This window comes from Enterobacter sp. DC4 (assembly GCF_000568095.1).
GTDB lineage: Bacteria > Pseudomonadota > Gammaproteobacteria > Enterobacterales > Enterobacteriaceae > Enterobacter > Enterobacter pseudoroggenkampii.
In genome coordinates, this window is sequence record NZ_AZUB01000010.1 from 1 (window position 1) to 115343 (window position 115343).

At 56.7% G+C, this 115343-nt stretch carries 103 protein-coding genes and 1 rRNA gene (1 of these 104 running past the window's edge); 68 read left to right on the forward strand and 36 right to left on the reverse strand.

The window, feature by feature from the left end; genetic code table 11:
- Positions 1-6 precede the first annotated feature (6 nt).
- The 5 genes from rrf to aceK all read left to right on the forward strand — a co-directional run bounded on the left by rrf (position 7) and on the right by aceK (position 6234).
- Positions 7-122: ribosomal RNA gene (gene rrf / locus P349_RS03435) — 5S ribosomal RNA — on the forward strand.
- A gap of 174 nt (positions 123-296) precedes the next feature.
- Complete coding sequence (gene metA / locus P349_RS03430) at positions 297-1226, forward strand: homoserine O-acetyltransferase MetA (RefSeq protein WP_032650526.1); 930 nt, start codon at positions 297-299, stop codon at positions 1224-1226.
- A gap of 270 nt (positions 1227-1496) precedes the next feature.
- The gene (gene aceB, locus P349_RS03425) at positions 1497-3098 is read left to right on the forward strand and encodes a malate synthase A (protein ID WP_032650527.1); all 1602 of its coding nucleotides are present in this window, start codon (positions 1497-1499) and stop codon (positions 3096-3098) included.
- Between the two features lie 31 nt (positions 3099-3129).
- Positions 3130-4434 (forward strand): isocitrate lyase, encoded by a 1305-nt coding sequence (gene aceA / locus P349_RS03420; protein ID WP_024906665.1) that lies wholly within the window; start codon positions 3130-3132, stop codon positions 4432-4434.
- A 48-nt stretch (positions 4435-4482) separates the two neighbouring features.
- Positions 4483-6234, forward strand: a complete 1752-nt coding sequence (aceK, locus tag P349_RS03415) for a bifunctional isocitrate dehydrogenase kinase/phosphatase (RefSeq protein WP_032650529.1) — start codon at positions 4483-4485, stop codon at positions 6232-6234.
- A gap of 22 nt (positions 6235-6256) precedes the next feature.
- Here the strand turns inward: aceK and iclR are convergent, their stop codons facing one another.
- Positions 6257-7084, reverse strand: coding sequence for a glyoxylate bypass operon transcriptional repressor IclR (iclR, locus tag P349_RS03410; RefSeq protein WP_075201537.1), 828 nt, complete (start codon positions 7082-7084; stop codon positions 6257-6259).
- A gap of 193 nt (positions 7085-7277) precedes the next feature.
- Between iclR and metH the strand changes: the two genes are divergently transcribed.
- Together metH and P349_RS03400 are read left to right on the forward strand one after the other, a co-directional pair.
- Positions 7278-10961, forward strand: a complete 3684-nt coding sequence (gene metH / locus P349_RS03405; RefSeq protein WP_032650533.1) for a methionine synthase — start codon at positions 7278-7280, stop codon at positions 10959-10961.
- Positions 10962-11077: 116 nt separating this feature from the next.
- Positions 11078-12709, forward strand: coding sequence for a Na/Pi cotransporter family protein (locus tag P349_RS03400; RefSeq protein ID WP_032650537.1), 1632 nt, complete (start codon positions 11078-11080; stop codon positions 12707-12709).
- On the opposite strand, the gene P349_RS03395 is transcribed toward P349_RS03400, so the two are convergent.
- Together P349_RS03395 and P349_RS03390 are read right to left on the reverse strand one after the other, a co-directional pair.
- Entirely contained in the window at positions 12706-12993 is a 288-nt protein-coding gene (locus tag P349_RS03395) for an addiction module antidote protein (protein ID WP_021242718.1), read from the reverse strand. The genes P349_RS03400 and P349_RS03395 overlap by 4 nt on opposite strands.
- Before the next feature lie 6 nt (positions 12994-12999).
- Entirely contained in the window at positions 13000-13302 is a 303-nt protein-coding gene (locus tag P349_RS03390; protein WP_032650538.1) for a type II toxin-antitoxin system RelE/ParE family toxin, read from the reverse strand.
- A gap of 197 nt (positions 13303-13499) precedes the next feature.
- Here P349_RS03390 and rluF point away from each other — a divergent pair, with 197 nt between their 5' ends.
- Entirely contained in the window at positions 13500-14372 is an 873-nt protein-coding gene (gene rluF / locus P349_RS03385; protein WP_032650541.1) for a 23S rRNA pseudouridine(2604) synthase RluF, read from the forward strand.
- On the opposite strand, the gene P349_RS03380 is transcribed toward rluF, so the two are convergent.
- From P349_RS03380 to lysC, 3 genes are all read right to left on the reverse strand, one after another.
- The gene (locus tag P349_RS03380) at positions 14373-14645 is read right to left on the reverse strand and encodes a DUF3811 domain-containing protein (RefSeq protein ID WP_023309994.1); all 273 of its coding nucleotides are present in this window, start codon (positions 14643-14645) and stop codon (positions 14373-14375) included.
- Positions 14646-14695: 50 nt separating this feature from the next.
- Positions 14696-15640: a ketopantoate/pantoate/pantothenate transporter PanS gene (gene panS / locus P349_RS03375; RefSeq protein ID WP_032650544.1), complete on the reverse strand. Its 945-nt coding sequence runs from the start codon at positions 15638-15640 to the stop codon at positions 14696-14698.
- Between the two features lie 93 nt (positions 15641-15733).
- Positions 15734-17083, reverse strand: a complete 1350-nt coding sequence (lysC, locus tag P349_RS03370) for a lysine-sensitive aspartokinase 3 (protein ID WP_023334126.1) — start codon at positions 17081-17083, stop codon at positions 15734-15736.
- 374 nt (positions 17084-17457) lie between these two features.
- Here lysC and pgi point away from each other — a divergent pair, with 374 nt between their 5' ends.
- From pgi to psiE, 6 genes are all read left to right on the forward strand, one after another.
- Positions 17458-19107: a glucose-6-phosphate isomerase gene (gene pgi / locus P349_RS03365; RefSeq protein WP_032650546.1), complete on the forward strand. Its 1650-nt coding sequence runs from the start codon at positions 17458-17460 to the stop codon at positions 19105-19107.
- Positions 19108-19474: 367 nt separating this feature from the next.
- On the forward strand, positions 19475-19717 hold the full coding sequence (gene yjbE, locus P349_RS03360) for an exopolysaccharide production protein YjbE (protein WP_008503423.1): 243 nt from the start codon (positions 19475-19477) through the stop codon (positions 19715-19717).
- 63 nt (positions 19718-19780) lie between these two features.
- A complete protein-coding gene (locus tag P349_RS03355) occupies positions 19781-20419 on the forward strand; it encodes a YjbF family lipoprotein (protein WP_024906676.1) in 639 nt (212 codons plus the stop codon).
- The gene (locus P349_RS03350; protein WP_032650549.1) at positions 20416-21153 is read left to right on the forward strand and encodes a capsule biosynthesis GfcC family protein; all 738 of its coding nucleotides are present in this window, start codon (positions 20416-20418) and stop codon (positions 21151-21153) included. The genes P349_RS03355 and P349_RS03350 overlap by 4 nt, the downstream gene beginning before the upstream one ends.
- The gene (locus P349_RS03345; protein ID WP_032650551.1) at positions 21153-23249 is read left to right on the forward strand and encodes a YjbH domain-containing protein; all 2097 of its coding nucleotides are present in this window, start codon (positions 21153-21155) and stop codon (positions 23247-23249) included. Before P349_RS03350 ends, P349_RS03345 begins: the two co-directional genes overlap by 1 nt.
- A gap of 193 nt (positions 23250-23442) precedes the next feature.
- Complete coding sequence (gene psiE, locus P349_RS03340) at positions 23443-23853, forward strand: phosphate-starvation-inducible protein PsiE (RefSeq protein ID WP_000202963.1); 411 nt, start codon at positions 23443-23445, stop codon at positions 23851-23853.
- A 97-nt stretch (positions 23854-23950) separates the two neighbouring features.
- Here the strand turns inward: psiE and malG are convergent, their stop codons facing one another.
- The 3 genes from malG to malE all read right to left on the reverse strand — a co-directional run bounded on the left by malG (position 23951) and on the right by malE (position 27711).
- Positions 23951-24841, reverse strand: a complete 891-nt coding sequence (gene malG, locus P349_RS03335) for a maltose ABC transporter permease MalG (RefSeq protein WP_008500077.1) — start codon at positions 24839-24841, stop codon at positions 23951-23953.
- Positions 24842-24855: 14 nt separating this feature from the next.
- On the reverse strand, positions 24856-26400 hold the full coding sequence (gene malF, locus P349_RS03330; protein ID WP_032650553.1) for a maltose ABC transporter permease MalF: 1545 nt from the start codon (positions 26398-26400) through the stop codon (positions 24856-24858).
- 120 nt (positions 26401-26520) lie between these two features.
- The gene (malE, locus tag P349_RS03325) at positions 26521-27711 is read right to left on the reverse strand and encodes a maltose/maltodextrin ABC transporter substrate-binding protein MalE (protein WP_032645104.1); all 1191 of its coding nucleotides are present in this window, start codon (positions 27709-27711) and stop codon (positions 26521-26523) included.
- Positions 27712-28081: 370 nt separating this feature from the next.
- Here malE and malK point away from each other — a divergent pair, with 370 nt between their 5' ends.
- The 5 genes from malK (at position 28082) to ubiA (ending at position 33226) form a co-directional block, all read left to right on the forward strand.
- Entirely contained in the window at positions 28082-29191 is a 1110-nt protein-coding gene (malK, locus tag P349_RS03320; protein ID WP_032650555.1) for a maltose/maltodextrin ABC transporter ATP-binding protein MalK, read from the forward strand.
- A gap of 71 nt (positions 29192-29262) precedes the next feature.
- On the forward strand, positions 29263-30600 hold the full coding sequence (locus tag P349_RS03315) for a maltoporin (RefSeq protein ID WP_073961651.1): 1338 nt from the start codon (positions 29263-29265) through the stop codon (positions 30598-30600).
- A gap of 112 nt (positions 30601-30712) precedes the next feature.
- Positions 30713-31666: a maltose operon protein MalM gene (gene malM / locus P349_RS03310; RefSeq protein ID WP_032650557.1), complete on the forward strand. Its 954-nt coding sequence runs from the start codon at positions 30713-30715 to the stop codon at positions 31664-31666.
- A gap of 180 nt (positions 31667-31846) precedes the next feature.
- A complete protein-coding gene (gene ubiC, locus P349_RS03305; RefSeq protein ID WP_024906684.1) occupies positions 31847-32344 on the forward strand; it encodes a chorismate lyase in 498 nt (165 codons plus the stop codon).
- 12 nt (positions 32345-32356) lie between these two features.
- On the forward strand, positions 32357-33226 hold the full coding sequence (gene ubiA, locus P349_RS03300) for a 4-hydroxybenzoate octaprenyltransferase (protein WP_032650559.1): 870 nt from the start codon (positions 32357-32359) through the stop codon (positions 33224-33226).
- Between the two features lie 89 nt (positions 33227-33315).
- Here the strand turns inward: ubiA and zntA are convergent, their stop codons facing one another.
- Together zntA and P349_RS03290 are read right to left on the reverse strand one after the other, a co-directional pair.
- Positions 33316-35487, reverse strand: coding sequence for a Zn(II)/Cd(II)/Pb(II) translocating P-type ATPase ZntA (zntA, locus tag P349_RS03295; RefSeq protein ID WP_032650561.1), 2172 nt, complete (start codon positions 35485-35487; stop codon positions 33316-33318).
- A 76-nt stretch (positions 35488-35563) separates the two neighbouring features.
- Complete coding sequence (locus P349_RS03290; RefSeq protein WP_032650563.1) at positions 35564-36190, reverse strand: lysoplasmalogenase; 627 nt, start codon at positions 36188-36190, stop codon at positions 35564-35566.
- A gap of 129 nt (positions 36191-36319) precedes the next feature.
- Between P349_RS03290 and P349_RS03285 the strand changes: the two genes are divergently transcribed.
- A complete protein-coding gene (locus P349_RS03285) occupies positions 36320-36679 on the forward strand; it encodes a DUF2500 domain-containing protein (protein ID WP_032650566.1) in 360 nt (119 codons plus the stop codon).
- Positions 36680-36761: 82 nt separating this feature from the next.
- Here the strand turns inward: P349_RS03285 and P349_RS03280 are convergent, their stop codons facing one another.
- Both P349_RS03280 and rsmD read right to left on the reverse strand, forming a co-directional pair.
- A complete protein-coding gene (locus P349_RS03280; RefSeq protein WP_010436509.1) occupies positions 36762-37043 on the reverse strand; it encodes a DUF1145 family protein in 282 nt (93 codons plus the stop codon).
- Positions 37027-37629: a 16S rRNA (guanine(966)-N(2))-methyltransferase gene (gene rsmD, locus P349_RS03275; RefSeq protein ID WP_024906689.1), complete on the reverse strand. Its 603-nt coding sequence runs from the start codon at positions 37627-37629 to the stop codon at positions 37027-37029. The genes P349_RS03280 and rsmD overlap by 17 nt, the downstream gene beginning before the upstream one ends.
- A gap of 127 nt (positions 37630-37756) precedes the next feature.
- Between rsmD and ftsY the strand changes: the two genes are divergently transcribed.
- The 6 genes from ftsY to livJ all read left to right on the forward strand — a co-directional run bounded on the left by ftsY (position 37757) and on the right by livJ (position 44742).
- Positions 37757-39217, forward strand: coding sequence for a signal recognition particle-docking protein FtsY (ftsY, locus tag P349_RS03270; RefSeq protein WP_032650568.1), 1461 nt, complete (start codon positions 37757-37759; stop codon positions 39215-39217).
- A gap of 2 nt (positions 39218-39219) precedes the next feature.
- A complete protein-coding gene (gene ftsE / locus P349_RS03265; RefSeq protein ID WP_023310016.1) occupies positions 39220-39891 on the forward strand; it encodes a cell division ATP-binding protein FtsE in 672 nt (223 codons plus the stop codon).
- Entirely contained in the window at positions 39878-40933 is a 1056-nt protein-coding gene (gene ftsX, locus P349_RS03260) for a permease-like cell division protein FtsX (protein ID WP_024906691.1), read from the forward strand. Before ftsE ends, ftsX begins: the two co-directional genes overlap by 14 nt.
- A 251-nt stretch (positions 40934-41184) precedes the next feature.
- Entirely contained in the window at positions 41185-42042 is an 858-nt protein-coding gene (gene rpoH / locus P349_RS03255; RefSeq protein ID WP_024906692.1) for an RNA polymerase sigma factor RpoH, read from the forward strand.
- A 136-nt stretch (positions 42043-42178) separates the two neighbouring features.
- Positions 42179-43444 carry a 4-aminobutyrate--2-oxoglutarate transaminase gene (locus P349_RS03250; protein WP_032650570.1) on the forward strand — a complete coding sequence of 422 codons (1266 nt, stop codon included), beginning with the start codon at positions 42179-42181 and terminating at the stop codon, positions 43442-43444.
- A 197-nt stretch (positions 43445-43641) separates the two neighbouring features.
- The gene (gene livJ / locus P349_RS03245; protein WP_024906694.1) at positions 43642-44742 is read left to right on the forward strand and encodes a branched chain amino acid ABC transporter substrate-binding protein LivJ; all 1101 of its coding nucleotides are present in this window, start codon (positions 43642-43644) and stop codon (positions 44740-44742) included.
- 177 nt (positions 44743-44919) lie between these two features.
- Here the strand turns inward: livJ and panM are convergent, their stop codons facing one another.
- Positions 44920-45303 (reverse strand): aspartate 1-decarboxylase autocleavage activator PanM, encoded by a 384-nt coding sequence (panM, locus tag P349_RS03240; protein WP_023334145.1) that lies wholly within the window; start codon positions 45301-45303, stop codon positions 44920-44922.
- 424 nt (positions 45304-45727) lie between these two features.
- Here panM and livK point away from each other — a divergent pair, with 424 nt between their 5' ends.
- The 10 genes from livK (at position 45728) to ugpQ (ending at position 55783) form a co-directional block, all read left to right on the forward strand.
- A complete protein-coding gene (gene livK, locus P349_RS03235) occupies positions 45728-46837 on the forward strand; it encodes a high-affinity branched-chain amino acid ABC transporter substrate-binding protein LivK (protein WP_023334146.1) in 1110 nt (369 codons plus the stop codon).
- 46 nt (positions 46838-46883) lie between these two features.
- Entirely contained in the window at positions 46884-47810 is a 927-nt protein-coding gene (gene livH / locus P349_RS03230; protein WP_008500099.1) for a high-affinity branched-chain amino acid ABC transporter permease LivH, read from the forward strand.
- A complete protein-coding gene (locus P349_RS03225; protein ID WP_032650573.1) occupies positions 47807-49084 on the forward strand; it encodes a high-affinity branched-chain amino acid ABC transporter permease LivM in 1278 nt (425 codons plus the stop codon). Before livH ends, P349_RS03225 begins: the two co-directional genes overlap by 4 nt.
- Positions 49081-49848 carry a high-affinity branched-chain amino acid ABC transporter ATP-binding protein LivG gene (gene livG / locus P349_RS03220; RefSeq protein WP_024906698.1) on the forward strand — a complete coding sequence of 256 codons (768 nt, stop codon included), beginning with the start codon at positions 49081-49083 and terminating at the stop codon, positions 49846-49848. The genes P349_RS03225 and livG overlap by 4 nt, the downstream gene beginning before the upstream one ends.
- A 1-nt stretch (position 49849) precedes the next feature.
- Positions 49850-50563, forward strand: a complete 714-nt coding sequence (gene livF, locus P349_RS03215; protein WP_032650575.1) for a high-affinity branched-chain amino acid ABC transporter ATP-binding protein LivF — start codon at positions 49850-49852, stop codon at positions 50561-50563.
- Between the two features lie 252 nt (positions 50564-50815).
- The gene (ugpB, locus tag P349_RS03210) at positions 50816-52132 is read left to right on the forward strand and encodes a sn-glycerol-3-phosphate ABC transporter substrate-binding protein UgpB (RefSeq protein ID WP_023310025.1); all 1317 of its coding nucleotides are present in this window, start codon (positions 50816-50818) and stop codon (positions 52130-52132) included.
- Between the two features lie 106 nt (positions 52133-52238).
- Positions 52239-53126 (forward strand): sn-glycerol-3-phosphate ABC transporter permease UgpA, encoded by an 888-nt coding sequence (gene ugpA / locus P349_RS03205; RefSeq protein WP_032650577.1) that lies wholly within the window; start codon positions 52239-52241, stop codon positions 53124-53126.
- The gene (gene ugpE, locus P349_RS03200; protein ID WP_013099125.1) at positions 53123-53968 is read left to right on the forward strand and encodes a sn-glycerol-3-phosphate ABC transporter permease UgpE; all 846 of its coding nucleotides are present in this window, start codon (positions 53123-53125) and stop codon (positions 53966-53968) included. Before ugpA ends, ugpE begins: the two co-directional genes overlap by 4 nt.
- A 1-nt stretch (position 53969) precedes the next feature.
- Positions 53970-55040, forward strand: a complete 1071-nt coding sequence (locus P349_RS03195) for a sn-glycerol-3-phosphate import ATP-binding protein UgpC (protein ID WP_032650579.1) — start codon at positions 53970-53972, stop codon at positions 55038-55040.
- Positions 55037-55783 (forward strand): glycerophosphodiester phosphodiesterase, encoded by a 747-nt coding sequence (ugpQ, locus tag P349_RS03190; protein WP_032650580.1) that lies wholly within the window; start codon positions 55037-55039, stop codon positions 55781-55783. The genes P349_RS03195 and ugpQ overlap by 4 nt, the downstream gene beginning before the upstream one ends.
- Here the strand turns inward: ugpQ and P349_RS03185 are convergent.
- Complete coding sequence (locus P349_RS03185) at positions 55767-56144, reverse strand: DUF2756 family protein (protein ID WP_032650582.1); 378 nt, start codon at positions 56142-56144, stop codon at positions 55767-55769. The genes ugpQ and P349_RS03185 overlap by 17 nt on opposite strands.
- 126 nt (positions 56145-56270) lie before the next feature.
- On the opposite strand from P349_RS03185, the gene ggt reads away from it, so the two are divergent.
- On the forward strand, positions 56271-58013 hold the full coding sequence (gene ggt / locus P349_RS03180) for a gamma-glutamyltransferase (RefSeq protein WP_032650584.1): 1743 nt from the start codon (positions 56271-56273) through the stop codon (positions 58011-58013).
- An 86-nt stretch (positions 58014-58099) separates the two neighbouring features.
- On the opposite strand, the gene yhhY is transcribed toward ggt, so the two are convergent.
- Positions 58100-58588 carry an N-acetyltransferase gene (yhhY, locus tag P349_RS03175; protein ID WP_032650586.1) on the reverse strand — a complete coding sequence of 163 codons (489 nt, stop codon included), beginning with the start codon at positions 58586-58588 and terminating at the stop codon, positions 58100-58102.
- A 256-nt stretch (positions 58589-58844) separates the two neighbouring features.
- Between yhhY and P349_RS03170 the strand changes: the two genes are divergently transcribed.
- The 5 genes from P349_RS03170 (at position 58845) to gntU (ending at position 63796) form a co-directional block, all read left to right on the forward strand.
- Positions 58845-59882, forward strand: a complete 1038-nt coding sequence (locus P349_RS03170) for an oxidoreductase (RefSeq protein ID WP_032650588.1) — start codon at positions 58845-58847, stop codon at positions 59880-59882.
- Between the two features lie 123 nt (positions 59883-60005).
- Entirely contained in the window at positions 60006-60701 is a 696-nt protein-coding gene (locus P349_RS03165) for a pirin family protein (RefSeq protein WP_000639796.1), read from the forward strand.
- A 101-nt stretch (positions 60702-60802) separates the two neighbouring features.
- Positions 60803-61798 carry a gluconate operon transcriptional repressor GntR gene (gene gntR, locus P349_RS03160; RefSeq protein WP_021242747.1) on the forward strand — a complete coding sequence of 332 codons (996 nt, stop codon included), beginning with the start codon at positions 60803-60805 and terminating at the stop codon, positions 61796-61798.
- Positions 61799-61924: 126 nt separating this feature from the next.
- Positions 61925-62452 carry a gluconokinase gene (gene gntK / locus P349_RS03155; protein ID WP_008503362.1) on the forward strand — a complete coding sequence of 176 codons (528 nt, stop codon included), beginning with the start codon at positions 61925-61927 and terminating at the stop codon, positions 62450-62452.
- A 3-nt stretch (positions 62453-62455) separates the two neighbouring features.
- Complete coding sequence (gene gntU, locus P349_RS03150; RefSeq protein WP_010436459.1) at positions 62456-63796, forward strand: gluconate transporter; 1341 nt, start codon at positions 62456-62458, stop codon at positions 63794-63796.
- Between the two features lie 104 nt (positions 63797-63900).
- Here the strand turns inward: gntU and plsB are convergent, their stop codons facing one another.
- The gene (gene plsB, locus P349_RS03145; protein ID WP_032650590.1) at positions 63901-66321 is read right to left on the reverse strand and encodes a glycerol-3-phosphate 1-O-acyltransferase PlsB; all 2421 of its coding nucleotides are present in this window, start codon (positions 66319-66321) and stop codon (positions 63901-63903) included.
- 154 nt (positions 66322-66475) lie between these two features.
- Between plsB and P349_RS03140 the strand changes: the two genes are divergently transcribed.
- The 4 genes from P349_RS03140 to P349_RS03125 all read left to right on the forward strand — a co-directional run bounded on the left by P349_RS03140 (position 66476) and on the right by P349_RS03125 (position 69292).
- The gene (locus tag P349_RS03140) at positions 66476-66844 is read left to right on the forward strand and encodes a diacylglycerol kinase (protein WP_032650593.1); all 369 of its coding nucleotides are present in this window, start codon (positions 66476-66478) and stop codon (positions 66842-66844) included.
- A 108-nt stretch (positions 66845-66952) separates the two neighbouring features.
- Complete coding sequence (lexA, locus tag P349_RS03135) at positions 66953-67561, forward strand: transcriptional repressor LexA (RefSeq protein ID WP_024906710.1); 609 nt, start codon at positions 66953-66955, stop codon at positions 67559-67561.
- Between the two features lie 63 nt (positions 67562-67624).
- Positions 67625-68962 carry an MATE family efflux transporter DinF gene (dinF, locus tag P349_RS03130; RefSeq protein ID WP_032650594.1) on the forward strand — a complete coding sequence of 446 codons (1338 nt, stop codon included), beginning with the start codon at positions 67625-67627 and terminating at the stop codon, positions 68960-68962.
- 120 nt (positions 68963-69082) lie between these two features.
- Complete coding sequence (locus tag P349_RS03125; protein ID WP_024906712.1) at positions 69083-69292, forward strand: CsbD family protein; 210 nt, start codon at positions 69083-69085, stop codon at positions 69290-69292.
- Positions 69293-69339: 47 nt separating this feature from the next.
- Here P349_RS03125 and zur read toward each other — a convergent pair whose 3' ends face one another.
- Positions 69340-69852, reverse strand: a complete 513-nt coding sequence (gene zur, locus P349_RS03120; RefSeq protein WP_008503369.1) for a zinc uptake transcriptional repressor Zur — start codon at positions 69850-69852, stop codon at positions 69340-69342.
- Between the two features lie 115 nt (positions 69853-69967).
- On the opposite strand from zur, the gene P349_RS03115 reads away from it, so the two are divergent.
- From P349_RS03115 to pspG, 4 genes are all read left to right on the forward strand, one after another.
- Positions 69968-70456 carry a cupin domain-containing protein gene (locus P349_RS03115; protein WP_024906713.1) on the forward strand — a complete coding sequence of 163 codons (489 nt, stop codon included), beginning with the start codon at positions 69968-69970 and terminating at the stop codon, positions 70454-70456.
- A 172-nt stretch (positions 70457-70628) separates the two neighbouring features.
- A complete protein-coding gene (locus P349_RS03110; protein ID WP_032650599.1) occupies positions 70629-71876 on the forward strand; it encodes a conjugal transfer protein TraF in 1248 nt (415 codons plus the stop codon).
- 82 nt (positions 71877-71958) lie between these two features.
- Positions 71959-72954 carry a tRNA dihydrouridine(20/20a) synthase DusA gene (gene dusA / locus P349_RS03105; protein ID WP_024906715.1) on the forward strand — a complete coding sequence of 332 codons (996 nt, stop codon included), beginning with the start codon at positions 71959-71961 and terminating at the stop codon, positions 72952-72954.
- A gap of 136 nt (positions 72955-73090) precedes the next feature.
- On the forward strand, positions 73091-73333 hold the full coding sequence (gene pspG, locus P349_RS03100; RefSeq protein WP_032650602.1) for an envelope stress response protein PspG: 243 nt from the start codon (positions 73091-73093) through the stop codon (positions 73331-73333).
- A 184-nt stretch (positions 73334-73517) separates the two neighbouring features.
- On the opposite strand, the gene P349_RS03095 is transcribed toward pspG, so the two are convergent.
- Positions 73518-74501 (reverse strand): quinone oxidoreductase, encoded by a 984-nt coding sequence (locus tag P349_RS03095; protein WP_032650605.1) that lies wholly within the window; start codon positions 74499-74501, stop codon positions 73518-73520.
- 66 nt (positions 74502-74567) lie between these two features.
- Here P349_RS03095 and dnaB point away from each other — a divergent pair, with 66 nt between their 5' ends.
- The 6 genes from dnaB to P349_RS03065 all read left to right on the forward strand — a co-directional run bounded on the left by dnaB (position 74568) and on the right by P349_RS03065 (position 80207).
- Positions 74568-75980, forward strand: coding sequence for a replicative DNA helicase (gene dnaB, locus P349_RS03090; RefSeq protein WP_023310046.1), 1413 nt, complete (start codon positions 74568-74570; stop codon positions 75978-75980).
- A gap of 16 nt (positions 75981-75996) precedes the next feature.
- Positions 75997-77076, forward strand: a complete 1080-nt coding sequence (alr, locus tag P349_RS03085) for an alanine racemase (RefSeq protein ID WP_032650606.1) — start codon at positions 75997-75999, stop codon at positions 77074-77076.
- Positions 77077-77196: 120 nt separating this feature from the next.
- Positions 77197-78390, forward strand: a complete 1194-nt coding sequence (gene tyrB / locus P349_RS03080) for an aromatic amino acid transaminase (RefSeq protein ID WP_032650608.1) — start codon at positions 77197-77199, stop codon at positions 78388-78390.
- A gap of 217 nt (positions 78391-78607) precedes the next feature.
- Positions 78608-79321: an acid phosphatase AphA gene (aphA, locus tag P349_RS03075; RefSeq protein ID WP_032650609.1), complete on the forward strand. Its 714-nt coding sequence runs from the start codon at positions 78608-78610 to the stop codon at positions 79319-79321.
- Between the two features lie 113 nt (positions 79322-79434).
- A complete protein-coding gene (locus tag P349_RS03070; protein WP_024906721.1) occupies positions 79435-79851 on the forward strand; it encodes a secondary thiamine-phosphate synthase enzyme YjbQ in 417 nt (138 codons plus the stop codon).
- A gap of 2 nt (positions 79852-79853) precedes the next feature.
- A complete protein-coding gene (locus P349_RS03065; RefSeq protein WP_023310053.1) occupies positions 79854-80207 on the forward strand; it encodes an MmcQ/YjbR family DNA-binding protein in 354 nt (117 codons plus the stop codon).
- Positions 80208-80210: 3 nt separating this feature from the next.
- Here the strand turns inward: P349_RS03065 and uvrA are convergent, their stop codons facing one another.
- Positions 80211-83033 (reverse strand): excinuclease ABC subunit UvrA, encoded by a 2823-nt coding sequence (gene uvrA / locus P349_RS03060; RefSeq protein ID WP_024906722.1) that lies wholly within the window; start codon positions 83031-83033, stop codon positions 80211-80213.
- Between the two features lie 250 nt (positions 83034-83283).
- On the opposite strand from uvrA, the gene ssb1 reads away from it, so the two are divergent.
- Positions 83284-83814: a single-stranded DNA-binding protein SSB1 gene (gene ssb1 / locus P349_RS03055; protein WP_023310055.1), complete on the forward strand. Its 531-nt coding sequence runs from the start codon at positions 83284-83286 to the stop codon at positions 83812-83814.
- Between the two features lie 60 nt (positions 83815-83874).
- On the opposite strand, the gene P349_RS03050 is transcribed toward ssb1, so the two are convergent.
- Positions 83875-84156 (reverse strand): YjcB family protein, encoded by a 282-nt coding sequence (locus P349_RS03050; protein WP_008503385.1) that lies wholly within the window; start codon positions 84154-84156, stop codon positions 83875-83877.
- Positions 84157-84647: 491 nt separating this feature from the next.
- On the opposite strand from P349_RS03050, the gene P349_RS03045 reads away from it, so the two are divergent.
- Both P349_RS03045 and P349_RS03040 read left to right on the forward strand, forming a co-directional pair.
- Entirely contained in the window at positions 84648-86051 is a 1404-nt protein-coding gene (locus tag P349_RS03045) for a sensor domain-containing diguanylate cyclase (RefSeq protein ID WP_032650610.1), read from the forward strand.
- A 338-nt stretch (positions 86052-86389) separates the two neighbouring features.
- Positions 86390-87955: an EAL domain-containing protein gene (locus P349_RS03040; RefSeq protein WP_032650611.1), complete on the forward strand. Its 1566-nt coding sequence runs from the start codon at positions 86390-86392 to the stop codon at positions 87953-87955.
- Between the two features lie 6 nt (positions 87956-87961).
- Here the strand turns inward: P349_RS03040 and soxS are convergent, their stop codons facing one another.
- On the reverse strand, positions 87962-88288 hold the full coding sequence (gene soxS, locus P349_RS03035; protein WP_008503387.1) for a superoxide response transcriptional regulator SoxS: 327 nt from the start codon (positions 88286-88288) through the stop codon (positions 87962-87964).
- A 98-nt stretch (positions 88289-88386) separates the two neighbouring features.
- Between soxS and soxR the strand changes: the two genes are divergently transcribed.
- The 4 genes from soxR to P349_RS03015 all read left to right on the forward strand — a co-directional run bounded on the left by soxR (position 88387) and on the right by P349_RS03015 (position 93325).
- Positions 88387-88845 (forward strand): redox-sensitive transcriptional activator SoxR, encoded by a 459-nt coding sequence (soxR, locus tag P349_RS03030; protein WP_008503388.1) that lies wholly within the window; start codon positions 88387-88389, stop codon positions 88843-88845.
- Between the two features lie 367 nt (positions 88846-89212).
- A complete protein-coding gene (locus tag P349_RS03025; protein ID WP_024906726.1) occupies positions 89213-89884 on the forward strand; it encodes a glutathione S-transferase family protein in 672 nt (223 codons plus the stop codon).
- Positions 89885-90178: 294 nt separating this feature from the next.
- On the forward strand, positions 90179-91528 hold the full coding sequence (ghxP, locus tag P349_RS03020) for a guanine/hypoxanthine transporter GhxP (protein ID WP_032650612.1): 1350 nt from the start codon (positions 90179-90181) through the stop codon (positions 91526-91528).
- A 150-nt stretch (positions 91529-91678) separates the two neighbouring features.
- The gene (locus P349_RS03015; RefSeq protein ID WP_024906728.1) at positions 91679-93325 is read left to right on the forward strand and encodes a Na+/H+ antiporter; all 1647 of its coding nucleotides are present in this window, start codon (positions 91679-91681) and stop codon (positions 93323-93325) included.
- A gap of 81 nt (positions 93326-93406) precedes the next feature.
- Here the strand turns inward: P349_RS03015 and P349_RS03010 are convergent, their stop codons facing one another.
- Complete coding sequence (locus tag P349_RS03010; protein ID WP_024906729.1) at positions 93407-94294, reverse strand: LysR family transcriptional regulator; 888 nt, start codon at positions 94292-94294, stop codon at positions 93407-93409.
- 102 nt (positions 94295-94396) lie between these two features.
- Here P349_RS03010 and P349_RS03005 point away from each other — a divergent pair, with 102 nt between their 5' ends.
- The gene (locus P349_RS03005; protein ID WP_021242769.1) at positions 94397-94807 is read left to right on the forward strand and encodes a CidA/LrgA family protein; all 411 of its coding nucleotides are present in this window, start codon (positions 94397-94399) and stop codon (positions 94805-94807) included.
- Positions 94800-95489, forward strand: a complete 690-nt coding sequence (locus P349_RS03000; RefSeq protein WP_024906731.1) for an LrgB family protein — start codon at positions 94800-94802, stop codon at positions 95487-95489. Before P349_RS03005 ends, P349_RS03000 begins: the two co-directional genes overlap by 8 nt.
- 32 nt (positions 95490-95521) lie before the next feature.
- On the opposite strand, the gene actP is transcribed toward P349_RS03000, so the two are convergent.
- From actP to acs, 3 genes are all read right to left on the reverse strand, one after another.
- Positions 95522-97171 carry a cation/acetate symporter ActP gene (actP, locus tag P349_RS02995; protein WP_024906732.1) on the reverse strand — a complete coding sequence of 550 codons (1650 nt, stop codon included), beginning with the start codon at positions 97169-97171 and terminating at the stop codon, positions 95522-95524.
- Complete coding sequence (locus P349_RS02990; protein WP_024906733.1) at positions 97168-97482, reverse strand: DUF485 domain-containing protein; 315 nt, start codon at positions 97480-97482, stop codon at positions 97168-97170. The genes actP and P349_RS02990 overlap by 4 nt, the downstream gene beginning before the upstream one ends.
- A 128-nt stretch (positions 97483-97610) precedes the next feature.
- Positions 97611-99569, reverse strand: coding sequence for an acetate--CoA ligase (gene acs, locus P349_RS02985; protein WP_032650613.1), 1959 nt, complete (start codon positions 99567-99569; stop codon positions 97611-97613).
- A 422-nt stretch (positions 99570-99991) separates the two neighbouring features.
- On the opposite strand from acs, the gene gltP reads away from it, so the two are divergent.
- Positions 99992-101305: a glutamate/aspartate:proton symporter GltP gene (gltP, locus tag P349_RS02980; RefSeq protein ID WP_024906735.1), complete on the forward strand. Its 1314-nt coding sequence runs from the start codon at positions 99992-99994 to the stop codon at positions 101303-101305.
- Between the two features lie 80 nt (positions 101306-101385).
- Here the strand turns inward: gltP and P349_RS02975 are convergent, their stop codons facing one another.
- From P349_RS02975 to fdhF, 3 genes are all read right to left on the reverse strand, one after another.
- On the reverse strand, positions 101386-102060 hold the full coding sequence (locus tag P349_RS02975; RefSeq protein WP_032650614.1) for a tetratricopeptide repeat protein: 675 nt from the start codon (positions 102058-102060) through the stop codon (positions 101386-101388).
- 121 nt (positions 102061-102181) lie between these two features.
- Entirely contained in the window at positions 102182-102334 is a 153-nt protein-coding gene (locus tag P349_RS02970) for a Hok/Gef family protein (RefSeq protein ID WP_032650616.1), read from the reverse strand.
- 321 nt (positions 102335-102655) lie between these two features.
- A complete protein-coding gene (gene fdhF / locus P349_RS02965) occupies positions 102656-104803 on the reverse strand; it encodes a formate dehydrogenase subunit alpha (protein ID WP_081758227.1) in 2148 nt (715 codons plus the stop codon).
- A gap of 256 nt (positions 104804-105059) precedes the next feature.
- Between fdhF and P349_RS02955 the strand changes: the two genes are divergently transcribed.
- Positions 105060-105791 (forward strand): response regulator, encoded by a 732-nt coding sequence (locus P349_RS02955; RefSeq protein WP_024906738.1) that lies wholly within the window; start codon positions 105060-105062, stop codon positions 105789-105791.
- A 3-nt stretch (positions 105792-105794) separates the two neighbouring features.
- Here P349_RS02955 and lpxO read toward each other — a convergent pair whose 3' ends face one another.
- The 7 genes from lpxO to P349_RS02920 form a co-directional block, all read right to left on the reverse strand.
- Positions 105795-106703, reverse strand: a complete 909-nt coding sequence (lpxO, locus tag P349_RS02950) for a lipid A hydroxylase LpxO (protein WP_032650618.1) — start codon at positions 106701-106703, stop codon at positions 105795-105797.
- A gap of 143 nt (positions 106704-106846) precedes the next feature.
- Entirely contained in the window at positions 106847-107851 is a 1005-nt protein-coding gene (locus P349_RS02945; protein WP_032650620.1) for a carbohydrate kinase family protein, read from the reverse strand.
- Positions 107851-108711 carry a ketose 1,6-bisphosphate aldolase gene (locus P349_RS02940; RefSeq protein WP_032650623.1) on the reverse strand — a complete coding sequence of 287 codons (861 nt, stop codon included), beginning with the start codon at positions 108709-108711 and terminating at the stop codon, positions 107851-107853. Before P349_RS02940 ends, P349_RS02945 begins: the two co-directional genes overlap by 1 nt.
- Positions 108712-108721: 10 nt before the next feature.
- Positions 108722-109408: a D-lyxose/D-mannose isomerase gene (locus tag P349_RS02935; protein WP_032650626.1), complete on the reverse strand. Its 687-nt coding sequence runs from the start codon at positions 109406-109408 to the stop codon at positions 108722-108724.
- A gap of 50 nt (positions 109409-109458) precedes the next feature.
- Positions 109459-110400, reverse strand: a complete 942-nt coding sequence (locus tag P349_RS02930) for an ABC transporter substrate-binding protein (protein ID WP_021242935.1) — start codon at positions 110398-110400, stop codon at positions 109459-109461.
- Positions 110401-110432: 32 nt separating this feature from the next.
- Positions 110433-111428: an ABC transporter permease subunit gene (locus tag P349_RS02925; RefSeq protein WP_032650629.1), complete on the reverse strand. Its 996-nt coding sequence runs from the start codon at positions 111426-111428 to the stop codon at positions 110433-110435.
- 2 nt (positions 111429-111430) lie between these two features.
- Positions 111431-112945 carry a sugar ABC transporter ATP-binding protein gene (locus P349_RS02920; protein WP_032650631.1) on the reverse strand — a complete coding sequence of 505 codons (1515 nt, stop codon included), beginning with the start codon at positions 112943-112945 and terminating at the stop codon, positions 111431-111433.
- A gap of 125 nt (positions 112946-113070) precedes the next feature.
- Between P349_RS02920 and P349_RS02915 the strand changes: the two genes are divergently transcribed.
- A protein-coding gene (locus P349_RS02915) for an ATP-binding protein (protein WP_032650633.1) crosses the window boundary here: on the forward strand, positions 113071-115343 show its 5' portion. It continues 4 nt past the right edge of the window; only the first 2273 of its 2277 coding nucleotides appear in the window; it begins with the start codon at positions 113071-113073; its stop codon lies off the right edge, out of view.

The following is a 115343-nucleotide window of genomic DNA, read 5'->3' on the forward strand; positions in this document are numbered from 1 at the left end:
AATTTGCCTGGCGGCTTTAGCGCGGTGGTCCCACCTGACCCCATGCCGAACTCAGAAGTGAAACGCCGTAGCGCCGATGGTAGTGTGGGGTCTCCCCATGTGAGAGTAGGGAACTGCCAGGCATCAATTAAGAAGAACCCCGTACCGTAAGGTGCGGGGTTTTTTGCTTTTGTCTTTCCCCTTCCTTGAAACTTTCTCACCTTCTGCTTGCAGACTCGACATTCAAACCATTTCTGGGTATCGTTAGCTATCTGGATGTCTAAACGTTTATACGTATGCTGTGAGGATATAAAGCTATGCCGATTCGGGTGCAGGACGAGCTACCAGCCGTCAATTTCTTGCGTGAAGAAAACGTCTTCGTCATGACGGCTTCGCGTGCGACAGGTCAGGAAATTCGCCCGCTGAAGGTGCTTATTCTCAATCTGATGCCAAAAAAGATCGAAACAGAAAACCAGTTCCTGCGTCTTCTGTCGAACTCCCCGCTGCAGGTCGATATTCAGCTGCTGCGAATCGACGCCCGTGAGTCACGTAACACGCCTTCTGAGCATCTGAACAACTTCTACTGCAACTTCGATGACATCCAGGGTGAAAACTTCGACGGACTGATTGTGACCGGCGCCCCGCTGGGTCTGGTTGAATTTAACGATGTCGCTTACTGGCCGCAGATCAAACAGGTTCTGGAGTGGGCAAAAGATCACGTCACGTCCACATTGTTTGTCTGTTGGGCGGTACAAGCCGCACTGAATATTCTCTATGGCATCCCCAAGCAAACCCGCACTGAAAAGCTCTCCGGCGTATACGAACATCATATTCTTCATCCATATGCGTTGCTGACGCGCGGGTTTGATGATTCTTTCCTGGCCCCGCATTCTCGCTACGCTGACTTCCCGGCCCAGCTGATTCGTGATTACACCGATCTGGAGATCCTGGCCGAAACGGAAGATGGAGATGCTTATCTGTTTGCCAGCAAGGATAAACGCATTGCATTCGTAACCGGGCATCCTGAGTACGATCCGCATACCCTTGCGTCAGAGTATTTCCGTGATGTCGAAGCGGGTCTCAATCCGGATGTCCCGTACAACTATTTCCCGAAAGACGATCCGCAAAACAAACCGAGAGCAACCTGGCGCAGCCACGGAAATTTGCTTTTCACTAACTGGCTCAACTATTACGTCTATCAGATAACGCCATACGATCTGCGTCACATGAATCCAACGCTGGAGTAATCGTCTGTACTAAACGATCCTAAAGCGTTTCAGCTATTCAAATCAGGCACCTTCGGGTGCCTTTTTTATTTCCGAAATACCCCTCATCACTCAACAAAACTTTAATCTCAATAAAATCAATTAATTAATTGCAATCAATAATTAAAATGGAAATTGTTTTTGATTTTGTAAAAAATAGAGATAGTCTTAATTCTGCTGAGCGAAAACTACCCAACGATCTTTCGTTCGCATCGGGAGCGTGATTTTGGATCTTTGATGAGGAGCAGAGTAATGACTCAACAGGCAACGACGGTCGATGAACTGGCCTTTACCCAGCCGTATGGCGAGCAAGAACAGCAAGTTTTGACGGCGGAAGCGGTAGAATTTCTGACTGAACTGGTGACTCGCTTTACGCCGCAGCGTAATAAGCTGCTGGCGGCACGTATTCATCAGCAGCAGGAAATTGACGATGGCAAGTTGCCTGGATTCATTTCGGAAACCGCTTCCATTCGTCGCGGTGAGTGGAAAATCCGCGGCATCCCTGAAGATTTACAGGATCGTCGCGTTGAGATCACCGGTCCGGTAGAGCGCAAAATGGTGATCAACGCCATGAACGCCAACGTTAAAGTCTTTATGGCCGATTTTGAGGACTCACTGGCGCCAGACTGGAACAAAGTTATCGATGGGCAGATCAACCTGCGCGACGCCGTGAACGGCACCATTAGCTATACCAATGAAGCCGGCAAAATTTACCAGCTCAAACCGAACCCGGCGGTGCTGATCTGCCGCGTACGCGGGCTGCATCTGCCTGAAAAACATGTCACCTGGCGTGGGGAAGCCATTCCGGGCAGCCTGTTTGATTTCGCACTCTATTTCTTCCACAACTACAAGAACCTGCTGGCAAAAGGCAGCGGCCCCTATTTCTATCTGCCAAAAACGCAGGCCTGGCAGGAAGCGGCCTGGTGGAGCGAGGTCTTCAGCTATGCGGAAGATCGTTTCAACCTGCCGCGGGGCACCATCAAGGCCACGCTGCTGATTGAAACGCTGCCCGCCGTGTTCCAGATGAATGAAATTCTGCACGCCCTGAGAGACCACATTGTCGGCCTGAACTGCGGACGCTGGGACTATATTTTCAGCTACATCAAAACCCTGAAAAACTATCCCGATCGCGTGCTGCCGGATCGCCAGGTTGTGACCATGGATAAACCGTTCCTGAGCGCCTACTCGCGTCTGCTGATCAAAACCTGCCACAAGCGCGGTGCCTTTGCGATGGGCGGCATGGCGGCATTTATCCCGAGCAAAGACGCAGAACGCAACAATCAGGTGCTCAACAAGGTGAAGACCGACAAAGAGCTTGAAGCCCGTAACGGTCACGACGGCACGTGGATTGCCCATCCCGGCCTGGCCGATACGGCGATGGAGGTTTTCAACCGCGTACTCGGTGACAATAAAAACCAGCTGTTTGTCACGCGCGAAGAGGATGCCCCAACGGCTGAAGAACAGCTGCTTGCCCCGTGTGCGGGCGAGCGGACGGAAGAGGGCATGCGTGCCAATATTCGCGTCGCCGTGCAATACATCGAAGCGTGGATCTCCGGCAACGGCTGCGTGCCGATCTACGGCCTGATGGAAGATGCCGCGACGGCGGAGATCTCACGTACCTCCATCTGGCAGTGGATCCACCATCAAAAAACGCTCAGCAACGGCAAGCCGGTGACCAAATCTCTGTTCCGCCAGATGCTGGCCGAAGAGATGCGGGTGATCCAGGACGAGCTGGGCGAACACCGCTTCAGCAGCGGGCGTTTTGACGACGCTGCGCGCCTGATGGAGCAAATCACCACATCAGATGACTTAATCGACTTCCTGACCCTGCCGGGCTACCGCTTCCTGGCGTAACTCACCACATAACAATATGGAGCATCTGCACATGAAAACCCGTACCCAACAAATCGAAGAGTTAAAGAAAGAGTGGACACAACCTCGCTGGGAAGGCATCCGCCGTCCTTACAGCGCGGAGGAAGTGGTGAAATTACGCGGCTCGGTCAATCCGGAATGCACGCTGGCGCAAAATGGCGCGGCGAAAATGTGGAAGCTGCTGCACGGTGGCTCTAAAAAAGGCTACATCAACAGCCTCGGTGCGCTGACCGGCGGTCAGGCTCTGCAGCAGGCGAAGGCCGGTATTGAGGCGATTTACCTCTCCGGCTGGCAGGTGGCGGCGGACGCCAACCTGGCCTCCAGCATGTACCCGGATCAGTCGCTCTATCCGGCTAACTCCGTGCCGTCGGTGGTGGATCGGATCAACAATACCTTCCGCCGTGCGGATCAGATCCAGTGGGCTGCCGGTATCGAACCTGGCGATCCGCGCTTTATTGACTACTTCCTGCCGATCGTCGCGGATGCGGAAGCGGGCTTCGGCGGCGTGCTGAATGCCTTCGAGCTGATGAAATCGATGATTGAGGCCGGTGCAGCGGCCGTTCACTTCGAAGACCAGCTGGCGTCAGTGAAGAAGTGCGGACATATGGGCGGTAAGGTGCTGGTTCCCACACAGGAAGCGGTGCAGAAGCTGGTTGCCGCGCGTCTGGCTGCTGACGTGCTCGGCGTGCCGACGCTGGTGATTGCCCGTACCGATGCCGACGCGGCTGACCTGATCACCTCTGACTGCGACCCGTACGACAGCGAATTCATCACCGGCGAGCGTACCAGCGAAGGCTTCTACCGCACCCACGCGGGCATCGAGCAGGCGATCAGCCGCGGCCTGGCGTACGCGCCGTACGCGGACCTGGTCTGGTGTGAAACCTCCACGCCGGATCTGGCGCTGGCAAAACGCTTTGCCGACGCCATCCATGCGAAATACCCGGGCAAACTGCTGGCCTACAACTGCTCGCCGTCCTTCAACTGGCAGAAAAAGCTGGATGACAAAACGATCGCCAGCTTCCAGCAGCAGCTGTCCGACATGGGCTACAAATACCAGTTCATTACTCTGGCAGGCATCCACAGCATGTGGTTTAACATGTTCGACCTGGCGCACGCCTACGCGCAGGGTGAGGGCATGAAGCACTACGTTGAGAAGGTGCAGCAGCCGGAGTTTGCCGCGGGTAAAGACGGCTACACCTTCGTGTCTCACCAGCAGGAGGTGGGAACTGGCTACTTTGATAATGTGACCACGATTATTCAGGGCGGCACCTCCTCCGTCACCGCCTTAACGGGTTCAACGGAAGAAGCACAGTTCTAATCTTTTCCCCCTCTCCCCTCTGGGGAGAGGGTTGGGTAAGGGGAATATATGTCGCGTGGCCTGGAATTACTGATTGCCCAAACTATTTTGCAGGGCTTTGATGCCCAGTATGGTCGTTTTCTTGAAGTGACATCCGGCGCGCAGCAGCGCTTTGAACACGCAGACTGGCATGCGGTTCAGCAGGCCATGAAGCAGCGTATCCATCTCTATGATCACCACGTGGGTCTGGTGGTGGAGCAGCTGCGCTGTATTACCGACGGTAAAAGTCCAGACGCGGATTTTTTACTGCGCGTCAAAGAGCATTACACCCATTTGTTACCCGACTACCCTCGCTTCGAGATTGCGGAGAGCTTTTTCAACTCCGTCTATTGCCGGTTATTTGACCACCGCTCATTATCTCCTGAGCGGTTATTTATCTTCAGCTCCCAGCCCGAGCGGCGCTTTCGAACCATCCCACGTCCGCTGGCGAAAGATTTCTTTCCCGATCGCGGATGGGAAAAGCTCCTGCACCGCGTGCTAACGGATTTGCCGCTGCGCCTGCCCTGGGAGAATAAAACCCGGGATATCGGCTATATTCACACCCATCTCAACGAAACCTTCGGCGCGGAGGTGCTCAGCTACAGCCATTTACAGGTGGCCAACGAGCTTTTCTACCGCAATAAAGCCGCCTGGCTGGTGGGCAAACTGGTTACGCCGACCGCCATTGTGCCGTTTCTGCTGCCCATTCACCGTACCGACGACGGGGAACTGTTTGTCGATACCTGCCTGACCACCAGCGCCGAGGCCAGCATCGTGTTTGGTTTCGCCCGCTCTTATTTCATGGTGTACGCCCCGCTGCCTGCCGCGCTGGTGGAGTGGCTGCGCGAGATCCTGCCGGGTAAAACCACCGCCGAGCTGTATATGGCGATTGGCTGCCAGAAGCACGCCAAGACGGAAAGCTATCGGGAGTACCTGCGTTATGTCACTACCGCTGATGAGCAGTTTATCGAAGCGCCAGGCATTCGCGGTATGGTGATGCTGGTCTTTACGCTGCCGGGCTTCGACCGGGTCTTTAAGGTGATTAAGGACAGATTCGCCCCGCAGAAAGAGATGACCGCCGCGCACGTTCGCGCTTGCTATCAGCTGGTCAAAGAGCACGATCGCGTCGGGCGCATGGCGGATACCCAGGAGTTCGAAAACTTTGTGCTGGATAAACAGCAGATCGACCCGGCGCTCATGGCGCTATTGATGCAGGAAGCGCCTGCGAAAATCACCGATCTGGGTGACAAAATCGTGATTAGTCATCTCTACATTGAGCGCCGCATGGTGCCGCTGAATATCTGGCTGGAGCAGTCTGACGGTCAGGCTTTAAGAGATGCGATTGAAGAGTACGGCAACGCGATTCGCCAGCTTGCCGCCGCCAATATCTTCCCGGGCGATATGCTGTTTAAAAACTTCGGCGTCACCCGTCACGGGCGGGTGGTGTTCTACGATTACGACGAAATTTGCTACATGACCGAAGTGAATTTCCGCGATATCCCACCGCCCCGCTACCCGGAAGATGAGCTTTCCAGCGAGCCGTGGTACAGCGTCTCGCCGGGCGATGTGTTTCCCGAAGAGTTTCGCCACTGGCTGTGTGCCGACCCGCGTATCGGGCCGCTATTCGAAGAGATGCATGCCGATCTGTTTCGCGCCAGCTACTGGCGCGGACTGCAAACGCGGATCAAAAATGGGCACGTGGAAGATGTGTATGCATACCGCCGCAAGCAGCGGTTTTGCATCCGCTTTTCTCCCTCTCCCTGTGGGAGAGGGCCGGGGTGAGGGCATCAGGCCGCACTCAATTTTAACGAATCCCACCGTACGCCAGCGTCACCTCTTTCGCCGCCTTAATCACCAGCGCACCGAGCTCGGTCACGCGGTCATCGGTCATCCGCGAAATCGGTCCGGAGATGGAGATGGCGGCAAACGGCTCGCGGTGTTCGTCGAAAATGCAGGCCGCGAGGCAGCGCAGGCCCAGGGCATGTTCTTCATCATCAAACGAATAGCCGCGCTTGCGGGTCAGGGCCAGATCTTCTTTCAGATGCACGGGCGACACCAGGGTGGCGTGGGTGTAGGCGTGCAGCCCTTTACGGTGCAGCAGCCCCGTCACCTGCTCCTCGCTCAGCTGCGAGAGAAATGCTTTCCCCGCCCCGGACGCATGCATCGGCAGCTTGCCGCCAATCGGTGCGGACATGCGCATCAGCTGCGTGCACTGCACCTGGTCGATGATAATCGCCTGATGGTCGCTCTGGTCCAGTACCGCCAGGTTTACCGTCTCGCCGGACTCCTCCATCAGCTTGCGCAGAATCGGATGCACAATCGCAAGCAGGTTGCGGCTCTGCAGGAAGCTGCTGCCGACGATAAACGCGTGCGCGCCCACCGCCCAGTGCCCCAGCTCGCCCACCTGACGCACAAAGCCCAGTTGCTGCATGGTGGTCAGCAGGCGGTGCGTTGTGGAGTTAGGAAGGCCAGCCTGCTGGGCCAGCTCCGTCAGGGCCACGCTGCTGTGCGACTCGGCTATCCACTCCAGCAGCTTCAGACCGCGCGTGAGCGATTGAACCTGTCCGCCCTGTTGTGCGGCGGTGGTGGCAGCAGGCTTTCTGCCGCGTTTGGCGGGAACGGTCGCGACCATGGCGATCTCCTTTTTCTGTATCGTGGAAATCATTTTCGTTTTATTTGGTGAATTTGCAACCGTTATCCTGACTGATCGGAGGAGTGATGGTGAACATGTCTCATGTTACCCCTGAGTGGCTTTTCCACCCTGCGAGATTGTGCCAGTATGGAACGCAGCCTTTTGGCCTTGTTGAGCGTTGTCGGGAGCAAGTGTGAGCAGCAAAGTAGAGCAACTGCGTGCGCAGTTAAATGAACGAATTCTGGTGCTGGACGGCGGCATGGGCACCATGATCCAGGGCTATCGTCTGAGTGAAGACGATTTCCGCGGCGAGCGCTTTGCCGACTGGCCATGTGACCTGAAAGGAAACAACGACCTGCTGGTGCTCAGCAAGCCGTCCGTGATTAAGGATATCCACAACGCCTACTTCGAAGCGGGTGCGGATATCGTTGAAACCAACACCTTCAACTCGACAACCATCGCCATGGCGGATTACCAGATGGAATCCCTGTCGGCGGAAATCAACCTGGAAGCCGCTAAGCTGGCGCGCGCCTGCGCCGACGAGTGGACGGCCCGCACGCCGGACAAGCCTCGCTACGTTGCCGGGGTGCTAGGCCCGACGAACCGCACCGCGTCGATTTCACCGGACGTCAACGACCCGGCGTTTCGTAATATCACCTTCGATCAGCTGGTTGCGGCCTACCGGGAATCGACCAGAGCGCTGGTGGAAGGCGGCTCCGACCTGATCCTGATTGAAACCGTATTCGACACCCTCAACGCCAAAGCCGCAATTTACGCGGTGAAAGAGGAGTTTGAGGCGCTGGACGTTGACCTGCCGATCATGATTTCCGGCACCATCACCGACGCCTCCGGCCGCACCCTGTCCGGTCAGACAACCGAAGCGTTTTATAACTCCCTGCGCCACGCCGAAGCGCTCTCCTTTGGCCTTAACTGCGCGCTGGGGCCGGATGAACTGCGCCAGTACGTTCAGGAGCTTTCCCGTATCGCGGAATGCTACGTCACTGCCCACCCGAACGCCGGTCTGCCGAACGCGTTCGGTGAATACGATCTCGATGCCGACACCATGGCGGCGCAAATCCGCGAGTGGGCCGAGTCTGGCTTCCTGAACATTGTCGGCGGCTGTTGCGGCACCACGCCGGAGCACATCGCGGCCATGAGCAACGCCGTCGCCGGACTGCCGCCGCGCAGGCTGCCCGAGCTGCCGGTTGCCTGTCGCCTTTCCGGCCTTGAGCCGTTGACCATCGGCGACGACAGCCTGTTTGTGAACGTGGGTGAGCGAACTAACGTCACCGGTTCTGCAAAGTTCAAGCGCCTGATTAAAGAAGAGAAGTACAGCGAAGCGCTGGACGTTGCCCGCCAGCAGGTGGAAAGCGGCGCGCAGATTATCGATATCAACATGGATGAGGGGATGCTCGACGCCGAAGCGGCGATGGTGCGTTTCCTCAACCTGATCGCCGGTGAGCCGGACATCGCCCGCGTGCCGATCATGATTGACTCCTCCAAATGGGAAGTCATCGAAAAAGGGCTGAAGTGCATTCAGGGTAAAGGCATCGTCAACTCTATCTCGATGAAAGAGGGCGTTGATATCTTTATCCACCACGCGAAAATGGTCCGCCGCTACGGTGCCGCCGTGGTGGTCATGGCCTTTGACGAAGTGGGCCAGGCGGATACCCGCGAGCGCAAAATAGAGATTTGCCGCCGCGCGTACAAGATTTTGACCGAAGAGGTGGGTTTCCCGCCGGAAGACATCATCTTTGACCCGAACATCTTCGCCGTGGCGACCGGCATCGAAGAGCATAATAACTATGCCCAGGACTTTATCGGCGCGTGCGAGGACATCAAGCGCGAGCTGCCGCATGCGCTGATCTCCGGCGGCGTATCGAACGTGTCGTTCTCGTTCCGCGGTAACGACCCGGTGCGTGAAGCGATCCACGCCGTGTTCCTCTACTACGCCATCCGCAACGGCATGGACATGGGGATCGTTAACGCCGGACAGCTGGCGATTTACGACGACCTTCCTGCCGAGCTGCGCGATGCCGTCGAGGACGTGATCCTTAACCGCCGCGACGACGCCACCGAGCGCATGCTGGACCTGGCGGAGAAATACCGCGGCAGCAAATCGGATGAGGCGGCAAACGTTCAGCAGGCCGAGTGGCGTTCCTGGGACGTGAAAAAGCGTCTGGAATACTCGCTGGTAAAAGGCATTACCGAATTTATCGAGCTCGACACCGAAGAGGCGCGCCAGCAGGCTGCCCGCCCGATTGAGGTGATTGAAGGCCCGCTGATGGACGGCATGAACGTGGTCGGCGATCTGTTTGGCGAAGGCAAGATGTTCCTGCCGCAGGTGGTGAAATCCGCCCGCGTGATGAAGCAGGCCGTGGCGTATCTTGAGCCCTACATCGAAGCCAGCAAAGAGAAAGGTTCCAGCAACGGCAAGATGGTCATTGCCACCGTGAAGGGCGACGTGCACGACATCGGCAAGAATATTGTCGGCGTGGTGCTGCAGTGTAATAACTACGAAATTATCGACCTCGGCGTGATGGTCCCGGCGGATAAAATCCTCAAGACCGCGCGCGAAGTGAACGCCGACCTGATTGGCCTCTCCGGCCTGATTACGCCATCGCTCGACGAAATGGTCAACGTGGCAAAAGAGATGGAGCGACAGGGCTTCACCATTCCGCTGCTGATTGGCGGCGCGACCACCTCGAAAGCGCACACGGCGGTGAAAATCGAGCAGAACTACAGCGGGCCGACGGTGTACGTGCAGAACGCCTCGCGCACCGTGGGCGTGGTCTCCGCGCTGCTCTCTGACACCCAGCGCGACGAGTTTGTTGAGCGCACCCGCAAAGAGTACGAAACCGTCCGCATCCAGCACGGCCGTAAGAAGCCGCGCACCCCGCCTGTTTCACTCCAGGCGGCGCGCGACAACGATCTGGCCTTTGACTGGTCGAGCTATACGCCGCCGGTCGCGCATCGTCTGGGCGTTCAGGAGGTCAGCGCCAGCATCGAGACGCTGCGCAACTACATCGACTGGACGCCGTTCTTTATGACCTGGTCGCTGGCGGGTAAATATCCGCGCATCCTGGAGGATGAGGTGGTAGGCGAGGAGGCGAAGCGCCTGTTTAAAGATGCCAACGACATGCTCGACACGCTGAGCGCAGAGAAAACCCTCAACCCGCGGGGCGTGGTGGGGCTGTTCCCGGCGAACCGCGTGGGTGACGACATTGAAATTTATCGCGATGAAACCCGCACCCACGTATTGGCAGTCAGCCGCCATCTGCGCCAGCAAACCGAGAAAGTGGGCTTTGCCAACTACTGCCTGGCCGATTTCGTCGCGCCGAAGTTAAGTGGTAAAGCCGACTATATCGGCGCCTTTGCGGTAACCGGCGGTCTGGAAGAAGATGCGCTGGCGGACGCGTTCGAAGCGCAGCACGATGATTACAATAAAATCATGGTGAAAGCGATTGCCGACCGCCTGGCGGAAGCCTTCGCCGAGTATCTCCACGAGCGTGTGCGTAAGGTGCACTGGGGCTACGCGGCGAACGAAAACCTCAGCAATGAGGATCTGATCCGTGAAAATTACCAGGGCATTCGCCCGGCACCGGGATACCCGGCCTGCCCGGAACACACCGAGAAAGGCACAATCTGGAAACTGCTGGACGTCGAAGCGCATACAGGTATGAAGCTCACCGAGTCGTTCGCCATGTGGCCAGGCGCGTCAGTCTCAGGCTGGTACTTCAGCCATCCGGACAGCAAGTACTTCGCCGTGGCGCAGCTGCAGCGGGATCAGATCGAAGATTACGCCTTGCGCAAAGGGATGAGCGTATCAGAAGTGGAGCGGTGGCTGGCCCCTAATCTCGGTTACGACGCCGACTAAAATCACTTTTCCTTACAACAAACAGGGCACCTCAAGGGTGCCTTGTCTCTTTCTTACGCTTAAACCCTTATACTGAACCTATGGAAAACGAATAACGATAAGGAGGAAAACCTTCCGTGCTGACCCTGTTACATCTGCTCTCTGCAGTCGCACTGCTCGTATGGGGCACCCATATCGTCCGTACCGGCGTGATGCGCGTTTTTGGCGCCCGTTTACGTACCGTCCTCAGCAGCAGCGTTGAGAAGAAGCCGCTCGCCTTCTGCGCGGGCATTGGCGTAACGGCACTGGTTCAGAGCAGTAACGCCACGACCCTGCTTGTCACCTCCTTTGTGGCGCAGGATCTGGTGGCGCTGGCCCCGGCGCTGGTCATTGTGCTGGGTGCGGATGTAGGTACCGCGCTGATGGCGCGTATCCTGACGTTCGATCTCTCCTGGCTGTCACCGCTGCTGATTTTTATCGGCGTGATCTTCTTCCTCGGCCGCAAACAGACGCGCGCCGGCCAGCTTGGACGCGTGGGGATTGGCCTGGGGCTGATCCTGCTGGCGCTGGAGCTGATTGTGCAGGCGGTCACCCCTATTACCGAGGCCAACGGCGTTCAGGTCATCTTCGCTTCCCTGACCGGGGACATCATGCTCGACGCGCTTATTGGCGCGGTGTTTGCCATCGTCAGCTACTCCAGCCTGGCCGCCGTGCTGCTGACGGCCACGCTCACCGCCGCCGGGGCGATCTCCTTCCCGGTCGCGCTGTGCCTGGTGATCGGTGCCAACCTCGGCTCGGGCCTGCTGGCGATGCTCAATAACAGCGCGGCCAACGCCGCAGCCCGACGTGTGGCGCTCGGCAGCCTGCTGTTTAAGCTGGTGGGCAGCCTGATTATCCTGCCCTTTATCCACCCGCTGGCGAACCTGATGGACAACCTCCCGCTGTCGAAGGCGGAGCTGGTGATCTATTTCCACGTGTTCTACAACCTGGTGCGCTGCCTGGCGATGGTGCCTTTTGCCGGGTCGATGGCCCGCTTCTGCGAACGCCTCATTAAGGACGAACCGGAGCTGGATGCGCGCCTGAAACCGAAGCACCTGGATACGTCCGCGCTGGATACCCCGGCGCTGGCGCTGGCGAATGCCGCGCGCGAGACGCTGCGCATGGGCGACGCGATGGAAACCATGCTCGAAGGCCTGCAAAAGGTGATGCACGGCGAGCCGCGTGAAGAGAAAGAGCTGCGCAGGTTAGCTGACGATATCAACGTGCTCTATACCGCCATCAAGCTTTACCTGGCGCGCATGCCGCAGGACGAGCTGGCGGAAGAGGAGTCCCGCCGCTGGGCGGAAATTATCGAGATGTCGCTTAACCTTGAGCAGGCTTCGGATATCGTTGAACGCATGGGCAGCGAGATCGCCGACAAATCCCTTGCCGCGCGTCGTGCGTTTTCAGGTGAAGGCCTGAAGGAGCTGGAAGCGCTGCACGAACAGCTGGTCAGCAACCTCAAGCTGGCGATGTCGGTATTCTTCTCCAGCGATGTGCCGAGCGCGCGCCGCCTGCGCCGCAACAAGCATCGTTTCCGTATTCTGAACCGCCGCTACTCGCACGCCCACGTTGAGCGTCTGCACCAGCAGAACGTGCAGAGTATCGAAACCAGCTCACTCCACCTGGGACTGCTGGGCGATATGAAGCGCCTCAACTCGTTGTTCTGCGCGGTGGCGTACAGCGTGATGGAACAGCCGGATGAAGACGACGAGCGGGATGAGTATTAATCCCCGGCGTGTTTGAGCGTTAGCCCAAAACCCAATGCTTTCATGACCGCGAGCGTGGTTTTGAGCGTTGGGTTTCCTTTATCACTGAATGACCGATAAAGCTGCTCACGTGATAAGCCGGTTTGCTGTGAAATGTTCGACATTCCTTTGGCTCGCGCGACAACCCCAAGGGCTTTAGCGATATACGTCGAGTCGCCTGTTTCTAGTGCATCAGCGATAAACACGGCGATTTCCTCGTCATCCACCAACGCGTTAGCGGGATCGTAAGGTGTTAATTTATGCATGCTCATTCACTCCGGCCATTGGGATACATTGCTCAGCATTTTTGCCATCAGTATGTCTCTGTCCTGGCTGCTTTTGTCACCACCACATAACAGCACGATGATGCAATTGCCCTGGTCTTTAAAATAGATTCTGTAGCCCGGACCAAAGTGGATCCTTAGCTCACTTATACCTTCTCCCACGGGTTTAATGTCGCCCGCTAAGCCATTTGCCAACCGAAAGAGGCGGGAAGCGATAATGGTCTTCGCTCGTCGATCTTTTAAATTTTGCTCCCAGCGTCGGAAGGATTCTGTCTGAACAATCTCCTTCATATTACTCCCTGTGATTTATAAACTACAAACACTTCTACATGGAGAGTAAAACTAAAAGGCTTGAACACATGGGTAAATGACAGGACGCAAAATCCTGAAAGCGTCTTGCAAACTTAAAAACCCGTCTCAGTTACCGTCGGCTAATCTTTTTTTCCAGCCCATACCTAAGGTATATTTCGCCCTTCACAGGAGAAACTATGCTGCCAACTCAATCAACCCGATTAAACAAATACATTAGCGAGAGCGGGATCTGCTCACGTCGCGAGGCTGATCGTTACATTGAACAAGGTAACGTGTTTCTTAACGGCAAACGCGCCACCATCGGCGATCAGGTGGTGCCTGGCGATGTGGTTAAAGTGAATGGTCAGCTCATCGAACCGCGTGATGCTGAAGACCTGGTGTTTATCGCGTTGAACAAACCGGTTGGGATTGTCAGCACCACGGAAGACGGTGAGCGGGACAACATCGTTGATTTCGTGAACCACAGCAGCCGTATCTTCCCGATTGGCCGTCTGGATAAAGACTCTCAGGGGCTGATTTTCCTCACCAACCACGGCGATCTGGTCAACAAGATCCTGCGTGCCGGTAACGATCACGAGAAAGAGTACATAGTGACGGTGAATAAGCCGGTCACGGACGACTTTATTCGCGGTATGGGCGCCGGTGTGCCGATCCTCGGTACCGTTACGAAAAAGTGTAAGGTGAAGAAAGAAGCACCGTTCGCGTTCCGTATTATCCTGGTGCAGGGCTTAAACCGCCAGATCCGCCGCATGTGCGAACATTTCGGTTATGAAGTGACGAAGCTTGAGCGCACGCGCATCATGAACGTCAGCCTGTCCGGCATTCCGCTGGGCGAATGGCGCGACTTAACGGACGACGAACTGATCGAGCTGTTCAAGCTTATCGAGAACTCCTCGTCCGAAGCGAAGCCGAAGGCCAAAGCAAAACCGAAAACCCAGACGATTAAGCGCCCGGTGGTGAAGGCGCCGCAGGCGGAAGAGAAAGGACGCGGCAAACCGGGTAACGGGAAGCGATTTACCCAGCCTGGCCGTAAAAAGAAAGGGCGCTGATTAGCGCCTTCCACGGGTAGACGTTGTGGCCGACCAGGAAAAGGTCGCCTCTGCATCGGGTTTATAAGCCTGCTCTTTTTTCAGCTTGCGGGCTTTTTTCGCCGCGGCGTCACGCTGCGCCATCAGCTTATCGATGTACTCTTTTTTCACCTGATTGGTTTCGGCGTTCGTCAGCGTGCGGCCATGTGCGATACGGGCGCGGTCGAGAAGCGTTTTCAGTTCGCGCTGCTCGGCTTCGGTCATGTCTTTCTGGGTCAAACGTGGTGTAGCCATTGCTGAAGCCTCCTGAGAGAGAGGCTTCAGTGTAAAGCAAGCTGAGTCAATTAACCCTGCTTCACCGCATCTTTTTTCGTTTGTTCATCAATCGGTTTGCCGGACCAGTAGCCCGCCAGCAGCGAGCCGGAGAGGTTGTGCCATACGGAGAACAGCGCACCCGGCAAGGCCGCCAGCGGTGAGAAGTAGATTTTACCAAGCGCCGCCGCCAGGCCGGAGTTCTGCATCCCTACCTCGATTGCCAGCGTGCGGCAGGTCGATTCGTCGAAGCCAAACAGTTTCCCTCCCCAGTAGCCGCCCAGCAGACCAATGGTGTTATGCAGCACCACCGCGACGATCACTACAAAGCCTACGGAAGCAATGTGTGAGGCGGAGCCCGCCACCACGGCGCTGATGATGGCCAGAATACAGATCATTGAAAATGCGGGCAGGTATGGCTCAACGGCCTTCACCACGCGCGGGAAAAGATGGTGAATAACCAGCCCCAGCGCTATCGGGATCACCACGATTTGCAGAATGCTCAGCAGCATGCCCATCACGTCCACCTGAATATGCGCATCCACGTACAGGCGGGTTAACAGCGGCGTGGCAATCACGCCCACCAGCGTAGAGACGGACGAGATAGTGACGGAGAGCGCCACGTCGCCTTTCGCCAGATAGATCATGACGTTGGACGCCGTGCCGCTGGCCACGCTGCCCACCAGCACCATCCCGGCGGAGAGGTCGGGCGGCATCTTAAAGGCCATCGCCAGCAGCCACGCCGCGAGCGGCATCACCAGGTAGTGCAGAAATATTCCTGCCGCGACGGGCGCAGGGCGAGACAGCACGCGTTTAAAGTCGTCGACTTTCAGATGCACGCCCATACCGAACATGATCAGCATCAGCAGCGTGGTGACCCACGGACCAATACCGGTGAACGTGGTGGGCGTGTAATACGCGAGTACGGAGAGCAGCAGTGCCCATAACGGGAACAGCCGCGTGATGGCGGATAACATAATGGTTTCCTTGCAGTATTGTCGTGTTGTTTAGTTATGAAAAAGCCGGGTCTGTGCCCGGCTTGTAGATATTGTTTATCGCGCTAACGAATTTTATTCAAACAAATTCTGATGAAGCTTCTGCACGACCTGCTCGGCCTGATCGGCAGGCACCAGGAAGCAGAGGTTATAGCTGGACGCGCCGTAGCAGATCATGCGGATGCTGAACGGGTCGAGCACGCCAAACACCTCTTTGCCCACGCCGCAGGCGCGCGACAGCTTGTTGCCAATGATGGCAACCAGCGCCAGATCTTCTTCCACTTCCACGCGGCACAGCTCGGACAGCTCAATCAGCAGAGACTGCGTCAGCAGGGTGTCGCCGGTGGAGGTAGAACCGGTGGTGTCCAGCGTCAGCGCAATGCTCACTTCAGAGGTGGTGATCAGATCCACGGAGATGTTGTGGCGTGCCAGAATGCCAAACACTTCCGCCAGGAAACCGCGGGAGTGCAGCATATTGTGGCTGTGGAGCGTCACCAGCGTCTGGCGACGACGCAGGGCCAGGGCGCGGAACAGAGGTGGGTTTTCCGTTTTCTTGCAGACCAGCGTCCCGCCCGCTTTCGGATCTTTACTGGAGCCGACGAAGACCGGAATATCGCTACGTACGGCAGGCAAAAGGGTTGCCGGATGCAGCACTTTCGCGCCGAAAGTGGCCATTTCCGCCGCTTCTTCAAACGCGATCACGTCAATACGTTTCGCCGCGGAAACGACGCGCGGGTCGGTGGTGTAAATGCCCGGAACGTCAGTCCAGATATCCACGCGCGTGGCATGCAGGGCTTCGCCCAGCAGCGCGGCGGTGTAGTCGCTGCCGCCACGGCCAAGCGTGGTGGTGCGGCCTTTCGCTTCGCTGCCGATAAAGCCCTGGGTGATCACGATACCGTCAGCCAGGCGTGGTGCCAGCTGCTGATTGGTCAGTTCGGCCAGTGCTTCAACGTCCGGCTCGGCGCGGCCAAAGCGGTCGCTGGTGCGCATCACTTTACGCACGTCAAACCACTGCGCCTGAATGTTACGCTCGCGCATGATCTCAACAAACAGCAGGGTGGACATCAGCTCGCCGTGGCTGACCAGCTCGTCGGTCAGGGCGGTGGAGGTGGCCAGCGAGGCGGCTTCTGCCAGGGTAGTGATATTTTCCAGCAGACGTTCCACTTCCTCGCGGATGACGTTCGGGTTCTGCAGACGCTCAAGAATGTCGAACTGAATTTTGCGCAGTGCATCCAGCTTCACGAAACGTTCTGTCGCTTCCAGTCCTTCAGACAGAGAAACCAGCAGGTTCGTCACGCCGGCAGATGCAGAAAGCACTACCAGGCGGGTATTCGGGTCGGCCAGCACCACATCGGCGCTGCGGTTCATGGCATCGTAATCGGCCACACTGGTGCCGCCAAACTTGGCGACCACAAAACTCGTCATAACAACCTCGTGTCAGGGAATGAATAAGCGACCTTGGCACAAGAGTGAAACGAAAACAGGTGCAGGCGCAAAATACGGCCCTATAAATAAAATGCGGGGGAGGTCCTGTCAATGCTGGGATTATGCGGATTTTTTATGGGGGGGTACCCCTGAGAAACAGGACTTATAACAGCGCCAGATTTTATGCTCCGTTTTAGGGCATTTTGACCGACATTTCGCCGCCCCGGGAGGGCGTTTCAGCAGCTATACTTTTCGGGTCTTTTCACCTGCGTTTGATGCAGGCCAGGGCAATGGCATAAAAACCATCACAATTTTTATTTGCAGGCGCTACAATCGACCGCAGTCACAATTCTCAAATCAGAAGAGTATTGCTAATGAAAAACATCAACCCAACGCAGACCGCTGCCTGGCAGGCACTCCAGAAACATTATGATGAAATGAAAGACGTCACCATCGCGGATCTGTTCGCGAAAGATGCCGATCGTTTCAACAAGTTCTCCGCGACCTTCGACGACCTGATGCTGGTGGATTTCTCCAAAAACCGCATTACCGAAGAGACGCTGGCAAAACTGCAGGATTTGGCGAAAGAGACTGAGCTTGCCGACGCCATCAAATCCATGTTCTCCGGTGAGAAGATCAACCGCACCGAAGACCGTGCCGTGCTGCACGTCGCTCTGCGTAACCGTAGCAATACGCCAATCATCGTTGACGGCAAAGACGTCATGCCGGAAGTGAACGCGGTGCTGGAAAAGATGAAAACTTTCTCCGAAGCGATCATCTCCGGCAACTGGAAAGGCTACACCGGCAAAGCGATCACTGACGTGGTTAACATCGGTATCGGCGGTTCTGACCTCGGTCCGTTCATGGTGACCGAAGCGCTGCGCCCGTACAAAAACCACCTCAATATGCACTTTGTGTCTAACGTCGATGGTACCCACATCGCCGAAGTGCTGAAGAACGTGAACCCGGAAACCACCCTGTTCCTGGTTGCGTCTAAAACCTTTACCACCCAGGAAACCATGACCAACGCTCACAGCGCGCGCGACTGGTTCCTGAAAACCGCGGGCGATAACAAGCACGTGGCGAAACACTTTGCGGCGCTGTCCACCAACGGTAAAGCGGTCAGCGAGTTCGGTATTGACACCGCGAACATGTTCGAGTTCTGGGACTGGGTTGGTGGCCGCTACTCCCTGTGGTCTGCGATCGGTCTGTCCATCATCCTGTCCGTGGGCTTCGACAACTTCGTTGAGCTGCTCTCCGGCGCGCACGCGATGGATAAACACTTTTCCACTACCGCACCAGAGAAAAACCTGCCGGTGCTGCTGGCGCTGATCGGTATCTGGTACAACAACTTCTTCGGCGCTGAAACCGAAGCGATCCTGCCGTACGACCAGTATATGCACCGCTTTGCGGCCTACTTCCAGCAGGGCAACATGGAATCCAACGGTAAATACGTTGACCGTAACGGCAACGCGGTGGATTACCAGACTGGCCCAATCATCTGGGGCGAGCCGGGCACCAACGGTCAGCATGCCTTCTACCAGCTGATTCACCAGGGCACCAAAATGGTACCGTGCGATTTCATCGCCCCGGCTATTACCCATAACCCGCTGTCCGATCACCATCCGAAGCTGCTGTCGAACTTCTTTGCGCAGACCGAAGCGCTGGCGTTCGGTAAATCCCGCGAGGTGGTTGAGCAGGAATACCGTGACCAGGGTAAAGATCCGGCAACGCTTGACCACGTGGTGCCGTTCAAGGTGTTCGAAGGCAACCGTCCAACCAACTCCATCCTGCTGCGCGAAATCACGCCGTTCAGCCTGGGTGCGCTGATCGCCCTTTATGAACATAAAATCTTCACGCAGGGCGCGATCCTGAACATCTTCACCTTTGACCAGTGGGGCGTTGAGCTGGGCAAACAGCTGGCAAACCGTATTCTGCCAGAGCTGGGTGATGATAAAGCAGTTGCCAGCCATGACAGCTCAACAAATGGTTTGATCAACCGTTATAAAGCATGGCGTGCGTAATTAAAACGTCATGAAAACGTGCCGGCGAAATGCCGGCATTTTTTTATCGGATAATTCCTGATGTCTGTTAGTTAACTCAAATTCTGGATCTGAGTTTAATCCGAAAAAGACGGTTAACCAGTTAATTGCTGCGGTTTATTTTAAGAAAATACGCAGTAGTCCATTAATGTATTTATATTATAAATTATTGATTTTTATAAATTATATATTTATGTCATTTGTCTTTCATTTCCATTTTAACCATTAGTCCGAAAACCCTCTCCCTATTTCCCCTTACGGCAAACCCACGGCAGTAGTTGTGTATACTCGATTCCGCCTGAAATTCTTTTCGGGCAAATCTCCATTCATTCATTGAAGGGAAATTGTTATGAAGAAAGTACTGTATGGCATTTTTGCCATATCTGCGCTTGCGGCGACATCTGTCTATGCAGCTCCGGTTCAGGTCGGGGAAGCGGCAGGTTCGGCTGCGACGTCTGCGTCTGCGGGAAGTTCTACCGCAGCCAGCGCCAGCACCGTAAGTTCAGCCGTGGGTGTCGCGCTGGCGGCAACCGGTGGCGGTGATGGCTCCAACACCGGAACCACGACCACCACGACAACCAGCACCCAGTAATAGCGGGTGTTTTAATCATAACCACACTTCGGTGTGGTTATTTCGCCCCTTCGGAGAAGAGTCGTGAAGCGACCTGCAATCATTCTGATTTGCCTGCTGCTGCAGGCGTGCTCGGCCACCACTAAAGGGCTGGGAAACTCACTGTGGGAAAGCCTGTTCGGCACACCGGGCGTGCATCTGACCGATGACGAACTTCAGAACATGCCCTATGCCAGTCAGTACATGCAGCTTAACGATGGCCCGCAACTGTTTGTGGTGCTCGCTTTCGATGAAAACGGGCAGCAGAAATGGGTGACGCAGGATCAGGCTACCATCGTGACGCAGCATGGCCGTATCGTGAAAACCCTTCTGGGCGGCGATAACCTGCTGGAGGTGAATAATATCGCCGACGACCCGCTGATCAAGCCGAACCAGATCGCCGACGGCGCAGGCTGGACGCGCACGATGGGCTGGACCGAACACAAGCAGGTGCGTTACGCCACGGCACGCTCGACCTTCCGCTGGGACGGCACGGACAGCGTGAAAGTCGGCAGCGACGAAACGCAGGTTCGCGTGCTGGATGAAGAGGTCACCACCGACCAGGCCACCTGGCACAACCGCTTCTGGATCGACGAGGAAGGGCAGATCCGTCAGTCCTTACAGTATCTCGGTGCCGGATTCTTCCCGGTCAAAACCACCCTGATCAAGGCGGCGAAATCATGAAAACGCTCATTCACGTTGCGCTTATCGCCAGTTTTGCCGCGCCGCTGGCATGGTCCGCCGGGACGGTAAAGGTCTACACGCCGGACAGTGAAAAACCCAAAACCTTAACCCACGCCGAGCATTTGCTCGATCTCGTCGGACAGCCAAGGCTCGCCAACAGCTGGTGGCCGGGCGCGGTCATCGCTGAACGGCAGAAGACCGCTGAAGCGGAACAACAGCACAAGGCGCTCCTTGCGAGGCTGACGGGACTCGCGGAGCAGGAAGATGGCGACGACGCGGCGGCCATTAACAGCGTCCGTCAGCAGCTGCAGGCGCTGAAGGTGACGGGCCGTCAGAACGTCAATCTTGACCCGGATGACGTGCGCGTCACGGAAAACGGCAACCCGACGCTGGAAGGAGACTATACACTCTGGCTGCCGGCGAAGCCGACGACGGTGACCGTGATGGGGCTTATCAGCAGCCCGGGTAAAAAGCCCTTTACCCCCGGTCGTGACGTGGCGAGCTACCTCGACGAGCAGAGCCTGCTGAGCGGTGCCGATAACAGCTACGCCTGGGTGGTTTACCCTGACGGCCACACGCAAAAAGCTCCCGTCGCTTACTGGAATAAACGGCATATCGAACCCATGCCGGGCAGCATTATTTTTGTCGGTTTTGCCGACCATTTCTGGACGAAGGCGTATGACGGGCTTAACGCCGATATCCTTCACTCCCTGATTCAGCGGATACCGGAATAATGAAAAGAGCTTATCTCTACAGCATGCTGGCGCTCTGCGTGAGTGCCGCCTGCCATGCAGAAACGTATCCGGCACCCATTGGCCCGTCTCAGTCAGACTTCGGCGGCGTCGGTTTACTGCAAACGCCCACCGCGCGTATGGCGCGCGAGGGGGAAATTAGCCTTAACTACCGTGATAACGACCAGTATCGCTACTACTCGGCGTCGGTGCAGCTGTTCCCGTGGCTTGAAACCACGCTGCGCTATACCGACGTGCGGACGAAACAATACAGCAGCGTCGAGGCGTTCTCAGGCGATCAGACCTACAAAGATAAAGCCTTCGACGTCAAGCTGCGCCTGTGGGAAGAGAGCTACTGGATGCCGCAGGTCTCAGTGGGTGCCAAAGATATCGGCGGTACCGGCCTGTTTGACGCGGAATACATCGTGGCCAGCAAGGCCTGGGGGCCGTTCGACTTCTCACTCGGGATGGGATGGGGCTATCTAGGCACCAGCGGCAACGTGAAAAACCCGTTTTGCTCCTACAGCGATAAATACTGCTATCGCGATAACAGCTACCAGAAAGCGGGCTCCATCAACGGCGACCAGATGTTCCACGGCCCGGCGTCGCTGTTTGGCGGTGTAGAGTATCAAACACCCTGGCAGCCATTACGCCTGAAGCTGGAGTATGAAGGGAATGACTACTCGCAGGACTTCGCCGGGAAGATTGAGCAGAAGAGCAAGTTTAACGTCGGCGCCATTTATCGCGTCACCGACTGGGCCGACGTTAACCTCAGCTACGAGCGCGGCAATACGGTGATGTTTGGCTTCACGCTACGCACCAACTTTAACGACATGCGGCCGCACTACAATGATAACGCGCGGCCTGCATACCAGCCGGAGCCGCAGGATGCGATTCTGCAGCACTCCGTGGTGGCAAACCAGCTGACGCTGCTGAAATACAATGCCGGTCTGGCGGATCCGAAAATTCAGGTGAAAGGCGATACGCTGTACGTCACCGGCGAGCAGGTGAAATACCGCGACTCGCGCGAAGGGATCGAACGCGCCAACCGGATCATCATGAACGATCTCCCGGACGGGATCCGCACGATCAGCGTGACGGAGAATCGTCTCAACCTGCCGCAGGTGACGACGGAAACGGACGTTGCCAGCCTTAAGCGCCACCTGGAAGGCGAACCGCTCGGGCATGAAACCGAGCTGGTGCAAAAACGCGTAGAGCCGATCGCGCCGGAGACCACCGAGCAGGGCTGGTATATCGACAAGTCGCGCTTCGATTTCCATATCGATCCGGTGCTGAACCAGTCCGTCGGCGGGCCGGAAAACTTCTACATGTATCAGCTGGGCGTCATGGCGACGGCGGATCTGTGGCTTACCGACCACCTGCTGACCACCGGCAGCCTGTTCGGCAACATCGCTAACAACTACGACAAGTTCAACTATACCAACCCGCCAAAAGACTCACAGCTGCCGCGCGTGCGTACCCGCGTGCGTGAGTACGTGCAGAACGATGCCTACGTGAATAACCTGCAGGCCAACTATTTCCAGTACTTCGGCAACGGCTTCTACGGCCAGGTGTACGGCGGGTATCTGGAAACCATGTACGGCGGCGCGGGGGCGGAAGTGCTTTATCGTCCTGTCGACAGCAACTGGGCGTTCGGGGTTGATGCCAACTACGTCAAGCAACGTGACTGGCGCAGCGCCCAGGACATGATGAAGTTCACCGACTACAGCGTCAAAACCGGTCACCTGACCGCCTACTGGACGCCGTCGTTCGCACCTGACGTGCTGGTGAAAGCCAGCGTCGGCCAGTACCTGGCGGGCGATAAGGGCGGCACGCTGGACATCTCCAAACACTTCGACAGCGGCGTCGTGGTGGGCGGCTACGCCACCATCACCAATGTCTCGCCGGACGAATATGGGGAAGGGGACTTCACCAAAGGGGTTTACGTGTCGATTCCGCTGGATCTGTTCTCGTCAGGCCCAACCCGCAGCCGCGCGGCCATCGGCTGGACGCCGCTGACGCGCGACGGGGGTCAGCAGCTTGGACGTAAATTCCAGCTGTACGACATGACCAGCGATAAGAACATTAACTTCCGCTGATGCCCCTCACCCTAACCCTCTCCCCAAAGGGGAGAGGGGATCGCTCGGCGCTGTCTTTTCCCCCTCGCCCCTTTGGGGAGAGGGCCGGGGTGAGGGGAATCCTCTCCGTTGCGCCAAACATAAACAAAAAATATAGATCTCCGTCACATTTTTGCGTTATACAGAAACCTCGCCCTGGAGAATGAGGTGCTGTATGACATCCCTGACTCGCCCGCGCGTTGAGTTTATCTCAACTATCCTCCAGACCGTGCTGAACCTCGGTCTGTTGAGCCTTGGCCTGATACTGGTCGTCTTTTTGGGTAAAGAGACGGTGCATCTGGCGGATGTACTGTTTGCCCCTGAACAAACCAGCAAATATGCGCTGGTGGAAGGCCTGGTGGTCTACTTTCTCTACTTTGAATTTATCGCCCTGATTGTGAAGTACTTTCAGTCCGGCTTTCACTTCCCGCTGCGTTATTTTGTCTACATTGGGATCACCGCGATTGTGCGGCTGATCATCGTCGATCATAAATCCCCGCTCGACGTGCTGATCTACTCGGCGGCGATCCTGCTGCTGGTGATCACCCTCTGGCTGTGTAACTCGAAGCGACTGAAGCGAGAATAAAAAAATGGCGGCCCGGAGGCCGCCTAACAACAGTCACAAGTTGGGTCAATACAATACGTCTAAAGTTGAGGGTTGCAGTGGCATAACAAAATGAAACTTAACCTTTCACACCGCCCGCCGTCAGGCCATTGACCAGCCAGCGCTGCGCCAGCAGGAACACCACGGTAATCGGGATGGCGGAAAGTACGGCCGCCGCGGCAAAGTCACCCCACAGGTAGTTTTGCGGATTGAGGTATTGCTGCATACCCACGGCCAGGGTGTAGCTGTTCACATCACGCAGTAACAGTGAGGCAACCGGTACTTCGGTGATCGCAGCGATAAACGACAGGATAAACACCACCGCCAGAATCGGCACCGACAGCGGCAGCAGCACCAGGCGGAACGCCTGCCACGGGGTTGCCCCATCCAGCGCGGCCGCTTCTTCCAGCGAGCCGTCGATGGTTTCGAAATAGCCTTTAATGGTCCATACATGCAGTGCGATACCGCCAAGGTAGGCGAAGATCACGCCGCCGTGGGTGTTCAGACCGATAAACGGAATGTACTGGCCCAGGCGGTCAAACAGGGCATACAGCGCCACCAGCGACAGCACCGCCGGGAACATCTGGAAAATCAGCATCCCTTTCAGCAGCGTCGCTTTGCCCGGGAAACGCATACGAGCAAAGGCGTAAGCGCAGGTGGTGGACAGCGCCACGATACCGATCGCGGTAATGCCTGCGATTTTCACCGAGTTCCACAGCCACAGCAGCACCGGGAACGGCGGCGGGGTGACGCGGCCATCCGCGTGCTCCACGCTGAAGCCCAGCGCGAGCTTCCAGTGCTCCCAGGAGATTTCGTCCGGGATCAGGCTCCCGGTGGCGAAGTTACCCGAACGCAGGGAGATGGCGATAACCATCAGCAGCGGGAACATGATCGCCGCGATGAAAATCAGCAGGCCTAAGTGCGTCGCCAGGAGGCGCAGCTTCTGAGATTTGGGTTGTACCATTGCCATGATCGATGCCCTCCTTAGTCAAATTTCATACGTGTGGCTTTCAGGTTCACAATCGCCAGTGCGCCTACCAGCAGGAAGATCAGGGTGGCAATCGCCGCCGCCAGACCGAAGTCTTGACCGCCGCCGCCTTCGAAGGCGATACGGTAGGTGTAGCTCACGAGCAGGTCGGTATAACCTGCCGGCGTCGTGGTGCCAAGGCGATCCGGACCGCCGTTGGTCAACAGCTGAATCAGCACGAAGTTGTTAAAGTTAAAGGCGAAGCTGGCAATCATCAGCGGGGTGAGCGGCTTGATGAGCAGCGGCAGCGTAATCTTAAAGAAGTTCTGGAACGGGCCCGCGCCGTCCATCGCCGAGGCTTCGTACAGATCGTCCGGGATAGCCTTCAGCAGGCCCATGCACAGGATCATCATGTACGGATAGCCCAGCCAGGTATTGACGATGATGATCATCGAGCGGGCGGTGGTTGGGTCGCTGAACCAGGCCGGTTTGATGCCAAACAGCGCGCTCAGCATCATGTTGATTTCACCGAAGCTCTGGTTAAACAGCCCTTTGAAAATCAGAATCGAGATAAACGACGGCACGGCATACGGCAGAATCAGCAGTACGCGGTAAATCGCTTTGCCCTTCAGGGATTCCCACTGGACGAGGCAGGCCAGCACCATACCCACGGCAACGGTCAGGATCACGGTCAGGACCGAGAAAACGACCGTCCAGACGAAGATGGCGAAGAACGGTTTCTGAATGCCTTCATCTGTAAACACGCGGGTAAAGTTGTCCCAGCCGATGGTGACGGTATAGCCCGGGCTGAGTTTGTCATCACCCCATTTGCCGTCGGCAGTAATGGACTGATAGAAACCAATGTCGTTGTTTGGACGATATTTTACGCCGCTCTGGTTATTGGTCAGCGTGCCGTCATCCGCCAGGGTATAGAGCGGTTGGGTGCCTGAGAACTGGCGCAGCGAGCTCATGATCACTTTGCTTTCGTCCGGCAGCACGGCGGTGAGCTGGGTCAGCGCCTGACGGTTCTGGGTAATGATGCGCAGGTTGGCACGTTCACCTTCCGGCAGGGCCTGTGCCTCTTTTAAGGCCAGCTTTTGCTCGCCGCCAAATTTGAACGCGTCGGAGACATAGTATTTGCTGCTTGCTTCATCAGTAAGCGCTAACTTCCACTCGTTTCCGACAGGATACAGGCCGAAGTTGAAGGTTTTACCCGCCTGATATGAGCGGTCCAGAAGCACCTGCTGCGCGCGTTCCTGCGCAAGCTGGTTGGTGCTGCTGTAGTTGGTAAACGCAATGGCGATGGTGCAAATCAGCGGGAACAGGACAAACAGCCCCATCCCGGCCACGCCCGGGTAGACATAGCGCCAGGCATAGGCTTTACGATTAGCGAAAATATACAGGCCAGCAGAGCTTAAAATCAGCGTCATGATGGCGAACAGATATTCCCCTTGTACGTACATTAAAACAACAAGGTAACCCACCAGCAGGCACAGCAGACCGATCGCTGACCACTTCAGCGCGTCGCTTTGCCACCAGCGTTTCTTTTTAATGACATCCATGGGGTTCTTCCTCTACAACGGTGGAAACTTATCGTCAGGTGGAGCTGCGCTTACCTGACCTACGGATCGTGCCGTAGTCGTAGGGCGGGTAAGCGCACGCGCCACCCGCCGTTTTTCTGCTTACTTAGTAATACGACCCTGAGCATCTTTCAGCGCGGCATCGACAGTCTGACGACCGCTTGCAGCGTTGATAACCGCGGTACGGGTGGCGTACCAGAATGCGGCCATCTGTGGGATGTTCGGCATGATTTCGCCTTTCTGGGCGTTATCCATGGTGGCCGCGATACGTGGGTCTTTCGCCAGATGATCCTGGAAGGATTTCAGCGCGACGGCGCCCAGCGGTTTGTCCTTGTTCACTTCATCCAGACCTTGATCGGTCAGCAGGTAGTTTTCCAGGAACTCTTTCGCCAGCTCTTTGTTCGGGCTGGCAGCGTTAATGCCCGCGCTCAGCACGCCAACGAACGGTTTAGACGGCTTGCCTTTGAAGGTTGGCAGCAGCGTCACGCCATAGTTGATTTTGCTCTTGTCGATGTTGGTCCATGCCCACGGACCGTTGATGGTCATCGCGGTTTCGCCTTTGTTGAACGCCGCTTCCGCGATGGAGTAGTCGGTATCCGCGTTCATGTGTTTGTTCTTGATCAGATCCACCAGGAAGGTCAGACCCGCTTTCGCGCCCGCGTTGTCCACGCCCACGTCTTTCACGTCATACTTGCCGTTTTCAAACTTGAACGCGTAACCGCCGTCGGCAGCAATCAGCGGCCAGGTGAAGTACGGCTCTTGCAGGTTGAACATCAGGGCGGATTTACCTTTCGCCTTCAGCTCTTTATCCAGTTTCGGGATCTCTTCCCAGGTCTTCGGCGGGTTTGGTACCAGGTCTTTGTTGTAAATCAGAGACAGGGCTTCAACCGCGATTGGGTAAGCGATCAGCTTGCCGTTATAGCGAACGGCGTCCCAGGTGAACGGGAACAGTTTGTCCTGGAAGGCTTTGTCTGGCGTCACTTCAGCCAGCAGGCCAGACTGCGCGTAACCCCCGAAACGGTCATGCGCCCAGAAGATGATGTCCGGGCCATCGCCGGTTGCCGCAACCTGCGGGAATTTCTCTTCCAGTTTGTCCGGGTGCTCTACGGTCACTTTGATGCCGGTATCTTTCTCGAATTTTTTGCCCACTTCGGCCAGGCCGTTATAGCCTTTGTCGCCGTTAATCCAGATAACCAGTTTGCCTTCTTCAATTTTGGCGAGCGCCGGTGCGGAAATCATCATTGCTGCGAGGGCGGACAATGCGAAAACGCGTGCGCCAGTCTTGATATTCATAGCTGCCATCCTTTTTGGTGATGTCTCGTGGTATGACTTCAGTGGTTCAACGTGTCTCAGTCTCCTTATTTGACATCCTCTTTCCATCCTCCCAACCCCTACGCCCCACCCCCCGTTTGTGTGATCTCTGTTGCATAAATTTAAGTTATGAGTGCTGGCGCACATAAAAACCCACCGAATTTTGCAGGCGGCTTCACGAATTTTGCCTCAGCCCTCCCGCAGCGGTCGCAGAGTCTGCTCCCTCATCCTCCCGCCTCCTCCCCCATAAAAAAGGCGGGGGGTGGAGGATTCGGGAAAGTAATGGATACCCCATAGTGAACTTATCTTGAATGTTTCTGTCGGTGACAGGTTGTAACGAAGGGAGAAGGGCATGGCGAGCGTACAGCTGCGTAATGTAACGAAAGCCTGGGGTGACGTTGTGGTGTCGAAAGACATCAATCTGGACATCAACGAAGGCGAATTCGTGGTGTTTGTTGGCCCATCAGGCTGTGGTAAATCTACTCTGCTGCGTATGATTGCCGGTCTTGAAACCATCACCAGCGGCGACCTGCTGATCGGTGATACCCGAATGAACGACATCCCGCCTGCCGAACGTGGCGTCGGTATGGTGTTCCAGTCTTATGCTCTCTATCCCCATCTTTCCGTTGCCGAGAACATGTCCTTTGGCCTGAAGCTGGCCGGCGCGAAGAAAGAGGTCATTAACCAGCGCGTGACGCAGGTGGCGGAAGTGTTACAGCTGGCGCACCTGCTGGAGCGTAAGCCGAAAGCGCTCTCCGGTGGCCAGCGTCAGCGTGTGGCGATTGGCCGTACCCTGGTGGCCGAACCGCGCGTGTTCCTGCTTGATGAACCCCTCTCTAACCTGGATGCCGCCCTGCGCGTCCAGATGCGTATTGAAATCTCCCGTCTGCACAAGCGTCTTGGCCGCACGATGATTTACGTCACCCACGATCAGGTGGAAGCGATGACCCTCGCCGACAAAATCGTGGTGCTGGATGCCGGCCGCGTGGCGCAGGTCGGCAAACCGCTGGAGCTGTATCACTACCCGGCAGACCGCTTTGTTGCGGGCTTCATTGGCTCGCCAAAGATGAACTTCCTGCCCGTCAAAGTGACCGCGACCGCGATTGAACAGGTCCAGGTGGAGCTGCCAAACCGCCAGCAGGTCTGGCTGCCGGTCGACAGCGCCAACGTACAGGTCGGGGCAAACATGTCCCTCGGTATTCGTCCTGAGCACCTGCTGCCGAGCCACATCGCCGATGTGACCCTGGAAGGTGACGTTCAGGTCGTCGAACAGCTTGGTCACGAAACACAGATTCATATCCAGATCCCCGCCATCCGTCAGAACCTGGTCTACCGCCAGAACGACGTGGTGTTGGTAGAAGAGGGTGCCAGATTCGCTATCGGCTTGCCGCCAGAGCGTTGCCATCTGTTCCGTGAGGATGGCACTGCATGTCGTCGGTTGCACAAAGAGCCAGGCGTTTAAGCAATCCCAAAAGAAGACACGAAACCGACAGGTGAAGTGTTCAAAGAAAAGCAATGATCTCAGGAGATAGAATGATGATTACTCTGCGCAAACTTCCTCTGGCAGTTGCCGTCGCAGCGGGCGTAATGTCTGCTCAGGCAATGGCCGTGGATTTCCATGGTTATGCTCGTTCCGGTATCGGCTGGACGGGGAGTGGCGGCGAACAACAGTGCTTCCAGGCAACCGGTGCTCAAAGTAAATACCGTCTGGGTAACGAATGTGAAACCTATGCGGAACTGAAGCTGGGCCAGGAAGTGTGGAAAGAAGGCGACAAGAGCTTCTACTTCGACACGAACGTCGCGTACTCCGTGGCGCAACAGAACGACTGGGAAGCCACTGACCCGGCGTTCCGTGAAGCCAACGTGCAGGGTAAAAACCTGATTGAGTGGCTACCAGGTTCTACCATCTGGGCCGGTAAGCGCTTCTATCAGCGTCATGACGTCCACATGATCGACTTCTACTACTGGGATATTTCAGGTCCTGGTGCGGGTCTGGAAAATATCGACGTCGGTTTCGGTAAACTCTCTCTGGCTGCGACCCGTTCTTCTGAAGCGGGCGGCTCTTCCTCTTTCGCCAGCAACAGCATTTATGATTACACCACCCGCACAGCGAACGATGTCTTTGACGTCCGTTTAGCTCAGATGGAAGTCAACCCTGGCGGTACGCTGGAACTGGGCGTTGACTACGGTCGTGCTAACCCACGTGATGATTACCATCTGATTGATGGCGCATCGAAAGATGGCTGGATGTTCACCGCTGAACACACGCAGAGCATGCTGAAAGGCTACAACAAGTTTGTTCTGCAATATGCTACTGACTCTATGACCTCTCAGGGTAAAGGGCTGTCGCAAGGTTCGAACATTGGTACCACTGACGATATCAATTATGGCATCAATAACAACGGTCACCTGTGGCGCGTACTTGACCACGGTGCGATCTCCCTGGGCGATAGCTGGGACCTGATGTATGTCGGTATGTACCAGGATATCAACTGGGATAATAACAACGGTACGAAATGGTGGACCGTGGGCGTTCGTCCTATGTACAAATGGACGCCTATCATGAGTACCCTGCTGGAAGTGGGTTACGACAACGTCAAATCCCAGGAAACTGGCGAAACAAACGACCAGTATAAAATCACCCTCGCCCAACAGTGGCAGGCTGGCGACAGCATCTGGTCACGTCCAGCAATCCGCGTGTTCGCAACCTATGCGAAGTGGGATGAAAAATGGGGTTATGCGCCAACGGGTAAAAACTCCGTTGCGGGTTACACCCCTGGTATGGCCTACAGCGATACCTCTGTGAAAAGCTTTAGCCGCGGTGACAGCGACGAGTGGTCCTTCGGCGCCCAGATGGAAATCTGGTGGTAATCCCGTCTTAACCTGACGTAATGACCAAACTGAGGGGCGCAAGCCCCTCAATCCTTGGGACGGCGCGCTATTGCCTGGCTACCGCTGACCTGTGCATTTTGAGGTGATAACAATGAAAATGAACAAAACTCTCCTTGCCCTTTGTTTATCCGCAGGGCTGCTTGCAAGCGCACCTGCTATTACGCTTGCAGAAGTCAATTTCGTCCCACAGAACACGACATCCGCGCCGAATATTCCGGCGGCAGCGTTACAGCAGTTAACCTGGACGCCAGTTGATCAATCCAAAACGCAGACTACCCAGCTTTCGACGGGTGGACAGCATCTGAATGTGCCTGGTATAACGGGTCCGGTAGCCGCGTATAGCGTGCCCGCTAATATCGGTGAGCTGGCCATTACCTTGACCAGTGAAGTCAATAAGCAGACGAGCGTATTTGCTCCAAACGTGCTCATTCTCGATCAGAACATGACGCCATCTGCGTTTTTCCCAAGTCAATATTTTACTTATCAGGAACCTGGCGTGATGAGTGCCGATCGTCTGGAAGGCGTCATGCGCCTTACGCCTGCGCTGGGTCAGCAAAAACTCTACGTGCTGGTCTTTACCACAGAGCAAGATCTCCAGAAGACTACTACGTTGCTCGATCCGGCTAAAGCCTACGCAAAAGGCACCGGTAACGCGATTCCTGATATTCCAGACCCGATTGCTCGTCACGTCACCGACGGAACGTTAAAGCTGAAGGTGAAAACGAACAGCAGTTCCAGCGTCCTGGTCGGCCCACTGTTTGGCTCCTCCGGTACCGGACCTGTCACCGTAGGCAACACCGCTGCGCCTGCCTATACCGCGCCAGCTGCCACGGCAGCCGCACCGGTAGCGACCGCAGCACCGGCCCCGACAAAGAAAGCGGAGCCGGTACTGAACGACACCGAAGAATACTTCAACAACGCCATTAAGCAGGCGGTGAAGCGCGGCGATGTCGATAAAGCGCTGAAATTGCTTGATGAAGCCGAACGTTTAGGTTCAACCACTGCCCGTTCCACCTTTATCAGCAGTGTAAAAGGCAAGGGGTAACCGTTTCCCCGCAGTGCTGATTTGTTAGTCGTTTGGTGCGCCTGAGTGGGCGCACTTTTTTTCGTCTCCGCCGGGCTGTTGCACTCTTGTTGCGATCGTGATCGTTAAATAACGTTTGGCCCCCCTCAATCCGTGTTTCTGCGATACAATGCCATTACGTTATGTATCGGAGAGTCTGGCATGTCACACCCTGCGCTAACGCAACTGCGTGCGCTGCGCTATTTCGACCAAATACCTGCGCTTGAACCGCAGCAGCTGGACTGGTTGCTGCTGGAAGATTCCATGACGAAACGTTTTGAGCAGCAGGGTAAAACGGTTACGGTGACCCTGATTCAGGAAGGGTTTGTCTCTGGCGATGAGATTGCCAGCGAGCTGCCGCTGCTGCCGCAAGAGCCACGTTACTGGCTGCGTGAAATTTTACTCTGTGCTGACGGTGAGCCGTGGCTTGCCGGGCGGACGGTGGTGCCCGAGTCCACCCTTTCCGGGCCCGAGCTGGCGCTGCAACGTCTGGGGAAAACGCCGCTGGGGCGTTACCTTTTCACCTCGTCTGAGCTTACCCGGGATTTTATTGAGATTGGTCGTGATGCCGAACTCTGGGGGCGTCGTTCCCGCCTTCGCCTGAGCGGTAAACCGTTAATTCTGACGGAGCTTTTTTTACCGGCATCACCGTTGTACTAAGAGGAAGAAAAAATGGAGTGGAGCCTGACGCAGAATAAGCTGCTGGCGTATCACCGCTTAATGCGTACCGATAAACCCATTGGCGCGTTACTGTTGCTGTGGCCGACCCTCTGGGCGCTGTGGCTCGCCACGCCTGGCGTGCCGCCGCTGTGGATCCTTGGCGTGTTCGTCGCCGGCGTCTGGCTGATGCGCGCGGCGGGCTGCGTGGTGAATGACTATGCCGATCGTAAATTCGACGGCCATGTAAAGCGTACTGCCGGTCGTCCGTTACCCAGCGGGCAGGTGACCGGGAAAGAAGCCCGCGTGCTGTTTATTGTTCTGGTGCTGCTCTCTTTCCTGCTGGTGTTAACCCTCAACACCATGACCATTCTGCTTTCCGTTGCGGCGCTGGCCCTGGCCTGGGTGTATCCGTTTATGAAGCGCTATACCCATCTGCCTCAGGTGGTGCTGGGGGCGGCGTTTGGCTGGTCGATTCCGATGGCGTTTGCGGCGGTTAGTGAGTCCTTACCGCTCAGCTGCTGGCTGATGTTCCTGGCGAACATTCTCTGGGCCGTGGCGTATGACACCCAGTACGCGATGGTTGACCGCGACGATGACCTGAAAATTGGCATCAAATCAACCGCCATCCTCTTTGGCCGTCAGGACAAGCTGATCATCGGTATCCTGCAGGTTGCGGTACTGGCGCTGATGGTGGCGATTGGTCGCCTGAACGGGCTGAACTGGGAGTTCTACTGGTCCGTGCTGGTGGCGGGACTGCTGTTTGCGTACCAGCAAAAGCTGATTGCGAAGCGCGAACGCGACGCCTGCTTCAAAGCGTTTATGAACAATAACTACGCCGGTCTGGTGCTGTTTTTAGGCCTGGCGATGAGCTACTTCATATAAAAAAAGCCGGGTGGCGGCTTCGCCTTACCCGGCCTACGATTTAGCAGGATATGTAGGCCCGGTAAGCGTCAGCGCCACCGGGCGTTTTTTTACCGGCGACGCAACAACCTGAGCGCGTTCGCCGTCACCAGCACCGTTGCCCCGGTATCCGCCAGCACCGCCAGCCACAGCCCGGTCATGCCCAGCAGCGTGGTCACCAGGAAAATCCCCTTCAACCCCAGCGCGATGCCGATGTTCTGACGGATATTGGCCCGCGTCGCGCGCGCCAGGCTAATCATCTGCGCCAGCCCGGTCAGACGGTTGTGGGTCAGCGCCGCGTCAGCCGTTTCCAGCGCCACGTCGGTCCCGCTGCCCATCGCAATACCGATGGTGGACGCTTTCATCGCCGGAGCATCGTTAATCCCGTCACCGACCATCGCCAGCGGCGTCTGAGCGTTCAGCTCCGTTACCGCGCTGACCTTATCCGCAGGCAGCAATCCGGCTTTAAACGCCAGCCCCAGCTCACCGGCAATTGCTGCCGCCGCGCGAGGGTTATCACCGGTGAGAATCACCCCCTGCACGCCCAGCTGATGTAGCGCCACCACAGCTTCTTTTGCGTCATCGCGGAGGGTGTCGCGCAGCGCCAGCATCCCTTTTGCGACGCCGTCCTGCATCACGCTCACAACAGTTTGTCCGGTTTGTTCTAACGCCTCCACCTCTGGAGTAGAAGACTTGCCAGCCGCGACAATCAGTACCTTTTTACCGTCAACGGTGGCCTCAATCCCTGACCCGACCAGCGCCCGCTGGGCGGTTGCCGGAGGGATGTTCAGCCCGCGCGACTGCGCTTCACGCACAATCGCCTGCGCCAGCGGGTGAGTGGAGCCCTGTTCAACGGCGGCGGCCAGGGTCAGCAGTTCATCTTCACCGATATCCTGCGGATATACGCCGGTCACCTGCGGTTTGCCCACGGTCAGCGTACCGGTTTTATCGAACGCGATTTGCTGAACCTGGCTCAGCTGCTCCAGCGCCGCGCCGCCCTTAATCAGCGCCCCGCGACGTGCCGCCGCCGCCAGCCCGGAGGTAATGGCCGCCGGGGTGGAAATCACCAGCGCGCACGGACAGCCGATCAGCAATAGCGTCAGCCCTTTATAAATCCAGCCCTCCCACGGCGCGCCAAAGAACAGCGGTGGGACGACGGTAACCAGCAGAGCCACCAGCATAATGGCGGGCGTGTAGATCCGGCTGAAGCGGTCAATAAAGCGTTCGACCGGCGCGCGGCGCTCTTCGGCCTCTTCAATCAGCTTCAGGATACGGTCGATGGCGCTGTCGCCCGGCTCGGAAAGCACGGTGAGCTGTACCAGACGGTCGACGCTGGTGGCACCCGCAGGCACTTTTTCACCCGCCTCACGTTCAACCGGAATGGACTCGCCGGTCAGGGCGCTTTCATCAAAGCTCGCGGTGGCGGTAAGCAGCGCACCGTCTGCAGGCAAGCGTCCGCCTGCCGCGACTTCAATCACGTCGCCCGGGCGCAGCGTATTGATGGCGACCGTTTCACGCGTGCCGTTTATCACGCGCGTGGCGGTTTCCGGCTTCAGCGCCATCAGCGCGCTGACCCCTTTACGCGCCCGGCTCGCTGCCCAGCCCTCAAGACGTTCGCCAATTAAGAACAGCAGCAGCACCATCGCCGCTTCTGCCGTTGCGCCAATAAACAGCGCGCCGATAGCCGCCACGCTCATCAGCGTTTCGATGGCAAACCAGCTGCCGCTTTTCATCAGGCGCAGCGCCTGACGGGCAATCGGGAACAGCCCGACCAGCGTGGTGGCGATAAACGCCAGGTTGCCGAACGGGTGGTTGAACTGTTCCAGCCCCCAGCTCAGGGCCATCATGATGATGAGGGTAATGAGCGGCAGGTTTTCTTGCAGGGAAGAGGCTTTTTCAGCGGGCGCCGTTTCGCTACGCAAGGTATAGCCCGCCTTGCTGACGGCGGCTTCCACCTGTTTGCTGACGTCGTTATCGGCGCTAACCAGCAGCTTTTCAGTGGCGAACAGCACCTGAACGTGACTCACGCCCGGCACTTGTTTGACGGCGTTTTCCACTTTGCGTGCGCAGGAGGCGCAGTCCATGCCGTTAACGACCCAGCTGTAGCGATTTCCGCTTTCCGGAAGGGGTTGAGTTTGCGTTTCGCACGCGCCTTCGCAGCAGCAGTCGTCTTTCGACGGAACCGGGCTGAGCTTAAGTGCCGAGAATTGTGGAACTTTTTTAGATGTTTCTGGAGTCGACATGGCAGTCTCCGGTAATGATAATTTTCTCATTAACCGCAGCATACACTCTGGAGTCGACTCCAGAGTCAAGACTTATTTAAATATACAGCGAACGCACGATCAGGAAGTGCCCGGCAAAGTAGCAGGCGGCGGCAATCGCGTTATCCGCACGGAAGCGGCGACGATAGTGGCTGCCCAGCCAGACGACATTCCCGATCAGCAGCAGCGCGGCACCGAAGAACGCGGACATCGCCGGAGCAGTCGGACGGAAGAACCACAGCTCGCCCGCCAGCCACACCATTACCAGGGTCATGGCGATAAACGTGCAGACCGGCAAACGCATCTCTTCCAGACGTGACCAGATCACCGCAATCAGCAGCGCGCCAATCACCAGCAGCACCAGCGGCAGCGGCCAGAAGAAGGAGAGCGTCATCTGGCTGGCAAAGTAGATGGTATACAGCAGATGCGACAGGAAGAACGCCCCAACGGCGTACAGCAGGCGCTGGCGCGGCAGCAGGGTTAAGGCATCGCCAATGAGGGAGGCGCACAGCCCGGCGAGCACCAGATAGCTGACGGCGTTAAACATCGGCGCTTGCCAGGCCAGCAGCAGCAGGAGCAACAGCGTGACCGGTTTAAACAACCAGCGCTGCCAGATGGGACCGCGGTACGACGCATCGACATAAAGCCATGCGGAAAAACAGACAGCGATAAATGACCAAAGCATATTAACTCCCTGTATCTGTTAAGTCTGAATAATCAGTTTCTGATCCAGTGTAGTGACGCGGGCGGGCGTTTGGCAATGGCGGGGAAGGCAGGGTATCCTGAATTCCGCATAATCTGATGGGATTGTAGAATGAGCAAGATGCCGCTGTTTTTCATTATCGTGGTGGCGATTATCGTCATTGCCGCCTCGTTCCGCTTCGTACAGCAGCGCCGCGAGAAGGCGGATAACGATGCCGCACCCCTGATGCAAAAGCGCGTGGTGGTGACCAACAAACGCGAGAAACCGCTCAATGACCGCCGCTCACGCCAGCAGCAGGTGACCCCTGCGGGCACAACAATGCGCTATGAAGCGAGCTTTAAGCCGGAAACGGGCGGCCTGGAGATGACCTTCCGCCTGGAGGCGCAGCAGTACCATCAGCTGACGGTGGGAGAGAAAGGAATGCTGAGCTACAAAGGGTCGCGATTTGAAGGGTTTGCACCGGAGCGGTAACGCCGGGCGGCACTGCGTTTGCCCGGCCTACAGGGTTTCGTAGGCCCGGTAAGCGAAGCGCCACCGGGCGATAGCCCGCACCTTACTTCTTCACCTGCGCCTTAAATTTCTTCATCCACACCAGCAGTTCAAACACGCCGAAAATAAACACGCGCAGCTGCTGCCAGCCCGTCATCTGCGGTCCATCTTTCGGCAGGCCGTTTTTCAGCATCACCATCTGCAGGGCGTGCATAAACGACGTGAAAATCAGCGCGACGTTAACGAAAATGTTCATCGGGCGCGGGAACGGGTGCACCAGATTCAGAATCAAAAACGCCCAGACGCCCAGCATCAGCAAACGTCCCAGATTAATCAGTACCGGCATCGGATCCTCCTTGTGCCTGACGGTGATACAGACGATAAGCAACCTGACCGGCGACCTTTTCGCGGTGCAGATCCCAGTGCGCGGGCACCGGCGGTAAACCGTTTTCCACTTCGCTTTCAACGTAAATTAGCGCGTCATCCGCAAGCCAGCCGTTTTGTTCCAGCAGGGATAGCGTCTCCTCCAGCAGCCCCTTACGGAACGGCGGGTCGACAAACACCACGTTATGCGGCGTGCCTTTCTGCGCAAGAAAACTCAGCGTGTTGGTGTTCACGACTTTGGCGTTGCCCGCCTTCAGCGTCGCCAGATTTTGCTGCAGCGTCTGCGCCACGCCGCGCTCCATCTCCAGCAGCGTGGCGCTGGCGGCATAGCGCGACAGTGCTTCCAGACCGAGCGCGCCGCTTCCGGCGAAGCAGTCCAGGCAGTGGGCGTCTACCATTGACGGGGCCAGCCAGTTAAACAGCGTCTCGCGCACGCGGTCGGTAGTTGGGCGTAAACCGGGGCTGTCCGGTACCGGTAATTTCCGGCCTCGCCACTGACCGCCGATAATACGAATTTGACCGGCCGGGGCGCGGTTGGGTTTCTTCATCTCAGGAAAGCTCTGTTAACAATTGGCCTGCGATTGCGGGCGGTGATGTCAATTAAGTAAAGTGTTAGACTATTTCATCATTTTTTTAGCTTCCATGTATATAGCGCCGCGAGGAGTGTAGTCGCAGATGGCAAAACAAAAAAAACGTGGCTTCTTTTCCTGGCTGGGCTTCGGTGAAAAAGAGCAAGAAACAGAACAGAAAACCGAAGAGCAACAAGCCGTTGAAGAGCAGTCACCGCCTGAAACGCCTGTAGAAACCGCCGCGGTAGTCGACGCGGAAGAAACGGCGCACAGCAAAGAAGAGGTTGAATCCTTTGCAGAAGAGGTGGTTGAGGTCACGGAACAGGTTCAGGAGAGCGAGAAGCCAGAACCGGTTGTCGTTGAAGACATTACCGAAGCACCGCAGGCCGTTATCGAGCATGAAGAGCTGCCGCTGCCGGAAGAGGTGAAAGCCGAAGAGGTGTCTGCCGAAGAGTGGCAGGCCGAAGCGGAAACCGTTGAAATTGTTGAGGCGGTGGAAGAAGAAGCGGCACTAGAGCCAGAACTGACCGACGAAGAGCTTGAAGCCCAGGCGCTGGCGGCGGAAGCCGCTGAAGAAGCGGTCATCGTGGTGCCGGTGGAAGAAGAATCGGAAGAAGAGATCGTTCAGGAGCAGGAAAAACCGACCAAAGAAGGTTTCTTCGCCCGCCTGAAGCGCAGCCTGCTCAAAACCAAAGAAAACTTAGGTTCCGGATTTATCAGTCTGTTCCGCGGCAAGAAGATCGACGACGATCTCTTTGAAGAGCTGGAAGAACAGCTGCTGATTGCGGACGTCGGCGTGGAAACCACCCGTAAGATCATCGCCAACCTGACCGAAGGGGCGAGCCGCAAACAGCTGCGCGACGCCGAAGCGCTGTACGGCCTGCTGAAAGACGAGATGGGTGAAATTCTCGCAAAAGTTGACGAACCGCTTAATATTGAAGGCAAAACGCCATTTGTTATTCTGATGGTCGGCGTGAACGGCGTGGGTAAAACCACCACCATCGGCAAGCTGGCGCGTCAGTTCGAGCAGCAGGGCAAATCGGTGATGCTGGCGGCGGGCGACACCTTCCGTGCGGCGGCGGTTGAGCAGCTGCAGGTCTGGGGCCAGCGCAACAACATTCCGGTGATTGCTCAGCATACCGGCGCGGATTCCGCATCCGTGATCTTTGACGCCATCCAGGCGGCGAAGGCGCGCAACGTGGACGTGCTGATTGCCGATACCGCAGGGCGTTTGCAGAACAAATCGCACCTGATGGAAGAGTTAAAGAAAATCGTTCGCGTCATGAAGAAGCTGGACGAAGACGCACCGCATGAAATTATGCTGACCATTGATGCCAGCACCGGACAGAACGCCATCAGCCAGGCGAAGCTGTTCACTGAAGCGGTAGGACTGACGGGGATCGCGCTGACCAAGCTGGACGGCACCGCGAAAGGCGGGGTGATCTTCTCCGTGGCCGATCAGTTCGGCATTCCTATCCGTTACATCGGTGTGGGCGAGCGTATTGAGGATTTACGTCCGTTTAAGGCGGACGACTTTATTGAGGCATTATTTGCCCGAGAGGACTAACAATGATTCGCTTTGAACACGTCAGCAAGGCCTATCTCGGTGGGAGACAAGCGCTGCAGGGGGTGACATTCCACCTGCAGCCGGGCGAGATGGCATTCCTGACCGGCCATTCCGGCGCGGGGAAAAGTACCCTGCTCAAGCTTATCTGTGGGATCGAGCGGCCAAGCGCCGGGAAAATCTTTTTCGGCGGGCATGAAATCAGCCGCCTGAAAAACCGCGAAGTGCCGTTCCTGCGTCGTCAGATCGGCATGATTTTCCAGGATCACCACCTGCTGATGGATCGCACCGTTTTCGATAACGTGGCCATTCCGCTGATTATTGCCGGCGCCAGCTATGACGATATCCGCCGTCGCGTCTCTGCGGCGCTGGATAAGGTCGGGCTGCTGGACAAAGCGAAGAACTTCCCGATCCAGCTCTCCGGCGGTGAACAGCAGCGCGTGGGCATCGCCCGCGCGGTGGTGAACAAGCCTGCCGTGCTGCTGGCGGATGAACCGACCGGTAACCTGGACGATGCCCTGTCAGAAGGGATTTTGCGTCTGTTTGAGGAATTCAACCGCGTAGGGGTCACCGTATTGATGGCGACGCACGATATCGGGCTCATTTCCCGTCGTTCGTACCGCATGCTGACCCTGAGCGACGGGCATTTGCACGGAGGCCACGGTGAACAAGCGTGATGCAATAAACCAGATTCGGCAGTTCGGGAACCGGTTTGACCGTTTCCGTAAGCCGCAGGGCGGTGGTGACGGCAATCGTAATGCGCCGAAGCGCCAGAAGGCCGCGACAAAACCGGCCTCCCGTAAAACCAACGTGTTTAACGAACAGGTACGCTACGCTTTCCACGGCGCGCTGCAGGACCTGAAAAGCAAACCGCTGGCGACGTTCCTGACGGTGATGGTGATTGCCATCTCCCTGACGCTGCCAAGCGTCTGCTATATGGTCTATAAAAACGTCAACCAGGCGGCTTCACAGTATTATCCGTCCCCGCAGATCACGGTCTATCTGGATAAAGCGCTCGACGATAACGCCGCGGCGCAGGTGGTTGGGCAAATCCAGGCCGAGCAGGGCGTGGAGAAGGTCAACTATCTCTCACGTGAAGACGCGCTGGGCGAGTTCCGTAACTGGTCTGGCTTTGGCGGCGCGCTGGATATGCTCGAAGAGAACCCGCTGCCCGCCGTGGCGGTGGTGATCCCGAAGCTGGATTTCCAGGGGACCGATTCGCTTAATACCCTGCGCGATCGCATCACGCGCATTAAGGGTATTGATGAAGTGCGCATGGATGACAGCTGGTTTGCGCGCCTTTCTGCCCTGACCGGGCTGGTAGGACGCGTCGCGGCGATGATTGGCGTGCTGATGGTGGCGGCGGTCTTCCTCGTCATCGGTAACAGCGTACGCCTGAGCATCTTTGCCCGTCGCGATACCATCAACGTGCAGAAACTGATTGGTGCGACGGATGGCTTCATCCTCCGACCGTTCCTTTACGGCGGTGCACTGCTCGGTTTTTCCGGCGCATTTCTTTCACTGATATTGTCAGAAATTTTGGTGATGCGGCTTTCGTCTGCCGTGACTGAAGTGGCGCAGGTTTTCGGAACGAAGTTTAATATCAGCGGCTTAGGTTTCGATGAGTGCCTGTTACTGCTGCTGGTGTGCTCGATGATTGGGTGGGTGGCAGCCTGGCTGGCAACCGTTCAACATTTACGTCACTTTACTCCCGACTAATAAAAGCGTGATATAATCTTTCCCTGCACCGAGATGTTCGCTCTGCAGGGAAAGCGTCCCTGTTGTCTCTTCCCCTGTTATCATCTCCATGTCACATTTTGTGCGTAATTTATTCACCGTTGCACCTGGAACTTGTGGATAAAATCACTGTCTGATAAAAGAGTGAATGCTAATCTCGTTGCTCAAACGCTTTGGCATGGTTGTTGCCTGACGGGGACGACCTGGACCAGAAGAAACATTGAGAGGAATGAATGACCAAAGAAATGCAAACTTTAGCTTTAGCCCCTGTTGGTAACCTGGAATCTTATATCCGGGCTGCGAACACCTGGCCGATGTTAACGGCCGAGGAAGAAAAGGAGCTTGCTGAAAAGCTGCATTACCAGGGCGATCTGGAAGCAGCTAAGACGCTGATCCTGTCTCACCTGCGCTTTGTTGTTCACGTTGCTCGTAATTATGCGGGCTACGGCCTGCCGCAGGCGGACTTGATTCAGGAAGGTAACATCGGTCTGATGAAGGCTGTACGTCGCTTTAACCCGGAAGTGGGTGTGCGACTGGTCTCCTTCGCCGTGCACTGGATCAAAGCAGAAATTCACGAATACGTGCTGCGCAACTGGCGTATCGTGAAAGTCGCCACGACAAAAGCGCAGCGCAAACTGTTCTTTAACCTGCGTAAAACCAAGCAGCGTCTGGGCTGGTTCAATCAGGATGAAGTGGAAATGGTGGCGCGCGAGCTGGGCGTAACCAGCAAAGACGTGCGTGAGATGGAATCCCGTATGGCCGCGCAGGACATGACCTTTGATATGTCCTCCGACGACGACGCATCTGACAGCCAGCCGATGGCACCGGTTCTGTATCTGCAGGATAAAACCTCTAACTTTGCTGATGGCATCGAAGAGGATAACTGGGAAGATCAGGCCGCGAACAAGCTGACTCATGCGATGGAAGGCCTCGACGAACGTAGCCAGGATATTATCCGCGCCCGCTGGCTGGACGAAGACAACAAGTCCACGCTGCAGGAGCTGGCCGACCGCTATGGCGTTTCTGCGGAACGTGTCCGTCAGCTTGAAAAGAACGCCATGAAAAAACTTCGCGCCGCTATCGAAGCGTAATTTCTGCGAAGTACACCGAGAACCCCTGGATGAGAATCCGGGGGTTTTGTTTTTTTAGCGCCCGCTCTGGCGAATTCCCTCCCCCTGGCAAACACTTACTGATGCGCTAAGCAGGCGACTTTCTCAGGGGGACAGGGTGAAAAACAACGAACTGAACGACCGGCGTTTACAGGCGACGCCGCGCGGCATCGGCGTGATGTGTAACTTCTATGCCGATAAAGCTGAAAACGCCACGGTGTGGGACGTGGAAGGCAACGAGTACATCGACTTCGCCGCCGGGATCGCGGTGCTGAATACCGGCCATCGCCATCCCAAAGTCATTTCCGCCATCGAAAAACAACTCCACGCCTTTACCCATACGGCGTATCAGATCGTGCCGTATGAAGGCTATGTGGCGCTTGCCGAACGTATCAACGAACGCGTGCCCGTTGAAGGCCCTGCCAAAACGGCGTTCTTTTCAACGGGAGCAGAGGCGGTCGAAAACGCGGTAAAAATTGCCCGGGCGTACACCAAACGTCCGGGTCTTATCACTTTTGGCGGCGCGTTTCACGGCCGCACCTTTATGACCATGGCGCTGACCGGCAAAGTTGCGCCGTACAAGCTCGGCTTTGGCCCGTTCCCCGGTTCGGTTTATCACGCGCAGTATCCGAATGAACTGCACGGCGTCAGCACCGCTGAGGCGTTGAAAAGCCTGGAACGTATCTTTAAAGCGGATATCGCACCCGACCAGGTCGCGGCCATTATTCTCGAACCGGTTCAGGGAGAGGGCGGTTTCAACATCGCGCCAGCCGATTTTATGCAGGCGCTGCGTGCCCTGTGCGATACCCACGGCATTTTGCTGATTGCCGACGAGGTGCAAAGCGGCTTCGCCCGTACCGGCAAGCTGTTCTCGATGGAACATCACTGCGTGAAGCCGGATCTGATCACCATGGCGAAAAGCCTGGCGGGTGGGATGCCGCTCTCAGCGGTGTCGGGCCGGGCTGAGGTGATGGATGCCCCCGTGCCGGGCGGGCTGGGCGGTACCTACGCCGGAAACCCGCTGGCGATTGCCGCGGCGCATGCCGTGCTCGACGTGATTGATGAAGAGGATCTCTGCACGCGCTCGGCGCATCTTGGCCATCACCTGGTGGAAGTGCTGAACAAAGCGAAGGAACACTGCCCGTATATCGCGGACATTCGCGCGCAGGGTTCAATGGTGGCGGTGGAGTTTAACGACCCGCAAACGGGCCAGCCTTCGCCGGAATTTACCCGCCAGGTGCAGGAGCGCGCGTTGCAGGAAGGGCTGCTTCTTCTGAGCTGCGGCGTCTACGGCAACGTCATTCGTTTCCTCTATCCGCTGACGATCCCTGAAGTGCAGTTCCGTAAAGCGCTGGACATTATCTCCGCCTCGCTGACACGTTAAAGCCATATGCCCGGCGAAAATCCCTGCCGGGCCTATCATATATTCATTTCAAATTAGCTATTCCAAAATCATAAAAATCGGGTATGTTTTAGCAGAGTATGCTGAAAAAGCGCGAACAGCACACCTATAACTGACATAAAGCGCTGCACAACAACATCACAACAATCGTAATAACCATAATAATGGGGAATCTCAGGATGAACATGAAGGGTAAAGCGTTACTGGCAGGATGTATCGCGTTGGCATTCAGCACCATGGCACAGGCAGACATCAAAGTGGCTGTGGTTGGCGCGATGTCCGGTCCGGTAGCACAGTACGGCGACCAGGAATTTACCGGCGCTGAGCAGGCGGTTGCAGACATTAATGCTAAGGGCGGTATCAAGGGCGAAAAACTGCAGATCGTAAAATATGATGATGCCTGTGACCCGAAACAAGCGGTCGCGGTCGCGAACAAAGTGGTGAACGACGGGATCAAATACGTTATCGGTCACCTGTGCTCTTCCTCTACTCAGCCCGCGTCTGACATCTACGAAGACGAAGGTATTCTGATGATCACCCCGGCGGCGACCGCACCGGAGCTGACCGCGCGTGGCTATAAGCTGACCCTGCGCACCACCGGTCTGGACTCTGACCAGGGCCCAACCGCGGCAAAATACATCGTTGAAAAAGTGAAGCCGAAGCGCATTGCCATCGTTCATGACAAGCAGCAGTACGGTGAAGGTCTGGCGCGTTCAGTGCAGGACAACCTCAAGAAAGCCAATGCCGACGTGGTGTTCTTCGACGGGATCACCGCCGGTGAGAAAGACTTCTCCACCCTGGTGGCGCGTCTGAAGAAAGAGAATATCGACTTCGTTTACTACGGTGGCTACCACCCGGAAATGGGCCAGATCCTGCGCCAGGCGCGCGCTGCGGGCCTGAAAACCCAGTTTATGGGTCCGGAAGGCGTGGCGAACGTTTCCCTGTCTAACATTGCAGGTGAATCAGCCGAAGGCCTGCTGGTGACCAAACCGAAGAACTACGACCAGGTGCCAGCGAACAAACCTATCGTAGATGCCATCAAGGCGAAGAAACAGGATCCAAGCGGCGCGTTCGTCTGGACCACCTATGCGGCGCTGCAGTCTCTGCAGGCGGGCCTGAACCAGTCAGCCGAACCGGCTGAGATTGCCACCTGGCTGAAAGCGAACACGGTCCAGACCGTCATGGGGCCACTCTCCTGGGACGCGAAGGGCGACCTGAAGGGCTTCGAGTTCGGCGTGTTTGACTGGCATGCTAATGGCACGGCGACAGACGCCAAATAATTTTCCCGTCGCCTTTCGCGCCGCAGGTGCGTTGGCTGCGTTATTCAACCCCGGTCACTTACTTATGTAAGCTCCCGGGGATTTCATAACTTGCCGCCTTCCTGCAACACGAAATGCTTGGGAAAATGCGGTAGAAATTGTAGGCCGGGTAAGGCGCAGCCGCCACCCGGCTTTCTTTTAGCGCTTCTCCCAACCGCTCTCCTGCGCCGTAAACCCTAACGCCTGCATAAACGCCGCCATCACGCCGCGGTCTTCCACGCCGACGTCAGCCATCCACCATGAGGTCACGCTCGGGTTTTCGCGGATCACTTCTTCAATTAAATACTGTCCCACACCGCGACGACGGGTGACGTCACGTACGCGCAGCGAGTCCAGCGCCCCTTCTGTACCGCTCAGGGTGACGCGAACCGCGGCCAGCAGGCGCTCGTTAAAACGCGCGGCATAAATGCGGTGGGTCTCATCCACGCGTAGCGACGAAGGGGAATATTCCGGCCAGATCTTGCCCAGGTCGATATGATCCTGGTCGCTAAAGGTCACCAGACGCACGATAGTCAGTTTCATTAGCTACTTGTCCAAATCAGATTGAGTAGGGGCAGTGTACTCAATTTATTCACTCAGCGGCTTCCTCTTTTTATTCTCATTAACCAGGTGATTAGTTTTTTGGCAACGCGATGGGCAGTTTGAAAACGCATGGATCGAAAAATAAGCAGAATTTTAACCTGAAGGGTAGTGATTTATTCGGCGCTTTGTACCGTTATTTTATGCTGCAAACTGCACTTTTATTTGTTTATCTCTGCCTGATTTCAGAATATTATCTTTGCTTAATCGCCTGAAAAATAGAGATTTTAGTCTGGTTTTTGACAAAAACCTGCGCTAAACCATTAAAGGCACTGGTAAAAATAGCGTTGTTCATTAAAAGTACAGAATGCTTTTTAACCATAATAAAACAAAATATAAACACGACATCACGAATGGGGATTCAGAGATGAAAAGGAACGCGAAGACGTTAATCGCGGGGATGGTTGCACTGTCGATCTCGCATGCCGCTATGGCGGAGGACATTAAAGTTGCGGTAGTGGGTGCGATGTCCGGCCCTGTTGCCCAGTGGGGTGACATGGAGTTCAACGGTGCGCGCCAGGCCATCAAAGACATCAACGCTAAGGGCGGCATCAAAGGCGACAAGCTGGTGGGCGTGGAATATGACGACGCCTGCGATCCGAAACAGGCCGTCGCGGTCGCCAACAAAATCGTCAACGATGGCATCCAGTATGTGATCGGCCACCTGTGTTCATCCTCCACCCAGCCTGCGTCTGATATCTACGAAGACGAAGGCATCCTGATGATCACCCCTGGCGCAACCAACCCTGAGCTGACCCAGCGCGGTTATCAGCACATTATGCGTACCGCCGGTCTGGACTCCTCTCAGGGGCCCACCGCCGCCAAATACGTCCTTGAAACCGTTAAGCCGCAGCGTATCGCCATTATTCATGACAAGCAGCAGTACGGCGAAGGCCTGGCGCGCTCCGTTCAGGACGGCCTGAAAAAAGGCGGCGCGAACATCGTCTTCTTCGACGGCATTACCGCCGGTGAGAAAGACTTCTCCGCGCTGATCGCCCGTCTGCAAAAAGAGAATATCGACTTCGTTTACTACGGCGGCTACTACCCGGAGATGGGACAGATGCTGCGTCAGGCGCGCGCCACCGGTCTGAAAACCCAGTTTATGGGGCCAGAGGGCGTGGGCAATGCCTCCCTGTCAAACATCGCGGGGGATTCTGCCGAAGGCATGCTGGTGACGATGCCAAAACGCTATGACCAGGATCCGGCCAACAAGGCTATCGTGGATGCGCTCAAGGCGCAGAAGAAAGATCCGAGTGGTCCGTACGTCTGGATCACCTATGCGGCCGTACAGTCTCTGGCCACCGCGCTGGATCGCTCCGGCAGCAAAGAACCGCTGGATCTGGTGAAAGATTTAAAAGCACACGGGGCGAACACCGTGATTGGGCCGCTGAACTGGGATGAGAAAGGCGATCTGAAGGGATTTGAGTTTGGTGTCTTTAAGTGGCACGCCGACGGTTCGTCCTCGGCCGCCAAATAATTATCCCACCGCCCGGACCGCCGGGCGGGTATAAAAAGGTTTGCATATGTCCGAGCAGTTTCTCTATTTCCTGCAGCAGATGTTTAACGGCGTTACGCTGGGAAGCACCTACGCGCTGATCGCCATCGGCTATACGATGGTTTACGGCATTATCGGCATGATCAACTTCGCCCACGGCGAGGTCTACATGATCGGTAGCTACGTCTCCTTTATGATTATTGCCGCCCTGATGATGATGGGCATCGACAGCAGCTGGCTGCTGGTCGCCGCCGGGTTTGTCGGCGCGATTGTGATAGCCAGCGCCTACGGCTGGAGCATCGAGCGCGTGGCCTACCGGCCGGTGCGCAGCTCCAAGCGTCTGATTGCGCTGATTTCCGCCATCGGGATGTCGATCTTCCTGCAAAACTACGTCAGCCTGACCGAAGGCTCGCGCGACGTGGCGCTGCCAAGCCTGTTTAACGGCCAGTGGATTGTGGGGGCCAGCGAAAACTTCGCGGCGTCTATCACCACCATGCAGCTTGTTATCTGGGTCGTGACCTTTATTGCGATGCTCGCCCTGACGCTGTTCATCCGCTACTCGCGTATGGGACGCGCCTGCCGCGCGTGTGCAGAAGATCTGAAGATGGCGAGCCTGCTCGGCATCAACACCGACCGCGTGATTGCCCTGACCTTCGTGATTGGCGCCGCGATGGCGGCGGTGGCGGGTGTCCTGCTCGGCCAGTTCTATGGCGTGATCAACCCGTACATCGGCTTTATGGCCGGGATGAAAGCCTTCACCGCGGCGGTACTGGGCGGTATCGGCAGTATTCCGGGTGCCATGATTGGCGGCCTGATCCTGGGCGTGGCGGAGGCGCTCTCCTCGGCGTATCTGAGCACGGAATATAAAGACGTGGTGTCGTTTGCCCTGCTGATTCTGGTTCTGCTGGTGATGCCTACCGGTATTCTGGGCCGTCCGGAGGTAGAGAAAGTATGAAACCGATGCATTTTGCAATGGCGCTGCTCTCTGCCGCCATGTTCTTCGTGCTGGCAGGCGTCTTTATGGGCGTCCAGTTAGGTCTGGATGGGACGAAGCTGGTGGTGGATACCGCCCCCGACATCCGCTGGCAGTGGGTATTTATCGGCACTGCCGTGGTGTTCCTGTTCCAGCTGCTGCGTCCGCTGTTCCAGAAGTCGCTGAAAAACGTCTCCGGGCCGAAATTCGTTCTGCCGGCCATCGACGGGTCTACCGTTAAGCAGAAGCTATTCCTCGTAGCGCTGCTGGTGGCCGCCGTGGCGTGGCCGTTTGTGGTGTCTCGCGGCACCGTGGATATCGCCACTCTGACCATGATCTACGTGATTCTCGGTCTCGGTCTGAACGTGGTGGTGGGGCTCTCCGGCCTGCTGGTACTGGGCTACGGTGGCTTCTACGCCATCGGCGCCTACACCTTCGCGCTGCTGAACCACTATTACGGCCTCGGCTTCTGGACCTGCCTGCCGCTGGCGGGGCTGGTCTCTGCCGCTGCGGGCTTTCTGCTTGGCTTCCCGGTATTGCGCCTGCGCGGTGACTACCTGGCGATTGTGACCTTAGGCTTTGGCGAAATCGTCCGTATCCTGCTGCTTAACAACACCGAAGTGACCGGCGGCCCGAACGGTATCAGCCAGATCCCGAAACCGACCTTCTTTGGCCTGGAGTTCAGCCGTACCGCCCGCGAAGGCGGCTGGGACACCTTCAGTAACTTCTTCGGCGTGAAGTATGACCCGTCCGACCGCGTAATCTGGCTCTATCTGGTGGCGCTGCTGCTGGTGGTGATTACCCTGTTCGTGATTAACCGTCTGCTGCGCATGCCGCTGGGCCGCGCGTGGGAAGCGCTGCGTGAAGATGAGATCGCCTGCCGCTCCCTGGGCCTGAACCCGACCCGCATCAAGCTGACCGCGTTCACCATCAGCGCCGCGTTTGCCGGTTTCGCCGGAACGCTGTTTGCCGCCCGTCAGGGCTTTGTGAGCCCGGAATCGTTCACCTTTGCCGAGTCCGCCTTTGTGCTGGCGATTGTGGTGCTCGGCGGTATGGGCTCGCAGTTCGCCGTTATCCTCGCGGCCATCCTGCTGGTGGTCTCGCGCGAGCTGATGCGCGACTTTAACGAATACAGCATGCTGATGCTGGGTGGTTTGATGGTGCTGATGATGATCTGGCGTCCGCAGGGCTTGCTGCCGATGACTCGTCCACAGCTGAAGCTGAAACGCACTCAGACGAAAGGAGAGCAGGCATGAGTCAGCCATTATTATCCGTTAACGGTCTGATGATGCGTTTTGGCGGCCTGCTGGCGGTCAACAATGTGTCACTGGATCTGCACAAGAAAGAGATTGTCTCCCTGATTGGCCCGAACGGCGCGGGGAAAACCACGGTCTTTAACTGCCTGACTGGCTTCTACAAGCCGACGGGCGGCACCATCATGCTGCGCGACAAGCATCTTGAAGGGCTGCCGGGCCAGCAGATTGCCCGCATGGGCGTGGTGCGTACCTTCCAGCACGTACGTCTGTTCCGCGAGATGACGGTGATTGAGAACCTGCTGGTCGCGCAGCATCAGCAGCTGAAAACCGGGCTGTTCTCCGGCCTGCTGAAAACCCCGGCCTTCCGCCGCGCGCAGGATGAAGCGCTTGACCGCGCGGCGACCTGGCTCGACCGAATTGGCCTGCTGCAGCACGCCAATCGTCAGGCGAGCAACCTGGCCTACGGCGACCAGCGTCGTCTGGAGATTGTGCGCTGCATGGTGACCCAGCCGGAGATCCTGATGCTCGACGAACCGGCGGCAGGGCTCAACCCGAAAGAGACCAAAGAGCTGGACGAGCTGATTGCCGAACTGCGCGATCACCACGACACCACCATTCTGCTGATCGAGCACGACATGAAGCTGGTAATGGGCATTTCCGACCGTATCTACGTGGTCAACCAGGGCACGCCGCTGGCAAACGGCACGCCGGAAGAGATCCGCAACAACCCGGACGTGATCCGCGCATACCTGGGTGAGGCATAAGATGGAAAAAGCGATGTTAACGTTCGACAAGGTCAACGCGCACTACGGCAAGATCCAGGCGCTGCACGACGTCAGCCTGCATATCAATCAGGGTGAAATCGTGACCCTGATTGGCGCCAACGGCGCGGGTAAAACTACGCTGCTCGGCACCCTGTGCGGCGACCCGCGCGCCACCAGCGGGCAGATCGTGTTTGATGGTAAAGACATTACCGACTGGCAGACCGCCAGAATCATGCGTGAAGCGGTGGCGATTGTTCCGGAAGGGCGCCGGGTCTTCTCCCGCATGACGGTGGAAGAGAACCTGGCAATGGGCGGCTTCTTTGCTCACCGCGATGAATACCAGACCCGCATCAAGTGGGTGTACGAACTCTTCCCGCGCCTGTGGGAGCGCCGCATTCAGCGTGCGGGCACCATGTCCGGCGGTGAACAGCAGATGCTGGCGATAGGCCGCGCGCTGATGAGCCAGCCGCGTCTGCTGCTGCTGGACGAGCCGTCGCTCGGTCTGGCGCCGATCATCATCCAGCAGATTTTCGACACCATTGAGCAGCTGCGCAAAGAGGGGATGACCATCTTCCTCGTCGAGCAGAACGCCAACCAGGCGCTGAAGCTGGCTGACCGTGGCTACGTGCTGGAGAACGGCCGCGTAGTGCTGGAAGACACCGGCGACGCGCTGCTGGCGAACGAAGCGGTGCGGAGCGCGTATCTGGGCGGATAGGTAAAAGCAAAAAGGCAACGCAAGTTGCCTTTTTTAGTGTTTTCTCCCTCTCCCTGTGGGAGAGGGCCGGGGTGAGGGCACCAGACCGCACCCAACCATCCAACCCCCTTCACACAACCATCATCCCCCTGACGCCTGGCTGTCATTTATCTGTAAACAAACAGTTATTTTTCTGTAATTCGAGCATGTCATGTTACCTCGCGAGCATAAAACGCGTGATATCGCGCATCCGGCACAATAAGAGAGATGACAATGACATCGTTACGACACACAGCTTTGGGTCTGGCACTGGGTCTGGCTTTTGCGACGAACGCAATGGCTGTCACCACCATTCCGTTCTGGCATTCAATGGAAGGGGAGTTGGGTAAAGAAGTTGACTCCCTGGCGCAACGTTTCAACGACACCCACCCGGATTACAAAATTGTGCCGGTGTACAAAGGCAACTATGAGCAGAGCCTGAGCGCGGGCATCGCCGCCTTCCGTACCGGCAACGCACCTGCACTGTTACAGGTTTATGAAGTGGGCACCGCCACCATGATGGCTTCCAAAGCTATCAAGCCGGTCTACGAAGTGTTCAAAGAAGCGGGCATCAACTTCGATGAATCCCAGTTTGTGCCGACCGTAGCGGGTTACTACACCGATTCCAAAACCGGCCATCTGCTGTCCCAGCCGTTTAACAGCTCCACGCCGGTGCTGTACTACAACAAAGACGCCTTCAAAAAAGCCGGTTTAGACCCGGAGCAGCCGCCAAAAACCTGGCAGGACCTGGCGGAGTACACCGCGAAGCTGAAAGCGGCGGGGATGAAGTGCGGCTACGCCAGCGGCTGGCAGGGCTGGATCCAGATTGAAAACTTCAGCGCCTGGCACGGCCTGCCGGTGGCGACCAAAAACAACGGCTTCGACGGCACCGATGCGGTACTGGAGTTCAACAAGCCGGAGCAGGTGAAGCACATCGCGCTGCTTGCCGACCTGAACAAGAAGGGCGACTTCAGCTACTTCGGGCGTAAAGACGAATCCACCGAGAAGTTCTACAACGGCGACTGCGCCATTACCACCGCCTCCTCCGGCTCGCTGGCGGATATCCGTCACTACGCCAAATTCAACTACGGCGTGGGCATGATGCCGTACGACGCTGACGTGAAGGGCGCGCCGCAGAACGCCATTATCGGCGGGGCGAGCCTGTGGGTCATGCAGGGTAAAGACAAGGGCACCTATAAAGGCGTGGCCGAATTCCTCGACTTCCTGGCCAAGCCTGAAAACGCCGCCGAGTGGCACCAGAAGACCGGTTACCTGCCGATCACCAAAGCCGCGTATGACCTGACCCGCGAGCAGGGCTTCTACAGCAAGAACCCAGGCGCGGACATCGCGACGCGCCAGATGCTGAACAAGCCGCCGTTGCCGTTCACTAAAGGCCTGCGCCTGGGCAACATGCCGCAGATCCGCACCATCGTGGATGAGGAGCTGGAAAGCGTGTGGACCGGGAAGAAAACGCCACAGCAGGCGCTGGACTCTGCGGTAGAGCGCGGAAATCAGCTGCTGCGCCGCTTTGAGCAGTCGACGAAATCGTAATCTGTGATTCGCCCGGTGGCGCTTCGCTTACCGGGCCTACGACGTGCCCCATGTAGGCCGGGTAAGGCGTAGCCGCCACCCGGCATTGTTCAGGAACCCAATCTCCATGTCATCATCCCGTCCGGTGTTCCGTTCCCGCTGGCTGCCGTACCTGTTGGTCGCGCCTCAGCTGGTCATCACCGTTATCTTCTTTATCTGGCCTGCGGGCGAAGCGCTGTGGTACTCGGTACAAAGCGTCGATCCGTTCGGGCTCTCCAGCCAGTTTGTTGGGCTGGACAACTTCACCGCGCTGTTCCATGACAGCTACTACCTGGACGCCTTCTGGACGACGATGAAGTTCAGCGCGCTGGTCACCGTCAGCGGTCTGGTTGCCTCGCTGTTTTTCGCCGCGCTGGTGGACTACGTGGTGCGCGGAAGTCGTATTTATCAGACCCTGATGCTGCTGCCGTACGCCGTGGCACCCGCCGTCGCTGCCGTACTGTGGATTTTCCTGTTTAACCCCGGTCGCGGGCTGATTACCCATTTCCTGGCAGAGTTCGGCTACGACTGGAACCATGCCCAGAACAGCGGTCAGGCGATGTTCCTGGTGGTATTCGCCTCGGTGTGGAAGCAGATCAGCTACAACTTCCTGTTCTTCTTTGCCGCGCTGCAGTCCATTCCGCGCTCGCTGGTGGAAGCCGCGGCAATTGACGGAGCAGGGCCTATTCGTCGCTTCTTCAGGCTGTCGCTGCCGCTGATCGCCCCGGTGAGTTTCTTCCTGCTGGTGGTTAACCTCGTGTACGCCTTCTTCGACACCTTCCCGGTGATCGACGCGGCGACCGCGGGCGGCCCGGTGCAGGCGACAACGACGCTTATCTATAAGATCTACCGCGAAGGCTTCGCCGGGCTGGATCTCTCCGCTTCTGCCGCGCAGTCGGTGGTGCTGATGTTCCTCGTCATCATCCTCACGGTGGTGCAGTTCCGCTATGTTGAAAGTAAGGTGCGCTACCAATGATTGAGAACCGTCGCGGGCTGACGATTTTCAGCCATACCATGCTGATTTTAGGGATTATCGTCATCCTGTTTCCGCTGTACGTGGCCTTTGTCGCCGCCACGCTGGACACCAAAGCGGTGTTCGATACGCCGATGACGCTGATCCCAGGCACGCATCTTTTCGAGAATATGAAGACCATCTGGACCCAGGGCGTGGGCGCCAACAGCGCGCCGTTCTGGCTGATGATGCTCAACAGCTTCATCATGGCGTTCGGCATTACGGTGGGCAAAATCACGGTGTCGATGCTGTCGGCCTTCGCCATCGTCTGGTTCCGCTTTCCGCTGCGTAACCTGTTTTTCTGGATGATTTTTATTACCCTGATGCTGCCGGTGGAGGTGCGTATCTTCCCGACGGTGGAGGTGATCGCCAACCTGAAGATGCTCGACAGCTACGCGGGCTTAACCCTGCCGCTGATGGCCTCGGCGACCGCCACCTTCCTGTTCCGCCAGTTCTTTATGACCCTGCCGGACGAGCTGATTGAAGCGGCGCGCATCGACGGCGCGTCGCCGATGCGCTTCTTCCGCGATATCGTGCTGCCGCTGTCGAAAACTAACCTTGCGGCGCTGTTTGTGATCACCTTTATCTACGGCTGGAACCAGTACCTGTGGCCGCTGCTGATTATTCAGGACGTCAACCTCGGCACCGCCGTGGCGGGCATCAAAGGCATGATCGCCACCGGCGAAGGCACCACCCTCTGGAACCAGGTAATGGCGGCAATGCTGCTCACCCTTATCCCACCCGTAGTCATTGTTTTAGCCATGCAGCGTGCGTTTGTCCGCGGCCTGGTCGATAGCGAGAAATAAGATGGCAGGTTTAAAACTTCAGGCAGTAACCAAAAGCTGGGACGGCAAAACCCAGGTGATTCAGCCGCTGACGCTCGACGTGGCGGACGGGGAGTTTATCGTGATGGTCGGCCCGTCCGGCTGCGGCAAATCAACGCTGCTGCGCATGGTGGCGGGGCTGGAGCGCGTGACCTCCGGGGATATCTGGATTGACCGTCAGCGCGTCACCGAGATGGAGCCCAAAGACCGCGGCATCGCGATGGTCTTCCAGAACTACGCCCTCTATCCGCACATGAGCGTGGAAGAGAACATGGCCTGGGGGCTGAAAATCCGCGGCATGGGCAAAGGCCATATCGACGAGCGCGTGAAGGAGGCCGCCCGCATTCTGGTACTCGACGGCCTGCTTAAGCGCCGCCCGCGCGAGCTCTCCGGCGGACAGCGCCAGCGCGTGGCGATGGGGCGCGCCATCGTGCGCGATCCGGCGGTATTCCTGTTCGACGAGCCGCTCTCTAACCTCGACGCCAAGCTGCGCGTGCAGATGCGTCTTGAGCTGCAGCAGCTGCACCGTCGTCTGAAAACCACCTCCCTGTACGTGACCCACGATCAGGTCGAAGCCATGACGCTCGCCCAGCGCGTGATGGTGATGAACAAAGGCATCGCCGAGCAGATTGGCACCCCGGTGGAGGTGTACGAGAAACCGGCCACCCGCTTTGTGGCGAGCTTTATCGGCAGCCCGGCGATGAACCTGCTGGAAGGGCGTATCAGCAGCGCGGGCTCGCACTTTGAGCTGGAAAGCGGGATGGCATTGCCGATCAACTGGTACTATCGTGGCTACGCCGGGCGTAAGATGACGCTCGGTATCCGCCCGGAACATATCGGTTTAACCTCTCAGGCGGAAGGCGGCGTGCCGCTGGTCATGGACACGCTGGAGATGTTGGGTGCAGATAACCTGGCGCACGGGCGCTGGGGCGAGCAAAAAATGGTGGTGCGTCTGGCACATCAGGAGCGCCCTAAAGCCGGCAGCACGCTGTGGCTCCACCTGCCGGAAAATCATCTGCACCTGTTTGACGGTGAAACAGGACAACGAGTATGAGCAACTGGCCTTATCCCCACGTCGTCGCCCACCGGGGCGGCGGTAAGCTGGCGCCGGAAAACACGCTGGCGGCGATTGACGTTGGCGCGCGCTACGGTCACACGATGATCGAGTTCGACGCCAAGCTGTCGAAAGACGGCGAGATTTTCCTGCTGCATGACGATAACCTCGAGCGCACCAGCAACGGCTGGGGCGTGGCGGGCGAGCTGCCGTGGCGCGACCTGCTGAAGGTAGACGCCGGAAGCTGGTACAGCGGTGAATTCAAAGGCGAACCGCTGCCGCTGCTGGCGGAAGTGGCGGATCGCTGTCGCCAGCACGGCATGATGGCCAATATCGAAATCAAACCGACCACCGGCACCGGGCCGCTGACGGGCAAAGTGATTGCTCTGGCCGCGCGCGAGCTGTGGGAAGGGATGACCGCGCCGCTGCTGTCATCATTTGAAATTGACGCACTGGAAGCGGCACAGGCGGCCGTGCCGGAGCTGCCTCGCGGGCTGCTGCTGGACGAGTGGCGCGAGGACTGGCGCGAGCTGACGACGCGCTTAGCCTGTGTCTCTATCCATCTTAATCACAGGCTGCTGGATGAGGCGCGGGTGAATATGCTGAAAGACGCGGGTCTACATATTCTGGTCTACACGGTTAACAAACCCCAGCGTGCAGCCGAACTGCTGCGCTGGGGCGTGGACAGCATCTGTACCGATGCAATCGACCTGATCGGCCCGGACTTTAGTTCTGCGGATTAAGCATACTGCCATTCGACTGCGGCGGCAGCATATGCTGCTGTCCGCTGCCTGACGACGTCATTCCCCCTAACATCCCGCCGTTTTTATTCGGCAGCGGCTGCTCGCGCACCTGCCCCTGCTGCACGCGCTGGGTGTTGGCGTTCATCTGATTTTGCAGGCTTTGCTGCTGCATCTGGGTCTGCGTTTTAAGCTGCTGATTAAGCATCCCTTTCTGCTGCTGTTGCTGGCTCATCATCTCGGTCTGCATACGCTGCTGGCTCGGGATGACATAGCCCTGTTGGTTCGGGTTGTTCATGGTGTTGAGTGGCTGTGCGAGCGCGGCAAAGGGGATCAGCGCCGTAAGAATCAATAAGCGTTTCATTGTCATTTCCTCCTTTTGAGGTCTCTCTTAAGTTTACCCTGATTTCACCATGACGATGATTTTTTAGGAGTTGTGAACCAGGCTTAAGCGGGGAATATGGATCCCTTCACCTGGAGAACAATAATCATGAAACCAACGTTTTTGCGCTGGGTCGCCTTCGCCGCGCTGATGGCAGGCGGTACATTTAGCGTGGCGGCCAACCCGCCAGCGGCGCCTCCGGTCTCTTACGGCGTGGAGGAAGATGTTTTTCATCCCGTACGGGCAACCCATGGCATGGTAGCGTCCGTGGATGCGCTGGCAACAAAAGTGGGCGTCGATATTCTCAGGCAGGGCGGTAACGCGGTGGATGCCGCGGTCGCCGTCGGCTATGCGCTGGCGGTAACGCATCCGCAGGCGGGGAACCTGGGTGGAGGCGGCTTTATGATGCTGCGCACCAAAGACGGCAAAACGACGGCCATCGACTTCCGCGAGATGGCGCCTTCTCAGGCCTCCCGCGATATGTTCCTCGACGACCAGGGTAACCCTGACAGCAAAAAATCCCTGACCTCGCATCTCGCGACCGGCACGCCGGGCACCGTCGCGGGCTTCTCGCTGGCGCTGGAAAAATACGGCACCCTGCCGCTGAACAAGGTAGTGCAGCCTGCCATCAAGCTGGCGCGCGACGGCTTCGTGGTAAACGATGCGCTGGCGGACGATCTCAAAACCTACGGCAGCGAAGTCATTCCGAATCATGAAAACAGCAAAGCGATCTTCTGGAAAGACGGCGAGCCGCTGAAGAAGGGCGATAAGCTGGTGCAGAAGAACCTCGCCAAAAGCCTGGAGCTGATTGCAGAGCACGGTCCGGACGCCTTCTACAAAGGAGCGATTGCCGACCAGATTGCACAAGAGATGCAGAAGAACGGCGGGCTTATCACCAAAGCGGATCTGGCGGAATACAAGGCGGTGGAGCGCGAGCCGATTAGCGGCACCTACCGCGGGTACGAGGTCTTCTCCATGCCGCCACCGTCTTCCGGGGGCATTCACATCGTGCAGATCCTCAACATTCTTGAAAACTTCGATATGCACAAGTTCGGCTTCGGCAGCGCGGATGCCATGCAGGTGATGGCGGAAGCGGAAAAACGCGCCTACGCCGACCGCTCGGAATATCTCGGCGATCCGGACTTCGTGAAGGTGCCGTGGCAGGCGCTGACTAACAAAGCCTATGCCAAATCCATTGCCGATCAGATCGACATCAACAAGGCTAAGCCGTCGAGCGAGATCCGCCCCGGCAAGCTGGCGCCTTATGAAAGCAACCAGACCACTCACTTCTCGGTGGTGGATAAAGACGGTAACGCGGTGGCGGTGACCTATACGCTCAACACCACCTTCGGCACCGGGATTGTGGCGGGCAACAGCGGCATTCTGCTGAACAACGAGATGGACGACTTCTCTGCTAAACCGGGCGTGCCGAACGTCTACGGGCTGGTTGGCGGCGATGCGAATGCGGTAGGGCCGAAGAAACGTCCGCTGTCGTCCATGTCGCCCACCATCGTGGTGAAAGACGGGAAAACCTGGCTGGTGACCGGCAGCCCAGGCGGCAGCCGGATTATCACCACCGTGCTGCAAATGGTGGTGAACAGCATCGACTTTGGGATGAACGTCGCCGAAGCAACTAACGCCCCGCGTTTCCATCACCAGTGGCTGCCGGACGAGCTGCGCGTCGAGAAGGGCTTTAGCCCGGATACCATCAGGCTGCTGGAGCAGCGCGGTCAAAAGGTGGCGGTGAAAGAGGCGATGGGCAGCACCCAGAGCATTATGGTGGGGCCGGACGGGGCGCTGTTTGGCGCATCGGACCCGCGTTCAGTGGATGATTTGTCGGCGGGGTATTGATGTATTGCCCGGTGGCGCTGCGCTTACCGGGCCTACAACTGCACGAACGTAGGCCGGGTAAGGCGAAGCCGCCACCCGGCAAATCACTACTTCATTCTCGCCATATAATACGCGTCCACATATTCACCGTTGCGCAGGGCAAATTTCTTGCCGGTGCCTTCGATTTCGAAACCAAACTTCCGGTACAGCGCCAGAGCGGCAGGATTATCGGCAAACACCGTTAATTCAATCCGTTCAATACGCATCCAGTTATCGCAAAGGTTTATCATCTCGCGCATCAACGCACTGCCCACGCCGCGCCCCTGTGCATGCGCCGCAACGCTGATACCGAACGTGGCCACATGGCTGCGTCGCGGGCTGGATTCAACCTGAAGCATCAGATCGCCAACAAGTTGTTCATCAATGCAGGCGACAAGGCGTTTTTGGCCGGGTTTTGCGATAAGACGTTCTTGCCAGTGCTCAAGGGAAGGATGAGGTAGCTGTAGCGTGTCGTGATACACCCCCGGATGCATATAGTTCTGGCGTAAGGCTTCAGCATCTTTCGATTCCGCGTGGCGTATCACTATCTCACTCATTCCTTGTTCCTCAGTCAGTTAAAGGTCCCTTCCAACATCGATGACTTTAAAATTTGAGTCAACTGCTATTTTTTGCAAAAAGTATTGGACAAGTGCGAATGAGAATGATTATTATTGCTTTGCGTTCAGGAAGACCTCTACGGGAACCTGAAAGCACGACATTGCTCACATTGCTTCCAGTATTACTTTAGCCAGCTTTTAGCTGGCTTTTTTTTTGTTATGGTTAGACTCAGTAACCTTCCAAAAGGACTGAGCTATGACACTACATTGCGCATTTATTGGATTTGGTAAAAGTACGACTCGCTATCACCTGCCGTATGTTCTCACCCGTAAAGACAGCTGGCATGTGGCCCATATCTACCGCCGCCGCGCGAAGCCGGAAGAGCAATCTCCACAGTATTCCCACATCCACTTCACCAGCGATCTCGATGAGGTATTGGGCGACCCGCAGGTTAAACTTGTCGTCGTCTGCACCCACGCCGACAGCCATTTTGAGTATGCGAAACGCGCGCTCGAAGCGGGTAAAAACGTGCTGGTGGAAAAGCCGTTCACCCCGACTATCGCCGAAGCGAAAGAGCTGTTCGCGCTGGCGAAAAGCAAAGGTCTGACCGTTACGCCGTATCAGAACCGTCGCTTTGACAGCTGCTTCCTGACAGCGAAAAAAGCGATTGAAAGCGGCAAGCTGGGCGACATCGTGGAAATAGAAAGCCACTTCGATTACTACCGTCCGGTAGCGGAAACGCAACCCGGCCTGCCGCAGGACGGCTCGTTCTATGGTCTGGGCGTGCACACCATGGACCAGATCATCTCCCTGTTTGGCCGACCGGACCACGTGGCGTATGACATCCGCAGCCTGCGTAATAAAGCCAACCCGGACGATACTTTTGAAGCGCAGCTGTTCTACGGCGACCTGAAAGCCATCGTCAAAACCAGCCATCTGGTGAAGATCGACTACCCGAAATTTATCGTTCACGGCACCCGAGGCTCGTTCATTAAGTACGGTATTGACCAGCAGGAGACCAGCCTGAAGGCTAACATCATGCCGGGCGAACCGGGTTTTGCGGCGGATGATTCCGTGGGCGTCCTGGAGTACGTGAACGATGAGGGCGTAACGGTCAGGGAGGAGCTGAAACCGGAAACTGGCGACTATGGCCGCGTCTACGATGCGCTCTGTGGAACCCTCACATCCGGCGCGCCGAATTACGTCAAGGAATCTGACGTTCTGACCAACCTCGAAATCCTTGAACGGGCCTTCGAGCAGGCTTCTCCTGCCACGGTAACCCTCGCAAAATAAGCAAAAACGGCTCCTCTGCTCTTGTTCATAATTTTTGAATAGAGGAGTCAATTTTCACCCTCTATGATCCCAGGCGGTTTGCGTCCACACTTACTCCATCGAAACGAACTGAGGGTGAAAACAATGATCTACTTACGCAAAGCAAACGAACGTGGTCACGCGAATCATGGCTGGCTGGACTCATGGCATTCATTCTCGTTTGCCGACTACTACGACCCGAACTTCATGGGCTTCTCCGCACTGCGCGTGATTAACGACGACGTGATTGATGCAGGGCAGGGCTTCGGTACCCACCCGCACAAAGACATGGAAATCCTGACCTATGTGCTGGAAGGGGCGGTTGAGCACCAGGACAGCATGGGCAACAAAGAGCAGGTTCCGGCGGGCGAGTTCCAGATTATGAGCGCGGGTACCGGGGTGCGTCACTCCGAGTACAACCCGAGCAAAACGGAAAAACTGCACCTGTATCAAATCTGGATCATTCCAGAAGAGACCGGCATCACGCCGCGCTACGAGCAGCGCCGCTTCGACGCGAAACAGGGCAAACAGCTGGTGCTGTCCCCGGATGCGCGTGAAGGTTCCCTGAAAGTGCATCAGGATATGGAGCTGTACCGCTGGGCGCTGGCGAAAGACGAACAGTCTGTCCATCAGATTGCCGCTAACCGCCGCGTCTGGATCCAGGTGGTGAAAGGTGAAGTGTCCATCAACGGCACTAAAGCAACCACCGCCGATGGTCTGGCCATCTGGGATGAGCAGGCGCTCTCCGTGCATGCCGACAGCGAAAGCGAAATTCTGCTGTTTGACCTGCCGCCGGTGTAATAAAACATAAATAAATGCCCATCCTTCCCTTTGACAGGGGAAGGATGGGCTTTGTCCGTGATAAACTGAGCAAATCTCTCACTTCAAGATTTCTCAGGACGATGAAAAAGAAACGCCCCGTACTTCAGGATGTCGCCGATCGCGTCGGTGTGACCAAAATGACGGTCAGCCGTTTTTTACGTAACCCGGAACAGGTTTCCGTGGCGTTACGTGGCAAGATTGCCGCTGCCCTTGATGAACTGGGTTATATCCCCAACCGCGCACCCGATATTCTCTCCAATGCAACCAGCCGTGCGGTGGGCGTCCTGCTTCCATCCCTGACCAACCAGGTTTTCGCCGAAGTATTGCGGGGAATTGAAAGCGTCACCGATGCTTTTGGCTACCAGACCATGCTCGCCCACTATGGGTACAAGCCGGAACTCGAAGAGGAACGTCTTGAGTCGATGCTTTCCTGGAACATTGACGGCCTGATTTTAACCGAACGTACCCACACTGCCCGCACGCTCAAAATGATCGAAGTGGCGGGTATCCCTGTGGTGGAGTTGATGGACAGCCAGTCGCCGTGTCTCGATATTGCCGTTGGGTTTGATAACTTCGAAGCGGCGCGTCAGATGACGGCGGCCATTATCGCCCGCGGGCATCGTCATATCGCCTATCTGGGTGCGCGTCTTGATGAACGTACTATCATCAAACAGAAGGGATACGAGCAGGCGATGCTCGACGCAAACTTAACCCCGTACAGCGTGATGGTGGAGCAGTCCTCCTCCTATACGTCGGGTATTGAGCTGATGCGTCAGGCGCGGCGCGAGTATCCGCAACTGGACGGTATTTTCTGTACCAACGATGACCTTGCGGTCGGCGCAGCATTTGAGTGTCAGCGTCTGGGGCTGAAGATCCCTGATGATATGGCGATCGCCGGTTTCCACGGCCACGACATTGGCCAGGTGATGGAGCCGCGTCTGGCGAGCGTCCTGACCCCGCGTGAACGTATGGGCCGTATTGGCGCAGAACGCCTGCTGGCGCGCATTCGTGGCGAGACGGTTACCCCGAAAATGTTAGATTTAGGTTTCACCTTGTCACCGGGTGGATCTATTTGAACTGACAAATTTGAAGTAGCTCACACTTATTCACTTCGCGCACGTTTGGATATTGCTTCTCTTTTGCCCCGGCAGGACAATGTTACCGATAACTGTTACCCGTAACAATTGACTGAGGGACACCCTTTGAGCACGACTAATCACGATCACCACGTCTACGTCCTGATGGGCGTTTCCGGTAGCGGGAAATCAGCCGTAGCCAGCGAAGTGGCGCATCAACTCCAGGCTGCGTTCCTTGATGGCGACTTCCTCCATCCGCGCAGCAACATCATGAAAATGGCCTCCGGCGAGCCGCTGAACGACGACGACCGCAAACCGTGGTTGCAGGCGCTGAATGACGCCGCGTTCGCTATGCAGCGTACCAATAAAGTCTCCCTGATCGTCTGCTCTGCGCTGAAAAAAACCTACCGCGACCTGCTGCGCGACGGTAACCCGAACCTCTCTTTCATCTACCTGAAAGGGGATTTCGAGGTGATTGAAAGCCGTCTGAAGGCGCGTAAAGGTCACTTCTTCAAAACCCAGATGCTGGTGACGCAGTTCGAAGCGCTGCAGGAGCCGGGTGAAGACGAGAAAGACGTCTTAGTGGTTGATATCGATCAGTCACTGGAGGGTGTTGTTGCCAGCACCATCGAGGTCATTAATAAAAGGCAGTAAGTTTTGAGTACATTAACGCTAGTTTTGACAGCAGTGGGTTCCGTGTTGCTGCTGCTGTTTTTAGTGATGAAGGCGCGTATGCACGCTTTTGTTGCTTTGATGGTGGTTTCTATAGGTGCAGGTCTCTTTTCTGGTATGCCGCTCGACAAGATCGCCGCGACGATGGAAAAAGGGATGGGCGGTACGCTGGGCTTCCTGGCGATTGTGGTCGCGCTGGGCGCGATGTTTGGCAAGATTTTGCACGAGACGGGCGCGGTCGACCAGATTGCCGTCAAAATGCTGAAATCCTTCGGCCACAGCCGCGCGCACTACGCGATTGGCCTGGCGGGCCTGATTTGCGCGCTGCCGCTGTTCTTCGAAGTGGCCGTTGTGCTGCTGATAAGCGTCGCGTTCTCCATGGCGCGCCATACCGGCACAAACCTTGTGAAGCTGGTTATTCCACTGTTTGCGGGCGTGGCGGCGGCCGCGGCGTTTCTGCTGCCTGGGCCTGCGCCGATGCTGCTGGCGTCCCAGATGCACGCTGACTTTGGCTGGATGATCCTGATTGGCCTGTGCGCGGCAATCCCGGGGATGATTATTGCCGGTCCGCTGTGGGGCAACTTCATCAGCCGTTACGTTGAGCTGCATATCCCGGATGACATCACCGAGCCGCACCTGGGCGAGGGCAAAATGCCGTCCTTCGGCTTCAGCCTGTCGCTGATCCTGCTCCCGCTGGTTCTCGTGGGTCTGAAAACCATCGCCGCGCGCTTTGTGCCGGTGGGTTCCAGCGCCTATGAATGGTTTGAGTTCATCGGTCACCCGTTCACGGCGATCCTGGTGGCCTGTCTGGTGGCGATTTACGGTCTGGCGATGCGTCAGGGAATGCCAAAAGACCGGGTGATGGAGATCTGCGGTGCCGCGCTGCAGCCTGCGGGGATTATCCTGCTGGTGATCGGTGCCGGCGGCGTGTTCAAGCAGGTACTGGTGGATTCCGGCGTGGGCCCGGCTCTGGGCGAAGCGCTGACCGGGATGGGCCTGCCGATTGCGGTAACCTGTTTCGTATTGGCTGCGGCGGTACGTATCATCCAGGGTTCCGCTACCGTGGCGTGTTTAACCGCCGTGGGTCTGGTGATGCCGGTGATTGAACAGCTGAACTACTCCGGTGCGCAGATGGCCGCGCTGTCTATCTGTATTGCGGGCGGTTCGATTGTGGTTTCTCACGTTAACGACGCGGGCTTCTGGCTGTTCGGTAAATTTACCGGTGCCACCGAAGCGCAAACCCTGAAAACCTGGACGCTGATGGAGACCATCCTCGGTACGACGGGTGCGATTGTCGGGATGATTGCCTTTACGCTGCTCAGCTGAATGCGGTGATTTAACAAGGCTAAAAATAAGGCCCGGTAGCGTCAGCGCTTACCGGGCCTTTTTATTATCCAGGGCGTCAGGCCGGGCCATAACCCGGCATTGCGTTACTCGCCCTGCGTGGCGCTCTCAATCGTCAAACGCACGTCCGAGGTAATCAGCTCTGCCAGCATCTGGTACACCTTCAGCGTCTCTTCCGGCTCGGCATCACCCGTATCGCTGATGAAGCCTTCATCGCGAAGCGTCAGCACCAGGGAACTGAAGACCGCTTTGTCGAAGAATTCAGGGGCGTTAATGCCGTGCAGAACGGACAGGCGCTGGGCCAGCGTCCGGCTCTCTTTCTCCAGCGTACCGCGGTTGATAGACGGGTTCGCACTCAGCAGCCAGAACGTAATGGCGTAGCGCTGCAGCGTTTCGCGCGCACCGGCTGCCAGCAGCTGCAGGGTGCGGGAGCGTGACGGGTTGATGTTCAGCTCGTCGTTCGTGACGGTGATCAGCCCCTGGCGACGCAGCTCTTCCGTCAGTTTATCCAGCTCGCCCGCCAGCTCATCCTTACTCCAGCGCAGGAACAGCTCCGCTTTCAGCATCGGATAGAGCGTTTCAACGTGACGCAAGAGTTCCTGACGCGAGATACGGCGATGCTGGGTGATGATAGCCGCCATGAGCGACGGTAGCATCAGCATATGGGTGATGTTGTTTCGGTAGTAGGTCATCAGCACTGCCTGCTCGCGCGGCAGAATGATGATGTCGCCGATCGTGTCCTTTTCGACTTCAAACTTGTTCATCTGCAGCGCGTGATCGATAAGCTCACTGGCGGTCGCAGAAGGCACGGTTGAATCAACGGAATACGGCACGTTGCGCATCATATCCAGATAGCAATCCAGCTGCTCCGTGAGCTGTTCACGGGTCAGCGAGCGCTGACGCGAAGCCAGAAGCGCCGTACAGCACAGGTTCATGGCGTTAGCCGCACCGGCGTTGTTTATGCGCACCATCAGCTCGGACGCGATGCCGTTGACCGTTGGCGTCAGCCAGGCCGGACGAATCGCTTCGATAGGATCGATGGATTCGCGCCACTCGGGAACGTGATGGTTCAGGTACGTCATCAGCGGCATTGGTTCGCCAAAGTTCACGTAGCCCTGACCGAGATTGCGCAGCTTGCTCAGGCCGCGCAGCATCTGCGGCAGGCTCTCTTTTTCTTTGGTCGCACCGCGCAGCTCTTTGGCGTACGTGCCCACTTCCATCACGTGCTCATAGCCAATGTAGATAGGCACCAGCGTGATGGGACGGGTTCCTCCGCGCAGCATCGCCTGGATGGTCATCGACAGCGTGCCGGTCTTAGGATCGAGCAGACGTCCGGTACGGGAACGCCCACCTTCCACGAAGTACTCCACGGAATAGCCGCGGCTGAACAGCTCGCCCAGATACTCACGGAACACGGTGGAGTAGAGCTTGTTGCCCTTGAAGGTACGACGAATAAAGAACGCGCCCAGGCGGCGGAAAATCGGGCCCGCTGGCCAGAAGTTCAGGTTGATACCGGCTGCGATGTGCGGTGGTACCAGCCCCTGATGATAGAGCACGTAGGAAAGGAGCAGGTAGTCCATGTGGCTGCGGTGGCAGGGAACATAGACAATCTCATGGCCATCATGCGCCAGCTGACGCACGCGCTCGGCGTTATGAACGTTGATGCCCTGGTAGAGACGGTTCCAGGTAAAGCCGAGAATACGATCGGACAGGCGAATCATCTCGTAAGAGAAGTTCGCTGCAATCTCTTCCATCAGCGCAATGGCGTTCTGCTGGGCTTTCTCATGCGATATTTTCTTGCTGCGCGCTTCGTCTTCAACGGCGCGGGCAATCGCTTTGGAGGCCAGCAGCTTGTTGAACAGATCCTGACGCGCCGGGAGACGCGGCCCAACGGCAGCCAGGCGCTGACGGGCGAAGTGCATACGCGCCACGCGCGCCAGTTTTTGCGCGATGATCTTGTCGGTGCCGTGCTCGTCCGCCATGCGACGCAGCGAAACGGAAGGGGAGAAACGCACAAAGCTGTCGCGTCCCAGCCAGGAGACCGCAAAGAACTTCTGGATGCCGTTTAGCATGCGCAGCGGCGGGTTCTCTTCACCTTTTTCACGGCCCGGACGACGACCAAACATCACCGATACCGGCACCATCTGCACATCCAGATCGGGGTTGCTGCGGTGCAGGTCGAGATAGTCATGGAACAGCTTGATGGACTCTTCTTTTGGCGTGTAGTAGGTAAACACGCGCGGTCCACCGTGAATGAACACATAGCGCGGCAGCAGCGTACCGTCAACTTCAAGCGGTTCAAGCGGGTCAGGTAAGTCATGCGCCAGACACTGGGCGCGAAGCGTCAGTAAGTCTGCCTTCGAGTTATAAGGCAAAACGTACATAATAGGACGTGACGTATCGAGCCCCAATTCCAGCGCGGGTTCTGCTGGGATAGACTTGCTTTTTACCAGGATGCTTAATGGTAAATTAAGTAATTTGTAGTAAATTCGTGGCCAGCCGGACATAAACGATGTAAAGCCTCTGGTTAATAATGCAATTGCGGCGCAAGGATAACAGAAAGCGCGCAAAATTTCTGTTGTTACCCGTCATACTTCAGGCTGTAGCGAAACGCGCTACAGTTCCTGTTACTGACGCTTTTTTTCATAAAAGGTTCTTTTAATGGCCAATAATACCACTGGGTTAACGCGTATCATCAAAGCCGCCGGCTATTCATGGAAAGGTTTCCGTGCCGCGTGGATCAACGAAGCCGCCTTTCGCCAGGAGGGCGTCGCCGCTATCATCGCGGTGATCGTCGCCTGTTATCTTGATGTTGATGCTATTACCCGCGTACTTCTTATCGGTTCCGTGCTTCTGGTGATGATAGTGGAAATTCTTAATAGCGCTATTGAGGCCGTGGTTGATCGCATTGGTTCAGATTTCCATGAACTTTCTGGCCGCGCAAAAGACATGGGCTCTGCTGCCGTGTTGCTGGCGATTATCACTGCCGCTATCACCTGGGTCACGCTGCTTTGGTCACATTTCCGATGAGCCTCGAGGAATAATTAAGTCCCTGGTTTTTTGTGCAGTTTTTGGTTCCAAAATCGCCTTTGACTGTATATACTCACAGCATAACTGTATATACACCCAGGGGGCGGAATGAAAGCGTTAACGACCAGGCAGCAAGAGGTGTTTGATCTCATCCGGGATCATATCGGCCAGACGGGTATGCCACCCACGCGTGCGGAAATCGCGCAGCGTCTGGGCTTCCGTTCTCCGAATGCTGCCGAAGAACACCTGAAAGCGCTGGCGCGTAAGGGCGTGATTGAGATTGTCTCGGGCGCGTCGCGTGGTATCCGCCTGCTGGTGGAAGAAGAGACGGGCATTCCGCTGGTGGGACGTGTTGCCGCCGGTGAGCCTTTACTGGCACAGCAGCATATTGAAGGCCACTACCAGGTCGATCCAGCCATGTTCAAACCGAGCGCTGATTTCCTGCTGCGCGTCAGCGGCATGTCGATGAAAGACATCGGCATTCTTGACGGCGATCTGCTTGCGGTGCACAAAACGCAGGATGTGCGTAACGGCCAGGTGGTGGTGGCGCGCATTGACGACGAAGTGACCGTCAAGCGTCTGAAAAAACAGGGGAACACCGTTCAGCTACTGCCTGAAAACAACGAGTTCTCCCCGATTGTGGTCGATCTGCGCGAACACAACTTCTCTATCGAAGGACTGGCGGTTGGGGTCATTCGCAACGGCGAATGGCTGTAACCTCTTCCTGACAGGCTATGGTGCCGCTGTAGCCTGCTTCATTCTCCACACCCGGTATTTTTCATGTCACTGCTGACGGCATCCGATAAGGCATTGTGGCGTCTTGCTCTGCCGATGATCTTCTCCAATATTACCGTTCCCTTGCTGGGTCTGGTCGATACTGCCGTTATTGGCCATCTTGATTCGCCTGTTTATCTTGGCGGCGTGGCGATTGGCGCGACGGCAACCAGCTTCCTGTTTATGCTGCTGCTCTTTTTGCGTATGAGCACCACCGGGCTCACGGCACAGGCTTATGGTGCAAAAGATCCGCTGCGTCTGGCGCGCGCGCTGGTCCAGCCGCTGATCCTCGCGCTTGGCGCGGGGGCGTTAATCGTTTTATTACGTGCGCCCCTGATCGACCTTGCGCTTCATGTTGTTGGCGGCAGCGAGGCGGTACTGGCACAGGCGCGACGTTTCCTTGAAATCCGCTGGCTCAGCGCGCCCGCGTCACTGGCTAACCTGGTTCTGCTGGGGTGGCTACTGGGCGTTCAGTACGCCCGTGCACCCGTGATTTTGCTGGTGGTGGGTAACCTGCTCAATATCGTTTTGGATGTCTGGCTGGTCATGGGTCTGCATATGAACGTGCAGGGCGCGGCGCTTGCGACGGCGATTGCCGAATACGGGGCCTTTATCATTGGCCTGTGGATGGTCTGGCGCGTGCTGGCGATGCGCGGCATCTCCCTGGCGCTGCTCAAAAACGCATGGCGCGGCAATATCCGTAAGCTGCTTGCGCTCAATCGTGACATCATGCTGCGCTCGCTTCTTCTTCAGCTCTGCTTCGGGGCGCTGACGGTTTTCGGGGCTCGACTGGGGCCAGAAATCGTCGCGGTCAACGCAGTATTGATGACGTTGCTGACGTTCACCGCCTACGCGCTGGACGGTTTTGCCTATGCGGTTGAAGCGCATTCCGGGCAGGCGTACGGTGCGCGCGAAAGCGGGCAACTACGGGATGTCTGGCGGGCAGCCTGCCGTCAGTCGGGACTGGTGGCGCTGGCGTTTGGCCTGGTTTACGCCTGCTTTGGTGAGCAGATCGTTGCATTGCTGACGTCTCTTCCTGCGCTGCGCGAGCTGGCGAGTCACTATCTCATCTGGCAAGTCGTCTTACCGGTGGTCGGCGTCTGGTGTTATCTGCTGGACGGCATGTTTATTGGTGCGACGCGCGGAGCGGAAATGCGTAACAGTATGGCGGTCGCGGCGGCAGGGTTTGGCCTGACGCTGCTGACGCTCCCCTGGCTGGGTAATCACGGTTTGTGGCTGGCCCTGGCCGTTTTCCTCTCGCTGCGAGGGTTGTCGCTGGCGTTTATCTGGCACCGCCACTGGCAAAACAATACCTGGTTCCCTTCACGTCACGATATATCGTGACGGTTAAAGATTCCGAATATGAAACCAACTGCCGAATCCTTAACTACAATAATTATCACGTCCAGCAGAAAAGAACGTAACGGACGTTACGACCCGACGCTTAACTAAGAGGACACGATGATGAATAAAGACGAAATCGGCGGCAACTGGAAGCAGTTCAAAGGTAAAGCGAAAGAAAAGTGGGGTAAGCTGACGGATGACGATATGACCGTCATTGAAGGTAAACGCGATCAGCTTGTCGGTAAAATTCAGGAACGTTACGGCTACGCGAAAGATCAGGCGGAAAACGAAGTCAAAGACTGGGAAACCCGTAACGACTACCGCTGGTAACGCTGAATAACCCACAGGGCGGCTCTAAGCCGCCTTTTCTTTTGCCGTTAACGCGGCTTTTTCTTCACAAGAATTGAGTGGTCGTGCTGGCACGCGTCCTGATGACGACAGGCTTCCACCTCCACGCACGCGGAACAGAGCCCGTGCGCCTCAATCACGTTATGACGCAGGGCAAACCCCATTTTCGCTGCCAGCGTATGCATAATGTCTTCCACGCCTTCTGCAGCCTCTTCTTTCACCACGCCGCAGCGGTCACAGATAAACATCGCCGATGTGTGGGTAGGCTGATCGAACAGATGGCACAGCACATAGCTGTTGGTGGATTCCACCTTGTGCACGAACCCTTGTTCAAGCAGGAAATCCAGGGCGCGATACACCGTTGGCGGCTTTGCCTGCGGCTCGCTTTCGCGGAGCAGATCGAGCAGATCGTAGGCGCTGATGGCACCCTGCTGCAGGCTCATCAGACGTAATACTTCAAGGCGCTGCGGAGTCAGGCGCACATTGCGTTGCGCGCACAGCTTTTCGGCCTGCGCTAACAGCTCTTTTGTGGACTTATCCATGTAGCACCCCGGATGTTATAGGACGGAAAACCCCCACTTTATCATGTTCTGGTAAAAACACCGAGATCCGCCAGTCTGTGCTATACCTGACCCATTACAAACCGGGAAATAAACAATGAAAAAACCTGACTGTATTCGGCACTGGCGCGACGTAGAAGGTGCGGATGATTCGACCTATCCAGATAGCGATGAGCTTTTTTCTATCGGCGCCCCGTTGGCTCGTAAGCTTGGACTCAGACGCATTGGTATCCATCATGAGCGTTTGCCGCCAGGGCGCAGAACGTCCTATCCGCATGCGGAAAGCGATGAAGAAGAGTTCATTTATGTGCTCGAAGGTTATCCAGAAGCGTGGATAAATGGCTATTTATGGAAACTTGAACCTGGCGACAGCGTGGGATTTCCTGCCGGAACCGGTATCTGCCACACCTTTATCAACAACACGGAGGAAGAGGTGCGGTTGCTGGTCGTAGGCGAGGCCAACAAGAAGCACAATCGCATCTACTATCCCCTCAACCCGGTGTATGCCGCCACGCGGGAAGATCGCTGGGTAGACCATCCCCCACAGTTTTTTGGGCCGCATGATGGAAAACCTGGGAAAAAATAATTTCCTCTTCTATAAATATTGAGGGCCGTCACAAAATATAACAGGCCGTAAGGGAGTTTTACTTAGGGATAGAAATAGCGGGTCTTTTACTACTTATTCACAGCAATAGTTCGTTCCTGTTTGGGTGATAACAGACAGGGGTTATTTCATAACAGACTATAACGGGCATACTGTGAAAAAAAATTTTAAATTTTCGGTGGTGAGTATCGCTGTTTCCTTGTTTATGGCAAATCAGGCGGGAGCAGCCAATACCTGGACAGAAGCGCGCGGTGACGCAATGGGGGGAACAGGCGTTGCGGCAGGGAGCTATGGCAGTGCAGTATTGATAAACCCGGCGCTGCTGGCAAAGGCAAAGCCGGATGATGATGTAACCGTTATTCTGCCGTCAATTGGCGCTCAGATTTCGGATAAGGACAATCTGCGCGATAAGATTGATGATATCAGCGACGACGTCAGCAAATATCGCAGTACTCTGGATAGTATCAACCTTTTCGCTCTCTTAAATCCCACTAGCCAGGCCTCCAGGGAGGTCTCAGCTGCCGCTGGCGATCTTGCTAATCAACTGGATTCTCTGAAAGGAAAAACCGCCAACGGTAAAGCGGGTGCCGGGATTGCTGTCAGCATTCCTAATGACGTGTTATCCGTAGCATTCGTCGCAAAAGCGAATGCGCGTGCCCGCGTGAGTTCTTACATCGATCAGGGCGATATTGACATATTGCGCGGTATTGAGGCCGTTCCAGCCACCGCGTTAGTGGCAAATCCGAATGATTTGAAGTCAAAAGGCTTTGGTCGCGCGGCGATCGTTTCGGACTATGGTGTGGCGGTGGCGCGCCAGTTTGACATTAGCGGCGTACCGGTCTCTGTAGGTATCACGCCTAAGCTGCAAAAAACCTGGCTCTATAACTATACGGTCTCCATCTACAACTTCGACAGTGGCGATATCAATAGTAGTCGTTATCGTAATGATGATACTGGTTTTAACGTTGATGCTGGTCTTGCTGCTGACTTTGGTGATAACTGGACCGTTGGTTTAACCGGACAAAATCTCTTCTCCCGGGATATTGACACGAAGAAAGTGGATGGCGTGCGTGATACTTATCAAATCAGCCCTGTAGTGACCGCCGGAGCCGCCTGGCACAACGATCTGGTGACGCTGACCGCCGATGGCGATTTGACGGAAACCAAAGGCTTTAAGAGCGAAGATACGTCGCAGTATGTTGGCGTGGGTGCCGAGGTGACGCCGCTCAGCTGGCTGGCGGTGCGTGCGGGTTATCGCGCGGACGTGAAGGGTAACGACAGCAATGTCTTTACCGGCGGTGTCGGTTTCGCGCCGTTCAGTACCGTTCATGTTGACCTGATGGGCCTGTACGGTGAAGACGAAACCTGGGGCGCAGGGGCTCAGCTGAGCATGACGTTCTAAAGTCCACCGGAGGCGCTGCGCCTCCGGCTTTTCTTTGTGCTATAGTAGCGCCCCTTTTCCACCAGATGCTTAAAACTTCGCCATGTCGTCAGAATCACAGACCGCTTTCCCTGCACACCGTTTCTCCATTGCGCCGATGCTCGACTGGACGGACAGACACTGCCGCTATTTCCTGCGCCAGCTCTCCCGCCATACGCTGCTGTACACCGAAATGGTGACTACGGGCGCAATCATCCACGGGAAGGGCGATTATCTGGCCTATAGCGAAGAAGAGCATCCGGTTGCCCTGCAGCTGGGCGGCAGCGATCCGGCCGCGCTGGCGCAGTGCGCGAAGCTGGCGGAAGCGCGCGGCTACGACGAGATCAACCTGAACGTTGGCTGTCCGTCCGACCGCGTGCAAAACGGCATGTTCGGTGCCTGCCTGATGGGGAATGCCCAGCTGGTGGCGGACTGTATTAAGGCGATGCGTGACGTCGTTTCCATTCCGGTGACGGTCAAAACCCGTATCGGCATTGACGACCAGGACAGCTATGAATTCCTGTGCGACTTCATCAATACGGTCTCCGGAAAGGGCGAGTGCGAGACGTTCATCATCCACGCGCGAAAAGCCTGGCTCTCCGGCCTCAGCCCAAAAGAGAACCGTGAGATCCCGCCGCTGGACTATCCGCGCGTGTATCAGCTGAAGCGTGACTTCCCGCACCTGACCATGTCCATTAACGGCGGCATCAAGTCGCTGGAAGAGGCCAAAGCGCACCTTGAGCATATGGATGGGGTGATGGTTGGGCGCGAGGCATATCAGAATCCGGGCATTCTGGCGATGGTCGATCGCGAAATCTTTGGCATCGAAGGCGCAGACACCGATCCGGTTGCCGTCGTGCGTGCGATGTATCCTTACATTGAGCGCGAGCTGAGCAACGGTACGTATCTCGGCCATATCACCCGCCATATGCTTGGGCTGTTCCAGGGCATTCCGGGCGCGCGTCAGTGGCGTCGCTACCTGAGCGAAAACGCACATAAAGCCGGCGCCGATATTGAGGTGCTGGAACATGCGCTGCGCCTGGTGGCAGACAAGCGATAACTTTCGCTAAAAGTTCGTCAAATTCACCACGCCCTGCGAATTCTCGCGGGGCGTTTTGCTTTAATAACAACAGGTTAATACTGGCATGATTCTTGTAATGTTAACTGCATTACTCGGGAACTCGTGGGAGAGCACCATGCTGGAACTACTTTTTGTGATTGGCTTTTTTGTCATGCTGTTAGCGACAGGCGTTTCGCTGCTCGGCATTCTGGCGGCTATCGTGGTGGCGACGGTGGTCATGTTTATTGGCGGACTGTTTGCCCTGACGATCAAACTGCTGCCGTGGCTACTGCTGGCCATCGCGGTCGTGTGGGTGGTTCGGGCGATTAAAGCGCCAAAAGTGCCCAGTTATCAGCGCAATAACCGCTTCCGTTACTAAGGTATTGAGGGGTTCGTCACATACTTGTAACTTTTCCGGCAGTATGGCTTAGAACAGAATAGGATTTACTTATCGAATCTGTCACTATGACTGCCGATAACGAATTCATCGAGCTGTACCCTACATACAGCCGAACTAAAAAAAGAAAGGGCTTCCCACGGGAAGCCCAATTTCTTTTTGGGGCTCAGGGAATCAACAAACTTGACCCCTGCGTCGCCCGGCTCTCCAGCACCTCATGCGCGCGCTGCGCATCGGTTAGCGGGTATTTCTGCGCCTCTGCCACATCCACCTTAATGACGCCGCTGGCGATCAGCGAGAACAGCTCGTTGCTGGCTTCCTCAAGTTCTTCCCGGTTGGTGATGTATCCTTGCAGGGAAGGGCGAGTCACATACAGAGAACCTTTCTGGTTCAGGATGCCCAGGTTAACGCCGGTCACCGCGCCTGACGCATTCCCGAAGCTTACCATCAGACCACGGCGCTGCAGGCAGTCCAGCGAGGCTTCCCAGGTGTCTTTCCCTACCGAGTCATACACCACGCGCACTTTTTTGCCGCTGGTGATCTCCTTCAGCCGCTCAACAATGCTCTCTTCACGGTAGTTAATCACCTGCCAGGCGCCCGCCTGCAGCGCGCGCTGCGCTTTTTGTGCATTCCCAACGGTGCCGATCAGCTTCGCGCCCAGTGCTTTTGCCCACTGACAGGCGATGAGCCCGACGCCACCCGCTGCGGCATGAAACAGGAACTGCTCGTCGGGTTTAATTTCATAGGTTTTGCGCAGCAGGTAGTAAACGGTTAAACCTTTCAGGAACGAGGCTGCTGCCTGCTCAAAGGAGATGGCGTTAGGCAGCAGGGCGGCTTTATCCGCCGGAACGTTGTGGACGGAGCTGTAAGCGCCCAGCGCAGACTGCGCGTACACCACGCGGTCGCCTTCTTTAATATGTTTGACCGCGCTGCCCACTTTGACGACGACACCGGCGGCCTCGGTGCCCAGGCCGCTCGGCATCGACGGAGGCGGGTAGAGCCCGCCGCGAATATAGGTGTCGATGTAGTTTATGCCGATGGCTTTGTTTTCAACCTGCACTTCGCTTTCGCCAGGCGCGGTGGGGGTGAACTCCACCGCTTTCAGTACGTCTGGCCCACCGTGTTTCTGGAATTCAATGCGTGTTGCCATGCTCCCTCCGTAAGAAAAATATGGTAATCTTTCGACCCACTCTTTATCTCGGTAACTCCATTCACTATGGCAGGAAACAAACCCTTCAACAAACAGACTGAACCTCGCGAGCGTGATTTCCAGGTCGCAGGGTTAAAAGTCCCGCCGCACTCGATTGAAGCGGAACAGTCGGTGTTGGGCGGTTTAATGCTGGATAACGAACGCTGGGACGACGTCGCCGAGCGCGTCGTGGCGGAAGATTTCTACACCCGTCCGCACCGCCACATCTTTACCGAAATGGCGCGTCTGCAGGAGTCGGGCAGCCCGATCGACCTGATTACGCTCGCGGAATCGCTGGAGCGTCTTGGGCAACTCGACAGCTGCGGCGGATTTGCCTATCTGGCGGAACTGTCAAAAAACACGCCTAGTGCGGCGAACATCAGTGCTTATGCCGATATCGTGCGCGAACGTGCCGTCGTCCGCGAGATGATATCGGTGGCGAACGAGATCGCCGAAGCCGGTTTTGATCCGCAGGGTCGCACCAGCGAAGACCTGCTCGACCTTGCTGAGTCCCGCGTCTTTAAAATCGCCGAAAGCCGCGCCAATAAAGACGAAGGGCCAAAAAACATCGCCGATGTCCTCGACGCCACCGTGGCCCGTATCGAACAGCTGTTCCAGCAGCCGCACGATGGCGTCACCGGCGTGAACACCGGCTATGACGATTTGAACAAGAAAACCGCCGGCCTGCAGCCGTCGGATTTGATTATCGTCGCCGCGCGTCCGTCGATGGGTAAAACCACTTTTGCGATGAACCTCGTCGAAAACGCGGCGATGTTGCAGGATAAACCGGTACTGATCTTCAGTCTTGAGATGCCCTCCGAGCAGATCATGATGCGTTCCCTGGCATCGCTGTCGCGCGTGGATCAGACCCGCATCCGTACCGGTCAGCTCGACGATGAGGACTGGGCGCGCATCTCCGGCACCATGGGCATTCTGCTGGAAAAGCGTAACATCTATATCGATGACTCCTCCGGCCTGACGCCGACGGAAGTTCGCTCCCGCGCGCGCCGTATCGCCCGTGAACACGGCGGTATCGGCCTTATCATGATCGACTACCTTCAGCTGATGCGCGTCCCGTCGCTTTCAGACAACCGTACGCTGGAAATTGCCGAAATTTCCCGCTCGCTCAAGGCGTTAGCCAAAGAGCTGCACGTGCCGGTGGTAGCGCTGTCGCAGCTGAACCGCTCCCTGGAACAACGTGCTGACAAGCGCCCGGTCAACTCCGACCTGCGTGAATCCGGCTCCATCGAGCAGGATGCCGACTTAATCATGTTCATCTACCGTGATGAGGTTTATCACGAGAACAGCGACCTGAAAGGGATCGCCGAAATTATTATTGGTAAACAACGTAACGGCCCGATCGGGACGGTGCGTCTGACCTTTAACGGACAGTGGTCGCGTTTCGACAACTATGCCGGTCCTCAATATGATGATGAGTAATTTCTAAGGAATTCAAATGCAAGCGGCAACTGTTGTCATTAACCGCCGCGCTCTGCGACACAACCTGCAACGTCTGCGTGAACTGGCACCCGCCAGCAAGCTCGTTGCAGTCGTGAAAGCGAACGCTTACGGACACGGTCTTCTTGAGACCGCGCGAACGCTCCCCGATGCCGACGCCTTTGGCGTCGCCCGTCTTGAAGAAGCCCTTCGCCTGCGCGCGGGGGGGATTACCCAACCGATTCTGCTCCTCGAAGGCTTTTTCGAAGCCACAGATTTGCCGACCATTGCTGACCAGCATCTGCATACGGCAGTGCATAACGAAGAACAGCTGGCCGCACTTGAAACCGCCGAGCTGAGCGAGCCGGTGACCGTGTGGATGAAGCTCGACACGGGCATGCACCGTCTGGGCGTGCGGCCGGAGAGCGCGGAAGCGTTCTATCAGCGTTTATGCCGGTGCAAAAACGTGCGCCAGCCGGTGAATATCGTCAGCCATTTTGCTCGCGCCGATGAACCGGAGTGTGGTGCGACAGAGAAGCAGCTCGATATCTTCAATACCTTCTGCGAAGGCAAGCCGGGGATGCGCTCAATTGCGGCATCCGGCGGTATTCTGCTGTGGCCGCAGTCGCATTTCGACTGGGCGCGACCGGGCATCATTCTCTATGGCGTGTCGCCACTGGAGAACAAACCCTGGGGGCCGGACTTTGGCTTCCAGCCGGTCATGTCGCTGGTCTCTAACCTGATTGCTGTGCGTGACCATAAAGCGGGTGAGCCGGTGGGCTACGGCGGCACCTGGATTAGCGAGCGTGATACCCGCCTCGGCGTCGTGGCGATGGGCTATGGCGATGGCTATCCCCGCGCTGCGCCAACGGGTACGCCGGTTCTGGTCAACGGTCGCGAAGTGAAGATTGTCGGCCGCGTGGCGATGGATATGATTTGTGTTGATCTGGGGCCTGAAGCCCAGGATAAGCCTGGTGATGATGTCGTGATGTGGGGGGAAGGGCTGCCTGTTGAACGCATTGCTGAAATCACGAAAGTAAGTGCTTACGAACTTATCACGCGTCTGACCTCGCGGGTAGCGATGAAGTACATTGATTGAACCGCCAATGGAGTGAGGTTTTTTATCTTCGCTCCAACTTTATTAACATCCTCTCGACCTTCTCCCACTTCCGGTTTATTGTTGAAATCCCTGCCTCATCGAATTCCGGAGAATCATCGCGTGTTTCAGAAAGTTGACGCCTATGCCGGCGACCCAATTCTCTCCTTAATGGAGCGTTTCAAAGAAGATCCTCGCAGCGACAAGGTGAACCTTAGCATCGGTTTGTATTACAACCACGAGGGTTTTATTCCTCAGCTGCAGGCCGTTGCCGAAGCCGAAGCGCGTCTGAACGCGGTTCCACACGGCGCGTCGCTCTATCTGCCGATGGAAGGGTTAAATACCTACCGCAGCACCATTGCGCCGCTGCTTTTTGGTGCCGATCATGCGGTGCTCGCGCAAAAACGCGTGGCAACCATCCAGACGCTGGGCGGCTCGGGTGCGCTGAAAGTGGGTGCAGACTTCCTGAAAAAATACTTCCCGGATTCAGGCGTGTGGGTCAGTGACCCGACGTGGGAAAACCACGTTGCGATCTTCGAGGGCGCAGGCTTCAAAGTGGCGACCTATCCGTGGTTTGACAGCGAAACTAACGGCGTGCGCGTTGACGCGCTGCTTGAAAAACTGAACACCCTGCCGGAGCGCAGCATTGTGCTGCTGCATCCATGCTGCCATAACCCGACCGGTGCGGATCTTACCAATGCCCAGTGGGATGCGGTGATTGAGGTACTGAAGGCTCGCAACCTGATCCCGTTCCTCGATATTGCCTACCAGGGCTTTGGCGCGGGCATGGAAGAAGATGCCTATGCCATCCGCGCCGCTGCCAGCGCCGGGCTGCCTGTTCTGGTGAGTAACTCCTTCTCTAAAATCTTCTCCCTGTACGGTGAACGCGTTGGCGGTCTGTCCGTGGTGTGTGAAGACGCCGAAGCGGCAGGTCGCGTGCTTGGCCAGCTTAAGGCGACGGTGCGCCGCATCTACTCCAGCCCGCCTAACTTTGGTGCGCAGGTGGTGGCGACGGTTCTCGGTGACGAAAAGCTAAAAGCGTCCTGGCTTGCGGAAGTGGAAGCGATGCGCCAGCGCATTCAGACGATGCGTCAGGAGCTGGTTAACGTCCTGAAAGAGGCCGTGCCGGGACATAACTTCGACTATCTGCTCAAGCAGCGCGGGATGTTCAGCTATACCGGACTGAGTGCGGCCCAGGTCGATCGTCTGCGCGAAGAGTTCGGCGTCTACCTGATCGCCAGCGGCCGTATGTGCGTGGCGGGTCTGAATGCCAGCAACGTTCATCGCGTGGCGCAGGCGTTTGCTGCTGTAATGTAAGTACTTACCAACTCGCCCTCTCCCCGTCGGAGAGGGCCGGGGTGAGGGCATCAGGCCGCACAAAAACGTTGCCCGACCTTTTGTGATCGTCTTCTTTTTATTCCGCTTCATAAGCAAAAACTCCTTCCCTTCACCTCCCGCTGGGGTTATGGTCGGATAGTTTTTTGACCATCCGCTCAAATTAAAACGATAACAAACTGAATATTCAGGGGAAAATATGCGCAAGATCACACTGGCGCTCAGCGCCGCCTGCTTATTGTTCTCGCTTAATAATGCCGTCGTCGCGCGAGCTTCTGCCCCGACGCCGCTTTACACCGGCACCACCGCCGCCATTCTTGCCGAGCAGGCACCCATTCACTGGGTTTCCGTGGCCCAAATCGAAAACAGCCTGATGGGCCGTGCGCCAATGGCCGTGGGTTTTGACATTGACGATACCGTGCTGTTCTCAAGCCCCGGCTTCTGGCGCGGTAAGAAAACATATTCACCCGACAGCGAAGCGTATCTGAAGAACCCGGAATTCTGGGAAAAAATGAATAATGGCTGGGACGAATTCAGCATCCCGAAAGAGGTTGCCCGTGCGCTTATTGCCATGCACGTGAAGCGCGGTGACAGCATTTATTTTGTAACCGGCCGCAGTCAGACCAAAACGGAAACCGTCTCTAAAACGCTGCAGGATGATTTCCAGATCCCGGCGACCAGCATGAACCCGGTCATTTTTGCGGGTGACAAAGAGGGGCAAAACACCAAAACCCAGTGGCTGGAAAAGAAAAACATCAAAGTGTTTTATGGCGATTCGGATAACGACATTACCGCCGCACAGGATGTGGGTGCCAGAGGGATCAGGGTGTTACGCGCGTCTAACTCAACCTATCGCCCGCTGCCGATGGCCGGAAAGTTTGGCGAAGAGGTGATCGTCAACTCGGAGTATTGAGCCCCTGGCAGCGAGTTTGACTCTTTTTTAATCAAATCTCGCTGCTGCGGGTTTTACCTTTCGTCTTCTTGCTGCACACTTAGAAAGATTCATCTTTCATCACGGAGCAGCCTATGTGGTACCAACAGACCCTGACCTTAAGCGCGAAGCCACGCGGATTTCACCTGGTGACGGATGAAGTCATCGGGCAACTCCGCGACCTGTCGCGCGTCAGAACGGGTTTGCTGCATCTGCTGCTTCAGCACACGTCCGCCTCTCTGACGCTGAATGAAAATTGCGATCCCACCGTCCGGTCCGACATGGAGCACCATTTTCTGAAGAGCGTCCCGGACAACGCGCCTTATGAGCATGACTATGAGGGGGCGGACGACATGCCTTCGCATATTAAATCCTCTTTGCTGGGCGTATCGCTGATGCTGCCGGTCCACAACGGGCGGCTGCTGTTGGGAACGTGGCAGGGGATCTGGCTGGGTGAGCATCGCATTCACGGTGGTTCGCGTAAAATTATCGCCACGCTACAAGGGGAATAAAGATGACAATTTCGGAGATACTTCAGTACTGCATGAGCAAGCCCGGCGCGGAGCAGAGCGTCCACAGCGACTGGAAAGCCACGCAGATTAAGGTAGGTGATGTGCTGTTTGCGATGGTGAAAGAGGTAGAAGGCCGTCCGGCGGCGTCGCTGAAAACCAGCCCTGAACTGGCGGATTTGCTGCGTCAGCAGCATGATGACGTGAGGCCGAGCAAGCACCTCAATAAGGCGCATTGGAGCACCGTCTATCTGGATGGATCGATTCCAGGATCACAGATTTACTACCTGGTGGATGCGTCCTATCAGCAGGCGGTTGAGCTGCTGCCGGAAACCACCCGACAGCAACTCTCCGTGTGACAACTACAGCAACGGTTTAAGGAAGCGCGCGGTGTGCGAGGCTTCGCACTCTGCAACGGTCTCTGGCGTACCGGAGACAAGAATTTCACCGCCGCCGCTGCCGCCTTCCGGGCCGAGATCGACAATCCAGTCCGCGGTTTTAATCACGTCCAGGTTGTGCTCAATCACCACGATAGTGTTGCCCTGATCGCGCAGCTGATGCAGCACCTCGAGCAGTTGCTGGATATCGGCAAAGTGCAGGCCGGTGGTTGGCTCATCCAGAATGTAGAGCGTCTGACCGGTACCGCGTTTTGACAGCTCACGCGCCAGCTTCACGCGCTGCGCTTCACCACCGGAAAGCGTTGTCGCCGACTGCCCCAGACGAATGTAGGTCAGGCCGACGTCCATCAGCGTTTGCAGCTTACGCGCCAGCGCAGGGACGGCGTCAAAGAACTCGCGCGCCTCTTCGATGGTCATATCCAGCACTTCGTGGATGGTCTTGCCCTTGTACTTAATCTCCAGCGTTTCGCGGTTATAGCGTTTGCCTTTGCACTGGTCGCACGGCACGTAGATATCCGGCAGGAAGTGCATCTCAACCTTGATCACGCCATCGCCCTGGCACGCTTCGCAGCGGCCACCGCGCACGTTAAAGCTGAAACGTCCTGGCGTATAGCCGCGGGAGCGTGCTTCAGGCACACCGGCAAACAGTTCACGTACGGGCGTGAAGACGCCGGTATAGGTCGCCGGGTTAGAGCGCGGGGTACGGCCAATCGGGCTCTGGTCGATATCGATAACCTTATCGAAATGCTCCAGCCCCTGGATGTCGCGGTACGGTGCAGGCTCGGCCAGCGTCGCACCGTTTAGCGCGGTCTGTGCAATCGGGAACAGCGTATCGTTGATCAGCGTCGATTTACCGGAACCGGACACGCCGGTGATGCAGGTAAACAGGCCAACCGGCAGCGTCAGGGTGACGTCTTTCAGGTTGTTGCCGCGCGCGCCGGTCAGCTTCAGCACTTTTTCCGGATCTGCCGCTACGCGCTGTTTTGGCACTTCAATCTTGCGCTTGCCGCTCATGTACTGACCGGTCAGCGACTCGGGTACCGCCATAATGTCCTTCAGCGTCCCTTCTGCAACGACCTGTCCGCCGTGCACGCCTGCGCCAGGGCCAATGTCGATGACGTGGTCAGCCGCACGGATCGCATCTTCGTCGTGCTCCACCACGATCACCGTGTTGCCGAGATTGCGCAGGTGGATCAGGGTGCCGAGCAGGCGCTCGTTGTCGCGCTGGTGCAGGCCGATGGACGGCTCGTCCAGTACGTACATCACGCCGACTAAGCCCGCGCCAATCTGGCTGGCCAGACGGATACGCTGAGCCTCACCGCCGGAGAGCGTTTCCGCCGAGCGGGAAAGCGTCAGGTAGTTCAGGCCGACGTTCACCAGGAACTTCAGGCGATCGCCGATCTCTTTCAGCACTTTTTCGGCAATTTTCGCGCGCTGGCCGGAGAGCTTCAGGTTATTGAAGAAGTCCATCGCGTGGCCGATGCTCATGTCTGAGATGGTCGGCAGCGCCGTGTTTTCCACAAACACGTGGCGCGCTTCACGACGCAGGCGCGTGCCCTCGCAGGTGGCGCAGGAGCGGTTGCTGATGAACTTCGCCAGCTCTTCGCGTACCGCGCTGGATTCGGTCTCTTTGTAGCGGCGCTCCATATTGTGCAGCACCCCTTCGAACGGGTGACGACGCACGGAGGTATCGCCGCGATCGTTCATGTACTTGAACTCAATGTTCTCTTTGCCGGAACCGAACAGAATCACTTTGTGCACGTTCGGGCTCAGGCTGGCCCACGGCGCTTCGACGTCGAACTTGTAGTGCTCTGCCAGCGATTTCAGCATCTGGAAGTAGTAGAAGTTACGCTTGTCCCAGCCGCGAATGGCCCCGCCCGCCAGCGACAGCTCCGGGTTCTGGATCACGCGGTCCGGATCGAAATATTGCTGAACGCCCAGGCCGTCACACGTCGGACACGCGCCCGCCGGGTTGTTAAAGGAGAACAGGCGCGGTTCCAGCTCGCGCATGCTGTAGCCGCAAATCGGACAGGCGAAGTTGGCGGAGAAGAGCAGCTCTTCCGCTTTCGGGTCGTCCATGTCGGAGACCACGGCCGTGCCGCCAGAGAGTTCCAGCGCGGTTTCAAAGGATTCCGCCAGACGCGTGGCGAGATCGTCACGCACCTTGAAGCGGTCAATCACCACTTCGATGGTGTGCTTCTTCTGCAGCTCCAGCTTGGGCGGATCGGACAGGTCGCACACTTCACCGTCGATACGGGCGCGGATATAGCCCTGGCTTGCCAGGTTTTCCAGCGTCTTGGTGTGTTCGCCCTTACGCTCTTTGATGATTGGCGCCAGCAGCATCAGGCGTTTGCCTTCCGGCTGCGACAGCACGTTATCCACCATCTGGCTGACGGTCTGGGCCGCCAGCGGGACGTCGTGGTCCGGGCAGCGCGGCTCACCCACGCGGGCATACAGCAGACGCAGGTAGTCATGAATTTCGGTAATGGTACCGACCGTTGAACGCGGGTTATGCGAGGTGGACTTCTGCTCAATAGAGATAGCAGGGGACAACCCTTCAATATGGTCAACATCCGGTTTTTCCATCAGCGACAGGAACTGACGCGCGTACGCAGAGAGTGATTCAACGTAACGACGCTGTCCTTCGGCATACAGGGTGTCGAAAGCCAGTGAGGATTTGCCAGACCCCGAAAGCCCGGTCACGACAATGAGTTTGTCGCGAGGGATTATGAGGTTGATATTCTTGAGATTGTGGGTGCGGGCGCCCCGAACTTCGATCTTATCCATTCACCTTTCCCGGTTGGAACACGGATTGCCTGATTTGTTTGAAGGACAAACGGCTGTCAGAAACGGCTAATTATGACACAATTTAACCTGTTTGAATATACAGTATTGGAATGCATTTTCTGATTCGCTGTGTAACAATGTCGAGTTGCGGGAGAACTCTGGAACGTGCTACGCAACTATCAAAGTGCAGCATGGAAATGGTACACTCGCGCGTTTACACTATTAAGAAACGTATTCAGGAGACACGAACATGGCCAGCAGAGGCGTAAACAAGGTGATTCTCGTCGGTAATCTGGGCCAGGACCCGGAAGTACGCTACATGCCGAGTGGTGGCGCAGTTGCCAACATTACGCTGGCTACTTCCGAATCCTGGCGTGATAAAGCGACCGGTGAGATGAAAGAGCAGACCGAATGGCACCGCGTTGTGCTGTTTGGCAAACTGGCCGAAGTGGCCGGTGAGTATCTGCGTAAAGGTTCTCAGGTCTATATCGAAGGCCAGCTGCGCACCCGCAAATGGACCGATCAGTCCGGTGCTGAGAAGTACACCACTGAAGTCGTGGTTAACGTGGGCGGTACCATGCAGATGCTGGGTGGCCGTCAGGGCGGTGGTGCACCGGCAGGTGGTGGTCAGAGCCAGCAGCAGGGCGGTTGGGGTCAGCCTCAGCAGCCGCAGGGCGGCAACCAGTTCAGCGGTGGCGCGCAGTCTCGCCCGCAGCAGCAGTCTGCTCCGGCACCGTCTAACGAACCGCCAATGGATTTCGACGACGACATTCCGTTCTGATCAACGGATGAGAAAACAAAAAACCCAGACATCGTCTGGGTTTTTTTATTGATGAAGGGATCAGGTAATGACCATCGGCCAGTCTGGCGGCGTGTGGCTCATTGCTTCCACCATAACCACTTTAATGTTTTCCCAGACGGCGGCGATATCCAGCAGGGTAATGCCAAGCAGACCCGTTGCAAACCAGCAGGCTGCACCCAGCCCCAGCAGGGTGCTGATGACAGCGAGACCCGCATAGTCAGATTTACGAAACTGAATGTTCAGCGTGCTGGCTAAAAACATCAGCACCGCACTCAACAAAGGCCAGCGCAGGAGAACCATGCTGGTAGTAATGGTTGCCATAAAACCCATCCTCAACAAAACAGACGAACTGAATGAAACAGATTTTTTTCGTTACACTATATGTGTGAACTATATCACGTTTGCTGTTTTATTCGCCAGTCCCGGGGTGATGAAAAACGGGTGATTCATAGTTACTGAGAATCGGTGGGCGCCTGAGTGAAAATATATCTTTGCTGGCTAAGTTCTCCAGTTCCCGCACTCTTTATAATGAATTCATTGAGATAGCAAAACTGATGCAAAAGGATGCTCACTGTACAATGTTTACAGCAATAACCCTATGGCTTATGCTTGAGTGGACAATTAATTTTACTCGCAGCTAACCTTTCAGGTTTTTGAATTTAATTATTTTTTTATTTCTTTGTACGTTTTTAATTACACACAACGTTGTTTTTAATTCGCTACGCTGAGATTCAGCCTGTGCATTGGTTTGTCGATTTTTCGAATCTGAAGAAAGTTGCGTCCGGTTTATCGCCTGATAATCAGCGAAAAAAATGAAAGAAAACCGACGTGAGATTGTTAATGACAGCATGCAAGCGTTGCATGCGCTGGCTAAGCTGATGCCTCAGCTTCATGCTCAATGTTCTCTGACCGACATGCTGACGACCATCAGTCGCGCGCTGGGCGCAAGTCTCGCCTGGGTAAGCGTTAATGGTGATGACGGGCTACAGCGCGTGGTATGCGCCGGGGAGATGACCTGCCATCCCTTCGAAGTGGCCGATTTCCTGGCGGACACCCTGCTCCAGCGGCATCATCGTTCATGGCGGGTGGTCTACTGGAAAGAGAATATTGGCCGTGCGTTATTTCCTCCTCAGCACCCGGGCTATGCGCAGTTGCATAGCGGTGTCTTGTGCAAACTTTCAACCCATAACTGGCACTGCAGTGGTTATTTCTTTTTAGCGTTTGATGAACGACTCTCTTCTCTGCCAATTCTGAAAAATATCGTCGTGGTGCTGGTCGAAAAATTAAAAGACTATTTCGCGGAAATTATTGCCCGGGAGAAAACTGCCCAGGAAATGCAGCGTGTCGTGACGCAATATAAGACGCTCTTTGAACGCGCCCCGGTTTTAATGAACTCTTTCGACAAATTTAACCGCTGCGTGCTGTGGAATGCCGAATGTGAAAAAGTATTCGGCTGGACGATGGCGGAGATCGCGGAACATGCCGATCCGCTTTCGCTGTTTTATCCCGACCCTGAAGAGCGGCGGCGGGTAAGAGAGTCGGTCAATGTCTCGCCGCTGAAGGATATGTATGAGTGGCATCCGCTACGCAAAGACGGCACCCCGCTGACGGTGCTGTGGTCCAACATTCTGTTGCCGGACAACTCTATCCTCAATATTGGGCTGGATATCACCGAGCGGAAAAAAGCCGAACAGCAGCTGCAGGTAAAAGCCACTACTGACGATCTCACCGGTTGCTTTAACCGTTCGGCGATTTTGCAGCAGCTGGAGCTTGCGCTGGCGGCCAGTGCCCGGCAGGAGGTTAACAGCCATTTTTGCGTCCTGATGTTTGACCTGGATTTCTTCAAACAGATCAACGATGAGTGGGGGCACCCGGTGGGTGATGCGGCGCTCCTTCACTTTTGTAACGCGATCCGTGAGTTATCACCTTCAGATTCGGCATTAGGGCGCGTGGGAGGAGAAGAGTTTTTGCTCTTGCTGGCGCAAACAAACGGCAATGGCGCTGCGCAATTATCCGCCAGGTTGCGCACCTTTCTGCAAACCAACCCGCTGGCCGTGGGGGAGAGGAAAGTGTCGCTGTCATTTAGTGCCGGGGTTGTGGAAGTAAGCGGAGGACAGCGGGATACTTCAGTCCTGCTGAGGCGTGCCGATAAAGCATTATATGAGGCCAAGCATTCGGGGCGAGGAAAAACGGTGGTGGCAGCTGATTATTTATAAATCAACGAACAAAATACGCCCGAACAAATAGCATAAAATGCCATGTCGAGGTTATGATTTTTCGCGCTGTTACAAGTTTGGCTTAATCAACAATCGTCTGTTGTGTTATCTTCCCACCGCCCTTGCGGGCTGGATAATTATTTTCCTTAATTGAAACGGAACGAATACTTACAGTTTAGCTTACGGGAAAATATTATCGTCATAACGAAATTTAAGATTTTTAATACGAAAAGTCAGTTGCTAACTTCGCATGATTCATGCAACGTAATCACCTGTTTAACAAAGCATCCGGCCTTCATTACTACAGGCGTACAACATGCAGGGATATAGGGCGGGAAATGAATCGTAGCGCGCGGCGCAAAATGCTCAGGGTGGTAGGGATCATCATGGTAGTTATGCTGCCTGTGATGCTTGCGCTATGGTTTGCCCAGCTACGAGCCGTATCTGAAACAAGCGCCCAGCTACGGACATTTGCTGAACTGGCTTTAGACAAAACAGAACTGGTTATTCAACAGGTTGATCTGGCCCGGGACGAGGCTGAAAAATATCAGGGTGAGCTTTGCACGCCGGGACATCGTCAATATATGCTGAACGTTGTTCGTGGCCGCCTGTTTGTCGCCGATTTAATTTACGCTCAAGGTCAGAATTTTCTTTGTTCGACCGTTTTTACACCGGATCGCCCCTACGCTATTCCTGTCGCTAATTACACGCGTAAACCTGACGTCGCTATCTATTATTATCGCGATACCCCATTTTATACTGGTTATAAAATGACATATATGCAGCGCGGAAATTATGTGGTGGTCGTCAATCCACTTTCATACAGCGAAGTCATGTCTGCGGATCATTCTCTCTCATGGGGAGTGTACGACACGGTAACCAATGCTTTCTTTTCCGTCAGCCAGAAAGCCAATGTTTCTTTATTAAATTCGATGATTCAGGATAAGGAATCGGTATTTCAAAAAGATAACCGCTTTTATACGATCGTAAGTTCCCCCAAAAGACCGATTGCGGCCATTGTATCGACATCGAATAAACGCTTTTATGAAACGCTTTATCACCAGGCGACGTTGACGCTGCCGCTGGGCATGATCTGCAGCATTATTATTTTGCTGGTATGGTCCCGTACACATCGTGAGCTCAATTCGCCGGGGCGCTTACTGCACCGGGCACTGACCAAACGACAGCTTTGCGTGCACTATCAGCCGATTATTGATATCAAGAACAACCGGTGCGTGGGCGCGGAGGCGTTATTACGCTGGCCTGGTTTTAACGGGCAGGTGATGAGTCCGGCGGAGTTTATTCCGCTGGCGGAAAATGAGGGGATGAGCGAGCGGATCACAGACTATGTCGTTGAAGAGGTGTTCAGCGATCTGGGCCATTTCCTGGCCGAGCATCCCCATCTCTATATTTCGATTAACCTGTCGGCCACGGATTTCCACTCCTCGCGGCTGATCGCCATGATTTCCGAGAAGGCTCGCCACTACGCCGTCCGTGCGCAGCAAATCAAAATAGAAGTGACGGAACGCGGTTTTATCGATGTGCCAAAAACCACGCCGGTGATACAGGCTTTCCGTCAGGCGGGTTATGAAGTCGCGATTGATGATTTTGGTACCGGTTACTCGAACCTGCACAACCTCTACTCGCTGAACGTGGATATCCTGAAAATCGATAAATCGTTTATCGATACCTTAACGACCAACAGCACCAGCCACCTGATCGCCGAGCATATTATCGAGATGGCGCAAAGCCTGCGGCTGAAAACCATTGCGGAAGGGGTAGAGACGGCAGAGCAGGTAAGCTGGCTGTTGAAGCGCGGCGTCCAGTTTTGTCAGGGATGGCACTTCGCGAAAGCGATGCCGCCCCAGGAATTTATGACCTGGCAGCAGCAACCTTTGCACTGATATTCATTAATTCAACTGGTGGCGATAGTCGCTCGGCGTGCGGTCAAACTCGCGGCGAAACACGCGGGAAAAGGTTTGTTGCGACACATAGCCAAGATCCATCGCGATATCAAAAATCGGCCGCTGCGTTGAGCGTAGCGCCTGCGCCGCCAGCAGCAGTCTGCGCTGGCGAATGTACTCACCCAGGGTCTGATGCATGACCGTGCGGAACATTCTCTGTAAATACCATTTCGAATAGCCCGACTTTTTAGCGACCACATCGATGTTCAACGGTTGGTCGATATGGTCATCAATCCATTCAATAAGCGTCTGAATAATCTGCTGATGCGACATAAGGTTGCCCCTCTGTAGATACAACTATCTCGGTTAATTCGTCGTTTTCTCTGCGGGGGAGTATAATTCCTCAAGTTAACTTGAGGTAAAGAGGTTTTATGGAAAAGAGATTGCCGCGAATTAAAGCGCTTTTAACCCCCGGCGAAGTGGCAAAGCGAAGCGGTGTTGCCGTGTCGGCGCTCCACTTCTATGAAAGCAAAGGGTTAATCAAGAGTATCCGTAACGGAGGAAACCAGCGCCGCTATACCCGCGATGTGCTTCGCTACGTGGCGATTATCAAAATTGCGCAACGAATCGGAATTCCCCTGGCCACGATCGGCGAGGCCTTTGGGGTGCTGCCGGAAGGGCACACGCTGAGCCCGAAAGAGTGGAAAGAGCTGTCATCCCAGTGGCGCGAAGAGCTGGACAGGCGTATCCATACGCTGGTCGCGCTGCGTGACGAACTGGATGGCTGCATTGGCTGCGGCTGCCTGTCGCGGAGCGATTGTCCGTTGCGTAACCCCGGGGACAAACTGGGCGAGCAGGGGACGGGGGCACGGTTGCTGGAAGAGGATTGAGATTGTGCGGCCGGTTTGCCGGGTGGCGGCAGCGCCTTACCCGGCCTACCAAACCGAGAACGTAGGCCGGGTAAGCGAAGCGCCACCCGCAAAAAGCACATAAAGAACTAAAGCGCCACATAAGGGCGCTTTAGTTTTTCCCGGTCTTTGTCTTTCACTCTATCCCGCTGGTTCACGGGAGGGTTTCCCCCGACGTCAGCGCCCCTCGTGTCGAGCTGGTTGGGGAGGTTCCGGATTGTGCTGACACTTTAATTCTATGCAAGACCCGTTTTTTCGCCAGCCTCGCTGACCAGTTTTTAGCCGAATTTTTTTCGCGGTGTTGTTCAATTTTCTATAGTTAAAAAGTATGAATAACCAGGAGAAAACCATGCTCACGGTACATCACCTAAACCAGTCGCGCTCGCATCGCGTGATCTGGGCGCTGGAAGAACTCGGCCTGCCTTATGAGATCGTTCACTATCAGCGTGAAAAGAACATGCTGGCACCTGAGGCTCTCAAAAAAGTGCATCCGTTGGGCAAATCACCGGTCATCGAAGATAACGGACTGATCCTCGCAGAGTCAGGCGCCATTCTGGAGTATCTGCAGGAAACGTACGATGCCGAGTCGCGGCTTAAGCCTTTAGATCCGGCGCATAAAGTGCAGTACCGCTTCTGGCTGCACTACGCGGAAGGATCCCTGATGCCGCTGCTGTTAATGAAGCTGGTCTTCAACAGCCTCGGCAAGCCGCCGGTGCCGTTTGGTATCAGAACTTTGGGCAAAGCGCTGGGGCAGGGGGTGCAGAAAGCGTACCTCAACCGTCAGCTGGAAACCCATGCGCGCTTTATTGAGTCGCACCTTGCCAAAAACAGCTGGTTTGCCGGGGATGCGCTCAGCATGGCCGATATTCAGATGAGCTTTCCGATCTTTGCCCTGCTGGCGCGCGGCGGTATCGCTAATCTGCCGCATATTCAGGCCTGGAAGACAAAAGTTGAGAGCAGCCCTGGCTGGCAAAGAACCCTGGAGCAAGGGGGGCCGTTATCTATCCCGGGCGAGGACTGAAATGTAAACAAATTGCGCATAGACGATAACGTTTGCGCATCCTCTGTTTATTTCTTCAGCATCATAAGTGAATTTTAGCGAAAAACGATAAAGTTCAGTTGAAAAGGGCGGGGATTACGCTAGATAATCGTTTGCCTTAATTTGACCACCCGTTTGTAAGCGCGGAGCTAAACGTTTGCTTTTTTTGTGACGCCCTTTCGTCGCAAACGCAACACAAGGATTTGACGTTTAGCTGGCAGCGGCGTCTCCACCTCGCTTACGGACTTCCTAAAAAACTCTCAGGGGATGTTTTCTATGTCTACGCCATCTGCGCGTACTGGCGGTTCACTTGACGCCATGTTTAAAATTTCGGCTCGCGGCAGCACCGTGCGCCAGGAGATCGTTGCTGGTTTGACAACGTTTCTGGCGATGGTTTACTCCGTCATCGTTGTGCCGGGCATGCTGGGCAAAGCGGGCTTCCCGCCAGCGGCTGTCTTTGTGGCAACCTGCCTTGTGGCCGGCGTAGGCTCCATCGTGATGGGCCTGTGGGCGAACCTGCCGCTGGCGATTGGTTGCGCCATCTCTCTGACCGCGTTTACCGCGTTCAGCCTGGTGCTGGGCCAGCACATCAGCGTACCGGTTGCGCTGGGTGCCGTGTTCCTGATGGGTGTGCTGTTTACCGTGATTTCAGCGACCGGCATCCGTAGCTGGATTTTGCGCAACCTGCCGCAGGGTGTGGCGCACGGTACCGGTATCGGCATCGGCCTGTTCCTGCTGCTGATCGCCGCCAACGGCGTCGGTCTGGTCATCAAGAACCCGCTGGACGGTCTGCCGGTGGCGCTGGGCCACTTCGCCAGCTTCCCGGTGATTATGTCGCTGATCGGTCTGGCGGTGATTATCGGTCTGGAAAAACTGAAAGTCCCGGGCGGCATTCTGCTGACCATTATCGGCGTTTCCATTGTCGGCCTGATTTTCGATCCGAACGTCCATTTCTCCGGCATTTTCGCCATGCCGTCGCTGAGCGATGACAAAGGCAACTCCCTGATTGGCAGCCTGGATATCGTCGGTGCGCTGAACCCGGTGATTCTGCCAAGCGTGCTGGCGCTGGTGATGACCGCGGTGTTTGACGCGACCGGTACCATCCGCGCGGTGGCCGGTCAGGCGAACCTGCTGGATAAAGACGGTCAGATTATTGATGGCGGCAAAGCGCTGACCACTGACTCCCTGAGCAGCGTCTTCTCTGGCCTGGTGGGTGCGGCGCCTGCGGCGGTGTACATCGAATCCGCAGCGGGTACGGCGGCAGGCGGTAAAACCGGCCTGACGGCGATCACCGTCGGCGTGCTGTTCATGCTGATCCTGTTCCTCTCTCCGCTCTCCTATCTGGTTCCGGCATATGCGACCGCGCCAGCGCTGATGTACGTTGGCCTGCTGATGCTGAGCAACGTGGCGAAAATCGACTTTGCAGATTTCGTGGACGCCATGTCTGGCCTGATTACCGCGGTCTTCATCGTGCTGACCTGTAACATCGTGACCGGCATTATGATCGGCTTCGCGTCGCTGGTGATTGGTCGTCTGGTCTCCGGTGAGTGGCGCAAGCTGAATATCGGCACCGTGATTATCGCCGTTGCGCTGGTGGCGTTCTACGCGGGCGGCTGGGCAATCTAAGTTGTCCTTTGATGCGAAAACGGGTGGCTCAGGCCGCCCGTTTTTATTTTCAGGACTCATCCTGTTGCCTTTTGCGTTACTCTGGGGAAGATAGAATAAAAGGCACGACGCCTTCCGGAGTACATAAGCAACACAGCAAACAGGGAACGCATGGAAATCTTCTTCACAATACTCATCATGACCCTTGTGGTCTCGCTATCCGGGGTGGTTACACGCGTACTGCCCTTTCAGGTCCCCCTGCCATTAATGCAAATTGCCATCGGCGCGCTGCTGGCGTGGCCGACGTTTGGCCTGCACGTGGAATTTGACCCCGAACTGTTCCTCGTGCTGTTTATCCCGCCACTGCTGTTTGCCGATGGCTGGAAAACGCCCACGCGCGAATTCCTTGAACACGGGCGCGAGATCTTCGGCCTGGCGCTGGCGCTGGTGGTGGTCACCGTCGTCGGGATTGGTTTTCTGATCTACTGGGCGGTACCGGGCATTCCGTTAATACCGGCTTTTGCGCTGGCCGCCGTGCTGTCGCCAACCGATGCCGTGGCGCTGTCCGGCATTGTGGGTGAAGGCCGTATTCCGAAGAAAATCATGGGGATTTTACAGGGGGAGGCGCTGATGAACGACGCCTCTGGCCTGGTTGCCCTGAAGTTTGCCGTGGCCGTTGCGATGGGCACGATGGTCTTTACCGTCGGCGGCGCGACGCTGGAGTTCTTCAAGGTGGCGATTGGCGGTATTCTCGCGGGCTTCGTGGTGAGCTGGCTGTACGGCCGCTCATTGCGTTTCCTCAGCCGCTGGGGCGGCGATGAACCCGCTACGCAGATCGTACTGCTGTTCCTGCTGCCGTTTGCCTCTTATCTGATTGCCGAACATATCGGCGTATCGGGCATTCTTGCGGCAGTGGCGGCAGGGATGACCATTACCCGCTCCGGCGTGATGCGCCGCGCGCCGCTGGCCATGCGTCTGCGTGCCAACAGCACCTGGGCCATGCTGGAGTTTGTCTTTAACGGCATGGTATTCCTGCTGTTGGGCCTGCAGCTGCCGGGCATTATGGAATCCTCGCTGGTGGCGGCCGAAGCCGACCCGAACGTTGAGGTCTGGATGCTGTTTACCGACATCGTGCTGATCTACCTGGCGCTGATGCTAGTGCGTTTCGGCTGGCTGTGGACGATGAAAAACTTCAGCGTCCGTTTCCTGAAGAAAAAGCCGATGGAGTTCGGCTCGTGGACAACGCGTGAACTGCTGATTGCCTCTTTTGCGGGCGTACGCGGGGCGATCACCCTTGCCGGTGTCCTCTCCATTCCGCTGCTGCTGCCGACGGGCGACGTCTTCCCGGCGCGCTACGAGCTGGTCTTCCTGGCGGCGGGCGTGATTCTGTTCTCACTGTTTGTCGGCGTGATTATGCTGCCGATTTTACTCCAGCATATTGATGCCGGTGATTCGACCCAGCAGCATAAAGAGGAGCGTATTGCGCGGGCGGCTACCGCCGAAGTGGCGATTGTCGCTATCCAGAAAATGGAAGAACGTCTGGCCGCGGATGCGGAAGAGAACATCGACAATCAGCTGCTGACGGAAGTGAGTTCCCGCGTGATTGGTAACTTGCGCCGTCGCGCGGACGGGCGTAACGACGTGGAAAGCTCGCTGCAGGAGGAGAACCTTGAGCGTCGGTTCCGTCTGGCGGCGCTGCGCTCCGAGCGTGCCGAGCTGTATCACCTGCGCGCCACGCGCCAGATCAGCAACGAGACGCTGCAAAAGCTGCTGCACGATCTGGACCTGCTGGAAGCGCTGTTGATAGAGAATCAGTAGCGCTGTTTTGCCGGGTGGCGGCTTCGCCTTACCGGGCCTACGATTCGAACGTAGGCCCGGTAAGCGCAGCGCCACCGGGCACTATTCAGACCGCACCCAAAACCCCTCACAACACTGCAGCCACGCCTGCGCGCTCTGCGACAAATACACCCCTTCACGCCAGATCATCCCCAACTGCCAGTGCAGATCGCTCTCCAGCGGGATCCAGCGCAGCGTGTTTTTATCCAGACGCTCGCAAATCGGCTGTGGCAGAATGGCAATCCCCACGCCGGCCTGCACCATCGCCGCCAGGAAATCCCACTGCCCGCTGCGTACCGCAATGCGTGGCTTCACGTTATGCTGGTTAAACAGCGTCATCAGCTGGCGGCTGAGGGCGAAGTCTTCGTTGTAGATCAGCAGAGGGTGCTCGCCGAGCAGTTCAGGCTTCACCGACTCCCTCTTCAGCCAGTCGCCGGAGCGGGGCACCAGCACGCACAGCGGGTGGCTAAAGAGCGGAAGCGTCGCCAGGCCGCTCTCTTCCTCAACGGGGAGGGCGGTCATTGCTACGTCGAGCTCGCCGTTGGTGACGGCCTGCTGGACGGTTAACCCACCAAACTCCGAAATCTTCAGCTCTACGCCGGGATAACGCTGGCGAAACAGGCTAATCGGCCCGGCCATCATCATGCCGACCATCGGGGGAATGCCGAGGCGAAGCACCCCTTTGGTCAAATGGTTTATATCGTCCAGCTCCGCTTCCAGTTGGCGGAACTCCGCCAGAATCGCCAGCCCGCGTTCGAACACCACGCGTCCGGTGTCGGTCAGCAAAAGCTTGCGCCCGTCGCGGATCAGCAGGGTACAGTTCAGTTCATCTTCGAGGTTTTTCAGCATCTTGCTGATGGTGGGTTGGGTGACAAACAACTTCTCCGCTGCGCGGGTAAAACTTTGCTGACGAACCACTTCGACAAAATAGCGCAGCGTTCTTATGTCCATGATTATTCCTCGAAACTATACCTTTGATGATTTTAATTCATTTCAGTCCACACCGTGCGCTCACTATACTGGCGCCTCGTCTCATTTTTGAGGAAAACCCCCATGGCCGTGGCGTTAAGCCGTGTTACGCCTGCCGTTGTTCAACGACTCCAGGTCCCGGTTCAGGTACTGCTCTACGCGGGACTGTTTGTTTTTGCTGAATATCTTGTCGGCTGGCTCCACCTGCCGCTGCCTGCCAACCTGGTGGGGATGCTGCTGATGCTTACGCTTATTCTGTGTCGCGTGATCCCCCTTAACTGGGTGCGCGCCGGGGCGCGCTGGCTGCTGGCGGAGATGCTGCTGTTCTTTGTCCCCGCCGTGGTGGCGGTGGTGAACTATGCGCAGCTGCTGATGGTGGACGGCTGGCGAATCTTTGCGGTGATCGCGCTGAGTACGTTGATGGTGCTGGGGGCGACCGCCTGGGTGGTGGATAAAGTCTACCGCTTTGAAATCAGCAGGCACAAACATGACTAACTTTCAGATAAGCGTCTTGTGCCTGATTGCGACGCTCGGGATCTACTTTGCCAACAAGCGGCTGTATCGTCGTTTTCACGCCCTGCCGCTGATGCCGCTGGTCTTCACGCCGATCCTGCTGGTGCTGATGCTGGTCTTTGGCCACATTTCCTGGCAGAACTACATTGGCGAATCCCACTGGCTGCTGTGGCTGCTCGGCCCGGCGACCATCGCCTTTGCCGTGCCCGTTTACGACAACCTGGCGATTATCAAACGCCACTGGATGTCGCTCAGCGCAGGGGTGATCACCGCCACGGTGGTCGCGGTCTGTAGCTCCGTCTGGCTGGCGAGACTGTTTACGCTGCCCGATGAAATTCAGCGCAGCCTGGCCGTGCGCTCGGTGACCACGCCGTTTGCGCTGGCGGCGGCTAAACCCCTCGGCGGGCAGCCGGACCTGGTGGCGCTGTTTGTGGTGGTGACGGGCGTCTTTGGGATGGCAGTGGGCGATATGCTGTTCCTGCGGCTTTCCATTCGCGAAGGCATGGCGAAAGGGGCAGGGTTCGGCGCGGCGTCGCACGGCGCGGGTACGGCACGTTCGTATGAGCTGGGCCAGCAGGAGGGCGTTGTCGCGAGCCTGGTGATGATGCTGTCGGGCGTGGTGATGGTGCTGGTTGCACCGCTGGTGGCGTGGGTGATGTTTTAAGCTCCCCGGCCAGAATGGCCGGGGAGAAAGGCTTAGTGCGCGCGGCCCTGCTCGACGCCGAGACCGGTTTGTGAACGAATAAACTGGGCGCGGAATTTTTCGCGCTCCAGATTACCCTCCGGCGAATTGTCGGTGGCCGAGAAGAACCAGATGCCGATAAACGCCACGGCAATGGAGAACAGTGCCGGGTATTCATACGGGAAGATGGCGCTTGCGTGACCGAGGATCTGCACCCAGATCGTCGGGCCCAGAATCATCAGGATCACCGCCGTCAGCAGCCCCAGCCAGCCGCCAATCATCGCGCCACGGGTGGTCAGTTTCGACCAGTACATGGAGAGCAGGATGATCGGGAAGTTACAGCTTGCCGCAATGGAGAAGGCCAGTCCCACCATAAAGGCGATGTTTTGCTTCTCGAACAGAATGCCTAACAGAATCGCCACCACGCCCAGCACCAGCACGGTGATTTTGGAGACCTTCAGCTCATCGCGCTCGCTCGCGCCTTTGCGGAAGACGTTGGCGTAGAGGTCATGCGAGACCGCCGACGCCCCGGCCAGCGTCAGACCCGCAACCACCGCAAGAATGGTGGCGAAAGCCACGGCAGAGATAAAGCCGAGGAACAGGTTACCGCCCACCGCGTCCGCCAGGTGCACCGCCGCCATGTTGTTACCGCCAATCAGCGCGCCTGCGGCATCTTTAAATGCCGGGTTCGCCCCCACCAGCATGATCGCGCCAAAGCCGATGATAAAGGTCAGAATGTAGAAGTAACCCATGAAACCGGTGGCGTAGAAGACGCTCTTGCGCGCTTCACGCGCGTCGCTCACGGTGAAGAAGCGCATCAGAATATGCGGCAGACCCGCGGTACCGAACATCAGTCCGAGACCCAGTGAAAGCGCCGATATCGGGTCTTTCACCAGCCCGCCCGGGCTCATGATCGCTTCCCCTTTCGGGTGGACCGCCATGGCTTCGGTAAACAGGTTATTGAAGCTGAAGCCGACGTGCTTCATCACCATAAAGGCCATAAAGCTGGCGCCGAACAGCAGCAGCACGGCTTTGATGATCTGCACCCAAGTCGTCGCCAGCATGCCGCCGAACAGCACGTACATCACCATCAGTACGCCCACCAGCACCACCGCGATGTGGTAGTTCAGGCCGAACAGCAGTTGGATCAATTTACCCGCGCCCACCATCTGCGCAATCAGATACAGCGCCACTACCACCAGCGAGCCGCAGGCGGAGAGGGTGCGAATCGGCCCCTGCTTCAGGCGATACGAGGCCACGTCGGCGAAGGTATAGCGGCCCAGGTTGCGCAGGCGCTCGGCAATCAGGAACAGAATGATCGGCCAGCCGACGAGGAAGCCGAGGGAGTAAATCAGGCCGTCATAGCCGGAGGTGTACACCAGCGCGGAGATGCCAAGGAAGGAGGCGGCAGACATAAAGTCACCCGCAATTGCCAGCCCGTTCTGGAAGCCGGTAATGTTGCCGCCTGCGGTGTAGTAATCGTTACGGGAGCGCACGCGTTTCGACGCCCAGTAAGTGATATACAGCGTCAGCACCACGAAAATCAGGAACATCACAATCGCCTGCCAGTTGGTCGGCTGGCGCTGTACCTCGCCGGTAATGGCATCCGCCGCGTGGGCGGCAAAGGGAAGTGTGGCGGCGAGCGCCGTCAGAACTCGCTTCATGATGCTTTTACCTCTTGCAGTACCGCTTTATTAAGACGATCGAATTCACCGTTCGCGCGCCAGACGTAGACGCCGGTCAGCAAGAATGAAATCACAATCACGCCAATGCCAATCGGAATGCCGCGCGTCACGCTGGTCCCCTCGTGCAACGGGGTGCCCAGCCAGTGTGGGGCAAAGGCGATCAGCAAAATAAAGCCGACATAGATAATCAGCATGATGATGGAAAGGATGAAGGCAAACCGTTGCCGCTTATCGACGAGCTCCCTGTAGTGCGCACTATTCTCTATCTGCTGACAAATATCGTTATTCATCACAGAGTTCTCCAGAGGTAAGGTTGGTTTGTTTTATCCCCTCTCCCCTATGGGGAGAGGGTGAGGGGAGGAAGGTGCGGTCTGATGCCCTCACCCCGGCCCTCTCCCACGGGGAGAGGGAGAAAAGATTACGATGGCATTGCGATGGCCTGCTTCTCTTCGAGCAGTTTTTCCACCACGCCAGGATCCGCGAGCGTTGAGGTATCACCGAGGTTGCTGGTGTCCCCTGCCGCGATTTTGCGCAAGATACGACGCATAATTTTGCCGGAGCGGGTTTTCGGCAGCGAATCGGTCCAGTGCAGCACGTCCGGCGTTGCCAGCGGGCCAATCTCTTTACGCACCCAGTTGCGCACCTCAGCGTAGAGCTCTGGCGACGGCTCTTCCCCGTGGTTCAGGGTGACATAGGCGTAAATCGCCTGGCCTTTGATGTTGTGCGGAATACCGACAACGGCGGCTTCGGCAATCTTCGGATGCGACACCAGCGCTGATTCAATCTCCGCGGTGCCCAGACGGTGGCCGGAGACGTTAAGCACGTCGTCCACGCGCCCGGTTATCCAGTAATAGCCATCTTCGTCACGACGCGCGCCGTCGCCGCTGAAGTACATGTTTTTAAAGGTCGAGAAGTAAGTCTGCTCGAAGCGATCGTGATCGCCGAACAGGGTACGCGCCTGACCCGGCCAGGAGTCTGTGATCACCAGGTTGCCTTCGGTGGCGCCTTCCAGTGGGTTGCCTTCATTATCCACCAGCGCAGGCTGCACGCCGAAGAACGGACGGGTCGCGGAACCGGCCTTCAGTTGCGTGGCGCCCGGCATCGGGGTGATCATAAAGCCGCCGGTTTCGGTCTGCCACCAGGTGTCCATCACCGGGCATTTCTCGTTGCCGATTTTCTTCCAGTACCACTCCCAGGCTTCCGGGTTAATGGGCTCGCCCACGGAACCGAGGATGCGCAATGAAGAGCGGTCGGTGCCTTCGATGGCTTTGTCGCCTTCCGCCATTAATGCGCGGATCGCCGTTGGCGCGGTGTAGAGAATATTGACCTGGTGCTTATCGACCACCTGGCACATACGCGCCGGGGTCGGCCAGTTGGGTACGCCCTCAAACATCAGCGTTGTTGCGCCACAGGCCAGCGGGCCGTACAGCAGGTAGCTGTGTCCGGTGACCCAGCCCACGTCGGCGGTACACCAGTAGATGTCGCCCGGATGGTAGTCGAAGACGTATTTGAAGGTGGTGGCCGCATAGACCAGATAGCCGCCGGTGGTGTGCAGTACGCCTTTTGGCTTACCGGTGGAGCCGGAGGTATAAAGAATGAACAGCGGATCTTCTGCGTTCATCTCTTCCGGCTGATGCTGGTCGCTCGCTTTTTCAATCAGGTCGCTCCACCACAGGTCGCGACCTTCGTTCCAGTCGATCTTGCCGCCGGTACGCTTAAGGACGATGACGTTGCTGACCGTTTTGACGTTCGGGTTTTTCAACGCTTCGTCGACGTTTTTCTTCAGAGGGATACCGCGTCCGGCGCGCACGCCTTCATCGGCGGTGATCACCAGTTTTGAACTTGAATCGACAATACGACCCGCAACCGCCTCTGGCGAGAACCCACCAAAAATCACTGAGTGAATCGCACCGATGCGCGCGCAGGCCAGCATGGCCACCGCCGCTTCCGGCACCATCGGCATATAGATAGCGACCACGTCGCCTTTTTGAATGCCTTTTTCCAGCAGAACGTTGGCGAAGCGGCATACGTCACGGTGCAGTTCTTTATAGGTAATATGTTTGCTCTGCGAGGCATCATCGCCTTCCCAGATAATCGCCGTCTCATTCCCGCGCTCGGCAAGGTGACGATCAAGGCAGTTCGCCGCCAGGTTCAGGGTGCCATCTTCATACCATTTAATGGAGACATTGCCGGGCGCAAAGGAGGTGTTCTTCACCTTCTGATAAGGTTTGATCCAGTCAAGGATATGGCCCTGCTCACCCCAGAAGGTGTCCGGGGCGGTGATAGATTGCTGATATTTCTCGTGGTACTGCTCCGGGGTGATCAGGCAACGGTCCGCAATATTTGCGGGAATGTCATGTTTGTGGATTTGGCTCATGGCTTTTTTTCTCCTTGTAAGATGTTAATAATATGTCGCAAAAACGTTAATTGTAGGGGCTTTACAAGCTTTGTTTAGTATTTGGGCTACAGATCACGCATTGTTTGAAGAGTATGAAAAATGAGCGAATGAAACTTTGAAGGAAAATAATTTATGCTGACGATTATTCACATTTATGTTTAAAAAAGCGTTTTTATAACAAAAGGTTATTTATAAGAAGTAGAACAAACTCCCGTCATCGTCGCTTTTGTGAGTGAAACGCGTCGTTCTTTAAGGCTTGCGCAACAGGTCGCGCAAATGATACTCATACGCCGCGTTAAAAAATCCCATAAACCAACGCAACACAATTCATACCCTTTCAGTATGTCTCCATATTCATGCAGTTTGCGTGAATAAGGCGCTCATTGAGGAAGTCAGTTTCTATGAAAAACGTTAAAGTCAGCCTTGCCTGGCAGATCTTAATCGCCCTTGTGCTGGGCATCTTGCTGGGCAGTTACCTTCACTATCACAGCGACAGCCGCGAATGGCTGATTGCGAACCTGCTCTCTCCGGCAGGGGATATCTTTATTCATCTGATCAAGATGATTGTGGTACCGATTGTGATCTCAACGCTGGTGGTCGGTATTGCAGGCGTCGGCGATGCGAAGCAGTTAGGTCGTATTGGTGCGAAAACCATTATCTATTTCGAAGTGATCACTACGGTGGCGATCATTCTCGGTATCACCCTGGCGAACGTGTTCCAGCCGGGTTCCGGGATTGATATGTCGCAGCTGGCTACGGTGGATATTTCGAAATACCAAAGTACGACCGCTGACGTGCAGAGCCACGCGCACGGCCTGATGGGCACGATCCTGTCGCTGGTGCCGACCAACATCGTGGCGTCGATGGCGAAGGGCGAGATGCTGCCGATTATCTTCTTCTCGGTGCTGTTTGGTCTGGGGCTCTCTTCTCTGCCGGCGACGCACCGTGAGCCGCTGGTCACCGTGTTCCGCTCTATCTCCGAAACCATGTTTAAAGTGACCCACATGGTGATGCGCTACGCGCCGGTAGGGGTGTTCGCGCTTATTGCCGTCACCGTGGCGAACTTCGGTTTTGCCTCCCTGTGGCCGCTGGCGAAGCTGGTGATCCTGGTGCACTTCGCCATCCTGTTCTTCGCGCTGGTGGTCCTGGGGATCGTGGCACGTCTGTGCGGGCTGAGCATCTGGATCCTGATTCGTATCCTGAAAGATGAGCTGATTCTGGCCTACTCCACGGCAAGCTCTGAGAGCGTGCTGCCGCGTATTATTGAGAAGATGGAAGCCTACGGCGCGCCAGCGTCGATCACCAGCTTCGTGGTGCCGACCGGTTACTCCTTTAACCTGGACGGCTCAACGCTGTACCAGAGTATCGCCGCTATCTTTATTGCGCAGCTGTACGGCATTGACCTGTCGCTGTGGCAGGAGATCGTACTGGTACTGACGCTGATGGTGACGTCCAAAGGTATTGCAGGCGTTCCGGGCGTTTCGTTCGTGGTGCTGCTGGCAACGCTTGGCAGTGTCGGTATTCCGCTCGAAGGCCTGGCCTTTATTGCGGGTGTGGACCGTATCCTCGACATGGCGCGTACGGCGCTGAACGTGGTGGGCAATGCCCTGGCGGTGCTGGTTATCGCCAAGTGGGAGCACAAATTCGACCGCAAAAAAGCGCTGGCGTATGAACGCGAAGTGCTGGGTCGTTTTGATAAGACGGCTGACCAGTAACATCCTAAGCCCGGTGGCGCTGCGCTTACCGGGCCTACGGGTTTTGTAGGCCGGGTAAGGCGAAGCCGCCACCCGGCACTTTACTCCCCGCTTAACGCATCAAACTCTTCGCATCCCGTATCAAACCCTTCAGTGCAGCTCAGGTTCAACCAGTACAGTGCTTTCTGCTTATTTGGCGTGATAAAGCCTTTCTCACCCTGCCTGAACAACATCCCCGCCCAGTACTCGGCGTAGCCCGTACGCGAAAGGGCTGAACTCCGCTTGAACCACGAGGCGGCCTGCACGTCATCCTGCGCCACCTCTACGCCGTTGGCATAAATCAGCCCCAGCAGCAGCTGCGCATCGACCGCAGAGTCACTGTCGATATCTTCGGTTGCCGTTTGCAGCAGTCTGATGGCCTGGGGATAGTCAGTTTTCCCCGCCTGAGTATTCACCAGAATGCGCGCCAGCATGATCGCGCCGCGTTTGCTGCCAGCAATGTTTGCCTGTTGCGCCAGGGCTTTGGCCTGTGCGTAATCGCCCTGCGTAAAAAGGATTTGCGAGAGCAGCGCCATGGCGTCGACATCGCCACCTTTCGCGGCTTTCTCGGCCCACAGCGCGGCCTGCTTGCTGTCGCCGGAGCTGAAGTACGTATCGGCAAGATAATACTGGGCACGCGCATCGCCGGCTTCCGCCTGCTTCTGATACTGGCTGCCTATCTCATCCGCGCGGGCGAAGGACGTTAAAAACACTAACAACAGAAAAATGGCTTTCATGGATTCTTATCATCTGGGTACACGCCGCGCAGTATAATCGCGGGCGCAAAAGAAAAAAATGGGTGCATTAAGACCTCAGCATCCTACAAGCCGGGCGGAACCGTTGTTCCGCCCGCAGAGGTTAGCCTGGGTTGCAGGCTAATTTAGCCGCCACCTCCTGATGCTCACTCTTTATTGAAAACTCGCAGAGCCTACCGCGAGTAATAAAGGTAAAGATCACTATCGTCAGGCAAATAATAAAGACGATGCCTAACGCAGTTTTTAATGGCGTCATGCCTTTTACTCCTTGTCAAAAAAAGAATAAGAGGCTACTCTCAACTTGTCGGAGTTGAGGGAGTAGCCTCGGGTAAATGAAAATTTCCCGGGGCTTTCTACTTTCTGTCCCTCAACAATGCTCAAGACAGAAAGTCTTAAGCACCCGCCGCACATCTTATCCCTCTGAATTAAAATGCAAAGATGTAATTCCTTTTCGCGAAAATTACATTATTTCTGAGAACCGCTTTCCAGAATAATAATTGATATTATTGATAAGCCAACCGGAAATAAAAAGGGAGTGAATATTTCACTCCCTTTATTCATCGATGAATTAACGGCTTCAACCCATTGCGCTTTCGCGCAGCCGGGCTTTCAGCTTGTTATATTCGTCGATCACGTACTGTTCCGCCGCGTGCTGATCCGCAATCGGCTCAACGTTAACGGCGCAGTATTTATACTCCGGCGTTTTGGTTATCGGACTTAAGTTCTCTGTTACCAGCTCGTTGCAGGCACCAATCCACCACTGGTAGGTCATATAGACCGCCCCTTTGTTTGGACGATCGCTGACCTGCGCTCGGGTGATGATCCGCCCTTTGCGCGAGTTCACCCACACCAGCGCGTCGTCCTCAATACCAAGGCGCTGCGCGTCGGCGGTATTGATTTGCGCATAGCCCGGTTCGTCCGCCAGCGCCGCCAGCGCGGCGCAGTTACCGGTCATCGAACGACAGGAGTAGTGCCCCACCTCACGTACGGTGGAGAGCACCATCGGATACTCGTCAGTGAGTTTATCGATCGGCGCGACCCAGTCGCAGGTGAAGAACTGCGCCAGCCCATTCGGGGTGTCGAACTTCTCTTTAAAGAGGTACGACGTCCCCTGGTCGGTCTCTGACTCATCGCGGCACGGCCACTGGATATACCCCAGCTCACCCATTTTTTCATAGGTTGCCCCGTAGAAGTCCGGACACAGGCTGCGCAACTCGTCCCAGATCTCCTGGGTGTTGTTGTAGTGCATCGGGTAGCCCATGCGGGTGGCGATTTCGCTGATGATCTGCCAGTCCGTTTTCAGGTCCCACTTCGGCTCGACCGCCTTAAAGAAGCGCTGGAAGCCGCGGTCTGCCGCCGTGTAGACGCCTTCATGTTCGCCCCAGGAGGTCGACGGTAAAATCACATCCGCCGCCGCCGCGGTTTTGGTCATGAAGATATCCTGGACAATCACCAGCTCCAGATCCTCGAACCCTTTGCGCACCGCAGACAGCTCAGCGTCGGTCTGGAGCGGATCTTCACCCATGATGTAGGCCGCACGCACTTCGCCATGCGCCGCGCGGTGCGGCAGCTCGCTGATGCGGTACCCGGTGTGTTCCGGCAGGCTTTCCACGCCCCAGGCTTTCGCGAATTTGGCGCGGTTCTCCGGGAACTTCACGTATTGATAGCCAGGATAAGTATCCGGCAGCGCGCCCATATCGCAGGCGCCCTGCACGTTATTCTGACCGCGCACCGGGTTCACACCAACGTGGGCTTTACCCAGATTACCGGTCAGCATCGCGAGGCTGGTCAGAGAGCGCACGGTCTCCACACCCTGGTAGAACTGGGTCACGCCCATACCCCAGAGGATGGCGGCGGTTTTTGCCCCGGCATACATTCGTGCCGCCTGGCGGATCGCCTGCGCGCTGACGCCGGTGATCGCTTCAACCGACTCCGGCGTATAGCCTTCGACTATTTTCTTATACTCTTCAAAGCCTTCCGTACGGGTCGCGACAAACGCCTGGTCGTACAGGTTTTCCTCAATGATGACGTGCCCCATTGCGTTCAGCAGCGCGATGTTCGAGCCGTTTTTCAACGCGATGTGCATATCCGCAATGCGCGCGGTTTCAATTTTGCGCGGATCGCAGACGATGATTTTTGCCCCATTCTGTTTAGCGCGAATAACATGGTTCGCGACGATAGGGTGAGAATCCGCCGGGTTATAACCAAAGATGAAGACGAGATCGGTATTATCTATCTCGTTGATGGCATTGCTCATTGCGCCGTTACCGACCGACTGGTGCAGACCTGCAACCGATGGGCCGTGTCAGACGCGAGCGCAGCAGTCGACGTTATTGGTACCAATAACGGCGCGCGCGAATTTTTGCATCACATAGTTGGTTTCATTTCCCGTACCGCGGGAAGATCCGGTGGTCTGAATCGCATCCGGGCCATATTTGGCCTTGATGGCGCTCAGGCGCGTGGCGACGTAATCCAGCGCCTCGTTCCAGGAGACGGCTTCCAGCTTGCCGCCGCGCTCGCGGCGGATCATAGGGGTTTTCAGGCGCGGGGTGAGGATTTGGGTATCGTTAATAAAATCCCAGCCGTAGTAACCTTTCAGGCATAGCGTGCCCTGGTTGGTTTTCCCCTGTGCGGCCTCTGCCCGGACGATTTTGCCGTTATCGACCACCAGGTGGATCTTGCAACCTGAGGCACAATAAGGGCAAACCGTGACGACTTTTTTCATCAGTCTGCTCCAGTTAATCGAATCATTCGCACCCACTATGCAGCTTCTATGCCATGTTTTTCGTATGGGTATACCCTGACTTTACGACCCCTTCGCGGTGAAAACCCTGACAAAAAACAGCCAATCGTCAAAATTGACGTGTCGACAAGGCAGTGGATGTGACATGGGTTGAATTTCCGTCACTGAAAAAACCATTTGACTGGAGCCGACGGCAGAATGGTTCAGACTTAACATAATCCCCTGACGGAAGCATACGATGAAACCGGCGATTCTGGTGGTTGATGACGATACGGCAGTCTGCGAACTGCTTCAGGACGTGCTGAGCGAGCACGTCTTTAGCGTGCTTGTCTGCCATAACGGCCAGGATGCACTGCGGCAGGTGCAGCAGGAGCCGAATATCGCGCTTGTGCTGCTGGACATGATGCTGCCGGATATCAACGGCCTGCAGGTTCTGCTGCAGCTGCAAAAGCAGCGACCGGCGCTACCGGTTGTGATGTTAACCGGGCTGGGCAGTGAGTCAGACGTGGTGGTGGGGCTGGAGATGGGGGCCGACGATTATATTGGCAAACCATTCAACCCGCGCGTGGTGGTCGCCCGCGTGAAAGCGGTATTGCGCCGTACCGGCGTGCTTGCTGCGGAATCCCCTGCAGCGCCCGTCGCGGGCATTGCGTTTAACGGATGGACGCTTGATACCACCCGCTGTGAGCTGAGCGATCCGCAGCGTAATCCCGTCCCGTTAACCCAGGGCGAGTACGGCCTGCTGCTGGCGCTCACGCAAAATGCCCGTCGGGTGCTGAGCCGTGACCGGCTGCTTGAGCTGACCCACAGCGAAAGCGCCGACGTGTTCGATCGCACGATTGACGTGCTGATCATGCGCCTGCGCCGGAAAATAGAGGCTAACCCGCATCAGCCTGCGCTCATCAAAACGATACGCGGGCTGGGTTACGTGTTTGCCACCGATGTGAGCCGGCCCGAACAGGCGGCATAAGGCTTACGTTATCGCCGGAACAATGATGGCGGCAAAAATCGTGATGATGCACAGATACTTGAGGGCGTAATAGGCCTTACGGTTTCTTTTTTTCAGACGCTGCCCCCGCTCGCGACCCGCATGAACGTATTTAAAGATGCGGTTAATGCCGCCAGTGCTGTCATTCTCGTCATTCGGTGAGCTGGCTGCAGACATTAGCGTGGTTCCCACCCAATGGTTAACCGCCTGCGCCCAGCGCCATTTCATCGGACGCTCAATATCGCAGAAGAGAATAATGCGCGTTTGATCCGTTTTATTCTCTGCCCAGTGGACGTAGGTCTCATCAAAAATAACGGCTTCACCATCCCGCCAGCTGTGACGCTGCCTGTCGACTTCAATAAAGCAGCGATCGTCATTCGGTGTGAATAAGCCCAGATGGTAACGAACCGAGCCCGCGTACGGGTCCCGGTGCTTGCCAAGCTTCGCCCCCGCCGGCAGCTCGGCAAACATGGCCGCCTTCACCGAGGGGATTTCACTTACCAGCCGGGTCGTCACCGGGCATAAAGACTGTGCGGAGGGATGGGCATCGGCATACCACTTCAGATAAAAACGTTTCCAGCCGCGTTTAAAAAAGGTGTTAAAGCCAGCGTCGTTATTATTTTCCGCCGCCTTAATATGATGCTGCAAACGCAGCGCCTCTTCGCGAATAACCAGCCAGTTTTCCGTCAGCTTATTTAGCTCCGGGAAGCGTTCTGTTTCAAAGAAAGGCTGCCTGGCGGGCAGGGAAGAAAACGCCGTCATAAACATATTGATGGGGGCCATGAACGTCGAATGGTCGAAGAGCTGACGAGAAAGCGTCTGTTTTTCTTTGCCACGTGAATGCGCATAAATAACGCTAATAATGAAAATACCGATGATGATGGCTGCGAACATTTTTCCCTTGTCCTCTTTCTATCTCATTTCGGAAAAGCGTGCGGACAGAGTGCTGCCCACGCCGAATATGCCAGATGGAGAGAGTGTAGTTCGGGGATGTAAAATTCATAGAACTGTAATGAAATATCGCAATTATTGTTAAATTAAACGCTCTCGCGAATAAACGCCTGCAGCTCGGCCAGCGTTTTTGCGCCGTCAATCGCGTTGGCGGCCAGCAGGCTTGCCCGCGCGCAGGCGTGCGCCAGATAAATACTCTCTGTCAGCGGCAGCGATTCATGGCAACCGTATAAAAACCCCGCGCAAAACGCATCGCCCGCGCCGACGCTGCCGATAATCTCTTTCTGCTCCAGTAACCATGACGGGATCCAGCGACCTTGCTCACCCGGCGCTTCCCCCCATGCCCCTTCCGGACAGTGGATCACAACCCGCTGACGAACGCCTGCTGCCAGCAGCTGTGCGGCGGCTTCAGCAATATGGGCTGTGTTCAGCGCATCGCTGCCGTCGCGCATCTCCAGCCCGCTAAACTCCCCGGCTTCCAGCTCGTTAATGACCAGATAATCAAGATGGCGCAGGGCAGGGAGCACCAGCGGCTGGTAGCGCGGGTCGCCCTTGCGGGACACCAGATCGAGCGACGTTTCATACCCCTGGTCGCGCATTTGCGCCAGCAGCCGCGCGCTGCGGGTGCCGAATTCGTCATCGGGCATATCCAGGCTGTCGAGCAGCAGCAGGTAGCCGAGATGGAAGATCTTCATCGATCCGTCTAAGCGATCGAAGGCGGGAAGATCCAGCAGGCGGTTGGCGCCCGGCGAGTGGAAAAAGGTGCGCTGTCCGCTGGGATCGGTCATCACCTGCGACATGGAGGTTGGCGCAAAGGTGGTGCGCTGTACGCGCTGGCGGTTGACGTGGTACTGGTCGAGCATCGCCAGAATGTAGTCCCCGTCGCCGTCTTCGCCAATCAATCCCACCGCCTGCAGCGGCAGGCCTGCGTGCATTTTCGCCAGCGTCAGCAGGACGTTGAGCGGCGCGCCACCGGTTGAGCGTTCGCTGTGGGTGATTTCCGCCAGCCAGCCGCGCTCCGGCCACTGCACGATCTGGTGGACGTGGTCCACCAGCATATTGCCTGCGGCGATGATGCCTTTGCGTTCCATTATGCCTGCCCCGCGCTGCCGAAGATGCGCATCTGTTCGGCGACCGTATCGGTTATCGCCTCTTCTATCCCCAGCAGCAGCTCGGCAAATTCATCATACAGCGGCTGGCGCTTTGCCATGCGCTGCTCAACGGCGGCGAGCGCGGCCTGCGACATGCCGGTATAGAAATTGATTTTATGAATGCCCAGCTCAATCGCGCGACGGAAGTCGGCATCGCTAATCCCGGAGCCGCCGTGTAAAACCAGCGGCAGCCCCGTCTGCTGACGGATGGCGTCCAGGCGGGGGAAATCGAGTTTCGGCTCGCCCTTGTATTTGCCGTGCGCGTTGCCGATAGCCACCGCCAGCGCGTCAATGCCGGTTGAATCGACAAATTCGCGCGCCAGCTGCGGGTCGGTAAAGAAAGCTTCATCCGCATGCCCGTACAGCGCGCCGCCTTCATCGCCCCCAACCGCGCCCAGCTCCGCCTCCACCGAGACGCCCACCGCGTGGCACATCTTCACCACTTCCCGCGTCTGGCGAATGTTTTCCTCGTAGCTCAGCGTAGAGCCGTCGAACATCACCGAGCTGAACCCTAAGCGCAGGGCGCGCACCACCGCCTCGAAATGCAGGCCGTGGTCGAGATTGAGCACCACGGGAATGTCGTGACGGGCGGCCTCGAACTTCACCGCTTCGACAAGCGAATCCAGCGACACGTACTTAAAGTGCACTTCGGCGATGTTGATGATAAACGGCGAGCGCTCCTGCTTTGCGGCGGCGAACAGCGCGCGCAGGAAGTGGGAGTCGAGCACGTTAAACGCGCCCAGCGCGTAGCGATGTTTCCGGGCGTGCGCAAGACCGTCGGCAAGAGAAATCAATGGCATCATTCACCCCTTATATCCGAAACAGGTTGTACTCGTTGCACAGCACCAGCAGCGCCGGTTCGTCTTCTTCGATGTTGTTATAGCGGGCAACGGGCTGCAAAAAGTGGTTGTCGTGCTCGTCGTCGTTTATTGAGGACACTTCCCCGACCAGCACGTCGCCGAAGCCGCGTTCGCCCCAGAAGCTGTGATAAAGACCGGGCGTCAGGCAGATGCTTTCCCCTGGCGTGAGGCGCAGCTGGCTGCCGGGGGCGTGGGTTTGACGGCAGCCGTCGACGGTGACCGTCACGTCGGTGTTTTCCGTCTCTTCATGCGCCCCGGCATTCCACAATTCTACAATCAGATTCCCGCCGCCCCGGTTGATGATGTCTTCTCGTTTACGCCAGTGAAAATGCATCGGCGTCACCTGGCCGTCCCGCACGTGCATGATTTTTTCGGCATAGCCTTTTTCATATGGCACCCCGTTGGGCGAGCCGTTGCGCAGGGTAAACAGCGTCAGGCCCTGTGCGGCAAAGCTGTTGCCGCCGAACGCCGTCACGTCCCAGCCGAGCTTGAGGTCGAACACTTCCTGCCACGCGGCCTGGTCAAGCTGCTGCCATTTCGTTGGCGGAAAGCTGGCAAACGGCGGGAGATGCACGTCGTGCATGGAGAAAAACTGCCGCGTGTGGCCGAGGATTTCATTGATGTCGGAGCGTTTCATGGGGACTCCTTGAAAACAGTTCCCTCTCCCTGCGGGAGAGGGAAAAAGGATCATTTAACCGTCCACCCCTTATACGTGCCGACGTTCTTTTTATCGATCATCGTCACCGGGATCAGCACGGGCGCTTTCGGCGCAGGCTTGCCCTGGAGAATGTCATAGCCGATCTCCACCGCTTTTGCCGCCATCACCTGCGGATCCTGCGCCGGGGTTGCCACAAACAACGAGTTTTCACGCTTCAGCGCTTCCTCACCGTCCGGTGAACCATCCACGCCGACGATAAAGAACTCATTGCGCTGCGCCTGCTTCGCGGCCAGATCGGCGCCGATCGCCGTCGGATCGTTAATCGCAAACACGCCGTCGATCTTCGGATTGGCCGCCAGCAGGGAGGTCATGACTTCCAGACCGCCTTCACGACTGCCTTTGGCGTTCTGGTTATCCGAGAGCACCTTGATATCCGGGTGTTTTTTGAACTCCGTCTGACAACCTTCCACGCGGTTTTGCACCGCAGAGACCGGTGGTCCGTTGATGATCACCACGTTGCCTTTGCCTTTCAGGCGGTCGGTAATGTACTTACAGGCCATTTCGCCCGCCTGGGTGTTATCGGAGGTGATGGTGGCATCAGCCCCTTCCGCCGCCACGTCAACCGCCACGACCACGATCCCGGCGTCCTTCGCACGCTTCACCGCTGGGCCGATCCCTTTGGAGTCCGCGGCGTTGAGGATGATCATGTCTACCTTCGCGGCAATAAAGTTGTCGATCTGCGCCACCTGCTGGCCCAGATCGTACCCGCTGGAGACCAGCGTCACCTTGACGTTATCCCCCGCCAGCTTGCGCGCTTCCAGCTCGGCACCTTTGGTGATCTGCACGAAGAACGGGTTGGCCAGGTCGCCCACCGTCACGCCAATGGACTTCAGATCTTTTGCCTGCGCAAACGGCGTTGCGGCAAGCAGCGCGCCAGCACAGAGCGCGGTCACTAACGGTTTCAAACGCATATGGTTTTCCTCGAAGCTGTAGGGTGTTGTTGTTATGCACTTTGATGGTGTCGGGTACGGTATTTGTCGATCAGCACCGCTATGATGATCACCGCCCCTTTGATCACCAGCTGCCAGAAGTAGGAGACGCCCATCAGCGTCATGCCGTTGTTGAGGGTAGCGATGATCAATGCGCCGACCAGCGTGCCGGTGATCGTGCCGATCCCGCCGACGAAGCTGGTGCCGCCAAGGATCACCGCCGCAATCGCATCCAGCTCGTAGCCTGTGCCGAGGTTACCGTTGGCGCTGTAGAGGCGCGAGGCGCTCATGACGCCGCCAAGGCCGGAGAGCAGGCCGCTCATACCGTAGACAAACAGCAGCACCAGCCAGACCTTAATGCCCGTTAAGCGCGCCGCCTGCATGTTGCCGCCCACGGCGTAGATATGAACGCCGAGCGTGGTGCGGCGCAGGATGAACCAGCAGATAGCGATGACCGCGAGGGCGATCACCACCAGCCACGGAATCGGGCCGAGATAGTTATTGCCGATCCACTCAAAGTTGATGTTGGAGTTAATGACCGTCGTGCCGTCGGCCAGCAGATACGCCGCACCGCGCAGCGCCGTATAGGTGCCGAGCGTCACGATGAAGGGCGGCAGTCCGGCGAAAGCCACCAGCGCGCCGTTGAACAGGCCCAGCACCATGCCGAGCATCAGCGCGGCCGGAATGGACAGCCCGGCGAATTCGGGAATGAGCGACACCACCATCGCCGCCACCGCCGTGGTGCCGAGAATCGACCCCACCGAGAGGTCAATCCCGCCGGTTAAAATGATGAAGGTCATTCCCGCCGCCAGCACGATGTTGATCGACGCCTGACGGGTAATGTTGAGCAGGTTGCTCTCGGTAAAGAAGTTCGGGGCAATAAAGCCAAATACCGCCACAATCAGGATCAGAATCGGCAAAATACCGACCGTTTGCATCAGATCGCTCATCAGCATTTTTTTTGCGGAGGCGGATTTCGCCACCTGCTGCGGACTGGTTGAATGTGTCATGGTTACACCGCCTGATGATGAGTGTCGTTCACGCCGGTTGCCAGCGTCATGATGTTTTCCTGAGAGATGTCTCGCCCGTGGAGCTCGCCCGCAATGCTGCCTTCGCGCATCACGTACACCCGGTCGCTCATCCCCACCACTTCCGGCAGCTCGCTGGAGATCATCAAAATCGCCACCCCTTTGCGTGCCATCTGGTTCATGATGCGGTAGATCTCGCTTTTCGCGCCGACGTCCACGCCGCGCGTGGGTTCGTCCAGAATCAGAATGCGCGGACCGATGGCCACCCAGCGGGAGATCAGCAGCTTTTGCTGGTTGCCGCCCGAGAGCCCGCCCGCGCGCACCTGCGAATGCGGCACGCGGATGTTGAGCAGGGCAATGGCATCATCGGAAATCGACTGGGCTTTTTTACGGTTTAGCATGCCGAAGGTGGCATCGCGTTCCAGCGTCGCCATGGTGATGTTCTCCTGCGCCGCCAGCTCCAGAAACAGCCCCTGCTCCTTGCGATTTTCGGTGAGAAAACCGATGCCGTTTTCGATGGCCGCACGCGGGGAGTGGATCACCACCGGCTCGCCGTCGACCTCAATCATGCCGCCCGTGGCTTTACGTACGCCGAAGATAAGCTGCGCCAGCTCGGACCGTCCGGCCCCGACCAGCCCCGCCAGCCCGACGATTTCGCCGGAACGCACCTGTAAACTGCACGGCTGTACTTTTTTACCGTCGGTGAGGTGGTGGACGTTGAGGCGCGGGCTGCCGAGGGGGATATCACGCTCTTTGTTGAACAGGTCGCTTAACGGGCGGCCCACCATCATGCGCACCAGCGCAGAGGCATTCAGCTTGTCGCGCGTCAGGCTGCCGACGTACTGCCCGTCACGCAGAACGCTGACGCGGTCAGAGAGTTCATACACTTCCGCCATGCGGTGGCTGATATAGATGATTGCCATTCCTTCATCGCGCAGGCGCAAAATCAGTTCAAACAGGCGATGCGTTTCCCGCGAGGAGAGGGCGGCGGTGGGTTCATCCATCACCAGAATGCGGCTATTGCGGTGCAGCGCGCGGGCGATCTCCACCTGCTGCTGCTCGGCGATGGTCAGCTTCATCACCAGGTCGGTGGCGCTGAACTGCGCGCCGAGACGGTCAATCACCGCCTGCGCCTGGGCGGCCATCTCTTTGCGCTGCACCATCCCGCCGCGCGACAGCTCGCTGCCGAGGAAGATATTTTCGGCAACGGTCAGATTGGGCGCGAGCTGCATCTCCTGATAAATCAGGGTGATGCCCGCGGCCAGTGCATCTTTCGGCCCTTTAATATGAAACGGCTGGCCGTCGATCAGGATCTCGCCGCTGGTGGCGGTATAGGCTCCGGCGAGGATTTTCATCAGCGTACTTTTTCCCGCGCCGTTTTCCCCCATCAGCGCGTGGATCTCACCGGGGAAAACCGTCAAATCCACACCCTTGAGCGCGTGGAAACTGCCAAACGTTTTGGCAATGCTGCGCATCTCTAATACCGGGGTTCTGCTCATGGCGGATCTCCTGTGAATGCCGATTTCTGCACTTCATCACAGGTGCGTAAATGCAAAATGTCAGAAGCTGTTCATATTTGTCATAGTTATGAATAGCTAATGTGGATCACAGTTACGGAGTCAACATGTCTTCACGCCCCCCGTTTTTCGCCAGCGCCCGCGGACGCCTGCTGATTTTCAATCTGCTGGTGGTCGCCGTGACGCTGATGGTGAGCGGCGTGGCGGTACTCGGCTTTCGTCACGCGAGCCAGATCCAGGAGCAGGTTCAGCAGCAAACGCTGGATGACATGACCGGCAGCATGAACCTGGCCCGCGATACCGCCAACGTGGCGACGGCGGCGGTGCGGCTCTCGCAGGTCGTCGGGGCGCTGGAGTACAAAGGCGAAGCCGAGCGCCTGAAGCAGACGCAAATGGCGCTGCGCCATTCGCTGGAGCAGCTTGCCGATGCGCCGCTGGCGCAGCAGGAGCCGGCGCTGGTGGCGCGCATTATTCAGCGAAGCAATGAGCTCCAGCAGAGCGTGACGGAGATGCTTGAGCGCGGGCAGCGACGCCATCTGGAACGTAACGCGCTGCTCAGCTCGCTATATCAAAGCCAGAGCTACCTGCGTCATCTGCAGAACATCAACCGCCGCTATGGCAGCAATGTTCCGGATGCGCAGCAGCTGATGGAGATGGATCGGCTGATCGCTGCTGCCATCGACACCCCTTCGCCGCGCGCGACCGTTCATCAACTGGACGCAGTGGCCGCAACGCTGCCCCGAAATGCCGTACAGCCGGTCGTGAAGGAGGTTCTGCCTGATTTTAATGCCGAGCTAGGCAAACTCGCCCCGCTATCGAAGCAGCTGGAAGAGAGCGATCTGGCGATAAGCTGGTATATGTTCCACATCAAGGCGCTGGTGGCGATCCTCAACAGCGACATCAATCAGTACGTCGGGCAGGTGGCGCAGGCCTCCCGGCTTCGTACTGACCAGAGTCATCACGAGCTGCAATCCATCAGCGTGTTTATCAGCATCTTCGCCGTCCTGGCGCTGATCATCACCGGGTGCGCCTGCTGGTATATCTACCGCAATCTGGCCTCTAACCTGACGGCCATTTCCCGGGCGATGTCGCGCCTTGCTCACGGCGAACAGGATGTTTCCGTTCCCGCCCTCCAGCGGCGCGATGAGCTGGGTGAACTGGCGCGCGCGTTTAACGTTTTTGCCCGCAATACCGCCTCGCTTGAGCACACCACGCGTCTGCTGAAAGAAAAAACCACGCAGATGGAGATCGACCGCGTCGAGCGTCAGGGGCTGGAAGAGGCGCTGCTACATAGCCAGAAGATGAAGGCGGTCGGACAGCTGACCGGCGGGCTGGCGCATGATTTTAATAACCTGCTGGCGGTGATCATCGGCAGTCTTGAGCTGACCGACCCCGAATCAAAAGACGCGCCGCGCATTACCCGGGCGCTGAAGGCGGCCGAGCGTGGCGCCTTACTGACCCAGCGCCTGCTGGCGTTTTCCCGCAAGCAATCCCTGACGCCACATGCGGTAGAGATGCTGCCGCTGCTGGAGAACCTCCGGGAACTGATGCGCCACTCCTTGCCCGCCACCCTGACCCTGGAGATTGAAGCGCAATCGCCGGCCTGGCCCGCGTGGATAGACGTCAGCCAGCTTGAAAACGCCATCATCAACCTGGTGATGAACGCCCGCGATGCGATGGAGGGGCAAAGCGGGGTGATTAAAATTCGCACCTGGAATCAGCGCGTCACCCGCAGCGACGGTCGCAGGCAGGATATGGTAGCGCTGGAAGTCATTGACCGCGGCAGCGGCATGTCGCAGGAGGTGAAATCCCGGGTCTTTGAACCGTTCTTCACCACCAAGCAGACCGGAAGCGGGAGCGGGTTAGGCCTGTCGATGGTCTATGGCTTTGTGCGCCAGTCCGGTGGGCGCGTGGAGATTGAAAGCGCGCCGGGACAGGGGACGACTGTCCGGCTTCATCTCCCGCGATCTGTGCTGCCCGCCGCTGCAGATGATGAAGCGCTGTCAGCCACCGCCTCCGTCGAGAGCGAGCGCCTGGTTCTGGTGCTGGAGGATGAAGCGGATGTCCGTCAGACCCTGTGCGAGCAGCTGCATCAGCTCGGCTATCTGACGCTGGAAGCGGACAACGGCGAGCAGGCGCTGAGCATGCTGGCGGCGTCACCGGATATTGGCATGTTTATCAGCGACCTGATGTTGCCCGGCAGCCTCAGCGGAGCCGAGGTGATAAACCATGTGCGTAATCATTATCCGCAGCTTCCGGTGCTGCTGATCAGCGGCCAGGATTTACGACCCACGCATAATCCTCAGCTGCCGGACGTTCCGTTACTGCGTAAGCCGTTTACGCGGGTGCAGTTGGCGCAGGCGCTGCGGAAAGTCTGTTT

What these genes read in the sequence shown, in the direction of transcription:
- metA (WP_032650526.1), top strand. Translation starts at nt 297, where the DNA reads ATGCCGATTCGGGTGCAGGACGAGCTACCAGCCGTCAATTTCTTGCGT.
- aceB (WP_032650527.1), top strand. Translation starts at nt 1,497, where the DNA reads ATGACTCAACAGGCAACGACGGTCGATGAACTGGCCTTTACCCAGCCG.
- aceA (WP_024906665.1), top strand. Translation starts at nt 3,130, where the DNA reads ATGAAAACCCGTACCCAACAAATCGAAGAGTTAAAGAAAGAGTGGACA.
- aceK (WP_032650529.1), top strand. Translation starts at nt 4,483, where the DNA reads ATGTCGCGTGGCCTGGAATTACTGATTGCCCAAACTATTTTGCAGGGC.
- iclR (WP_075201537.1), bottom strand. Translation starts at nt 7,084, where the DNA reads ATGGTCGCGACCGTTCCCGCCAAACGCGGCAGAAAGCCTGCTGCCACC.
- P349_RS03395 (WP_021242718.1), bottom strand. Translation starts at nt 12,993, where the DNA reads ATGCATAAATTAACACCTTACGATCCCGCTAACGCGTTGGTGGATGAC.
- P349_RS03390 (WP_032650538.1), bottom strand. Translation starts at nt 13,302, where the DNA reads ATGAAGGAGATTGTTCAGACAGAATCCTTCCGACGCTGGGAGCAAAAT.
- rluF (WP_032650541.1), top strand. Translation starts at nt 13,500, where the DNA reads ATGCTGCCAACTCAATCAACCCGATTAAACAAATACATTAGCGAGAGC.
- P349_RS03380 (WP_023309994.1), bottom strand. Translation starts at nt 14,645, where the DNA reads ATGGCTACACCACGTTTGACCCAGAAAGACATGACCGAAGCCGAGCAG.
- panS (WP_032650544.1), bottom strand. Translation starts at nt 15,640, where the DNA reads ATGTTATCCGCCATCACGCGGCTGTTCCCGTTATGGGCACTGCTGCTC.
- lysC (WP_023334126.1), bottom strand. Translation starts at nt 17,083, where the DNA reads ATGACGAGTTTTGTGGTCGCCAAGTTTGGCGGCACCAGTGTGGCCGAT.
- pgi (WP_032650546.1), top strand. Translation starts at nt 17,458, where the DNA reads ATGAAAAACATCAACCCAACGCAGACCGCTGCCTGGCAGGCACTCCAG.
- yjbE (WP_008503423.1), top strand. Translation starts at nt 19,475, where the DNA reads ATGAAGAAAGTACTGTATGGCATTTTTGCCATATCTGCGCTTGCGGCG.
- P349_RS03350 (WP_032650549.1), top strand. Translation starts at nt 20,416, where the DNA reads ATGAAAACGCTCATTCACGTTGCGCTTATCGCCAGTTTTGCCGCGCCG.
- P349_RS03345 (WP_032650551.1), top strand. Translation starts at nt 21,153, where the DNA reads ATGAAAAGAGCTTATCTCTACAGCATGCTGGCGCTCTGCGTGAGTGCC.
- psiE (WP_000202963.1), top strand. Translation starts at nt 23,443, where the DNA reads ATGACATCCCTGACTCGCCCGCGCGTTGAGTTTATCTCAACTATCCTC.
- malG (WP_008500077.1), bottom strand. Translation starts at nt 24,841, where the DNA reads ATGGCAATGGTACAACCCAAATCTCAGAAGCTGCGCCTCCTGGCGACG.
- malF (WP_032650553.1), bottom strand. Translation starts at nt 26,400, where the DNA reads ATGGATGTCATTAAAAAGAAACGCTGGTGGCAAAGCGACGCGCTGAAG.
- malE (WP_032645104.1), bottom strand. Translation starts at nt 27,711, where the DNA reads ATGAATATCAAGACTGGCGCACGCGTTTTCGCATTGTCCGCCCTCGCA.
- malK (WP_032650555.1), top strand. Translation starts at nt 28,082, where the DNA reads ATGGCGAGCGTACAGCTGCGTAATGTAACGAAAGCCTGGGGTGACGTT.
- P349_RS03315 (WP_073961651.1), top strand. Translation starts at nt 29,263, where the DNA reads ATGATGATTACTCTGCGCAAACTTCCTCTGGCAGTTGCCGTCGCAGCG.
- malM (WP_032650557.1), top strand. Translation starts at nt 30,713, where the DNA reads ATGAAAATGAACAAAACTCTCCTTGCCCTTTGTTTATCCGCAGGGCTG.
- ubiC (WP_024906684.1), top strand. Translation starts at nt 31,847, where the DNA reads ATGTCACACCCTGCGCTAACGCAACTGCGTGCGCTGCGCTATTTCGAC.
- ubiA (WP_032650559.1), top strand. Translation starts at nt 32,357, where the DNA reads ATGGAGTGGAGCCTGACGCAGAATAAGCTGCTGGCGTATCACCGCTTA.
- zntA (WP_032650561.1), bottom strand. Translation starts at nt 35,487, where the DNA reads ATGTCGACTCCAGAAACATCTAAAAAAGTTCCACAATTCTCGGCACTT.
- P349_RS03290 (WP_032650563.1), bottom strand. Translation starts at nt 36,190, where the DNA reads ATGCTTTGGTCATTTATCGCTGTCTGTTTTTCCGCATGGCTTTATGTC.
- P349_RS03285 (WP_032650566.1), top strand. Translation starts at nt 36,320, where the DNA reads ATGAGCAAGATGCCGCTGTTTTTCATTATCGTGGTGGCGATTATCGTC.
- P349_RS03280 (WP_010436509.1), bottom strand. Translation starts at nt 37,043, where the DNA reads ATGCCGGTACTGATTAATCTGGGACGTTTGCTGATGCTGGGCGTCTGG.
- rsmD (WP_024906689.1), bottom strand. Translation starts at nt 37,629, where the DNA reads ATGAAGAAACCCAACCGCGCCCCGGCCGGTCAAATTCGTATTATCGGC.
- ftsY (WP_032650568.1), top strand. Translation starts at nt 37,757, where the DNA reads ATGGCAAAACAAAAAAAACGTGGCTTCTTTTCCTGGCTGGGCTTCGGT.
- ftsE (WP_023310016.1), top strand. Translation starts at nt 39,220, where the DNA reads ATGATTCGCTTTGAACACGTCAGCAAGGCCTATCTCGGTGGGAGACAA.
- rpoH (WP_024906692.1), top strand. Translation starts at nt 41,185, where the DNA reads ATGACCAAAGAAATGCAAACTTTAGCTTTAGCCCCTGTTGGTAACCTG.
- livJ (WP_024906694.1), top strand. Translation starts at nt 43,642, where the DNA reads ATGAACATGAAGGGTAAAGCGTTACTGGCAGGATGTATCGCGTTGGCA.
- panM (WP_023334145.1), bottom strand. Translation starts at nt 45,303, where the DNA reads ATGAAACTGACTATCGTGCGTCTGGTGACCTTTAGCGACCAGGATCAT.
- livK (WP_023334146.1), top strand. Translation starts at nt 45,728, where the DNA reads ATGAAAAGGAACGCGAAGACGTTAATCGCGGGGATGGTTGCACTGTCG.
- livH (WP_008500099.1), top strand. Translation starts at nt 46,884, where the DNA reads ATGTCCGAGCAGTTTCTCTATTTCCTGCAGCAGATGTTTAACGGCGTT.
- P349_RS03225 (WP_032650573.1), top strand. Translation starts at nt 47,807, where the DNA reads ATGAAACCGATGCATTTTGCAATGGCGCTGCTCTCTGCCGCCATGTTC.
- livG (WP_024906698.1), top strand. Translation starts at nt 49,081, where the DNA reads ATGAGTCAGCCATTATTATCCGTTAACGGTCTGATGATGCGTTTTGGC.
- livF (WP_032650575.1), top strand. Translation starts at nt 49,850, where the DNA reads ATGGAAAAAGCGATGTTAACGTTCGACAAGGTCAACGCGCACTACGGC.
- ugpB (WP_023310025.1), top strand. Translation starts at nt 50,816, where the DNA reads ATGACATCGTTACGACACACAGCTTTGGGTCTGGCACTGGGTCTGGCT.
- ugpA (WP_032650577.1), top strand. Translation starts at nt 52,239, where the DNA reads ATGTCATCATCCCGTCCGGTGTTCCGTTCCCGCTGGCTGCCGTACCTG.
- ugpE (WP_013099125.1), top strand. Translation starts at nt 53,123, where the DNA reads ATGATTGAGAACCGTCGCGGGCTGACGATTTTCAGCCATACCATGCTG.
- P349_RS03195 (WP_032650579.1), top strand. Translation starts at nt 53,970, where the DNA reads ATGGCAGGTTTAAAACTTCAGGCAGTAACCAAAAGCTGGGACGGCAAA.
- ugpQ (WP_032650580.1), top strand. Translation starts at nt 55,037, where the DNA reads ATGAGCAACTGGCCTTATCCCCACGTCGTCGCCCACCGGGGCGGCGGT.
- P349_RS03185 (WP_032650582.1), bottom strand. Translation starts at nt 56,144, where the DNA reads ATGAAACGCTTATTGATTCTTACGGCGCTGATCCCCTTTGCCGCGCTC.
- ggt (WP_032650584.1), top strand. Translation starts at nt 56,271, where the DNA reads ATGAAACCAACGTTTTTGCGCTGGGTCGCCTTCGCCGCGCTGATGGCA.
- yhhY (WP_032650586.1), bottom strand. Translation starts at nt 58,588, where the DNA reads ATGAGTGAGATAGTGATACGCCACGCGGAATCGAAAGATGCTGAAGCC.
- P349_RS03170 (WP_032650588.1), top strand. Translation starts at nt 58,845, where the DNA reads ATGACACTACATTGCGCATTTATTGGATTTGGTAAAAGTACGACTCGC.
- P349_RS03165 (WP_000639796.1), top strand. Translation starts at nt 60,006, where the DNA reads ATGATCTACTTACGCAAAGCAAACGAACGTGGTCACGCGAATCATGGC.
- gntR (WP_021242747.1), top strand. Translation starts at nt 60,803, where the DNA reads ATGAAAAAGAAACGCCCCGTACTTCAGGATGTCGCCGATCGCGTCGGT.
- plsB (WP_032650590.1), bottom strand. Translation starts at nt 66,321, where the DNA reads ATGTCCGGCTGGCCACGAATTTACTACAAATTACTTAATTTACCATTA.
- P349_RS03140 (WP_032650593.1), top strand. Translation starts at nt 66,476, where the DNA reads ATGGCCAATAATACCACTGGGTTAACGCGTATCATCAAAGCCGCCGGC.
- lexA (WP_024906710.1), top strand. Translation starts at nt 66,953, where the DNA reads ATGAAAGCGTTAACGACCAGGCAGCAAGAGGTGTTTGATCTCATCCGG.
- dinF (WP_032650594.1), top strand. Translation starts at nt 67,625, where the DNA reads ATGTCACTGCTGACGGCATCCGATAAGGCATTGTGGCGTCTTGCTCTG.
- P349_RS03125 (WP_024906712.1), top strand. Translation starts at nt 69,083, where the DNA reads ATGAATAAAGACGAAATCGGCGGCAACTGGAAGCAGTTCAAAGGTAAA.
- zur (WP_008503369.1), bottom strand. Translation starts at nt 69,852, where the DNA reads ATGGATAAGTCCACAAAAGAGCTGTTAGCGCAGGCCGAAAAGCTGTGC.
- P349_RS03115 (WP_024906713.1), top strand. Translation starts at nt 69,968, where the DNA reads ATGAAAAAACCTGACTGTATTCGGCACTGGCGCGACGTAGAAGGTGCG.
- dusA (WP_024906715.1), top strand. Translation starts at nt 71,959, where the DNA reads ATGTCGTCAGAATCACAGACCGCTTTCCCTGCACACCGTTTCTCCATT.
- pspG (WP_032650602.1), top strand. Translation starts at nt 73,091, where the DNA reads ATGCTGGAACTACTTTTTGTGATTGGCTTTTTTGTCATGCTGTTAGCG.
- P349_RS03095 (WP_032650605.1), bottom strand. Translation starts at nt 74,501, where the DNA reads ATGGCAACACGCATTGAATTCCAGAAACACGGTGGGCCAGACGTACTG.
- dnaB (WP_023310046.1), top strand. Translation starts at nt 74,568, where the DNA reads ATGGCAGGAAACAAACCCTTCAACAAACAGACTGAACCTCGCGAGCGT.
- alr (WP_032650606.1), top strand. Translation starts at nt 75,997, where the DNA reads ATGCAAGCGGCAACTGTTGTCATTAACCGCCGCGCTCTGCGACACAAC.
- aphA (WP_032650609.1), top strand. Translation starts at nt 78,608, where the DNA reads ATGCGCAAGATCACACTGGCGCTCAGCGCCGCCTGCTTATTGTTCTCG.
- P349_RS03070 (WP_024906721.1), top strand. Translation starts at nt 79,435, where the DNA reads ATGTGGTACCAACAGACCCTGACCTTAAGCGCGAAGCCACGCGGATTT.
- P349_RS03065 (WP_023310053.1), top strand. Translation starts at nt 79,854, where the DNA reads ATGACAATTTCGGAGATACTTCAGTACTGCATGAGCAAGCCCGGCGCG.
- uvrA (WP_024906722.1), bottom strand. Translation starts at nt 83,033, where the DNA reads ATGGATAAGATCGAAGTTCGGGGCGCCCGCACCCACAATCTCAAGAAT.
- ssb1 (WP_023310055.1), top strand. Translation starts at nt 83,284, where the DNA reads ATGGCCAGCAGAGGCGTAAACAAGGTGATTCTCGTCGGTAATCTGGGC.
- P349_RS03050 (WP_008503385.1), bottom strand. Translation starts at nt 84,156, where the DNA reads ATGGCAACCATTACTACCAGCATGGTTCTCCTGCGCTGGCCTTTGTTG.
- P349_RS03045 (WP_032650610.1), top strand. Translation starts at nt 84,648, where the DNA reads ATGAAAGAAAACCGACGTGAGATTGTTAATGACAGCATGCAAGCGTTG.
- P349_RS03040 (WP_032650611.1), top strand. Translation starts at nt 86,390, where the DNA reads ATGAATCGTAGCGCGCGGCGCAAAATGCTCAGGGTGGTAGGGATCATC.
- soxS (WP_008503387.1), bottom strand. Translation starts at nt 88,288, where the DNA reads ATGTCGCATCAGCAGATTATTCAGACGCTTATTGAATGGATTGATGAC.
- soxR (WP_008503388.1), top strand. Translation starts at nt 88,387, where the DNA reads ATGGAAAAGAGATTGCCGCGAATTAAAGCGCTTTTAACCCCCGGCGAA.
- P349_RS03025 (WP_024906726.1), top strand. Translation starts at nt 89,213, where the DNA reads ATGCTCACGGTACATCACCTAAACCAGTCGCGCTCGCATCGCGTGATC.
- ghxP (WP_032650612.1), top strand. Translation starts at nt 90,179, where the DNA reads ATGTCTACGCCATCTGCGCGTACTGGCGGTTCACTTGACGCCATGTTT.
- P349_RS03015 (WP_024906728.1), top strand. Translation starts at nt 91,679, where the DNA reads ATGGAAATCTTCTTCACAATACTCATCATGACCCTTGTGGTCTCGCTA.
- P349_RS03010 (WP_024906729.1), bottom strand. Translation starts at nt 94,294, where the DNA reads ATGGACATAAGAACGCTGCGCTATTTTGTCGAAGTGGTTCGTCAGCAA.
- P349_RS03005 (WP_021242769.1), top strand. Translation starts at nt 94,397, where the DNA reads ATGGCCGTGGCGTTAAGCCGTGTTACGCCTGCCGTTGTTCAACGACTC.
- P349_RS03000 (WP_024906731.1), top strand. Translation starts at nt 94,800, where the DNA reads ATGACTAACTTTCAGATAAGCGTCTTGTGCCTGATTGCGACGCTCGGG.
- actP (WP_024906732.1), bottom strand. Translation starts at nt 97,171, where the DNA reads ATGAAGCGAGTTCTGACGGCGCTCGCCGCCACACTTCCCTTTGCCGCC.
- P349_RS02990 (WP_024906733.1), bottom strand. Translation starts at nt 97,482, where the DNA reads ATGAATAACGATATTTGTCAGCAGATAGAGAATAGTGCGCACTACAGG.
- acs (WP_032650613.1), bottom strand. Translation starts at nt 99,569, where the DNA reads ATGAGCCAAATCCACAAACATGACATTCCCGCAAATATTGCGGACCGT.
- gltP (WP_024906735.1), top strand. Translation starts at nt 99,992, where the DNA reads ATGAAAAACGTTAAAGTCAGCCTTGCCTGGCAGATCTTAATCGCCCTT.
- P349_RS02975 (WP_032650614.1), bottom strand. Translation starts at nt 102,060, where the DNA reads ATGAAAGCCATTTTTCTGTTGTTAGTGTTTTTAACGTCCTTCGCCCGC.
- P349_RS02970 (WP_032650616.1), bottom strand. Translation starts at nt 102,334, where the DNA reads ATGACGCCATTAAAAACTGCGTTAGGCATCGTCTTTATTATTTGCCTG.
- P349_RS02955 (WP_024906738.1), top strand. Translation starts at nt 105,060, where the DNA reads ATGAAACCGGCGATTCTGGTGGTTGATGACGATACGGCAGTCTGCGAA.
- lpxO (WP_032650618.1), bottom strand. Translation starts at nt 106,703, where the DNA reads ATGTTCGCAGCCATCATCATCGGTATTTTCATTATTAGCGTTATTTAT.
- P349_RS02945 (WP_032650620.1), bottom strand. Translation starts at nt 107,851, where the DNA reads ATGGAACGCAAAGGCATCATCGCCGCAGGCAATATGCTGGTGGACCAC.
- P349_RS02940 (WP_032650623.1), bottom strand. Translation starts at nt 108,711, where the DNA reads ATGCCATTGATTTCTCTTGCCGACGGTCTTGCGCACGCCCGGAAACAT.
- P349_RS02935 (WP_032650626.1), bottom strand. Translation starts at nt 109,408, where the DNA reads ATGAAACGCTCCGACATCAATGAAATCCTCGGCCACACGCGGCAGTTT.
- P349_RS02930 (WP_021242935.1), bottom strand. Translation starts at nt 110,400, where the DNA reads ATGCGTTTGAAACCGTTAGTGACCGCGCTCTGTGCTGGCGCGCTGCTT.
- P349_RS02925 (WP_032650629.1), bottom strand. Translation starts at nt 111,428, where the DNA reads ATGACACATTCAACCAGTCCGCAGCAGGTGGCGAAATCCGCCTCCGCA.
- P349_RS02920 (WP_032650631.1), bottom strand. Translation starts at nt 112,945, where the DNA reads ATGAGCAGAACCCCGGTATTAGAGATGCGCAGCATTGCCAAAACGTTT.